The sequence below is a fragment of the Pseudonocardia oroxyli genome, from assembly GCF_900102195.1.
In the GTDB taxonomy this organism is placed as follows: domain Bacteria; phylum Actinomycetota; class Actinomycetes; order Mycobacteriales; family Pseudonocardiaceae; genus Pseudonocardia; species Pseudonocardia oroxyli.
Map to the genome: position 1 here is coordinate 280,918 of NZ_FNBE01000001.1, position 111,949 is coordinate 392,866.

The following is a 111,949-nucleotide window of genomic DNA, read 5'->3' on the forward strand; positions in this document are numbered from 1 at the left end:
CGACCCCGCATGGGTGCAGCGGGTGGCCGCGGAGGCCGGGCGGGGCGCGGGCGGAGTGCCGGTGGAGCTGCTCGGCGGCTTCCTCGCCGTCCTCGTCGACGCCGCGACCACCGGTCGCCGCCCGGAGAAGGCGGAGCTCGACGCGGTCGGGCTCAACGGCCGTCGCGCCGCCGAGATGGGGGTCTCGGCGGGCAACGCGGTGCAGCTGTACCTCTCCGCCGCGTGGCGGCTGTGGCGCGAGCTGCCCACCGTCACCAGGTTCCCGGACAGCGCCACCACCGCCACCGCCGCGGAGGCCGTCATGCGCGCGGTCGACCGCGCGGTGGCCAGCCTCGCCGAGGGCTACACGGCCGCACGTCGCGACATGATGCGCAGTGAGGAGACGCTGCGCCGCGAACTCATCGAGGACCTCCTGCGCGGCGATGCGGACATCGGCGCGCTGGTCGAGCGGGCCGAGCCCTTCGGGATGGACATGGCCCAGCCCCACCAGGTCGCCCTGGCCGCACCCAGTGGGCGCCTCGCCGACGCCGAAGCGGCGTTGAGCAGCCTCGAACGCGCCGTCGTGCAGGGCATCGGCGACCGTGACGTGCTCGTCGCCACCAAGGACGGCAGCATCGTCGTCGTCGCTCCCGCCACACCCCCGACCGGCAGGCAGCGCGGCCTGGGAGAGCTGATGCACGCCGATCTCCGGCGGGCACCGCGCGGCGGGCCGTGGCGGGTCACCGTCGGCCGCCCCTACCCGGGGTCGTACGGCATCGCCCGCTCGTACGAGGAGGCCCGGGAAGCGTTGGGGATGGCGGAGCGACTGCGGCTGGAGATGCCCGTCGTGCGCGCCGAGGACCTGCTGATCTACCGGGTCCTGTTGCGGGACCAGCCGGCGATCACCGACCTGGTCCATGCGGTGGTCAGCCCGCTGAGCAGGGCACGCGGCGGCGCAGGCCCCCTGCTGGCCACCTTGGACGCCTACTTCGCCACCGGCTGCGTGGTGACCGAGACCGCCCGCACGCTGCACCTGTCCGTGCGCGCCGTCACCTACCGTCTCGAGCGTGTCGCCGAGCTGACCGGCTACGACCCGACCGACCCCGCGCAACGGTTCACCGTGCACGCCGCCGCGCTGGGTGCCCGGCTGCTCGGCTGGCCGCAGCGCGATCTGCCCGCCCCGAGCACACCGGACTGACGGGCAGAGCCGAGCACCGGCGAGCCCGGATCCACAGCGATCCGCCACCCACGTCGACAGCGATGAGGCCATGATCTCGGTACCGACTCTCGACATCGACCCGGGCGAGGACGTCGACCCGCTCCCCCACCGGGCGGGCCCGGACCTCGAACTCGTCGCCATGATCGTCCGGCGGGCCGGGCTCGACTGCCGCACCGACGGCGATCCGCGCGATCACCTGCGCGCTCGACGAACCGACCGTGGCCCCGGCTCGTGGTCGGTCATCGCAGGAGCCTGTTCCGCTCCGACGCAGGGGGCGTTCGTCCGCCCCGTCGGCGGCTCGTGGACCTGGCAGCTGCGGGACGCCGACGAACGTCGCCTCGCCGCACTCGTCGTCCTGCAGGCGCTCCGAGACGACCCCACAGAACCGTTCACCCACGAGGAGGCCACCGCATGTGGGCTGGCCGACGGCCTCGTCCGATCCGTGCCGGGGACCGTCGATCCGCATCACTGCTGATCCGCCACGCACCACGTCGCCACCCCTCCCCCGCTCCGGAGCCACGGCCATCGGCATCGGCATCGGCATCGAGGACCCTCCCGGCACGGACGTGATCCCGGTCATGGTGCGCGTCTGCCGGACCTGGTCGACCAGGACGGTCACATCGCTGTTCCCCGGACCACCGGCATGTTCCCTCCTCTGCCGGTCGAGGAGGCCACCGAGGCTCGGGCATCACGACCCGTCTCGACGAAGTGACCCCGGTGTCCGCCGCCCCGTCTCGCCCCGACCCCGGCCGGGGCCCACCCTGGCCCTGCTCGCCTTCGCCCAGTTCATGACCGCCATCGACTTCGTCATCGTGGTCGTGGCGCTCCCCGAGATCGGCCGCGACCTCGGCTTCTCCGAGCAGTCGCTGCAGACGGTCGTGAGCGCCTTCACCGTCGTGCTCGGGGGCTTCCTCCTGCTCGGCGGGCGGGCTGGCCGGGGGCCCGGCCATGCTCGTGCTCGCCCGCGCGGTACAGGGCCTCGGCGCCGCGCTGCTGACCCCGTCGACCCTGAAGCTCGTCACCGCGCACTTCGCGGAGGGGCCCGCGCGCACCAGGGCACTCGCGATCTGGGGCCGCGGCGGGCGCGACCGGCGCCGCGGTCGGCGCCCTCGGCGGCGGGGTGCTCACCAGCCTCCTCGGCTGGGAGTGGGTCTTCTTCGTCAACGTGCCGCTGACGGCGGTCGCGCTGGCCGCGACCCCGCTGCTGCTCGGCCGCGACCAGGCCGTCGGCACGGGTGGGTTCGACCTCCCGGGGGCCGTGCTCGCCACCGCGGGGTTCACCCTGGTCGTGCTCGGTCTGGTGTCCGGACCCGAGATCGGGTGGCTCACGGCGCGCGGTCTCGGCGCGCGGTGCTCGGCGTGCTGCTGGTGGGTGTGTTCGTGCTGGTCGAGTCCCGCACCCGGGACCCGCTCGTGCCACTGCGTCTCTTCCGGAACCGCACCGTGGTCGCCGCCACTCCGTCCTGGGCGAGACCGTGGCGTAGACCGTGCGCGTCAGCAACCCGTCCCGTTCCAGGTTCCGCAGGGTCAGGGTGAGCATCTGCCTGCTGATGCCCGGGATGCCGCGTTCGAACTCGGTGAAGCGGACGACCTCCTCCGCCCCGGTGAGCGTGAGCACGCCGATGGCCCACTTCCCGCTGACCCGGTCCAGCACCTGTCTCGAGGATCACCACCGAGCGTGGACAGTACGTCAGAACGCCGTCGACGAACTCCGATGAGAACGCAGGGGCGAGGGCGCGACGGTGCGGGCGCGCAGATCGTCCGCGTCCAAGGTGGCCGGTGTGTACGGGAGCTCGGCCAGCCGCCTGGCGGCCATGCCGCCGGGGTCGACGATCGGCCGCATGAGTCCACACAGGAACGCCCACTCGTGCTCCGGACAGCCCGCGTACACCGTCTGCGCGAACACCGAAGAGAACCGCGCCCAGGCCGCGCGCAGGGTCCCGTCTCGCCAGACCGCCGGGCTGCCCGCCTGCGCCACGACCACCCCGCCGGGGCGCAGCCGACCCGCGCAGTCCGTCAGGAAGTCCTCGGAGTACAACCGGTTGAGCTGGGCCGACGGATCGTCGGGCCGCTCGTCCGGCAGGTCGACGACGATCACGTCCCACTGCTCGGTCGCCTCCGCCACGAAGGCCAGCCCGTCCGCGAAGTGCATCCGGACCGGACCGCTCCCCCGCTCCGCGGCGGCCAGCTCCGCGGGCGAGTAGCCGTAAGGGAGGTGCTCGGCGCAGAGTCGCACGCACTCCTCGTCCAGGTCGACGTGGTCCACCGTGCGGGCACCGCAGGCCACCGCGAGCTCGCTCACCACCCCCTCGCTGGAGCCGACCACCAGGACCCGCTCGCGACGGTCGGCCAGCAGCGCGGCAGGCACGAACAGTGCCTCGTGGTAGGTGAGCTGGGTGTGCTCGGCGCTCTGCCGCTCGTCGTCGCAGAAGAGGGTGACGCCCTGCGCGGTGTCCGCGATCAGCACCTCCTGCCAGGCGGTCCGTACCCGCGCCCGGACGCCCTCGACGGCCCAGGTACGGGTCACACCTGCCGACAGCGCCTCGACGACCTCGGTGCCGCCGCGGGAGACCACGCGCGAGACCAGACCGGTTGCGCCCAGGGTGCGGGCGAGCGTGCGCACGGCGAGTTCCGGGTCTGCGGCGTCGCCGCAGGTGAACACGTCCACCAGGGCGGTCCCGTGCTCCGGCCAGGTGTGCAGCGAGGCGTGCGACTCGGCGAGCAGTGCGACCACCGTGACCCCCTGCGGGGTGAACGCCTCGACCGCCATCTGCCGGACGTCCGCGCCGGCACCGAGCAGCGAGGTGCGCAGGGCGTGGACGAGGCCCGCGGCGTCGTCGAGCAGCGCGGGGTCGACCCCGCGCAACTCGGCGAGCACGTGGCGACCGGACGGTCCTGGCGGGGAGGTGCGCATCGCCCTACTCCACAACATGCACGACAAGCGGTCCGAACCCGTTGAACCCCACACTCGAGTAGCTGGCGGTGTAGGCCCCCGCGTGCAGCAGGTCGACCACGTCCCCGGCGACGAGGTCCAGCGGGAGCACGACGGGAGTACGGCGGTAGAGCACATCGTCACCATCGCAGGTCGGGCCCGCGAGCACGACCGGACCACACGGGCCCGACCGCCCGGGCACCCGCACCGGGTACGCGATCGCCTCCCCCTCGGTCTCCGCCAGACCCTGGTAGCGGCCACAGTCGAGGTAGACCCAGCGGCGGTGGTCGATCCCCGGGCGTCGGGAGACGCGCAGCACCCGGGTGCGCAGGGTCCCGGCCTCGGCGACCAACGCGCGGCCGGGCTCGACGACGATCCGCGCCCCGCCCGCGGCCTCGTGCACGGCCTCCGCGAACTCGGACAGCGACGGAACCGGCGAGCGGTACGCCACGGGCAACCCCCCGCCGACGTCGATGATCGGGTCCGCGATCCCGGCCCGCTCCGCGACCTCCAGCGCGACCCGCACCCCCGCCGCGAACGCCTCGGGGCGGACCTGCTGCGAGCCCACGTGGAGGGCGATCCCGGCCGCCCCGCGCGCCAGCCGCGCCGCCTCCGCGGGGGCCGCGCCGAACTTGCCGAGAAAGGGGGTCGCAGAGCCGGCGTCGGCCACCAGCACCCGGACCAGCACCTCGACGTCCATCGGGAGTAGCGCAAGCAGCGCACGGTCCTCGGCGCTGTCGGTCACGAACCGGCGCACGCCCCGCTCGGCGGCCCACACCGCCTCGCCGGGCCCGCGGACGGGGTTGCCGTGGCTGATCGTCGCCGGGTCGGCGCCCACGGCCAGGCACAGCTCGACCTCGGCGCTGGAGGCGACATCGAACCCGCACCCCGACTCGACGAGCATGCGGAGCACCGCGGGCTCCGGGCACGCCTTCACCGCGTAGCGCACCTCGCCGAACAGCGCGGACAGCTCGGCGTACCGGCGCGCGACGACTGCGAGGTCCAGCAGGAGGTGCGGCGTCGGGTGATCCGGGGGCACCGGCTGATCCTCCACCGTCCGGGCCCGAAGGCGCACGCCGGCTGCGCCCGACCCCCGGCCCCGAGTGGCCGCACGCGCGAGGCCGTCGACTCGACGCTCGGCCGTCCCTGACGATCACGCGATCGCGCAGAAGACGATCTTCACCGCGCCCAAGACCACGCTTCTTGTGCCCCAGATCTTCGAAGCCGTTTCCGCAGCTCAGAGGCTTGGGAGGGACGAGCAGGCCTGTAAGCCGGGTTCTGTTCCCGGGTGTCTCGCGACACCCGTTCGGCGACCATCCATCTAGGCCTGCCGTCACCGGCAGGCTCGAGCGGCCTACCCGCAGGCTCGGACGGGCCGTCCTCGAACACCTGCGCAGTGCTCCCTGGGGAGCACCTTTTGGCCTTGCTCCGGGTGGGGTTTACCGAGCCACCCCGGTCACCCGGGGTGCTGGTGGTCTCTTACACCACCGTTTCACCCTTACCGCCCGGCCCGGAGGCCGGGTGGCGGTCTGTTCTCTGTGGCACTGTCCCGCGGGTCACCCCGGGTTGCCGTTAGCGAACCACCCTGCCCTGCGGAGCCCGGACTTTCCTCGGCTCCCCGCCGCCGCGAACGACGAGGGGGAGACGCGGCCGCCCGGCCTGCTCGTCCGCGTCGGCGACTCTACCGGTCGAGGCGGACTCCGCGTCCGTGGGCTCGCGCGGTTAGGGTTTCGCCGTGCATGCGACGCCGGGTCAGCTCGTCTTCCTCGTGGTGGCGGGGCTGGTGGCGGGGGCGGTGAACGCCGTCGCGGGCGGCGGGTCCCTGCTGGTCTTCCCCGCGCTGTTGGCCGTGGGGCTGAACCCGCTCGCCGCGAACGTCACCAACTCCGTGGCGCAGTGGCCGGGGTACGCCGGGATCGTCCTGGGCAACCGCCGGGAGCTGCAGGGGCAGCGGCGGCGCATCGTGTCGACGAGCATCGCGGCGGCGCTCGGGTCGGTGGTCGGCTGCGTCCTGCTCCTGACCCTGCCGGCGAGCGTGTTCGACGCCGTCGTCCCCGTCCTGGTGATCGCGGCGAGCGTGCTGATGGCGCTCGGCCCGCGGATCAAGCGGTGGATCGGGGCGCCCGGCGACGGCGCCGCGGAGCCGCGCGACCGGATCTGGCTGCTCCCGGTGATGTTCCTGGCCGGGATCTACGGCGGCTACTTCGGCGGGGCGCTGGGCGTCATCCTGATCTCCACGCTCTCCCTGCTCGCGCACGACCGGCTGGTCCGGCTCAACGCGCTCAAGGGCGTGCTCTCGCTGGTCGCCGCCACCGTCACCGTGGTGATCTTCAGCCTGGGGGCGCCGGTCGACTGGACCGCCGTGGCGGTGGTGGCGCCCACGACGTTGATCGGCGGGTATGTCGGGGCCCGCGTCGCGCGTCGGCTGCCGGAGGCGGTGCTGCGCTGGTGCGTGGTGGCGCTCGGGCTGGCCGTGGGCGTGTACCTGCTGGTCACATGACCGTCCTGGCCGTCGCGCTGCTCGCGGTCGTCCTCGTCGTCGCCGTGCTCCGCCCCGTGCCGGAGGCGGTGGTCGCCGTCCCGGCCGCCGTGCTGACCGTGCTGCTCGGCGTGCTGCCCTGGGACGCGGCCCGGGCCGAGGTCGCCGAGCTCGGCCCGACCGTCGGGTTCCTCGCCGCGATCCTGCTGCTGGGCAGGCTCGCGGAGGCCGAGGGGGTGTTCGCCTGGCTCGGCGCCCGGCTCGCGCACACCTCGCACGGACGGGCGCGGCGGCTGTTCACCCTGGTCTTCCTCGCCGCCACGGGCGTGACGACGGTGCTCAGCCTGGACGCGACCGTCGTCCTGCTGACCCCCGTCGTGCTGGCGACCACCGCCCGGCTGCGCGTCCCGAACCGCCCGCACGCCTACGCCTGCGTGCACCTGTCGAACGCGGGTTCGCTGCTCCTGCCGGTCTCGAACCTCACCAACCTGCTGGTGTTCGAGGCCTCCGGGCTGACGTTCGTCGGGTTCGCGGCGCTCATGGCGCTGCCCTGGCTGGTCACGCTGGCGATCGAGTACGGCGTGCTGCGGTGGTTCTTCCGCCGCGACCTGCCGGACGCCGAGACCCCCACCCCGCCGGACCTGCCGACCCCGCGGTTCGCGCTGGTCGTGCTCGGGCTGACCCTCGCCGGGTTCGGGGTGTCGGGGTACCTGGGCGTCGAACCGGTGTGGATCGCGAGCGCGGGCGCGCTGGTCCTCGCGGTCCGGGCCCTGGTCCGCCGCGAGACGACCGTGCGCGGGCTCGTGGCCGGGACGTCGCCGTTGTTCTGCCTGTTCGTCCTCGCCCTGGGCGTGGTGGTGGCCGGGGTCAGCGCCCACGGCCTCTCCGACGCCCTCGCCGGGCTCCTCCCGACGACGACGGGTCTGGTCGAGCTGCTGACGGTGGCCGGGCTCGCCGCGGTCCTGGCGAACCTGGTCAACAACCTGCCCGCGACCCTCGTCCTGCTCGCCGCGCTGGGGCCCGCGCCCGCCCCGGCGCTGGTCCTGGCCCTGCTGCTCGGGGTGAACATCGGGCCGAACCTGACCTACGTGGGGTCGCTGGCCACCCTGCTGTGGCGCCGGATCCTCCCGACGCCCCCGCGCCTGGCCACGTTCACCGTGCTCGGCCTGCTGACCGTGCCGGTCTGCCTGGCCGCCTCGACCGTGGCGCTGTGGCTGGTCACCTGAGCCGCGGGGAGTCCGGGCCGCCCAGGTGCGAGGTGTCGTTGACGAGCCGGACGGTGGCGTTGCCGTCGGAGAAGAAGTCCGCGACCGAGAGCGACGCCAGGTCCAGGTGCAGCCGGTAGAGGATCGACTCGCCGACACCCAGCGCGGTCTGCAGGATCAGCTTGATCGGCGTGACGTGGCTGACCAGCAGCACCGTCCGCCCGCCGAACTCCGCGACGATCTCGGTGAGGGCCGTGTCCACCCGCGCACCCGCGGTCTCGAAGCTCTCGCCCCCGGGCGGCGCCACGTCCGCGCTGCCCAGCCACCGCCCGAAGAGCTCCGGATCGCGCTCGCGGGCCTCGAGGAACGTCAGCCCCTCCCAGGAGCCGAAGTCCGTCTCGATCAGACCCGCCCGCACCTCGACCGGCACGTCGATCGCCTTGGACACGGCCTCGGCGGTCTGCCGGGCCCGCAGCAGCGGCGAGCAGAGGATCGCGTCGATGCCGCCGCGGGCCGCCATCCGCTCGGCGGCGGCGTCCGCCTGGGCGAGCCCGAGATCGGTCAGCGCGGGATCACCGAGCCCCGAGTAGCGCCTCTCCACCGAGAGCGGGGTCTGGCCGTGGCGCAGCAACAACAGCCTGCTGACGGCACCGCGCTGACCGCTCCACGCCGCCGAGCCGGAGGGCGCACTCACAATCCCGACTCCCCCGTGCGGACCAGGATCGCGCCGCACTCCTCGCAGTGCACCACGTCCTCCGGCGCCGCGGCCTTCAGCCTGCCGAGGAAGGTCCGGTCCAGCTCCAGCCGACAGGCCCCGCAGCGCCGCTCCCGCAGCAGCCCGGCCCCGACCTTGCCCTGCGCGTGCCGGGCCTCGTACTCGGCGAGCAGGTCCGCGGGCAGGTCCGGCAGGATCGCGGCCCGGTCCCGGGTCCGGCCCGCCTCGGCGGCGTCGAGATCGGCGAGCGCGGTGTCCCGCCGCACGGTGACGGCGGCCAGCGCCTCCTCGGACTCCGCCAGCACCCGGCGGGCGTGGTCGAGGTTGCCGCCCAACGCCTCCCGCTGCTCCATGACCTCGAGCTGCTCGTCCTCCAGGGTGGACTGGCGGCGGGCGAGGGTCTCCAGCTCGTGCTGCAGGTCCTGCGCCTGCTTGGCCCCGATGCCGCCCGCGAGCAGGGTCTTGTCCCGGTCGGTCCGGGCCCGGACGCCGTCGATGTCCCGTTCCAGCCGCGTGATGTCCCGGTCCAGGTCCCCGGCCGCCGTCTCGGCCTCGACCAGGGCGTCCTTGGCCGCCCGGACGGCACCCTCGGCCGCGGTCAGCTCGGCGTGCTCGGGCAGCGCCCGACGGCGGTGGGCGAGCCGGGTCAGCTCGGCGTCGACCCCGGCCAGGTCGAGCAGCCGCTTCTGCGCGGCGGGTGCGGCCTTCACGCGTTCCTCCCGAGGGTCCAGGGATCGGTCCGGATCGTCGAGACCCGCGTGTCGACGCTACCCCCCAGCTCCTTGTCGATCACCGCCGCCGCCTGCGCGCACCACGGCCACTCCGACGCCCAGTGCGCCACGTCCACCAGTGCGGGCCCGCCTGCGAGCAGGTGCTCCGACGCGGGATGGTGGCGCAGGTCCGCGGTCACGTAGGCGTCCACACCGGCCGCGACCGCCGCGGAGAGCGCCGAGTCCCCCGCGCCGCCGCACACCGCCACCCGCTCGACGACCCGGTCCGGGTCCCCCGCCGCCCGCACCCCCCACGCCGTCTCCGGCAGCGCCGCGGCGACCCGGGAGGTGAAGGTGGACAACGGCTCCGGCGCGATCGTGCCGACCCGCCCGAGACCCCGGCGACTCGGCAGCTCGGCCAGCTCCAGGACGTCGAACGCCGGTTCCTCGTAGGGGTGGCTCGCGCGCAGCGCCTCGACGACGGCCCGCCTGCGGTGGCGCGGCAATACCATCTCCAGGCGCGTCTCGGCGACCCGCTCCAGCCGCCCCACCTCGCCGATCGCCGGGTTCGCCCCCGCGTGCGGGAGGAACTGGCCGGTCCCGGCGGTGGCGAAGGAGCAGTGCGAGTAGTCGCCGATCTCACCCGCGCCCGCCGCCGAGAGCGCCTCGTGGACCGCGCGGATCGCCGCACCGGTGGGCACGAACGCGACGATCTTGTCGAGCGGGTCGGCGGGCTTGGGCCGCAGCGGGCCCGTCACGGTGAGCCCGAGCGCCTCGGCGAGGGCGTCGTTGACGCCCGGGTCGGCCGAGTCGGCGTTGGTGTGGGCGGTGTAGAGCCCGACGCCGTTGCGGATCAGCCGGTGCAGCAGCGCCCCCTTGGGGGTGTCGGCCCCAACGCCGTGCACGCCGCGCAACAGCAGCGGATGGTGGGTGACCAGGAGCTGGGCCCCGGTCTCGATCGCCTCGTCGACGGTCTCGGGCACCGCGTCGACCGCGAACAGGACCGACGAGACCGGCTCGGCGGGGTCCCCACAGACCAGGCCGACCGCGTCCCAGTCCTCGGCGAGGGCGGGCGGGTAGGCGGCCTCCAGGACGGCGGTGATCTCCGCCAACGTGGTCATGCTGCTACACCTACCAGCACGGCCCGCAGCGCCTCGACCAGGACGGCCACCCGCGCGGGTTCCCGGACCGCCACCCGGACGTACTCGGGTCCCAGGCCCGGGAAGGTGTCCCCCCGCCGGACCGCGATCCCCTTGTCCCGCAACCGCTCCCGGGTGCCGACCGGGACGCGCAGGAGCAGGTAGGGGGCCACCCCGGGCAGCACCTCGACGCCGGGCAGCGCGGCGAGCGCCGCGGCCTGGTGCGCGCGGTGGGCCGCCAGCGTGCCCGCCATCGCGGCCGCCTCGGCGACGGCGGCGGGCTCGGAGCAGGCGATCACGGCCTCCAGCGCGAGCGTGCCGACCGGCCACTGTGGTCTGGGCGCGGCGAGCCGGGCGAGCAGGTCGGGGGCGCCGAGGGCGTAGCCCGCGCGCAGCCCCGCGAGCGCCCAGGTCTTGGTGAGCGACCGGAACACGAGGAAGCCCGGCTCGCCCGCCATCGACCCCGGCTCCCCCGGGACCGCGTCCAGGAACGCCTCGTCGACCAGGACGGTCCGACCGGGGCGGCCGAGCGCGCGCAGGTTCGCGTGGAGCACCCCGGTGGGGTTCGTCGGGTTCCCGACGACGACGAGGTCGGCCTCCTCCGGCACGGCCGCCGGGTCCAGCCGGTGGTCACCGGTGGTGAGCACGTGCGCGACCGGTACCCCCGCCGTCCGCAGCGCCGCCTCCGGCTCGGTGAACCCGGGGTGCACGATCGCCGCGAGCCGCGGGCGCAGCGCCGGCAGCAGCGCGAACCCCTCGGCGCTGCCCGCCAGGACCAGCACCTCGCCGGGGTCGCGGCCGTGCCGCGCGGCCACGGCCTCGCGGGCGCGGCGGTCGTGGTCGGCGGAGGGGTAGCGGGCGAGGTCGTCGAGCGCGGCGGCCAGCCGGTCCCGCAGCCACCGCGGCGGGGCCGCGCCCTGGACGTTCACCGCGAAGTCGACCAGCCCCGATGACGCTTCGACGTCACCATGGTGACGGAGCGTGTCGACGGGTGAATCGGACTCCGTGGGATGAGTCTCCTTCGGTCCATCCGTCACGCCCGTCATACCCCGGCACCTTACGGTTGCGGGGTGCATGTCAGTTTCGTCTGTACCGGGAACATCTGCCGCTCCCCCATGGCCGAGAAGGTGTTCCGCGCCGCGCTCGACGAGGCCGGGCTCGCCGACGCCGTCACGGTGACCAGCGCGGGCACCGGCGGCTGGCACGCGGGCGAGCCGATGGACCCGCGAGCCGCCGACGAGCTCGCCGCGCAGGGCTACGACACCGCGCACACCGCACGCCAGGTCGACTCGCACGTGCTGTCGGCGGACGTGCTCGTCGCACTGGACGCGGGGCACCGCCGGACGCTGCGGGACTCCGTGCCCGAGCCCGGACGCGTCGTCCTGCTGCGGTCCTTCGACCCCGCCGCCTCGGACGACGCCGAGGTCCCCGACCCCTACTACGGCGGCCCCGACGGGTTCGGCGAGGTGCTGCGGATGATCGAGGCCGCCACCCCCGGCCTGCTGGAGCGGGTCCGCAAGGAACTGTGAGCCCGCTCGGGTTCGACCCCGCGGCGGCGCCGCGCGGGGTGAGCCGGGCGGTGCTGCCCGACGGGCGCCCCGTCGTCGTGAAGCGGGACGTCGGCGCCGCGGCGGAGGCGGCGGGCCTGCGGTGGCTGCGGGTCCCCGGCGGGCCCGCGGTGCCCGAGGTGCTCGCCGCGGAGGCGGACTGGCTGGTCGAGGCCGAGGTCCCCGCGGGCACCCCGACGCGGGCGGCGGCCGAGGGGTTCGGACGTCGGCTGGCCGCCCTGCACGCCGCGGGCGCCCCGGCGTGCGGGTCGCCGCCGCCGGGTGGCCCCGTGGACGCCCGGATCGGCGGCACCGCGATGCGCAACGAGCCCGGTCCGACCTGGCCCGCCTGGTTCGTCGAGCACCGGATCCGCCCGTACCTGCACGCCGTGCCCGACCCGGGACCCGTCGAGGAGGTGTGCACCCGGATCGAGGAGCTCGCAGGCCCGCCCGAACCCCCGGCCCGGCTGCACGGCGACCTCTGGTCGGGCAACGTCCTGTGGTCCCCGTCGGGGGTGTGGCTCATCGACCCGGCGGCGCACGGCGGGCACCGCGAGACCGACCTGGCGATGCTCGCCCTGTTCGGCCTGCCGCACCTGGACACCGTGCTCGCCGCCTACGACGAGGTGGCACCGCTCGCCGACGGCCGGGCCGCCCGCGTCCCGCTGCACCAGCTCTTCCCGCTCCTGGTCCACGCCGTGCTCTTCGGCGGCGGCTACGCCCACCAGGCCGTCGAGGCCGCCCGGCAGGCCCTGCGCGCCCGCTGAGGCCCTGCTCAGGGCTCGTGAGCGGCGATCGTCGCCAGGGCGACCATCGCCGCGCACGGGTCTCTCAGGCGGCGGGGGCCTCCTTGAGCTCGGCGAGCGAGTCGTTCACGGCCTCGGCCAGCACGTCGACGTCCGGCAGGGCGTCCCGGTCCGCGTCGAGGCCATAGCAGACGGTGCCGTCGTAGCTGGTCACGCCGATCGCGACGGCCTGGCCGTGGGCCAGCGGGACCACCGGGTACATGTCCCGCATCCGCGCCCCCATCGCATAGAGCGGGCGCGGCGGGCCGGGCACGTGCGTGACGACGACGTTGAACAGCCTCGACGACAGCCTCGACGACAGCCGGGCCCCCATCTCGTGCATGACGGGGGTGGCCAGGGACGCCAGGCCGACCACCGCGGTCGTGCCCGCCGAGCGGCCGAACCGCTTGCGCGCCTCCATCTGCCGCGCGATCGACTGCAGCCTGCGCACCGGGTCCGGGTCCCCCACCGGCAGCTCGACGAACACCGCGGAGATCCGGTTGCCGCCGTCGGACCCGGGGCCGCGGCCGCGCACGCTGACCGGCACCATCGCCCGCACCACGGAGTCCGGGAAGATCGGCTCGCCGCGGGCGATCAGCCAGCGCCGCAACGCACCCGCCACCACGGCGAGCACCACGTCGTTCACCGTGCCGCCGCCCGCCCCGTGCCTGCGCCGGATCATCCGGTGCTCGAACAGCGAGGTCCGCGCCATGCCGAACCGGCGCTGGGTGCCGATCGGGGCGTTGAGCGCCCAGACCGAGCGGCCGTGGTTGGCGGTGCGCACCGCGTCCGCGACGCCGCCCAGGGTCCGGCGCACCGCGGAGGCGACCTCCCGGACGTCTCGCGCGGAGCGGGTCAGCGCGTCGACCGCGGACCGCGGCCGCAGCATGTTCTCCAGCACGGCCTGGGTGGCCAGCTCCAGCCCGGACGGCGACGGCCGCGGCGACCACCCGGGCTCCCCACCCGCCTCCGCGGGCCGCGGCCGCGCCGTGGTGTCGAGCAGCAGGCCGCCGACGGCCATCGAGCCGATGCCGTCGACCATCGCGTGGTGGATCTTGGTCAGGATGGCGACCCGGTACTCCTCGAAGCCCTCGATCACGTAGATCTCCCACAGCGGGCGGGACCGGTCGAGCTGGCGGGACAGCAGCCGCCCCACCAGCTCGCGCAGGTCTTCGTCCGTGCCCGGCGCGGGCAGCGCCGAGCGCCGCACGTGGAAGCTCAGGTCGAAGTCCGGGTCGTCCACCCACACCGGCAGGCCGAGCCGCCCCGGCACCTCCCGGACCTTCTGGCGGTACCGGGGCACGAGGTCGAGCCGGGAGTCGATCAGGTCGACGAACGCGTCGACGTCGAAGAAGCCGTCCTCCGGTTCGAAGGTCATGACCGCGCCCAGGGTCATGGCGGTCGTGCGTTCCTCCATGAAGAGGAACGACGCGTCGAGCGGGCTCAGACGGTCGGGCCTGCGGTCGGGCACAGCGCCTTCTCTACCAGAGCCGCGGCTACCAGACCCCTTCGGCGCGCCACCCGCGCAGCGGCATGCCGGAGCGGCCGTGGTCGCCGAGCCTCACCCCGAGCATCTGGTGGAGCTGGATGTTGTCCAGGTCGAAACCCAGCCGGCACGCCGCCATGTACAGCCGCCACACCCGGGCGCGTCCGATGCCCACCTCGGCCACCGCCTCGTCCCAGTGCTCCTCGAGGTTGGCGCCCCAGTCCCGCAGCGTCATCGCGTAGTGCTCGCGCAGGTTCTCCTCGTGCCGGATCTCGAAGCCCGCGTCGTTCATCTCGGTCATCAGCAGGCCCGGCGACTCGAGCTGCCCGTCCGGGAAGACGTACCGGTCGATGAACGGGTCGACGCGGCGCAGGTGGCTGACGGTCCGCGGCTGGGTGATGCAGTGGTTGAGCAGCCTGCCCTCGGGCCGCAGCTTGCCGTACAGGAACCCGAAGTAGGACGACAGCTGCCGCTTGCCGATGTGCTCGGTGAGCCCGATGGAGCTGACGGCGTCGAAGCCGGACTCCGCGACGTCCCGGTAGTCGGAGTGCCGGACCTCGGCGAACTCCTCCAGCCCCTCGCGCCGGATCGCCTCCTGCGCCCACTCGGCCTGGTTGCGCGACAGCGTGACGCCCAGCGCCTTCACCCCCATCCGGGCGGCGTGGCGGACCATGCCGCCCCACCCGCACCCGACGTCCAGCAGGCGCATCCCCGGCTCCAGCGCGAGCTTGCGCGCGACCAGGTCGTACTTGGTCTCCTGCGCCTCCTCGAGCGTGGCACCCGGGTGCGGGTACGCCGCGCAGGTGTAGGTCATCGACGGCCCGAGCACCCACTCGTAGAAGGTGTTGGACACGTCGTAGTGGTGCGAGATGGCCTGGCTGTCCCGGAACTTCGAGTGCAGCCGCCCGCGCGGGCGCGCCTCCAGCTCCGGCGGGGCGGGCCGGTACTTCAGCCAGATCGGGCCCACGGTCCGCAGCAGCCTGCCGAAGTCCAGCGTCGACACCCCGTGCAGCGTGATGTCCGACAAGGACGACAGCGCCGTGTAGAGGTCTCCCTCCACATCGATCTCACCCGTCACATAGGCGCGCGCCAGGCCCAGCGTGCCGGGCGCCGAGGCGAGCCGGGCCAGCGCCCGCGGGGACTCGATGCGCAGCGCGATCTCGGCGTCGTCCGGACCGGACTTGCTGCCGTCGTAGGCGACCAGCCGGATCGGCGCGTCCCGCCCGATGACGTGTCCGAAGACCTCAGCGACCCTCATGCTCCCCCTCCGACCTTCCTGAACAGGTCCGGTACCCGCCCCTGCGGGTCGTACCGCTCCTTCACGGCGCGGTACGCCGCACCGTTGTACCGCTCCCAGAACTCCGCCTCGCCGTAGTGGACGGTGGAGTAGAGGCTCTTGTGGCCGTCCAGCCGGGCGACCAGGTCCTCGACGAACCGGTTGTGCTGCCACTTGTCCCCGGTGACGGGGACGGACGACCAGAACCCGACGTTGACGTACGGGGTGTGCGGCTTCATCGGGTAGAGCGGCCAGGTCCGGTCGCCGCGCAGCTGCAGCGGGCAGAGCCAGACCGGCGCGATGCCGACGTGGGCGTGGAACTCGGCCAGGAACTCCGGCAGCCGCGGGGTGGGGATCTCGACGTCCTGGATCACCATCTCCTCCTCGGGGTGCCCGAGGCGGCGGCGCACGGCGTTCGACGCCTGGTAGCGCTGGTCGAGCGCGACCAGCCTGCGGTAGACGTCCGACCGGCGGTAGCGCCGGGGCCAGAGCCTGCGGACCGCCGGGTTCTGCACCCCGAAGGCGCGCGAGCACCAGAACCAGTCGGTGTCCCAGCGCCACAGGTAGTCGTGGGTGGTGAGGTGGTCGACCGGGCGGGTCTGCAGCGAGCGGTAGAACACCTCCATGCCCGTGTAGTCGCTGACCCGGGCGCCGGGCGTCGGCTCGTCGACGAACTCGCCGACCGTGACGTAGTGCTCGGTCGGGGAGAAGACGGTGCCGTCGAGGAAGTCGATGTCCGTGCCCGCCAGCTCGCCCAGCGCGGCGGTGGCCTCCTCCGCGGTGCCGAAGCGGTGGTGGCGCAGCCGCACGTACCGGGAGACCGGCTGCAGCTCGATCCGGATCCGCAGCGCGTAGCCGAGGGTGCCGTAGGAGTTGGCGAAGGCGGCGTAGAGGTCCGCGTGCGCGCCGGTGGGGGCCGCGGTGACCAGCTCGCCGGAGGGGACCAGCACGTCCATCTCGAGCACGGACTCGTGCGGCAGGCCGTGCCGGAAGCTGGTCGACTCGATGCCCAGGCCGGTGACCGCGCCGCCGAGGGTGATCGTCTTGAGCTGCGGGACGACCAGCGGCATGAGCCCGTGCGGCAGGGTCGCGGCGACGAGGCCCTCGTAGGTGCACATCCCCTGCACGTCCGCGGTGCGGGCCGCCACGTCGACCTCGATCACCCCGGTCAGTCCGGAGGTGTCCAGGTGGACGGTGTCCCCCGCGGTGCCGGCCCCGAAGCGGAAGAGGTTCGACGTGCGTTTGCCGAGCCGCACCGGGGTGCCGGGAGGGACCGCCCGGTAGGCCCGCACCAGGCCGGCCACGACGGCGTCGTGCTCCCGCCGTGCGGCGGACAGGGGCCCCCGGGTGTCCACGGTGCTGCTCACGCCGCAACGCTAACTCCGCGAAGCCCCGTTCGTCAGGATGTGAGCGATGGTCGAATGTCACTCACCTGCGCAGCGAAACCCGACTAACCACGCCTACGGGACGCGACGAGCTTGGGGATCGCCGGGATCCCGACGAGCGGCTGGTAGGCCTCGGCCGCCGCGGTGAGGCCCCGGTACTCCTCGTCGGACAGGCGCAGGTCCGCCGCGGCCACATTGCTCTCCAGCTGGGCCACACTGGACGCCCCCGGGATCGCGACGACGTGGGGCTGGTGCACCACCCACGCCAGCGCGACCTGAGCGGGGGTCGCGTCGTGGCCGGACGCGACGTCTCGCAGGGTGTCCAGCAGCGGCTTCGCGGCGTCCAGGTTCTCGGGCAGGAACATCGCGTTGGCGGCACGCACCCCGTTGGCCGGGCGGTGGTCGGCGTCGTAGCGGCCGGAGAGCAGCCCCTGCGCCAGCGGGCTGTACGCGATCACGACGTGCCCGGTGCGCTGCGCCCAGGGCAGCATCTCGGCCAGCGGGCCGCGGTGCACCAGGTTGAGCTGCACCTGGTTGGACAGCACCGGCGCGCCGAAGCGCACCTCCGCCGACCGCCAGCGCTTCAGCGGGTAGTTCGACACCCCGACCTGGTCGACGACGCCGACGTCCCGCAGCGCCCGCATGCCGCGCATGGTCGTGGCGTCGGAGACGACCGGGTTGGGCTGGTGCACCTGGTAGAGGTCGAGCGTGCGCACCCCGAGCCGCTGCGCGCTGGCCACCCCCCGCTGCTGCACGACCGCGGCGGTGGGCAGCACGGGGAAGATCTTCGTGGCGACCACGACGTCCTCGGTGCCGCCGGAGTCCGCCAGCGCCCGGCCCAGGATCCGCTCCGAGCGCCCGAACCCGTAGACCTCCGCGGTGTCGAACACCGTGACCCCGAGCTCGCGGGCGCGGGTGACGATCCGCCGGGCCTCCGCGGCGAAGTCCTCGCCGTAGCCCCACTCCCGCGACCCGAACTGCCAGGTGCCCAGCCCGATCACCGAGTAGGGCTTGACCGTGTCGATCCCCTCGACGTGACGCATGCCGCTCATTGTGGCCCGTCCGCGTCGGGTCCCGCCCGGGACGTCAGGTCCGGCCCAGGAAGTCGTCGAGGATCGGCCAGGTGGTGGTGCGGGCCCGCCGTCCGGTCAGGACGCCGAGGTGCCCGCCCGGCGCGCTCTCGAACCGGACCTGCGGGGCTCCGGTGAGCAGCGGGACCACCCCGCGGACCGCGCCGAGCGGGGCGATGACGTCGTCCAGGCCCGCCACGACCAGGACGGGCACCCGGACGTCCGCCAGGTCCACCGTGCGCCCGCCGATCTCCAGCCTGCCGGTGGCCAGGTCGTTGGCGCGCAGCAGCAGGTGGAAGAGCTGCCCGAAGGCGCGCCCGGGATAGCCGTGCATGTGGTTCATCAGGTAGTCGACGGCCTCCATGTGCGCGAGGGTGTCCTTGTCCCCCAGCCTGCTCAGCACCGCCAGCGGCTTCGTGACCAGCCGGTCCACCGCCGTCAGGTGGAAGACGCCGCTGACCACCGGGGCGGGGAGGCTGCCCACCGCGCGGTAGATCGCCGAGACCGCCCGCCCGCCCGCGAGCTGCGCCACCGGCCGCAGCGGCGCCACCAGCGGCACCGCCGCGATGTCGACCGGACTGGCGATGGCGGTGACCGAGCGCACCGGCAGCGGCTCCCCGAGCCGCTCGGCCGCGGCGAGCGCGAGCAGGCAGAACAGCCCGCCCAGCGACCATCCGACCAGGTGCACCGGCTCGCCGATCCGCCGGGTCACCTGCGGGACCACCTCGTCCACCCAGTGCTCCACGCCGAGGGCGCGGTGACCGAAGGACAGGGGCCCGTAGTCGACGAGGTACACCGGGCGGCCCCGGTCGAGGAGGTGCTCGACGAGCGAGCCGCCGCGGCGCAGGTCGTAGGCGAAGTCCGGGGCGCCCAGCGGCGGGACCAGCAGCACCGGCGGGCCGGACTGCGGCGCCGTCGGGTCGTAGCGGTGCAGGACCCAGCCCCGTGCGGACCCCGTGTGCTCGGTCTCCGCCGCGACCTCGCGCCGGTGACACCGCCGCAGGTCGGCCACCCCACCTGCGACGACCTTGTCCCAGATGTTCGCCCCGACGCCCATCGGCGGAGCGTACGGGCCGGCGACGGCCCGCGTGGTTACCCGCGGGTATGGGAGGCTGCGTGTCATGCAGCGCGACATCTTCGACGCCGAACACGACGCGTTCCGGGACCTCGTCCGGACCTTCCTCGCCAAGGAGGTCCTCCCCCACCACGCCGAGTGGGAGAAGCAGGGCCAGGTCGACCGCGAGGTCTGGCGGACCGCGGGCCGGGCGGGCCTGCTGGGCACCGACGTGCCCGAGCAGTTCGGCGGCGGGGGCACGCCGGACTTCCGGTACAACGCCGTCGCGCTCGAGGAGATCACCGCGGCCGGTGCGAGCGGGCTCGGCTTCCCGCTGCACAACGACGTCGTCGCGCCCTACCTGCTGCGCCTGTGCACGGACGAGCAGAAGCAGCGCTGGCTCCCCGGGTTCTGCTCCGGCGACCTCATCACCGCGATCGCGATGACGGAGCCGGGCACGGGCTCTGACCTGCAGGGCATCGCGACCCACGCGCGCCGGGACGGCGACGACTGGATCCTCAACGGCACCAAGACGTTCATCACCAACGGGATCCTCGCCGACCTCGTCATCGTCGTCGCGAAGACCGACCCGGACGCGGGCGCGCGCGGCTTCTCCCTGCTCGTGGTGGAGCGCGGCATGCCCGGCTTCGAGCGCGGCCGCAGGCTGGAGAAGGTCGGGATGAAGGCCCAGGACACCGCCGAGCTCTCGTTCACCGACGTGCGGGTGCCCGCGGCCAACGTCCTCGGCGAGGTGGGCCAGGGCTTCATCCACCTGATGCAGAACCTGGCCCAGGAGCGGCTGTCCATCGCGCTCGGCGCCACCGCGGGCGCGGCGGCCGCCCTGGCGATGACGCTGGAGTACACGAAGGAGCGCAAGGCCTTCGGCAAGCCCGTCGCGCACTTCCAGAACACCCGGTTCGAGCTGGCCGAGATGGACACCGAGGTGGACGTGACACGCGCGTACGTCGACCGCTGCCTGGCCCGGCACGTCGAGTCCGAGCTGCCGGTCGCGGACGCGGCGAAGGCCAAGTGGTGGGCCACTGACGTGCAGCGACGGGTCGTGGACCGCTGCGTACAGCTGCACGGCGGGTACGGCTACATGCTCGAGTACCCGATCGCCAAGGCCTTCGTGGACTCCCGGGTGCAGTCGATCTACGGCGGCACCAACGAGATCATGAAGGAGATCATCGGCCGGACCCTCATCGGCTGACCGAGCGCCCGGAACGGGGCCCGCCCACGACCGGCCCGAGATGAACAGGTAGAAAACCCGTCATGGCCTTCCGGTTGACGCCACAGGAACGCGGCTTCTACCCGCTGTTCACCCGCGCCGCGGAGAACATCGTGGTCGCAGCCGACGAGCTCGCCGCGATGGTCGACGCCGTCCCCGCGGACCGCCCCGCCATCGCCAAACGGGTGAAGGAGGCGGAGAACGCGGGCGACGACGTGACGCACGAGATCATGGTCAAGCTCAACTCGGTCTTCGTGACCCCGTTCGACCGCGAGGACATCTACCGGCTCGCCTCCTCCCTCGACGACGTCGTGGACGCCATCGAGGAGGCGGCGGACCGGATCGTGCTCTACCGGCTGGACCGGCTGCCCGCGGGCATCACCATGCAGGTGGACGTGCTGCGCCGGGCGGCGGTGGCCACCGCGGAGGCCATGCCCCGGCTGGAGAAGATGTCCGCGCTGCAGGACTACTGGATCCACGTGAACTCGCTCGAGGACGAGGCGGACGAGGCGTACCACGCCGTGCTCGCCGGGCTGCTGTCCCCGGCCGAGGCCCCGACCGACACCGCGGCCCTCCTGGAGATCATCAAGCTCAAGGAGGTCGTCGACACCCTGGAAGAGGCGGCGGACGCCTTCGAGACCGTGGCGAACACGGTCGAGAGCATCGCCGTGAAGGAAGCGTAGTGCTGCTCACGACGATCGTCGTCGTCATCGCCGTGGCCCTGGTCTTCGACTACACCAACGGCTTCCACGACGCCGCGAACGCCATCGCGACCTCCGTCGCCACGCGCGCGCTCTCCCCGCGGGTGGCCTTGGCGATGGCGGCGGTGATGAACCTCGTCGGCGCCTTCCTCGGGACCGAGGTGGCCTCGACCGTCGGCAGCGGGATCATCGAGGCGCCCCAGGGCATGGAGGGGCTGTCGGTGGTGCTGGCCGCGCTGCTGGGCGCCATCGTGTGGAACCTGGTGACCTGGTGGTTCGGGCTGCCCAGCTCGTCCTCGCACGCGCTGATCGGCGGGCTGGTGGGCGCGGCCACGGCCTCCGCGGGCACCGTGAAGTGGAGCGGGGTGCTGGAGAAGGTCCTGGTCCCGATGGTGCTGTCCCCGGTCGTCGGGTTCGTGCTCGCCGGACTGGTGATGATCGCGCTGCTGTGGATCTTCCGGCGGGGCAACCCGGCCCGGCTGACCCGCGGGTTCCGCGTGGCGCAGACGGTGTCGGCCGCCGCGATGGCGCTCGGCCACGGCCTGCAGGACGCCCAGAAGACCATGGGCGTGATCGTCCTCGCGCTGATCGTCGGGGGCTACCACCAGGGCACCGACATCCCCTGGTGGGTCGTGCTGATCTCCGCGGGCGCGCTGTCCCTGGGCACCTACGCGGGCGGCTGGCGCATCATGCGGACCCTCGGGCGCCGGATCATCGACCTCGACCCGCCGCGCGGGTTCGCCGCCGAGCTCACGGCGTCCGCCGTGCTCTACACGACCGCGTTCGTGTTCGCGGCGCCCATCTCGACCACGCAGACCATCACGTCGTCCATCCTCGGGGTGGGCGCCACGAAGCGGCTGTCCGCGGTCCGGTGGAACGTCGCGGGCAACATCGCGGTGGCCTGGGTGGTCACCCTGCCCGCCGCCGCGCTGTCCGCGGCGCTGGCGTTCTGGGCGATCCACCCCCTGCTCACCTGAGCGAGACCCGCACCAGGGCCCGCTGCTCCTCGACGTCGAAGTCCGGCGGCGGGAACACCGGCGCCATGTCCTCCAGGGTCTCGGCCAGGATCGCCGCGACGGCCCAGTTCCGGTACCACTTGCGGTCGCTGGGGATGACGTACCAGGGCGCGGCGTCGGCGTCGCAGCGCTCCAGTGCGGCCTCGTAGGCCTCCTGGTAGGCGGGCCACTTCGCCCGGGTGTCGAGGTCGCCGGGGTTGTACTTCCAGCGCTTGGTGGGATCGTCCAGCCGGGCGAGCAGCCGCTCGGCCTGCTCCTGCGGCGAGATGTGCAGCATGCACTTGACGAGGGTCACGCCCCGACCGGTGAGCTCCTGTTCGAACGCGGTGATCTGCGCGTACCGGGCCTGCCAGACCTCCTCCGGCACGAGCGAGTCGACCCGCGCCACGAGCACGTCCTCGTAGTGGGAGCGGTCGAAGACGCCGATCCGGCCGGGCACCGGCACCTGCTTGCGGATGCGCCAGAGGAAGTCGTGCGCGAGCTCCTCCGCGGTGGGGCGCTTGAACGAGGCGATCTGCACGCCCTGCGGGTTCACCAGCCCCACCGCGTGGTGGATGACCCCGCCCTTGCCGGAGGTGTCCATGCCCTGCAGGACGAGCAGCACGGCGCGGGTCCCGCCGCCGGTGCCCTCGGCGTAGAGCGCCTCCTGCAGCGTGTCCAGCCGGACGCCGAGGTCGGCCATCTCGTCCGCGGCCGCCGCCTTGCGCGTCGGACCGACGGGGGTGCCTCGAGGGTCGATCTCCTCGAGGTCGACGGGGCCCTTCGGCACCCGCAGGGTCTCGCGCACGCTCGCCATGGCGAGACCCTAGTGCCCGGCGGGGTCAGACGCGCGTGCGCTCGTCCGGGTCGGCGCCGAAGGCGAGGTCGCGTCGGTCGAGGGTGTGCACGACGACCTCCCGCAGCGACTCCAGTACCCGCAGGGACGAGGCGTCCGCGAGCCCGTAGAACACCGAGGGGCCTTCGCGGCGCACGGTGACGAGATCCGCGTGGCGCAGGACCGCGAGGTGCGAGGACAGCGTCGACGCCACCTGCCCGGTGCGCGAGCGCAGGTCGGCGACGGACCGCTCCCCGTCGGCCAGCAGCTGGAGGATCCAGATGCGGTCCGGGTGGGCGAGCGCCTTCGCGACGTCCGCGAGCACCTGTCTCGAGTGCCCGGACGACTCGGAGCCGAGATCAGGGACCGATCCAGCCTGTGGGCGCACGCGCGTCACCTCGAATGTGAGACCGGTCGCGGTCGAGTGGGGTGTTCCCGATCACATCCGGTTTCCGTATCAACGAATTCGGTAGGTCCGCCTCCGTTTTCTCGACGGCAGTCCCATTCATCCCCCCTGGCCCGCCGAGTCTATAACGAGCGCGCGTTGCGGATTCAACCGGTCACGCTGTGGCACACCGGCTCGGGACTTCTCGAAACGGCGAACGTCGGGTTCTGTCTCCCTCGTCCCGGGCAATCGGATTGCCGGGATCCGCCGCGCGAGAGCGCATTATTCAGGGGCGCGACGCGCGCGCCGTCCCGATCGGGACCACCATCGGAGTACCCGCGACGGGATCCGGAACCACCTTCGCCTCGAGCCCGAACACCTCGCGCAGCAGCGGCTCGGTGAGCACGTCCGCCGGCGCGCCCTGGGCCATGATCCGGCCGTCCTTCATGGCGACGAGCCGGTCGGCGTAGCGGGCGGCGAGGTTGAGGTCGTGCAGCACCATGACGACCGTGCGGCCGCGCTCGCTGTGCAGGCGGTCCACCAGCTCCAGCACCTCGACCTGGTGGGACAGGTCCAGGAAGGTGGTGGGCTCGTCGAGTAGCAGGAGCTCGGTGCCCTGGGCGAGCGCCATCGAGATCCAGGCGCGCTGGCGCTGGCCGCCGGAGAGCTCGTCGAGCGGGCGCTCGGCGAGGTCCGCGATGCCGGTCCAGGCCAACGCCTCCGCCACGGCGGCCTCGTCGTCCCCCGACCACTGCCGGTACCAGGCCTGGTGCGGGTGCCTGCCCCGCGCCACGAGGTCGCCCACGGTGAGCCCCTCCGGCGCGGTGGGCGCCTGCGGGAGCAGCCCCAGGACGGTGGCGACCTCCTTGGTGGGGGTCCGGTCGATCCGCCGCCCGTCGAGCAGGACGTGACCCGCCGTCGGGGCCAGGAGCCGACCCAGCGCCCGGAGCAGGGTGGACTTGCCGCAGCCGTTCGGCCCGATCACGGCGGTGACGGTGCCGTGCAGGATCTCGAGGTCCAGGTCCTCGACGATCGTCCGGGCGCCGTAGCCGAGCCGGACACCCTCGGCGGCGAGCCGGACCCGGGCCGCCGGGGCCTCGTCCGTCGCGGGCGCGTCCAGGTCGACCGGGGCGTCGAGCGGGGCGTCGAGCGGGGCGTCGAGCGGGGCGTCGAGCGGGGCGTCGGGGCGCGTGGTCATGCGCGGGCCTCCCGGCCTTGTCTGATGAGCAGGTAGAGCAGATAGGGGGCGCCGAGCACGGCCGTGACGACCCCGACCGGGAGCTCGACGGACCCGAACGCGGTGCGCGCGATGATGTCCGAGACGACCGTGAGCGCGGCCCCGACCAGCAGCGACGCGCCGATCGGCGGTCGGGAGGAGCCGACGAGCCGCTGGGCGATCTGCGGCGCCACGAGCGCCACGAAGGTGATCGGCCCCGCCCCTGCGGTGGCCACGGCGGCGAGCCCGACGGCGACCAGCAGCAACAGGCTCCGCGCGGTGTTCACCCGCACACCGAGGCCCTTCGCCGTGTCGTCCCCGTACTGCAGGGCGCCCATGACGAACGCCAGCACCAGCGCGGCGGGCACCAGGACCAGCAGCGCGATCCCGACCGGGACGACGTGCTCCCACCCCCGGGCGTTCAGGCTGCCGTTCAGCCACACCTGCGCCCGTGCGGCCTCGTAGACCTGGGCGATGATGAGCAGCCAGTTCACCAGCGCGGCCAGCATCGCGTTGACGCCGATGCCGACCAGCACCAGCCGGAAGCCCTGGATGCCCTTTCGCCACGCGAGCGTGTAGATCAGGACGGCGGTCACGAGGCCGCCGACCAGGGCCGCGATCGGCAGCCCCACGGCGGCGAGCCCGCCGACCAGGCCGGACCCGCCGAGCACGATCAGCGTGACCGCCGCGGCCGAGGCCCCCCAGGTGATCCCGATGATGTCCGGGCTGGCCAGCGGGTTGCGGGCGATCGACTGCATGATCGCACCGGACACGGCCAGCGCCCCGCCGACGAGCGCACCGGTCAGCGACCGCGGCAGCCGCAGCTCCAGGACGATGAACTGCTGCCCGGCGTCCCCGCCGCCGACGAGAACGGCCAGCACCTCGGGGATGGAGATGGGGAACTCGCCACGGCCGATGTTCACCGCCAGCGCCAGCACCAGGACCACCGCGGCCGCGACCAGCACGGTGACGTTCCGGGGGCGCCAGACCCCTGAGAACGGGCCGCGCCGCAGCGGGGTGCGGCCGGGGACGAGCGTGCTCGTCATCAGATCGCCATCATCTTGCGGCGGCGGACCAGGGCGATGAAGAACGGCGCCCCGATCAGCGCGAGCACGATGCCGACCTGCAGCTCGCCGGGGCGGGCGACGAGCCTGCCCACGATGTCCGCCGTCAGCAGCAGCACCGCGCCCATCAGCCCGGAGGCGGGCAGCAACCAGCGGTAGTCCGGCCCGGTGAACGCCCGCACCACGTGCGGCACGACGAGTCCGACGAACCCGATCGGCCCGCACGCGGCCGTGGCACCCCCCGCCAGCAGGGTGATCGCCACGACGCCCAGGAACCGGGTACGGCGCACGGACTGTCCGAGCGAGCGGGCGACGTCCTCCCCCAGCGACAGCGCGTTCAGCGCGGGGGCGCTCGCCAGCCCGATCAACGCGCCCACGACCAGGAACGGCGCGACCTGCCCGGCGATGGAGGCGTCCCGGCCCGCGAGCGACCCGACGTTCCAGAAGCGGTAGGCGTCCAGGGTGTCGGTGTCGATCAGGATGATCGCCGAGACCAGGCCACTGAGCAGGAAGGTCAGGGCGGCGCCCGCCAAGGCGAGCGTCACCGGGGTGGGACTGCCGCGCCCGCTCGCCGCGCCGAGCGCGAACACCGCCGCGCTGGCGACCATCGCGCCCGCGAACGCGAACCAGACGTAGCCGAACAACGTGGTCACGCCGAACACGTAGATCCCGACGACCACGAAGAACGCCGCGCCCATGTTCACCCCGAGCAGGCCCGGATCGGCCAGCGGGTTGCGCGTGTGCCCCTGGATCAGCGCGCCCGCGAGACCGAGGGCGGCGCCGACGGCGACGCCGAGGATCGTGCGCGGGATCCGCAGCGAGCGGATGACGATGTCGTCCTCGGTGCCGGTGGGCGCCCAGAGCGCGCTCCACACGTGCGCGAACGGGATGACCTTGGTACCGAGCGCGATGCTCGCGAACACCACCAGCACCAGGAGCGCGACCAGCAGGCCCAGCCCGGTCAGCCGCCGGGTGCGCAGCGACCGGCGGGGCCGGGCCCGGCCGGTCGCTGCGCCCCCGGCCCCCGGAACCTGCGTCGTTCCCGCCGCCACGTGTCACCCCGTCCGTACATGAGGGGACCCTGCCTTCCGGTGTGGTCCCCCTCGGTCGAAGTGAGGCTAGCCTCAGCACCGGCGGCCCGAAACCCCCGATGGATCACAGGACGTGCTGGGATGTGCGAGTGCGCAGCCTGCTACCCCCCGGGTCCGACCCCGACCTCACGCAGACCTACGCCTATCCGGCGGATCTGAGCCGGCCGTGGGTCCGGGTCAACTTCGTGTCCAGCCTGGACGGCGCGGTCTCGGTCGACGGCGTCTCCTCCGGTCTCGGCTCCCCCGCGGACAAGGCCGTGTTCGGCGTCCTGCGCAGGCTCGCCGACGTGATCCTCGTCGGGTCCGGCACGGCGCGCGCGGAGCGCTACCGCGGCGCCCGCACGCCGACGATCGGGCGGGACACTCCCCCGCCGATCGCCGTCGTCACGGGGTCGGCGTCCCTGGAGACCGACCTCGGGCTGTTCACCGACACCGCCGTCCCCACGATCGTGCTCACCACCGCCGAGGCCCCGGCGGACCGGCGCGCCGCCCTGCGGGAGGCGGGCGGGGACGTCGTCGAGCTGCCGGACCTGCGGGTCCCCACCCTCCTCGGCGAGCTCGACCGCCGCGGGCTGCGCCGCGTGCTCTGCGAGGGCGGACCCGGCCTGCACGGCGACCTGGTCGCCGCCGGGGCCGTGGACGAGCTGTGCCTCACCCTCTCCCCGCTGCTGGCGGCGGGCGAGGCGGGCCGGATCGCCCGGTCCGCCGCGGGGGTCGAGCCCGAGGACATGACCCTCCACTCCGTGCTGGAGGAGGACTCGACCCTGCTCCTGCGCTATCACATCCGCCATTCGAGTGAACATCTGTGAGGGCGCACGGGGAACCCACGTCAGAAGATGTGGAAGCGCACCACAGCACGGGAGGACTACCCATGACCACCAGCACCCCCGCCACCACCGCGCCGTCGACGGCGAACCCGGCAGGCACCGCGGGCAGCCCGAGCCGCCTCGCCGAGGACACCTCGCAGGGCAAGACCACCATCGCGGCCTCCGTGGTCCAGAAGATCGCCGGCATCGCCGCGCGGGAGATCTCCGGCGTCCACTCCATGGGCGGCGGGCTGTCCCGCACCTTCGGCGCCCTGCGCGAGCGCATCCCCGGTGGCGGCACCGGCGCCTCGAACATCGCAGGCGTGCAGGTCGAGGTCGGCGAGAAGCAGGCCGCGATCGACCTGGACATCGTCGTGGAGTACGGCGCGTCCATCGTGGAGCTCGCACGTGCCGTGCGGCGCAACGTGATCACGGCGGTCGAGCGGATGACCGGCCTCGAGGTCATCGAGGTCAACATCGCCGTCAACGACATCCACCTGCCCGACGAGGACGACGACGCGGCGCCCGCGCCGGTCCCGGCCACCCCGGCGACCTCGCGCGTCGAGTGACCACGTCCGCCGCCGAGACCGACGCGCTCGCGCGCGCGGTCGCCGACGCCGTGACCGCGGACCCCGCGGTCGCGCGGCTCGACGGCGGCGTCTACGGCGCGGTGCTGACCTACCTGCCCGGCGAGAAACTGGTCGGGGTGCGGGTCGCGGACCGCGTCGAGGTCGCCGTCGTGCTCCACCTCGGCCCGCCGATCCCGGCGGTCGTCGAGCGGCTGCGGGCCCGCGTGGCCCGCATCGTCGGCGACCGTCCGGTGGACCTGACCGTGTCCGACGTCGTCCCCGCGCAGGTCGGCCTGCTGTGACACCGGACGAGCGGGCGTTCGTCAAGGCCCACCACCCCGACCGGGGCGGTGATCCCGAGGCCTTCGTCGCGGGGTTGGCGGCGTTGCGCGCGCGGGTCGAGCCCGCGGACGCGCCGCCGCCGGACCCCCGGTTCGACCGGCCCGTCGAGTTCGTCACCACTCCTCCCCTCCCCGTCCGGATCGTCATCGCGGCGATCCGGACGGCCCGTCGCCGGGCCCGGTCCCGGCTCTCCGAAGACCAGGAAGACCAGGAGCACTCATGAACGCCACCCAGACCGGCCTGCTGGCCGGGCTCCTACTCGGCCTCGCCGCCGCCTTCGGCGGTTTCGTCGCCTTCATCATCGTGCTGGTCCTCGGCGCGCTCGGGCTCGCCGTGGGCCGGTTCCTCGACGGCGAGCTGGACCTGTCCGGCATGCTCGGCCGGGCCCGGGACAAGTGACCGTGTCCACCGTGCCCGCCCCCGGGTCCCGGGCGCCCGCGGCGGTCGCGCTGCCCGCCGGGGCCCCGGACGCCGACGAGCGCGGCGGACTCGACATCGACCCCGTCGTGCTCCGCAAGATCGTCGAGTACGTGACCGACCGGACCCCCGGCACCCTGCACCGCGAGCGCCGGGTCGCCGGCCTCGAGGTCGGGGACGCCGGGCCCCGCGCGCGGGTGAGCGCCGTCGGGGACTCCGTGGACGTCCGCCTCGAGCTGACCTGCGTCTACCCGACCCCGGTGCGCACCACGGTCCACACCGTGCGCGAGCGGATCACCGCCGAGCTGGCCCGGCTCACCGGGCACCACGTCCGTTCGGTCGCCGTGACCGTCTCCGGGTTGCGCCCGCCCGCGGGCCCCCGCGCACCCAAGATCCAGTAAGGAGGCAGCCGTGCGCGTGCTGCTCCGCACCCTCGCCCCGCTGCTGGGGCTCGCCCTGGCGGCGGTCGGGGTGCTGCTCGTGATCGAGGTCGTGGCGGCCTGGGTCCGCCCCGGCTCGACCACCGGGATCGTCGTGCCCTGGCAGGCCTGGCAGGCGACCCTGCGCGACACCACCTGGTCCGACCGCCCGGTGCTCGTCGTCTCCGTGTGCGTCGGGGTGATCGGGCTGCTCCTGCTGCTCGTGGCACTGCTCGCCCGCCGCCACGACGTCCCGCTGACCTCGCCGACCCCCGCCATGACCGTGTCGACCTCCCCGCGGGTGCTCGCCCGGCTGGTCGGCCGGACCGTCCGGGCGTCCGACGACGTCGCCGCCGCCACCGTGTCCGCCTCCGCCCGCCGGGTGGTCGTGCGGGCCGAGGGATGGCCGGAGGACGAGGGCTCGCTCAAGGAGACCGTCCGGGCCCGGACGGACGCGCTGATCGACGACCTGCCGCTCGCCCGGCGACCCTCGGTCGCCGTCACCACCCGCAGCCGGAAGGAGCCGCGATGACCACGGTGGACATGCCGAAGGGGGTCGTGCGCCGCTCCCGCCGCGCCGTCGCCCGGTCGGCGGGCGGGGACCGCACCCGCCTGGCGTTGCTCGGCCTGGTCCTGCTGCTCGCGGGCACCGGGGCGGCGCTGCTGGGCTGGGGGGTGTTCGGTCGCGGCCGGGCGGGCAGGCCGCTGCTCGACCCGATGATCGTCGACGCGCTGCGCGCCCAGCCGCTGCTCTGGCGGTGGGTGGCGATCGCCGCCGGGGTCCTGCTGCTGATCGTCGGGCTGTGGTGGGCGGTGCGCTCGCTGCGCCCCGAACGCCGCCCCGACCTGCTCCTGGAGTCCGACGCCGAGACCAGGCTGCTGGTCACCGCCGGAGCCGCCGCGGACGCCGTGGCCGAACGGGCCGCCGGGCTCCCGGGCGTCTCGCGCACCCGGGGCCGGATGGTCGGCAAGCCCGGGAGCCCCGCGCTGCGGCTCACCGTCTGGCTGGACGACGAGGCGGACGTCGCCGAGATCTGCAGGCGGCTCGACGCGGAGATCGTCACCGAGGCCCGGGACGCGCTCGGGATCGCCCACCTCCCCGTCGCCGTGCGGCTGGAGCTGGACACCGCCAAGTCCACGCCGCGGGTGGCGTGAGCAGGTCGACACGCTCCGCGGCCCCCTCCCGCCCTACGCTCGTCCCATGACGCTCTCCGGCAAGAAGGCCCTGGTCACCGGCGCGGCGAGCGGGATCGGGGCCGCCATGGCCCACCGGCTCGCCGCGGACGGCGCGCACGTCTACGCCGTCGACCTGGTGGCGGTCCCCGCCGCGGAGGGGATCGAGCCGCTGGTCTGCGACCTCACCGACCTGGATGCGGTCGACGCGCTGCCCGCCGACGTGGACGTGCTGGTCAACAACGCGGGCCGCCAGCACGTCTCGCCGATCGAGGACTTCGACCCGGCCCTGTTCCACGCGATCCTGACGATCATGCTCGAGGCCCCGTTCCGGCTGGTGCGGCGGGTGCTGCCGCACATGTACGCGCAGGGGTGGGGGCGGGTGGTCAACGTGTCCAGCGCCCACGGGCTGCGCGCCTCGCCGTTCAAGTCGGCCTACGTGGCGGCCAAGCACGGCCTCGAAGGGCTGTCGAAGGTCACGGCGCTGGAGGGCGCTCCGCACGGGGTGACCAGCAACTGCGTCAACCCGGCGTACGTGCGGACCCCGCTGGTGGAGAAGCAGATCGCCGACCAGGCCCGGGCCCACGGCATCCCCGAGGACCAGGTCGTCGAGCAGATCATGCTCACCCCGGTCGCGGTGAAGCGGCTGATCGACCCCGCCGAGGTCGCCGAGTTCGCGAGCGTGCTCTGGGGCCCGGCCTCGGCGTCGATCACGGGGGTGTCGCTGGTGCAGGACGGCGGCTGGACGGCGCACTGACACCCGGTTCACGGCGGGTCGGTCAGACTGGTGGGGTGGGGGCTCGGGTGCGGTGGCTGGTGCTCGCGCTGGTCGGCGCGCTCGTCCTCGCAGGCTGTGCCCTCGGGCCCTCGCAGCGCCCGCCCGTCGCCGTCCGCGGCGACCAGACCAACGGCCCGCCGACCAGCGCGGACGCTCCGCCCACCGACCCGAACGCGCTCCCGGCACCCGAGCCGCTCGACACGCTGATCGACTACTCGGACTGCACCGCGGACACCCTGGAGGCGGCCGCGGCGGCGGGTTACCCGGTCCCCGCGGGGCGGGCCCTCTCGGCCAGCTGCGGGCAGCTCGAGGTCGACACCGACCCCCAGCGGCGCGGCGCCGACACCACCCGGCTCGGCGTGCTGCGCGTCTCGCGGGCGGACGCGCCGCGCAACCGGCCCGCGCTCGTCGTGGTCGGGGACAGCGCGGCGGGCGGGTCCGCCCGGCTCGCCGCCCGGATGGCCACGCTGGTCTCCGATCGCGTGCTCGCCACCTACCAGCTCGTCGGGATCGACCGCCGCGGCACAGGTGGTGACCTGCTGGACTGCGCCCCGCCGGACGCCCGGGCCGCCCTCACCGACGTGCCCCCGGTCCCGGGGGACGCCGGGCTGACCGGGCTCCTGGAGGACGCCCGCGCGGTCGTGCAGGACTGCTACCTGTTGCTGGACAGCGCCATCGGCTCCTACCGGACCGCCGCCACGGCCGCGGACCTGGAGATCCTGCGCACGCAGCTGCGGACCGCGCACCTCAACGTGCTGGGTCTCGGCGACGGGGCCACCGCCGCGGCGGCCTGGGCCTTCGCGCACCCCCGTTCGGTCGGACGGCTGGTGCTCGACTCCCCCGTCGACCTCGCCACGCCCGAACCGGACCGGACCGAGGCGCGCGCCGCCGCCACCGAGGCGGCCTTCGACGCGTTCGCCGCGGCCTGCGTGGCACGGGGGAACTGCCCGCTGGGGCCGGACCCGCGGGCCGCGGTGACCGGCGTCGTCGGCGGGCTCGGACAGCAGCCGCTCGCCTCCGCCGACGGTGACCGGCTCACCGCGGGCGGCACGCTTGCCGCGCTGCGCGCCGGGCTGCCCGACCCGGCGCGGTGGCCCGCGCTGGCCGCCGGGCTGGCCGCCGCGGGCGCCGGGGACCCGTCCGGGCTCTTCGCCTTCCTCGCCCCGGTGCTCGGGGACGGTGGCACGTTCGACGCCGCCCTCGCCACCGCCTGCAACGACTCCACCCAGCGGCTCGCCCCGCCCCAGGTCGCGCAGCTCGCCGACCGGTGGGCCGCGCAGTACCCGCTGTTCGGGGTGGCGGCGGCCCAGGGGCTGCTGGCGTGCGGCCCGTGGCCGACCGCGCCGGGCGCGCCCGAGGTCGGCACCCTGCCGCCCGAGGCCGCCCCGGTCCTCGTGCTGGGCACCGCGGCGGACGCCCGAGCCCCCCTCGCCGGCGCTCAGCACGTCGCGCAGTCGTTGGGCCGCAGCGCCTTCGTCGGATGGCAGGGGGCGGGCCAGGGCGCCTACCCCCGCAACGCCTGCGTGACCGCCCTGGTCGAACAGACCCTGCTGGCGGGCGTCCTCCCCCGCGACGGCACGGTCTGCCCCGCCTGACCCCGTGAGCGGCGATAGTCGCTCTGGCGACCATCGCCGCTCACGGGTGGGTCAGGCGGTGTCGGGGCCGATGAAGCCCTTCGCGATCATCCAGTCCCTCGCGACGGTGGCGGTGTCCTCGCCGTCGACGTCCACCTTCTTGCCGAGCTCGATCATCTCGTCGTTCGTCAGGGCCTGGGCGATGGGCGCCATGACGTCCGCGATCTGCGGGTGCTGCTGCAGGAACTCGGTCCGCAGGACGGGGCTGATGTTGTACTGCGGGAAGAACTTCTTGTCGTCCTCCAGCACCCGCAGGTTCAGGCCCGCGATCCGGCCGTCCGTCGTGAAGATCTCGCCGAAGTTGCAGGTGCCGTTGGCGATGCCCGCGTAGATCGCGCCGGTGCCGAAGGTCTTGACCTCCGCCGGGCGGAACCCGTACGCCGCCTGCACCCCGGGCAGCCCGTCCTGGCGGCTGGCGAACTCGGTCTCCACGCAGAAGACGCCCTCGGCCGGGTTCTGCTGCAGGAAGGCCGTCATGTCCGACGTCGTGACCAGGTTGTGCTGCTGCGCGTAGGCCTCGGTCACACCGAAGGCGTAGGTGTTGTTCAGCTCCGAGTAGGGCAGCCAGGTGATGCCGTTCTGCGCGGCGTCCTCGTCACGGACCGCCTCGTACTGGGCCTTCTCGTCCGGGATCGGGTCCGTGTGCCCCAGGTAGTTGATCCACCCGGTTCCGGAGTACTCCCAGGTCAGGTCGATGTCCCCGGTGCGCAGCGCCAGCCGGGAGTTGGACGAGCCCTGGATGTTGGTGAGGTCCACCGGGGTGGCCCCCGCCGCGGCAAGCGCCAGCTCCGACATGTACCCGACGAGGATCTGCTCGGTGAAGTCCTTGGACCCGACGACGACGGTGACGCCCTCGAGCTCCGGGATGGGCTTGATCGACCCCGGGGTCACGGTGAACGGGACGGCGGTGTTCTGGGACAGCCCGCAGCCGGCCAGGATCGAGGTCAGCGCGACCAGCAGGACGACGAGCCTCCTCACTGCTCCGCCCCCTTCGGCGCCAGCCAGAGCTCGGCCATGCCGCCCAGCCAGTCCACGAGCAGCGCCAACCCGATCGCGAGGACCGCACCGACGTACATCACCGAGTTCAGCTGCAGCTTGTACCCGGTGTCGATCAGCTCGCCCAGCCCGCCGCCGTTGACGAAGAACGCCAGGGTGGCCGTGCCGACCGCCAGCACCAGCGCCGTGCGCAGGCCCGCCAGGATCAGCGGCACCGCCAGCGGCAGCTCGACCCGGAGCAGCACGCCCGAGGCGGACATGCCGATGCCGCGGCCCGCGTCGATCAGCGACCGGTCCACCTGCTGGATGCCGACCATCGTGTTCCGCAGCACCGGCAGCAGCGTGTAGAAGATCAGCGGGATGGCGACGGCCCACAGCCCCTCGATGCCCGACCACAGGAAGAACAGCACGATCACGCCGAGCGCGGGCGCGGCCTGGCCGATGTTCGCGACCGCCAGGAACACCGGGCTCAGCCACTTCAGCGCGGGCCGGGTCAGCGCGACGCCCAACGGCACCGCGATGACCACCACCAGCACGCTCACCACCAGCGTGATGAGGATGTGTTGGCCGGTGAGCTCGAGGATCGTCGGCAGGTTCAGCGTCTCGCGCTCGTTGGCGTTCAGGTCGCTGCTCAGCGCCCAGATCACCACGGCCGCCACCAACACGACGACGGCGACGGGCTGGATGAACAGCCGCAGCCGGTCCGAGCGGGAGGCGACGCTCGCGCGCGGCGGGACGGCCCGGGTCTCGCTGACCCCGGCGAGGCCTTCGGCGACGGCGGTCATGACGTCGCCTCCGCGGGACCGAACACGTCGGCGGTCATGACGTCGCCTCCGCGGGACCGAACACGTCGGCGGTCACTCGCTCACCCCGTGCTCCTCGCGGTTGGTGGCGATCACGCTGGTCACGGTGTCGATGTCGATCGTGCCCAGCAGCTCGCCGCGCTGCCCGGTGACGACGGCGCGCCCGCCCTCGGTGAGGATCGCCTCCAGGGCGTCCTGCAGGGTGGAGGCGGGCGAGACCGAGTCGCCGACCGGCTTGCCGACCGTCGAGAGGTCCTGGCGGCCCGCCAGCTCGCGGACGTGCACCCACCGCTGGGGGCGGCGGCGCGCGTCGAGCACGAGGGCGTAGGTCCGGCCCGCCGCCGTCATCTTCTCCGCGACCGCGGCGGGGCGCTCGTGGTCGCCGACGGCCAGCACCGCGTCCGTGTGGTACTCGACGTCCCGCACCCGGGTCAGGGTCAGCTGCTTCAGCGACGCGCCCGCGCCCACGAAGCCCGCCACGGTGTCGTTGGCCGGGTTGGCGAGGATGGCGTCCGGCGTGTCGTACTGCTGGATCGAGGACCGGTCACCCAGCACGGCGATCTTGTCGCCGAGCTTGACGGCCTCGTCGAAGTCGTGGGTGACGAACACGATCGTCTTGCCCAGGTCCGCCTGCAGCCGCAGCAGCTCGTCCTGCAGGTTGCCGCGGGTGATCGGGTCGACGGCGCCGAACGGCTCGTCCATGAGCAGCACCGGGGGGTCCGCGGCGAGCGCCCGGGCCACCCCGACGCGCTGCTGCTGGCCGCCGGAGAGCTGGCGGGGCAGTCGTTGCGCGAACGTGCCCGGGTCCAGCCCGACGAGGTCCATCATCTCCTCGACGCGGTTCTGGATCCGCTGCTTGTCCCACTTGAGCAGGCCCGGCACGACGGCGATGTTCTGCGCCACCGTGTAGTGCGGGAACAGCCCGGCCTGCTGGATGGCGTAGCCGATGCCGCGCCGCAGCTCGTCGGCGTCGAGCTTGAGCGCGTCCTCGCCGCCGATGGTGATCACGCCCGAGGTGGGCTCCACCATGCGGTTGATCATGCGCATCGTGGTGGTCTTGCCGCAGCCGGACGGGCCGACGAACACGACGATCTTCCCGGCCGGGATCGTCATCGTGAACTCCTCGACCGCGGGGGCCTTGGTGTTCGGGTACCGCTTGGTGACCTTCTCCAGGCGGATCTCCGCGCCGGAGACACCCTGTGCGATCGGTTGGTCGAGAGTCTCAGTCACGGATCCCCCTGGGAGTGGTGAAGCGGGCGATGAGCACGAAGATCCCGTCCAGGATCAGGGCCAGGACGACGACGCCGAGCGTCCCGGCGAGCGCCTGGTTCAGCGAGTTCGCCGATCCGGCGCGGGTCAGTCCGGAGAACACCTCCGACCCCAGGCCGAAGCCCTTCGCGTAGGCCGCGATGACCGCGATGCCCATCAGCATCTGGGCCGAGACGCGCATCCCGGTCAGGATCGCGGGCCAGGCCAGCCGCAGCTCGACGCGGGTGAGCACCCCGACCCGGCTCATCCCGACACCCTTCGCGGCGTCCGACACGGCGGGGTCGACGCCCGCCAGGCCGACGATCGTGTTGCGCACGATCGGGAGCAGCCCGTACAGCGTCAACGCGATCACGCTCGGCGTGACACCGAGTCCCACGATCGGGATCAGCAGACCCAACAGCGCGAACGACGGGATCGTCAGGATCGTGCTGGACAGGGCCGTGGCGATCGCCGAGCCCGCGGAGCTGCGGTAGACCAGGACGCCCACCACCACACCGATGATCGCGGCGAGGATCACACACTGGACGACCCCGCTGACGTGCAGCCAGGCCTGCAGCGACAGCCGGTCCCACCGCTCGGCGACGTACTGCCAGAGGCTCACTCGCCACCTCCTCTCGTCACCGTGCGCAGCCGTGGATCGGCCGGGCGAGTGGGTGAACCCTACGGGCATAGTCCGTGCCGCGCTGGGTATGGGAGCGCCGGACGGGTCTGTCCGACAGGGCCGTTCGCGCCCGGGCGAGGGGCTGTTCGGGCCCTCCTCCCTCATCCTGATGAAAGCCGCCCCCACCCCGACACACCGGCGCCGAGCGGCGCGACAGACCCCGTGGAAGTCGCGTCCAGACCCGTCGGGGGTTCTCGCTCATGCTCGCTCTGCTGTCGGCCCGGGTCACCTCCCGGATGCCGAGGTCCGCTCTGGTCGCCGGGGTCTCCGGGGTCTCCGGGGTCTCCGGGGTCTCCGGGGTCTCCGGGGTCTCCGGGGACGGCGCGGCGCCGTGTCGCTGCGGCCACGACCTCGGCCACCACGACCACTGGCGGTCCGGCACCGACTGCGTCGCCTGCGGCTGCGGCCGCTACCGCTCCGCCCGGCGCGGCGCCCGTCAGTCCTTCTGACGCGCCCGGCTGGGCTGGACCCGCATCGGCTCGCCGGGCATCTTCGGATACTCCGGCGGGTAGGGCATCTCCCCCAGCCCGTCCGCCTCGTACCACTCCAGGGCGAGCTCGCAGCCGCCGCGCTCGCGCCCCATGTCGGCGTGCGGGTCGCCGCGCTCGGCCAGCAGGCCGGGAACCGTGCGCAGGGTGAAGTCGTCCGGCTCGGCGTCCGACAGGTCGTCCCAGCTCAGCGGCATCGACACGGTGGCGCGCGGCAGCCCCCGCACCGACCAGGCGCTCGCGATCGTGCGGTCCCGGGCGGCCTGGTTGAAGTCGAGGAACACCCGTTCGCCGCGCTCCTCCTTCCACCACGCGACGGTCGCCTTCTCCGGGATCCGGTCGGCGACCCGGCGGGCGAGGGTGATCACGGCGCGGCGGACCTCGATGAAGTCCCACTCCGGGCGGATCGGCGCGAAGACGTGCAGGCCGCGCCCGCCGGAGGTCTTGGGCCAGCCGGTGAGGCCCGCCTCGTGCAGCACCTCGCGCAGGACGGCGGCGACCTCCACCGCGTCCGCGAAGTCGGTGCCGGGCTGCGGGTCGAGGTCGATGCGCAGCTCGTCGGGGTGGTCGGTGTCGGGGCGTCGCACGGGCCACGGGTGGAAGTCCAGCGTGCCCATGTTCGCGGCCCAGGCGATCGAGGCGGGCTCGGTGGGACAGAACGTGTCCGCCGTCCGTCCGCTCGGGAAGGTGACCCTGGCGGTCTCGATGTAGTCGGGTGCCCCCTTGGGCAGCCGCTTGGCGAAGAACGGCTCTCCGTCCACACCGTCCGGGTAGCGCTTCAGGTTCGTGGGCCGGTCCCGCAGCACCGCCAGCATCGGCTCCGCGACCGCGAGGTAGTACTCCATCACCTCGCGCTTGGTGATCCCGAGGTCCGGGAACACCACCTTGTCCGGGCTGGTCAGACGCACCTCGCGGCCGCCGACGTCGAGCAGGATGACCGACTTCGCCGCCATGGTCGCGAAACCTACTACCCTGCTGCTCATGGCGGAGAGCTGGACACGTCGCTTCGACGACGATCTCGCCGGTCTGGACCCCACGGACCCGGAGGCGCGCGCCTTCGCCGAGCACCTCGACCGGATGCAGCGCGACCGCCCGTCCTACACCGTGGAGGGCTACCTCGACGGGGTGCGGGACTTCGCCGAGTCGACCAACCGGGCGCAGGGCGCCCGGTACTGGGCGGCGGTCACGGTGGTGGTGTTGCTGCTGGTCGGCGTGGTGTGGGTGGTCGCGAACGCGCTGGTGAGCATGCTCGGGGCATGGGTGTAGGGCTCCGCGCGTTGCACCCCACGGCAACCGTTGCCGGGAAGGGTTAGCGTGAACGCATGACTTCTGGAGTGGAGCCCGCCGCCAAGATCGTCAAGACGGACGAGGAGTGGCGCGCGCAGCTGTCTCCGGCGGAGTACCAGGTCCTGCGGCAGGCGGGGACCGAGCGGCCGTTCGTCGGGGAGTACACCGACACCACGACGGTCGGGGTCTACCACTGCCGCGCGTGTGGGGCCGAGCTGTTCCGGAGCGAGACGAAGTTCGCGTCGCACTGCGGCTGGCCGTCGTTCTACGCGCCGGAGAACGCCGCGGTGATCGAGAAGGTGGACACCTCGCTCGGGATGCGCCGGGTCGAGGTGCTGTGCGCGAACTGCCACAGCCACCTGGGCCACGTCTTCGAGGGTGAGGGATACCCCACCCCGACCGACCTGCGCTACTGCATCAACTCGATCTCGATGACGCTGGAGCCCGCCGAGTAGGTCGCGGCCGGTCGACGGCTACGGGAGGGTGCCCACCAGCGCACCGACCTCGACACGGGGGCCGGTGTAGAAGGGGATCTCCTCGCGGACGTGCAGCCGGGCCTCGGTCCCGCGCAGGTGCCGCATGAGGTCGACGATGCGGTGCAGCTCGTCCGCCTCGAACGCGAGGATCCACTCGTAGTCGCCGAGGGCGAAGGCGGGGACGGTGTTGGCCCGGACGTCCGGGAAGTCCCTGGCCTCCCTGCCGTGGTCGGCGAGCATCGTCCGACGCTCGTCGTCCGGCAGGAGGTACCACTCGTAGCTGCGGACGAAGGGGTACACGCAGACGTAGCGCTTGGGGTCCTCGCCCGCCAGGAACGCCGGGATGTGGCTCTTGTTGAACTCGGCCGGGCGGTGCAGCGCGACCTGGCTCCAGACGGGCACCGAGGCGCGGCCGAGGGAGGTCTCGCGACGCAGGTCGGCGTACGCGGCCTGCAGCGCCTCCAGGTAGTCCGCGTGCCACCACACCATGTAGTCCGCGTCCGCCCGCACGCCCGCGAGGTCGTACACCCCGCGCACGACGACGCCCTTGCCCTGCAACGCCTCGACGAACTCGGTGGCCTGCGTCGCCGCGGCGGCGCGGTCCTCCCCGAGCCGGCCGGGCTCCACCCGGAAGACCGACCACATGGTGTAGCGGATCGTCGCGTTGAGCTCGGCGTAGTCCAGGCGGGCCATGCGTGACATGCTGCCACGCCCACCCGCCCACCGACCCCACACCCACCGGTCACGCCCCTCACACCGCGTCCGCGCCGGGGGCGCGGCCGGACCGTCAGGCCGAGAGGGTCGCGGCGATCCGCTGGGCCGCGGCACGGGCGGTGGCGACGCACGCGGCGACGCCGACCCCGTGCAGTGCCGCACCGACGACCTCGAGCCCGGGCCGTCGGGCGGCCTCGATCGCCGCGACCCGCTCGCCGTGCCCCACGGCGTACTGCGGCAGCCCGCCACCCCACCGCTGCACGTGCGTCGCGACCGGGTCGGCGGTGAGGCCGTGCAGGGTGGCGAGATCGCGGCGGGCCCGCGCGACCAGCTCCGCGTCCGGCACCCGGAGGGTCGTGGCCTCGCCGAACCGACCCATCGAGACGCGCAGCCGGAGGAGGCCGTCCGGGGAGACGTGCGCCCACTTGCGCGACGAGTGCGTGGCGGCCTTGATCGCCAGGGGCTCGTCCGCCGCGACCAGCACGCCCGAGGTCTCCGGCCCCTCGATCCCGTCGTAGGCGAGCGCGACCACGGCGGAGGACGCCAGCTCGATCTCGCCCAGCGGCCGGGCGGCGGGTGTGCCTGCCAGCAGGCGTGCCGCCGCGGGGGCGGGGACCGCGAGGACCACGGCGTCGACGTCGAGATGCTCGGGCGACGTGGTCGGACCGAGGGTCACCCGCCAGCCGCCCGGGATCCGGGTCAGCTCGCGCACCGTGGTGCCGAGCCGGAGCTCGGGCTTCGCCGCCTCCACGAGGGCGTCGAGCAGGGTGCCGTAGCCGCCGGTCAGCGCGCCGAACACCGGACCGGCCTGCGGCCCCGCCACCCGCGGGCCACCGGACTCCGGGGCTCGGTCCGCAGAACTCGCGGGCCCGTTGCGGGGGACTCGCGTGTCTGGTCCGGGGGACTCGCGGGGTGGGGCGGGCGTCACGGCGGTGGTGGCCGCGTCGGTCAGCGAGGGGGCGCCCCGGTCCAGGGCCTTCGCCAGCTGCGGGATGGTGGCGCGCAGGCCCAGGGAGTCGACGCGGCCCGCGTAGACGCCGCCGAGCAGGGGCTCCACCAGGCGTTCGGCGACCTCGTCGCCGAGGCGGTCCCGCAGGACGGCGCCGAGGCTCGCGTCCTGGCCGGGACGCCAGGTCAGCGGGCGGGTCCGCTCGGCCGCCACCTCCGCCCGGGCGGCGGGTGAGAGGACCGCGGAGAGGTCGGAGGTCGCCGTCGGGACCCCCATCAGGGTGCCGGTGGGCATCCCGACCGTGCGCCCGCCCGCGCGGATGGTCGGCGAGGCACCCGTGGGGTGCACGACGCGGCCGGTCAGGCCGAGCTCGGCGACCAGCGCCGGGACCTCCGGCCTGCGGGCGAGGAAGGCCTCGGCCCCGACGTCGAACGGCACGCCCGCCAGGTCGACGGTGTGCAGCACCCCGCCGACGCGGTCCCGCTGCTCCAGGACGACGATCTCGGCCGCGGGCCCCAGCAGGGTGCGCAGCCGCTGCGCCGCCGCCAGGCCCGAGACCCCGGCGCCGACGATCGCGATCCGACCCGTCATCCGCGGGCCCCGACGTGCGGGCTCAGAGCGAGTGCACCAGATCGACCGTGCGGGTGATCATGTCCGGGTCGGTGCCCGGCAGCACCCCGTGTCCGAGGTTGAACACGTGGGACGGTGCCCGCCTGCCCTCGGCCACGATCCGGCGGGTCTCCGCGGCGACCGAGTCGACGTCCGCGAACAGCACGGCCGGGTCGAGGTTGCCCTGGACCGGGAGCCCGCCCGCGCGCTGCGACCCGACGTCCAGCGGGGTGCGCCAATCGACCCCGATCACGTCCGCCCCCGCCTCGGCCATGGCCCCGAGCAGCGACCCGGTCCCCACGCCGAAGTGGAAGCGCGGCACGTCCCGGATCCGGTCCAGGACCGACGCCGAGTGCGGCAGCACGAACCGCCGGTAGTCCCGCTCCGAGAGCGCGCCCGCCCAGGAGTCGAACAGCTGGACCGCGTCCACACCCGCCTCGACCTGCGCCTCGAGGAAGGTCGCGGTCAGCTGGGCGAGGTGGGCCATCAGGGCGTGCCAGACCTCGGGCGCGGAGTACATGAGCGCCTTCGTGCGCTCGTGGTTGCGCGAGGGCCCGCCCTCCACCAGGTACGAGGCGAGGGTGAACGGCGCGCCGGCGAACCCGATCAGCGGGGTCTCCCCCAGCGCGCGCAGCAGCAGCGCCACGGCGTCCGTCACCGGCGCGACCTGCGCGGCGGCGAGCATCGGCAGGTTCTCGACGTCCGCGGCCGTGCGCACCGGGGACGCCACGACGGGCCCCGTGCCCGGCACGATGTCCACGCCGATCCCCGCCGCGTACAGCGGCACCACGATGTCCGAGAAGAGGATCGCGGCGTCCACCCCGTGCCGCCGGACGGGCTGCAGGGTGATCTCGCAGGTCAGCTCCGGGTCGAGGCAGGCCTGCATCATCGAGGTGTCCGCCCGCAGCGCGCGGTACTCCGGCAGCGACCGGCCCGCCTGGCGCATGAACCACACCGGCAGGCGCTCCGGGCGCTCACCGCGGGCCGCGGCCAGGAACGGCGAGGCCGACAACGTGCGACGCGGGGAGGTCACCGAGGTGTTCATCGCCGCTCATCGTCCCACACCACCGGTGACGACCCGATCGGAGAGCGGCGCGCCTGCCACCGGCGCCGACGCCGCCCACCTACAGTCCCCGCTCGTGCCCGATCCGACCGCCTCCCCTCCGGCCCCGTTCGTCCGCGCGGTCGCCTCGCTGGACGGCCTGCGTCCCCGCCGAGAGCTGGTGGTCCGACCGCTCAAGGCGCCGCCGAAGATGGCGCCGTTCGGCTGGGCGTGCACGGTCGAGGCGGACATCGTCCACCGCGGCGACGGCACCGACGACCTCGACGAGCCCGACACCTCGGGCCGGCTGATCCTGTTGCACGACCCCGCGGGCCAGGACGCCTGGGAGGGCACCTTCCGGCTCGTCTGCTTCGTCCAGGCGCGGCTCGAGCGTGAACAGCTGGGGGACGAGATGCTCCCCGTGATCGCGTGGTCCTGGCTGACCGAGGCGCTCGCCGAGCTCGGCGCGGGCCACCGCGCCCTGGGGGGCACCGTGACCCAGACGTCGTCGGTCCGGTTCGGTGACATCGCGGGCCCGAACCGGGACGACGACGTCGAGCTGCGGGCCTCCTGGACCCCCACCGAGGGGGACGGGGACCTCGCCGCGCACGGCGAGGCCTTCCACCGGCTGGTCGCCACGGCGGCCGGGCTGCCGCCGGTCGGGGTACGGACGCTTGCGGAGCGAAGTTGTTGAGCGCCGAACGGTCGCAGAGAGTTGACGACCCGAACGCGCTGGTCACGAGCCGGATACGCAGCGTGGATCACCCGGTTGGGCGCATCATCGTCGACAACGCTGTAACTTTCACCCGGAGAAGTTCGATCGGATACACGACGTTAGACCGCTTGGGGGGCTACAGTTCCTCCACGACACCTCCTCGGGCGGTCGGGGACACACTCTCCGTCCGTCACCGGGGTCCCGGTGTTGGTCGGGGGGCAACGACCGACTCCAGGGAGGTAGTGACGTGGCCGTAGTAGGCCAGGGCACACCCTTGCGCGGCACTCCCGGTGCCGTGCTCCAACCCGCGATGGTTCCTCATCCGCGGGAAGAGCAGTTCTCCGTGTTGGTCGTCGACGACCACCCGCTCCTGCGGGAGGCGATCGCCGCGCGCCTGCGCTCGATGGGCGCCGGCACGGTCCACGAGGCGGCCTCGGTCGCCGAGGCCAAGGCGCGCGCACAGGCCAACGGCCCGTGCGACCTCGCGATCCTCGACCTCGGTCTGCCGGACGGCAGCGGGCTGGACCTCGTCACGGAGCTGCGCCAGCTCGGCTGGAACCGCCTCGTGGTCCTCGCCAGCTCCGACGACCCGTACGCGGTCCGGTCGGCCTTCCAGGCGGGCGCCCAGGCGTACCTCCTGAAGTCCGCCTCCCCCGCCGTGGTGACCGACGGTGTGAAGCGGGTGCTCGACGGCGGCGTCTACGCCGACCCGACGGTCGCCCCGCTGCTCGCCACCGGCACCCGGGTGCCCGGCACCGACAACACCCCGCGGGAGCTCTCGGCCCGCGAGGTCGAGGTGCTGCAGCTCGTGGCGGACGGGCAGTCGAACAAGGAGATCGGCGAGGCGCTGAACCTCTCCGCGCTCACGGTGAAGAGTCACCTGTCCCGGATCGGGCGCAAGCTCGGCACCGGCGACCGGGCGCAGATGGTCGCGCTCGCCATGCGAGCGGGAGTCATCCGCTAGGTGACGCCACAGCACGACCAGGGGGGCGGGCCGGCTCCGCACGAGAACGACGCGGAGACCGGTCCCTCCGCCGTGCCCCTGCTCCGGCCCGCCGACGGGATCCCCGACGTCGTGCGGGACGCGTCGGCGCTGGCCAGGACGGCACAGGCGATCGAGGCGGGCTCCGGCCCGATCGCCGTGGACGCCGAGCGCGCCTCCGGGTTCCGCTACTCCCAGCGGGCCTACCTGGTGCAGCTGCGCCGGGCGGGCTCCGGGTCGGCTCTCGTCGACCCGATCCCGCTGGCTGGTGACCTCACCGCGCTCGCGCCCGCCATGGACGGGCCCGAGTGGGTGCTGCACGCCGCCTCCCAGGACCTCCCCTGCCTGGCCGAGGCCGGGCTGCGACCCGCCGCGCTGTTCGACACCGAGCTCGCGGGCCGGCTCGCCGGGCTCCCCCGCGTCGGGCTCGGGCCGCTCACCGAGCGCATGCTCGGGCTCGCCCTCGAGAAGGGCCACGGCGCGGCCGACTGGTCCCGGCGGCCGCTGCCCGAGGACTGGCTGAACTACGCGGCGCTCGACGTCGAGGTGCTCGTCGAGCTGCGTGACGTCCTGGCCGACCTGCTCCGCGAGCAGGGCAAGCTGGACTGGGCGTACGAGGAGTTCGAGGCCGTGCGCACCGCCGGACCGCCGCCGCCGCGCACCGATCCGTGGCGGCGGACGTCCGGGATCCACAAGGTCCGCAAGCCCCGCGCGCTCGCCGCCGTGCGGTCGCTGTGGGAGGCGCGGGACACGCTCGCCGCGGAACGGGACGTCGCGCCCGGACGGGTGCTGCCGGACTCCGCGATCATCGAGGCCGCGGTCACCAACCCGCCGGACGCGCGGGCGCTGTCACAGCTCCCGGTGTTCCGGGGCCGGGCGCAGCGGCGCCTGGAGTCGTACTGGTTCGGAGCCCTGCGTGCCGCACAGGCCCTGCCGGACGCGGAGCTGCCGCGCTCCTCGGCGCCCACCGACGGCCCGCCGCCGGTCTCGCGCTGGGGCGACCGCGATCCCGCCGCCGCAGCCCGGCTGGCCGCCGCGCGCACCGGGCTGGCCGAACTCTCCGAACACTGGTCGATCCCCGTGGAGAACCTGCTCCAGCCCGACCTGATGCGCAGGCTGTGCTGGTCCCCGCCCGAGGACGGCGACGTAGCCGCCTTCCTGCGCGCCGGTGGGGCGCGGAACTGGCAGGTGGAGCTGACGACGCCGGTTCTGGAGAAGGCGCTGGCCGCACGGTCGAGCTGACGTCCGCCCCCCGCTGACGCTTGGGCGTCCCAAGCGTCGCTGAGCGGTGCTTGGGCGTCCCAAGCGTCAACCGGCGCCCCCGGCCCGCCGACGCTTGGGCGTCCCAAGCGTCACCACACGCCGCGGCCCCCCGCGCCTCAGCCCACCCGCTCCCGCTTCGCGGCTCGTGCGGTGCGGCGCAGCGTGGTCATGCCCTGCCGGACCTTGCGCAGCGGTTCGAACTGCGTCGCCCGGTGCAGCTGGAAGCGCCAGGCCTCGGGGTGGTCGCCCCGGCGGTCGAGCAGGGTGTAGGCGAAGCGGACGGGGTCCTGCTCGTCCAGGTGGCACCCGACGTCTTCGAACCAGTGCATGTTCCGCAGCGCCTGCGCCTGTACCCGGCCGACCTCGGCGCGCCGCAGGGCGTCGTAGGCGGCGAGCCCGCCCGCGAGGTCGTCGGGGAACAGGTGCAGCGACTCGGCCAGCCGCACCGCGTCCTGCACGGCGAGGACGGTCCCGGACCCGATGCCGAAGTGTGTGGTGTGGGCGGCGTCCCCCGCCAGCACGACGTTCCCCGAGACCCACGAGCGGCTCCGCAGGTGCCGGAACCGCAGCCACGGCTCGGCGGTGCCCGTGCTGCCCACCGCACCGGGCGGCCGGAGCAGCGCCGCCCCGCCCAGCGGCCCGGCGAAGATCTCCTCCAGGCGCCGGAGGTCGGCGTTCACGTCCGAGCCCAGCGCGAGGCCCTCGAAGACCTCGGGGGAACATTCGACGATGCACGTGCTCGTGCCGCCGGTGGAGGGGTAGGCGTAGAACCAGATCCAGCCCGACCCCGTCGCCCAGGTGACGCGCTCGAAGGCGAACGTGAACCGGGGCAGGTAGCGCTCGGTGCCGAGCCAGATGTAGCGGTTGCGGCCCGTCTCGATGGCGGTGTCGAAGCCGTGCGGATGGTCGACTCCGTCTCCGTACGCCGCCCGGACCCGGCTCCCGGCCCCGTCCGCGGCGAGGACGAGGTCCGCCTCCTCGCCGACGCCCTCCGGCTCGACCGGGGTGTCCCAGACGATCTTCACGCCCGCGTCCTCCGCGCGGCGCACCAGGATGTCCAGCAGCGCGGCGCGTCCCATCGAGAAGCCGTACTTGCCGCCGATGTGCACGGGCGCCCGCCCGCCGATCCGGACGACCTGGTCGCGCCAGAGGATCGCGGCGGCGCGGACGGCCCGGCCGCCGTCCGGGTCGAGCCGGTGCAGGTCGTCGAGCAGGTCCTCGCCGAACGTGATGCCCCAGCCGTGGGTCGCCCCCGGCGCGTGCCGTTCCCGGACCTCGACCTCCAGGGTCGGGTCGTCCCGCTTGAGCAGCATGGCCGCGGCCAGTCCGGCGGGGCCGCCGCCGATGCAGAGAACCTTGCGCATCCTCACACCCTCTCGAAACGACCGAGTGAGCGTAATGACACGGGTGAGAGTCACCGCCGCCGGGCCGCCCGAGCCTCCCGCCGGACCCGCGTCATGCCCTGCCGGACGCGACGCAGCGAAGGGACCTGGGTGGCCAGGTGCACCTGGTAGCGCCAGGACTCCGAGTGGTCACCGCGCCGGTCGAGCAGCTCGTAGCCGAACCGGACGGGGTCCGCGCCCTCCACGCGGTCGGGCAGCTCCTCGAACCAGGCCATGCTGCGCGCGGCGTCGACCTGGATGCGGTCGACCTCGAGGCTGCGGACGGCGTCGTAGGCGGCGAGGGCGCCCGCCGGGTCGTCGTGGAACAACGCGCGGGCCTCGTTGAACCGGATCGCGTCCTGGATCGCGAGGGTGGTGCCGGAGCCGATGGCGAAGTGGGTGGTGTGGGCGGCGTCGCCCGCCAGCGCGACGTTCCCGTCGACCCACGAGGCGGTGCGGACGTGCCGGAAGCTCTGCCACGTCGTGGTGCCCGGGGGCGTGCGCAGCGGGCGTCCGCCGAGGTGGCGGGCGAAGACCCCGCCGAGCGTGTCGAGGAAGTCCGAGCCGTCCCCGCCGTCCCCGCCGTCCCCGCCGTCCCCGCCGTCGAGGCCCAGCCCCGTCCACACCTCCGGCGTGCACTCGACGATGCAGGTGCTGGTCCCGCCGCTGGACGGGTAGCCGTGGAACCAGATCCAGCCGGCATCCGTCCGCTCGAACGCGAAGGTGAACGCGTCGAAGGTGTGGTCCGTGCCGAGCCACGCGTAGCGGTTTCGGCCGGGGGTGATCCGCGTGTCGAAGTCTCCCGCGGCCCGCATCCGGCTGCCCGCCCCGTCCGCCGCGACGACGACGTCGGCCTCGTCGCGGACGCTCGCCGGGTCGGCGTCCACCCCCCAGCGGATGCGGACGCCGACCTCCTCGGCCCGCGCGGCCAGCAGCTCCAGCAGCCGGGTGCGACCCATGCTGAAGCCGTAGCGCCCACCCAGGTGCACCGGCTCGGCCGCGCCGACCCGCACCTCCTGCCGCGCCCACACGGTCGCCGCCTCGCGCAGCCGCCTGCCGCCCTCGGGATCGTGGCGGTGCAGGTCGTCGAGCAGGTTCTCCCCGAACACCACGCCCCAGCCGTGGGTGTCGGCGGGCGCGGTGCGCTCCAGCACCTCCACCTCGGTGCTCGGATCACTCAGCCTGGCCAGGATGCCCGTGTACAGACCCGCGGGCCCTCCGCCCACGCACAGCACCTTCACGACCCCGCTCCTCCGCCTCGGCTCACCTCGTCAACTACCCGTTCGTCCGGGAGTTATGTCCGGTTCGACAAACTCCCGATATCGATCGGATGACGTGCGGGCGGCGACCGTCCGACGCCCGTTCGACGCCTGTTCGACGCCCGGGGCGCCCTGCGGACCCCCCGAGGACTGGGCTAGCGTCGGCCCGGTCGGATGGCGGACCAGAACGCAGGGGGCAGGGTGTTCGCACGCACGATCGCCGTGGTCGGAACCGGGTACGTCGGACTCACCACGGGGGCGTGCCTCGCCTCCCTGGGGCACCGCGTGGTCTGCGCGGACATCGACGAGCAGAAGGTCGCCGCGCTGTCCCGCGGCGAGATCTCCATCCGCGAGCCCGGGTTGGCGGAGCTGGTCGGCGAGGGTCTCGCGGCCGGGCGGCTCTCGTTCGTCGTGGGTGCGGGGCAGGCGCTCAAGGAGCTCGAGACCGAGGGCAAGCCGGTCGAGGTGCTGTTCCTGTGCGTCCCGACGCCGATGGGCGTGGGTGGGGTGGCGGACCTGTCGGCCGTCGAGGCGGTGGTCGAGGAGGTCCGGGACGCCATGCCCGCGGGCTGCGTGGTGGTGAACAAGTCCACCGTGCCCGTCGGGACGGCGGACCGGACCGCCCAGCTGCTCGAGCGGCCGGACGTGCAGGTCGCGAGCAACCCGGAGTTCCTCCGCGAGGGCTCCGCCGTGCACGACTTCCTGAACCCGGACCGGATCGTCGTCGGCTCGAACTCCTCCCCGGACGCCGCGGAGCGGGTCGCGGCCCTCTACGCCCGCCTCGGGGCGCCGACCGTCCTGACCGACGCCGCCAGCGCCGAGATGATCAAGTACGCGGCGAACTGCTTCCTCGCCATGAAGCTCTCCTACGTCAACGCCCTCGCCGAGCTCTGCGAGCGGGTGGACGCGGACGTCGCGGACGTCACCGAGGGCATGGGCTACGACCGGCGCATCGGCCAGGCCTTCCTGTCCCCCGGCCCCGGCTGGGGCGGCTCCTGCCTGCCCAAGGACACCCACGCGCTGTTGCAGGTCGCGGACTCGGCGGACTTCGAGTTCCGCCTGGTCCGGGCCAGCATCGACACGAACACCCGGCAGTTCCGGCGGATGGTGGACAAGGTCCGCCTGGCCGTCACGGGCAGCCGCAACGGCTCGCTGTCCCGGGTGCGCCTCGCGTTGTTCGGCCTGACGTTCAAGGCCGGGACGGACGACCTGCGGGACTCTCCCGCGCTCGGGGTGGCCGCGCTGCTGCGGCAGGCGGGCGCCGAGCTGGTCGGCTACGACCCGGGGCTCGTGGACTCCCCGGCCGTCGCGGGGCTGGACCCGCGGCTCGTCACCGTCGCCGACGACCCCTACCAGGCCGCCGAGGGCGCCCAGGCCGTCGTCGTGCTCACCGAGTGGCCCGAGTTCCGGTCCCTGGACTGGTCGCGGGTCGCGGCCGCGGCCGACGGGGCCACGGTCGTCGACACCCGCAACCTGCTCGACCCTGCCGTGGTCCGGCGCGCGGGACTGACCTGGACCGGTGTCGGGCGGCCGACGATCGAGGCCGCCGGCACGTGACCGAACCGCCCCGTCCGACCTCCGGGGCGCCGACCCGGGGGCGGACCGGACCGGGACACGCCCTGGCCGCGCTGCGCCGGGAGCTGTCCGTCCCGCTGTTCCGCAACACCTACGCGTTGATGCTGAACACGGTCGTCAACTCCGGGTTCGGGCTGCTCTACTGGGTCGTCGCCGCGCGCACGTACCCGGAGACCGAGGTGGGCCGCGGCAACGCGCTGACCTCGCTGATGCTGCTGGTCTCGATCCTCACCCAGCTCAACGTCGGGCAGGCGCTGGTCCGGTTCCTGCCGCGTGCGGGGTCGGGGTCGGCCCGGCTGATCGGCTCGGCCTACGGGCTCTCCGCGGGCGTGGGGGTGCTCGGCGCGGCCGGGGTCGCGGTGTACTGCCACCTCCTGCGGCCGGAGGGCGACCCGCTGCACATGTCCGCGGGCTTCGGGGCGTGGTTCGTGCTCTCGACGGTGCTGTGGTCGCTGTTCACGGTGCAGGACTCCGTGCTCACCGGGCTGCGCGAGTCGATCTGGATCCCGCTGGAGAACGGGCTCTACGGCGTGGTCAAGCTCGTGGTGCTCGTCGTCGTGGCCGAGACGTCGATCTCGGACGGGGTGTTCACCTCGTGGACGCTGCCGGTCGTCGGCCTGATCGTCCCCGTCGCCCTGCTCGTCTTCCGACGGCTGCTCCCCCGCCACGTCGCCGCCACCCGCGCCGTCGAGGAGCCCCTCGACCGGCGCGCCATCGTGCGATACATGGGTGGGGACTACGCGGGCCAGGTCTTCAGCCAGGCGGGTTCGTCGTTCCTGCCCGTGCTGGTGGTGGCGTTGCTCGGGTCGGCGAGCGGGGCGTACTTCCTGCCTGCGCAGACCGTGTTCGTGGCGATCAACATGCTCACGCTGAGCATCACCTCCTCGCTCGTCGCCGAGGCGGCGCGGGACCCGGACCGGGCACACCTCCATGCGCGGGCGGTGGTGCGCAGGCTCGCGCTGACCGTGCTGCCCGCCGCGGTGGTGATGGCGATGGCGGCGCCGTGGGTCCTGCACCTCTACGGCGCGCAGTACGCCGCGAACGCCACGCTGCTGCTGCAGCTGTTCATGGCGTCGGTCCTGCCGCGCGTGGTGGTCGCCCTGTTCATGACGCTCAACCGGCTGCGCAACCGCACCTGGGTGCTCGCCGTGCTGCAGGGCGTGCAGGCCGCCGCCCTGATCGGCGGGGTCGTGGCACTGCACGGCCCGCTCGGCCTGAACGCGGTGGGCTGGGTGACGCTCGGGGTGGAGCTGCTCCTCGCCCTCGCCGTGCTGCCCGCGGTGATCCGCTGGCTGCGGGGCACACCCCGCTGAGGGTCACCGCACGAAACGCTCCGGAACCGGGGCGCCGGTCCGCCACATCTCCCCCAGTGCGAGGTCGAACTCGCGGGGCTGCAGCCGGACCAGTCCGCCACCCGGGTTGTGCGTGATCTCGCCGAAGTGGATCTTTCCGTCCACGTTGTACAGATCGACTCGGACGAACGCGAATTCGCTGCTCAATGCGCGGGCGACGTCGAGCATCTCGGCATAGTTCGCGGGCTGCTCGGGCAACCGCTCGGCGAAGGCGAAACGACCGCTCACCGCAAATTCACGCCATTCGGGCGTGAGCATCGTGGAGGTGTGGCCGGTGAAGCGGTCCTGGTCGACGACGACCATCCCCGGCTCGCCGTGGAACATGAAGAACTTGTAGTCGGTGGGGGCCGTGCCCGCCTCGCCGATGAACTGCTCGACCACCGCCCGGTGCGGGAGCCCGCGGTAGGGGGACTCGCGCCAGCCGTGGGTGTAGAAGTCCGTCCGCAGCCATCGCCGGACGGTCTCGCGGATGGCCGCCCGGTCCGCCCGCGTGGGGTCCGGGAGCAGGATCGTCATGTCGCAGCCGTGCGTCCCCTTGATCACGCAAGGCCCGGGCAGCGCGTCGAAGTCCAGGTCAGCGGCGTCGGTGAGCAGGGCGAACAGCGGGATGAGGTACTTCTCCCCCGCCTTCTCCGCCACGTAGGAGCGCACTTCGTACTTGTCCGACGTGCGGTGCACGAGCTCGCTCTGTTCCTCGAGGTTCTTCGCGGCGAGCAGCTGCGACCAGGTCCGCGGACGGCGCAGCGTGGTCAGCTCACCCTGGAAGATCGCATGCTTGGCGAGGGCGAACTGCCGGTCGGGGAGGAAACGGAGCCTCCGCGCCAGGAGCACCCGGGCGTCGATCGTCATCGGCCGACGATAGCGGGGCGCCCGGTCCGCTCCGCCGGCGGCCGAACCGTGCCGCGGCGTTACGATGATTCACGATCAATTCACCCACAAAAGCGATTCGGCCGGATTTCCGCGAGTCCGGCGGGCGGCTCCCGGAAGGCATTGCTAGGGTCGTGGAGTGGCCAGGGAATCCGCCGTCGTGTCCGTCGTGACGCCGGCGTACAACGTTGCAGCGTGGATCGGCGAGGCGGTCGACTCCGTCCGCGCGCAGACCGAGGGCCGTGTCGAGTACGTCGTGGTGGACGACGGCTCGACCGACGACACCGCCGAGATCGTCCGGGCCCGCGCGGCGCTGGACCCGCGGATCCGCCTGATCCGCTCCCAGAACGCGGGCTCGGGCGCCGCGCGCAACCTCGGGATCACCGACACCACCGCCCCGTTCGTCGCCTTCCTCGACGGTGACGACCGCTGGCACCCGGACTTCCTGCGGCGCCTGCTGCACGTGTTCGACACCGGGCCCGCGCAGGTCGGCGCCGCGTTCTGCCACACCCGCGTGATGCTGGAGAGCGGCCGCGTCGTCGGCCCCCGGTGGCAGCCCGCGGGCGCCTGCGACATGGACCGGTTCCTCGCCGAGAACAACCCCACGCACAACGGCAGCTCGCTGGTGATCCGGCGCAGCTGCTTCGACGAGGTGGGCGGCTTCGACACGACCATCACCAGCGCCGTCGACCTCGAGATGTGGCTGCGGATCGGCGCCTGGTCGTCGACCCCGCTGTTCTGGGGGGTGCGGCGCTACCTCGTCGACATGCGGCTCATGCGCACCGGCAGCATCAGCTCGAACCGGGGTGCGCGCTACGAGTCGCTGGACAAGCTGCTCACCGAGTACGCCCCGATGATGACCCGGCTGCCCGCGGGCCTCGCCTACGTGCAGCCCGCGGTGTTCGCCTACCGGGACGGGCACGACGAGATCGCCGACCGCTGGGCGGGCACGGCCCTGACCGCGGGGCGGGCCCGGCTGGCGGGCTCCCGCTGGGGCCAGGCCCTCCTGACCTGGCACCGCGCCGGTCCGGAGACCCGGGCCCGGCTGCGCGCGGCGCGGGACTCGACGCGCTCCGGGGTCTACAACGGGCTGGCCAAGGTCCTCTCCGTCGCCTGAGCGGCCCTCACGGCTGCCTCTGCGGGAGCCGGACCTCCACGGTCAGGCCCCCGCCCTCCACGGGGCGGGCCTGCACCTCGCCCTGGTGGGCGTGCACGATCGCGCGCACGATGCTCAGTCCCAGGCCCGAGCCCTGCGTGGTCGCGGTGCGGGCCACGGGGCCGCGGCGGAAGGGCTCGAAGAGCTGCGCCACCTGGAGCGGGTCGATCTCCGCGCCCGACGACGACACCCGCAGCTCCCCCGGGGCCGTCGAGACCTCGATCCAACCGCCGTCCACGTTGTGCCGCACGGCGTTCTCCAGCAGGTTGCCCGCGATCCGCTCCACCAGCACCGGGTCTCCCGACACCGGGGCGGGGCCGCCGGTGACCCGTACGCTCAGCCCCCGCCCGGCGGCCTCGGCGGCCGTGGTCCGGACGGCGTGCGCGGCGGCGTCCCGCAGGTCGACGCGGGTCGCGGCGAGCTCGCCGAGGCTCTCGGTGCGCGCGAGCAGCAGCAGGCCCCCGACCAGGTCGTCGGCCCGCCGGGTCGCGTCCCGGACCACCACACCCATGCGCCGCAGCTCCTCGACGTCCGCGGTCGGGTCGGCCAGGGTCACGTCGACCTCGGTGCGCAGCACGGCCAACGGGGTGCGCAGCTCGTGGCTGGCGTTGGCCACGAACCGGCGCTGCTGGGCGAAGGCGCCTTCGAGGCGGTCGAGCATCCCGTCGAACACCGAGGCCAGCTCGGCCAGCTCGCCGCGCGCCCCGCGCAGGTCCAGGCGCTGGTCGAGCGACTCCGCCGACAGCCTGCGCGCGGTCGCGGTCACCGAGTGCAGGGGCGCCAGGACCCGCCCCACCAACACCCACGAGACCAGGCCGGCGGCCAGCACCACGAGCGGGAACGCGAGCGCGCCCGCCCGCAGCAGCTCCGCCCGGGCCGCGTCGCGGACCGCCGCCGTGACCTGGGAGGCAGGCACCCGGACCTCCCCGACCTGCACCATCGTGCCCGGCGGCAACCCGGGCACCGCGCCCGCGACCCCGCCGACCAGCAGCCAGCCCAGCCACAGCAACAGGGCGCTGACCAGGGCGACCAGCGCGGTGCCGAGCAGGGTCAGCTGCCACCGCAGCGAGAGCCGGCGCATTCAGGGGACCCTAGTGCCCGGTCTGCGACGGGGCACTAACCCGCCGCGGGCACCCGGTACCCCGCCCCGACGACGGTCTCGATCACCCCGGGCTCACCGAGCTTCTTGCGCAAGGTCATCACCGTGACCCGCACGGTCGTGGTGAAGGGGTCCGCGTTCTCGTCCCAGACCCGTTCGAGCAGCTCCTCGCTGGACACGACGGCCCCGCCCGCGCCCAGCAGGACCTCGAGCACGCCGAACTCCTTGCGGGTCAGCTCCACCGGCGCGTCCGCCCGCGACACGGTCCGCCGCGAGGGGTCCAGCGACACGTCCCCGGCCCGCAGCAGCGGCGGCAGCGCCGGTGCGGCCCGCCTGCCCAGGGCCCGGACCCGGGCGACCAGCTCCGGGAAGTCGAAGGGCTTGGCCAGGTAGTCGTCCGCGCCCTGGGAGAGCCCGTCGACCTTGTCCTCGAGGGTGCCGCTGGCGGTGAGCATGATGATCCGGGTCGGGGCGTCCGAGGCGACGATCTCGGCGCACAGCGCGTCCCCGGTCATGCCGGGCAGGTCCCGGTCGAGCACCACCACGTCGTAGCGGGTGATCGAGGACTTCTCGTGGCCCGAGAGCCCGTCGAGCGCGACGTCGACGGCCATGCCCTCGCGCCGCAGCCCGCGCGCGACCGCCTCGGCCAGCGCCTGCTCGTCCTCGACGACCAGGACCCTCACGTGGTGACCTGCTCCGATGCCACGGTGGTGAGCCGCGCGGTCCACTCGGTCACCCGGCGCGCCACGTCCTGCGCGGTGAGCCCGACGGCGGCCAGCACGTCCGACCGCGACCCGTGCTCGAGGAACTCCTGCGGCAGCGCGACGTCTCGCTGCGGCACGTCCACCTCCGCCGCCCGCAGCGTGTCGGCCAGCGCCGACCCGAAGCCGCCGTGGCGCCCGGAGTCCGCCACGGTGACGACCAGCTGGTGCCGCCGGGCGAGGTCGACCAGCGCCGAGGGCACCGGGAGCACCCACCGCGGGTCCACCACGGTGACCGCGACGCCCTGCTGCGCCAGCCGGGCGGCCGCCTCCAGGCCGAGCTCGCCGAAGGCGCCCACGCACACCAGCAGCACCGTCGCGTTGCGGTCCTCGCGCAGGAGATCCACCCCCTGGACGCGACGCACCGCGGGCACCGACTCGATCACCGGCCCCTTGGGGAAGCGCAGCGCGGTCGGCCCGTCGTCCACGGCGACGGCCTCGGCGAGCTCCTCGCGCAGGGTGGCGGCGTCCCGCGGCGCGGCGACCCGGATGCCGGGCACGATGCCGAGCACCGACAGGTCCCACATGCCGTTGTGCGAGGGCCCGTCGTTGCCCGTGACCCCGGCCCGGTCGAGCACGACCGTGACGGCTTCGCGGTGCAGCGCCACGTCCATCAGCAGCTGGTCGAAGGCCCGGTTGAGGAACGTCGAGTACACCGCGACGACCGGGTGCATGCCGCCGCGCGCGAGCCCGGCCGCCGAGGCGAAGGCGTGCTGCTCGGCGATCCCGACGTCGACGCAGCGCTCGGGGAACTCGGCCTGGAACTTCGCGAGCCCGGTCGGCCCGAGCATGGCGGCGGTGATCGCCACGACGTCCGGCCGCTCGGCCCCGATCCGCACCAGCTCATCGGCGAACACGCTGGTCCAGCCGGTGGTCTTGGGGCCGGTGGGCAGCCCGGTGGCCGGGTCGAAGGCCGACGGGCTGTGCATCTGCTCGGCCTCGTCGTTCTCCGCCGGGGCGTAGCCGTTCCCCTTGCGGGTGACGGCGTGCACCACGACCGGGCCGCCGAAGTGGCGGGCGCGGCGCAGCGCGGACTCCATCGCCGCGACGTCGTGCCCGTCGACCGGCCCGAAGTACTTGAGCCCCAGGTCGGCGAACAGCTCCTGCGGGCTGATCGCGTCCTTGATCCCGGCCTTCAGCGCGTGCAGCCCCGCGTACACCGCGGGCCCGACGACCGGCGTGCCGCGCAGCGTGGACTTCCCGGCCTCCAGCAGCCGCTCATACCCGGGCTGCAGCCGCAGCGTGGCCAGCCGGTCCGCGAGCCCGCCGATGGTCGGGGCGTAGCTGCGGCCGTTGTCGTTCACCACGATCACCACGTTGCGGTCCTTGGCCGCCGCGATGTTGTTCAGCGCCTCCCAGGCCATGCCGCCGGTGAGCGCGCCGTCGCCGATCACGGCCACGACGTGGCACTGCCGCCCGGTCAGCGAGTAGGCCCGGGCGATCCCGTCCGCCCAGCTCAGCGAGGACGACGCGTGCGACGACTCGACGTGGTCGTGCACCGACTCCGAGCGCGAGGGGTACCCGGACAGCCCGCCGGTCTTCTTGAGGTTCTCCCAGCCGGACTGCCTGCCGGTCAGCAGCTTGTGCACGTAGGCCTGGTGACCGGTGTCCCAGATCACGGTGTCCCGCGGCGAGTCGAAGACGCGGTGCAGGGCGATCGTGAGCTCGATGACGCCCAGGTTGGGCCCGAGGTGCCCCCCGGTCCGGGACACCGACCGCACGAGGAACTCGCGGATCTCCGTGGCCAGGGCCGCCAGCGCGTCGGGGCCGAGGCGTTTGAGGTCCGCGGGTCCCCGGACCGACGACAAGATGTTGACCGGCTGCACGTCCCTCACTGTACGAGTGCGGGACCCGCTCGGCGCTCAGGACACCGGGACGTCACGTCGCCGACACGACTAGAGCAGGTCGGCGACGTGCCCGATCTCGTTCACCGTGCGGGGCTTGCGCACCCCGTCGCGGCGGGCGACGACCCGGGTCACGCCCGCGTAGTCCAGGGGGAACGGCAGCGGTCGGGTGATCCCGAGCAGGTGGCCGAGGAAGACGTTGACCACCCCGGCGTGCGCGAACACCACGGCGGTGCCCCGCCCGGGGTGGGCCGCGACGATCTCGTCGAGCGCGGCGAGGACCCGAGCGGTGAACGCCGGGACGTCGACGTGCTCGGGCAGGTGCCCCTCGACCATCCGCTGCCACTCCTGCGGGTTCTCCCGGGCGAGCTCGTGGACGGGCAGGTAGCGGGGCTGGTCGGCGTCGAACTCGCGCAGGTCGTGGCGCTGCACGATCTCCAGGCCCCGCGCCGACGCCAGCGGCGCGGCCGTCTGGACCGCCCGCGTCATGGTGCTGGCGTAGATCGCGTCGACGGGCTCCCCGGCCAGCGCGTGCACCACCCGCTCGGCCTGCCGGTGGCCCAGCTCGGTCAGCGCGGGATCGGCCCTCTCCCCGTCGGCGTCGGTGACCCGTTCCGGCAGGCCGTGCCGGACGAGCACGAGCCTCACGCGGAGGGGACGTGCTCGCCGTGACCCGCCTCACGCAGCCCCGCGCGCAGCCGCTCGGCGATCTCGTCCTGCTCCGTCGGGTCGATCTCCTTCGCCGCGTTGGCGAAGTCGAACGCGGCCATGTCCCAGGCCGGGTACACGTGCAGGTGCAGGTGCGGCACCTCGAAACCCGCGATCATGAAGGCGACCCGCGGCGGGGACCAGACGGCCTGCACCACCGTCGCGATGTCCTGCGACACCGCCGTGAGGTGCGCCAACAGGTCCGGGGTGGCGTCGACCCACTGGTCGACCTCCTCCCGCGGGACGACCAGGGTGTGGCCGGGGCCGAGGGGGTTGACCGAGAGGAACCCCACGCAGCGCTCGTCCGACCAGACGAACCGGGCCGGGATCTCGCCGTCGATGATCTTCGTGAACAGGGTGCTCATCACTGCGGAACAGTACTGACCGAGCACGCACGACGGGCGCGGGCGCCCTAAGGTGCAACGGGTTCGGACCGAGGAAATGGGGAATCAGCATGCGGCCGTGGCCGGGCAGCGCCTACCCGCTGGGCGCCAGCTACGACGGGGCGGGCACCAACTTCGCCCTCTTCTCCGAGGCGGCGGAGAAGGTGGAGCTGTGCCTGTTCGGCCCGAAGGGCAAGGAGACCCGGCACGCCCTGACCGAGGTCGACGGGTTCGTGTGGCACTGCTACCTCCCCGGGGTCGAGCCGGGCCAGCGCTACGGCTACCGGGTGCACGGGCCGTACGACCCGGCGACCGGGCAGCGGTGCAACCCGAACAAGCTCCTCGTCGACCCCTACGCGAAGGCCGTCGACGGGCCGGTGAAGTGGGACGAGGCGGTCTTCGGCTACAACTTCGGCGACCCGCTCTCGCGCAACGACCGCGACTCGGCGCCGTTCGTGCCCAAGTCCGTGGTGGTCAACCCCTACTTCGACTGGGGGTCCGACCGCCCGCCGAAGATCCCGTACCACGAGTCCGTGATCTACGAGGCGCACGTCCGCGGCCTCACGATCGCGCACCCGGACATCCCCGAGGAGCTGCGCGGCACCTACGCGGGGCTCGCGCACCCGGTGATGATCGAGCACCTGCAGCGGCTCGGGATCACCGCGGTGGAGCTCATGCCGGTGCACGAGTTCCTCAACGACCACCACCTGCAGGAGAAGGGCCTGTCGAACTACTGGGGCTACAACACCCTGGCGTTCCTGGCCCCGCACCACGGGTACACGATGCGCGGGTCGCGTCCCGGCTCGCAGGTCCACGAGTTCAAGGCGATGGTCCGGGACCTGCACGAGGCGGGCATCGAGGTGATCCTCGACGTCGTCTACAACCACACCGCCGAGGGCTCCGACATGGGGCCCACGCTGTCCATGCGCGGCATCGACAACCACGCCTACTACCGGCTCGTCGAGGACGACCCGCGCTACTACATGGACTACACGGGCACCGGGAACTCGCTCAACGTCCGCAACCCGCACACCCTGCAGCTGATCATGGACTCGCTGCGCTACTGGGTGACCGAGATGCACGTCGACGGGTTCCGGTTCGACCTCGCCTCCACCCTGGCCCGGGAGTTCTACGACGTCGACCGGCTGTCGGTGTTCTTCGACCTCGTGCAGCAGGACCCGGTGATCTCGCAGGTCAAGCTCATCGCGGAGCCGTGGGACGTCGGGCCCGGCGGCTACCAGGTCGGGAACTTCCCGCCCCTGTGGACGGAGTGGAACGGCAAGTACCGGGACACCGTGCGGGACTTCTGGCGCGGCGAGCCCGGCACGCTCGGTGAGTTCGCCTCCCGGCTGACCGGGTCCAGCGACCTCTACCAGGAGGACGGGCGCAGGCCGTACGCGTCGATCAACTTCTTCACCGCGCACGACGGGTTCACCCTCGCCGACCTGGTGTCCTACAACGAGAAGCACAACGACGCCAACGGCGAGGGCGGCAACGACGGCGAGAGCCACAACCGCTCCTGGAACTGCGGCGTCGAGGGCCCCACGGACGACGCGGCGGTGCTGGAGCTGCGGGCCCGCCAGCAGCGCAACTTCATCACCACCCTGATGCTCAGCCAGGGCGTGCCGATGCTGCTGCACGGCGACGAGCTGGGGCGCACCCAGCGCGGCAACAACAACGTCTACTGCCAGGACAACGACCTGGCCTGGATGGACTGGTCGCTGCTCGGCAAGAACGCCGGGCTGGTCGGGTTCACCGGCGGTGTCGCCGCGCTGCGGCACGCCCACCCGGTGTTCCGTCGCCGCCGCTTCTTCCAGGGCAGGCCGATCGCGCCCCGCCGCCGGGACTCCCTCGCCGACATCGCCTGGTTCCAGCCGGACGGCCGGGAGATGACCGAGGGCGACTGGGACTCCGGCTTCGGCAAGTGCGTGGTGGCGTTCCTCAACGGGGACGGCATCTCCGAGCAGGACCCCCGCGGCGAGCGGGTCCGGGACGACTCCTTCCTGATGGCGTTCAACGCCCACTGGGAGGACATCGAGGTGACCCTGCCGCCGCTCGAGTACGGCAAGGACTGGGCGATCGTGGTCGACACCGCCGCGGGCGAGGTGACCACCCTGGCCCCGGCGCCCGGGGTGGCCGCCGCCGACCCGCAGATCGTCACGGGGGGCGGGACCCACACCGTGCCCGCCCGGTCGCTCCTCGTCCTGCAGCGGACCGCGTGATGGTCACCTACCGGCTGCAGTTCTCCAAGGACCAGACCTTCCAGACGGGCGCCGAGCTCGTCCCCTACCTGGAGCAGCTCGGCATCGCCACGCTGTACTCCTCCCCCCTGCTGGAGTCCGGCGCGGGCTCCAACCACGGGTACGACGTCGTCAACCCCGGCTGGATCTCCGTCGAGCGCGGCGGGATCGAGGGGCTGGACCACCTGCTGCGCACCCTGCGCGAGGCGGGCATGACGATGCTGATCGACATCGTGCCCAACCACGTGGGCGTCGAGGTCCCGAAGGCGAACCCCTGGTGGTGGGACGTCCTGACCCACGGGCAGGCGTCTCGCTGGGCGGGGCACTTCGACATCGACTGGGCCGCGGGGCCGATCCTGCTCCCGATCCTCGACGCCGACGAGGCGGGCGCGCTCGCGCAGCTCACCGTCCAGGACGGCGAGCTCCGGTACTACGAGCACGCGTTCCCGCTGGCCCCGGGCACGGGGTCGGGCACCCCGCAGGAGGTCCACGAGCGGCAGCACTACCGGCTCGTCTCGTGGAAGCGCGGGGCCGCCGAGCTCACCTACCGGCGGTTCTTCGACGTCTCCACGCTCGCCGCCGTCCGCGTCGAGATCCCCGAGGTGTTCGAGGACGCGCACCGCGAGGTGCTGCGGTGGGTGCGGGCGCACCCGGAGATCGTCGGGCTTCGGGTGGACCACCCGGACGGCCTGTCCGATCCCGGCGCGTACGTGCGGCGGCTGCGGGCGGCGCTGGGCCCGGACAAGTGGCTGCTCGTCGAGAAGATCACGCACCTCGGCGAGGAGCTGCCCGCCTCGTGGCCGGTGGACGGGACGTCCGGCTACGAGGCCCTGGCGGACGTCCAGGGCGTGTTCGTCGACCCGGACGGGGCCGGGCTGCTCACCCAGTTCGCCGCCGAGCACACCGGGGTGAAGCAGTCGATCCGGGAGGCCGAGTACGACGGGCGCCGGGAGGTGGCCGACACCATCCTGGCCGCCGAGGTCCGGCGGATCGCCGCGCTCGTCCCCGGCGAGTCCCCGGACACCGTGCGGGACGCGGTGGCGGAGTTCCTCTGCGGCTTCCCCGTCTACCGCTCCTACCTGCCCGAGGGCCGGGACTCGCTCGACACGGCGCTCTCCGTCGCCCGCACCCGCAGGCCGGACCTGAAGGTCGAGCTGGACACGATCTACTCGGCGATGCTCGCGGAGCCGCACGGCGAGCTGGCCACCCGCGTGCAGCAGACCTCCGGCATGGTCATGGCCAAGGGCGTGGAGGACACGGCTTTCTACCGGTGGAACCGGTTCGTCGCGCTGAACGAGGTCGGCGGGGACCCGGGCCGCTTCGGCCTGTCCCCCGCCGGGTTCCACGCGGCGCTCGCGGCGCGGGAGGCGGGGTCGCCGCGCACGATGACGACGCTGTCGACCCACGACACGAAGCGGTCCGAGGACGTCCGGGCGCGGCTGGCCGTGCTCGCGGAGATCCCCGGCGAGTGGACCGCGCGGCTGCGGGACTGGTCCGCGCGGTACCCGCTGCCGGACCGCTCGCTGGAGCTGCTGGCCTGGCAGTGCCTGGTCGGCGCGTGGCCGATCTCGGCGGAGCGGCTCGCGAGCTACCTGGGCAAGGCCTCGAAGGAGGCCAAGCTCGTCACCTCGCACGTCGACGCCGTGCCCGAGGTGGACGAGGCGATCGCCGCGTGGCCGGCGCAGGTCCTCGGGGACGCCGCGCTGGTGGCGGAGATCCAGGCCTTCGTCGACCGCATCGCGGGCCCCGGCTGGTCGAACTCGCTGGGACAGAAGCTGCTGCAGCTCGCGGGTCCCGGGATCCCGGACGTCTACCAGGGCACCGAGGTGTTCGAGTACTCCCTGGTCGACCCGGACAACCGACGGCCGGTGGACTTCGCCGCCCGGCGGGCGCTGCTCTCGCGGCTGGACGAGGGCTGGCTGCCGGAGATCGACTCCGGGGGAGCAGCGAAGCTGCTGGTCACGGCGACGGCGGCCCGCCTGCGGCGCTTCCGGCCCGAGCTGTTCCAGCACTACCGCGCGGTCCCGGCGGACGGTGTCGCGGCCGAGCACGCCGTGGCGTTCGCCCGCACGGACCGGCTCGTCGCCGTGGCCACGAGGCTCCCCGTGGGCCTCGCGGCGAAGGGCGGCTGGGGCGACACGGTCCTGCCGCTGCCCGGCGGCGCGGACGACTGGCACGACATGATCACCGACACGCCGGTCGACGGGGCGACCCCCGCCCTGGGCACGCTCCTGTCGCGCTACCCGGTGGCGCTCCTCGTCCGCCCCGCCTGACCCCGTTCGCCGCGTCACGGCCTCGCTCAGCCGACCTCGCCGGGTGACCGACCGGTGACCCGACGGAAGGCCTCGGCGAAGGCGCCGGGTTTGCGGTAGCCCACGGCGCGCGCCGTCACGGCGACGCTGCGGAAGGAGGGCTACGAGTAGGAGCGCCCCACGACATCGCATCGCGCAACACGGTGCGCATGACGCTGCTCACGGTCGGAACCTCTCGGTAACCCGAGACGTTTGACAGAGCGGATATCTCGACGATCGAACCAAAGATCATCGAGTCCGCCCCCGCGATCCGGGGAACGACGAAGGAGCACAGTGAACGGTGGAGCGGACGGACGCGTGGACGGAGCGCTCGCAGAACGGCTGAGGGAGCTGGTGGCCGCCTCGGACGCCTACCGGCAGACGGCGGCCCGCCTGCTGCGGCTCGGGGTCCCGGAGACCACGATCCTGGTGACCCTGTTGCACGACGGGCCGCAGCGCCCGACGGCGTTGGCCCGCCGGGTCGGCGTCACCCCGGCGACGGTGACGGCCCAGCTGGACCGGCTCGAACTGGCGGGCCACGTGGTCCGCCAGGCCAACCCGCGGGACCGGCGCAGCGTCCTCGTGGCGCTCACCCCGCCGGGGCGCGCGCTCGTCGAGAGGCTGTCCGCGGTGTTCGCCCGGGACGTCGCCACGGGGTCCGCGGGTGACGACCCGGCGATCGGCGCGGCGGTGGACCGCATTCTCGGCGGCGTGGCACGACAATTGCAGGACCGCGCCCGGGACGAGCACGGCATGGGCCACGACCTGGGACTCAGCCCCGTGAAGTAGTTCGGGAAACGTAATACTTCGGCTGCGGGAAATCTGTGAGGAAATACGGCTGAACGGCCGATTACGAAGGCCCGCAGGCTTTCTACAGTCGAGGCCGCAACGCGCAAGGACCGGGTATCCCCCCACCCTCCGGTACCTCGTTGCCGGGACCACCGGCCGACTCCGTGCCCCCCGACCGGCCGGTGGTCCCGACCCTCCCGCATCCGGACCCGCTCCGTGACGTGACGTGACCGCCCCGGGCGGGCGTGTCGGCGTCGGATTCGGCAGGATTCCCCCGTGGCTGAGTACGCGGTGTGGGCGCCGGAGAAGGACACGGTCCGGGTCGTGGTCGACGGGGACACGTACCCGATGCGGCGCGCGGCGGGCGGGTGGTGGCACGCGGACGTCCAGGACAACGGCCCCGGGTCGGCCTACGCGTTCCTCGTCGGCGACGATCCCACCCCGCTCCCGGACCCCCGCTCCCTGTGGCAGCCCGGCGGTGTCCATGCCGCCTCGCGGCGCTACGACCAGGCCGCCTTCTGGTGGACCGACCAGGCCTGGACGGGCCGGACGCTCGCCGGGAGCGTGCTCTACGAGTGCCACATCGGCACCTTCACCGACGAGGGCACGTTCGACTCGGCGATCGAGAAGCTGGACCACCTCGTCGCGCTCGGGATCGACATGGTCGAGCTGCTGCCGCTCAACGCCGTCGACGGGCCCCGGAACTGGGGCTACGACGGCGTCGGCTGGTACGCGGTCACGGAGAACTACGGCGGCCCGGACGGGTTCAAGCGGTTCGTCGACGCCGCGCACGCGCGCGGGCTCGGGGTGATCCTGGACGTCGTCTACAACCACCTCGGTCCCTCGGGCGCCTACCTCGACCGGTTCGGCCCCTACTTCGCGGGCTCCAACATCTGGGGCCCGTCGCTGAACCTCGACGGCCCGTGGTCGGACGAGGTGCGCCGGTTCGCCATCGACAACGCCCTGATGTGGCTGCGGGACTTCCACGTCGACGGGCTGCGGATCGACGCCGTCCACGCGCTGCGGGACACCCGCGCCGTGCACGTCCTCGAACAGCTGGCCACCGAGGTGACCGCGTTGGAGGCGCACGTCGGGCGCCCGCTGTCGCTGATCGCGGAGTCGGACCTCAACGACCCGCGCATGATCACCTCGCGGGACGGCGGCGGCTACGGCATGACCGGCCAGTGGGCGGACGACATCCACCACAGCCTCCACACCGTGCTGACCGGTGAGTCCCAGGGCTACTACAGCGACTTCGCCGAGGCCGATCTCGCCGGGCTCGCCCACGTCCTGACCAGGGGCTTCCTCCACGAGGGCACCTGGTCGAGCTTCCGGAAGCGGACGCACGGCGCGCCCGTCGACACCGTGCGCATCCCCGGGCACCGCTTCGTCACCTACCTGCAGAACCACGACCAGATCGGCAACCGCGCCACCGGCGACCGGCTCACCCAGGTGGTCTCCCCCGGCATCCTGGCCTGCGGCGCGGCGATCCTGTTCACCTCCCCGTTCACCCCGATGCTGTTCATGGGTGAGGAGTGGGGCGCCCGCACGCCGTGGCAGTTCTTCTCGTACTTCCCCGACCCGGGCCTGCGCGAGGCCGTGCGCACGGGTCGGACCAGCGAGTTCGCCGACCACGGCTGGGGGGACGTCGAGGTTCCCGACCCCAACGCCGAGTCCACCTTCCTCGACTCGAAGCTGGACTGGACCGAGCAGGAGCAGGAGCCGCACTCCACCCTGCTGGCGATGTACAAGGAGCTCATCGCGCTGCGCAAGGCGTGGCCGGAGCTCTCCGACCCGTGGCTCGACGAGGTCGCCGTCGACGTCCACCCCGAGGCGCGCACCCTGGTGATCCACCGCGGGCGGCTGCGGGTGCTGGTCAACCTCGGCTCCGAGGAGGTGGCCCTGGACCTGGCGGCCACCGTTACCCGGATCCTGCTGGCCAGCGAGCCCACGAGCTCCGAGGGCGCGGAGATCACCCTGCCCGGCGAGTCCTTCGCCATCGCGGTCCTGGAGGAGTAGGACCCGACACACGAACGGCGCATTCGCTCACCACCTGTGAGCGAACGCGCCGTTCGCTGCGGGTGGGCCCCGCTCGTGCGATCCCCGTTCGGGGCGTCGACGTCCTGCGCACCACCCTGGTGCTCACCGTCGTCACGGTGGGCGTCGGGCTGGTTCAACGACCCCACGCTCAGCCTGGTGATGCTCTGCATCGTCGCCATCTGGACCTGCGAAGCGCTCGAGGGCCGAGATCGCCGCACGCATCGCCGAGGCGGCGCGGATCCTGGACCTCACCGAGTACCTGGACCGGAAGCCGCGCCCTCTCCGGCGGGCAGCGCCAGCGGGTCGCGATGGGCCGCGGGATCGTGCGCGAGCCCAGCGTGTGCACCTGGCGCCCGACCTCGACCGGGTGCACCTGTTCGACCCGGACACCGGTGCGCGCCTCTGAACCGTGAGTGGCGATGGTCGCCATGGCGACCGTCGCCACTCACGGGGGCTCAGATCAGGCCGAGGCCCTTGACCGCCTCGCGCTCCTCGACCAGCTCGGCGACGGAGGCGTCGATCTTCTCGCGGGAGAAGGCGTCGATCTCCAGGCCCTGGACGATCTCGTACTTGCCGCCCTTGGTGGTGACCGGGAAGGAGGAGATGATCCCCTCGGCCACGCCGTAGCTGCCGTCCGACGGGACGGCCATCGAGGTCCAGTCGCCCTCGGCGGTGCCGTTGACCCAGGTGTAGACGTGGTCGATGGCGGCCGACGCGGCCGACGCGGCGCTCGACGCGCCCCGGGCTTCGATGATCGCGGCGCCGCGCTTGGCGACGGTCGGGATGAAGGTGTCCTTCAGCCAGGACTCCTCGACCTGCTCGGCGGCGATCTTGCCGCCGACCTCGGCGTGGAAGAGGTCGGGGTACTGGGTGGCGGAGTGGTTGCCCCAGATCGTGAGCTTCTTGATCTCCGACACCGGCACGCCCAGCTTCTGCGACAGCTGCGCGAGGGCGCGGTTGTGGTCGAGGCGGGTCATCGCGGTGAAGCGCTCGGCCGGGACGTCCGGCGCGGCGGACTGGGCGATCAGGGCGTTGGTGTTGGCCGGGTTGCCGACGACGAGGACCTTGACGTCGTCCGCGGCGCCCGCGTTGATCGCCTTGCCCTGCGGGGCGAAGATCCCGCCGTTGGCCTCGAGCAGGTCGCCGCGCTCCATGCCCTTCGTGCGCGGGCGCGCGCCGACGAGCAGGGCGACGTTGACGCCGTCGAAGGCCTTGGTCGCGTCGTCGAAGATCTCGACGCCGGCGAGCAGCGGGAACGCCCCGTCGCTCAGCTCCATCGCGGTGCCCTCGGCCGCCTTGACGGCCTGGGGGATCTCCAGCAGGTTCAGCTTCACCGGGGTGTCGGACCCCAGGAGCTGCCCGGAGGCGATCCGGAAGAGCAACGCGTAACCGATCTGGCCAGCGGCTCCGGTGACAGTGACGGTGACAGGAGTGGACACGCCGTGAGGCTAGCCCCCGCGCCGGGACCTCGTTCGCTGAGGTGGCGGAGGTCTCGCGCCGTAGGGTCCGGGGTCGTGAGTACTCCGTCGAGCGCCCGGGCGGTGGCGCCCGATCTCGCCCGCGGGGCGATGCTGCTGCTCATCGCGCTCGCCAACGTGCACCTGTTCCTGCTCGGGCCCGCCGGGGTGCGCGGGTATCCGGCGGGGCTCGCGGGGATGGACGCGGTCGTCGCGTTCCTGCAGATGGTCCTGGTGGACGGGCGGGCCTATCCGCTGTTCGCGCTGCTCGTCGGGTACGGGGCGGCCCAGTCGGCCCGCCGGTGGGAGCCCGCGGTCGCGGTGTCGCTGCTCCGGCGGCGCGGCGGGTGGATGCTCGCGATCGGTGCGGTCCACGGGCTCCTGCTGTTCCCGGGGGACATCGTGGGGGCCTACGGGCTGCTGCTCGTGGCGCTGGCCGGGGTCGTGGTGCGCGGGACCGCCGTCACGCTCGGGACGATCGCCGTGCTCGGTTGTGTGTTCACCGTCCTGACCAGCGCGTTCTCCGGATTCTCGACGGGTGCGGCGGCCCTGCCGAGCATCGCGGCGCCGGACGTGGGCAGCGCGCTCGTCCAGCACGTCGGCGAGTGGTCGCTCGGCACGGTGAACTCCGCGCTCGTCACCGCGGGGATGGTCGCGCTCGGCGCCCTGCTGGGGCGGCGGCGGCTGCTCGAGGAGCCCGACGGACACCGACGGGTGCTGCGACGGGTCGCGCTCCTCGGGCTCGCCGTGGCCGTGGCAGGCGGGGTCCCGTTGGCGCTCGCGGCCGCGGGCTGGTGGGCCCCCACCGGCGCGCAGGCGCTGCTCGCGGGGGTGCTGCACGGGCTGGGTGGGCTCGCGGGCGGGCTCGGGTACGCGGCGGTGTTCGCACTGGTCGCGACCCGGTGGGCGCCCCGCCCGCTGCTCGCGGCCGGGCGCCGGTCGCTGTCCTGCTACCTCGGGCAGTCCGTGGTGTGGATGGTGCTGCTCCCCGCGTGGACGCTCGGGTTCGGGGCGCGGCTGAGCGTGGCGCAGGCGGCGCTGCTCGCCGTCGGGGTCTGGGGGGCGGGGCTCGTCGGGTGTGCCGCTCTGGACCGCGGGGACCGGCGCGGGCCTGCGGAGATCCTGCTCCGCCGGCTGACGTACGGGCCCGCACCGATACGCTGAGCGACGTGGAGAAAGAGGCACCCGCCGTCGACATCCCGTACTACCGCGCGCTGTTCGGCGCGCTCGGCTGGGGCGTCGTCGCGTTCGCGCTGCAGGTCGTCATCGCCCCCGGCGACTCGACCTTCCTCCTGCTCCACACCGGCTGGATCCTGATCTGCTGCGTGCTCGCCGCGTGGCCGACGTGGAAGGCGGCCCAGCGGCGGGGATGGCCGGAGCTGTGGAAGCTGTTCCTGCTGGCCGCGCCGGCGTTCTGGGTGCTGCGGCTCCTCACCCTGATCCTGCAGCGGCTGCTCTTCGGCTAGGCCGTTCTAGACCCGGCGGCGTGAGCTGATCACGCCGGTGTCGAAGCCCGCGAGGTGCAGGCCGCCCGCGAAGCGGGCGTGCTCGACCTTCAGGCACTTGTCCATCACGACGGTGATCCCCGCGGCCTCCGCGCGGGCGGCCAGCTCCTCGTCCCACAGGCCGAACTGGAGCCACCAGGTCTTCACCCCGTCCAGGGCCAGGACCTCGTCCAGCACGCCGGGCAGGTCCTGCGGGCGCCGGAAGGTGTCGACGAGGTCCGGCACGCCGGGGAGGTCGGCGAGGCTCGGATAGACCGGCCTGCCGAGGATCTCGGTCGCGTTCGGGTTCACGAACCACAGCTCGTAGTCGCTCGCGTCGAGCAGGTAGGTCGCCACGAAGTTCGACGCCCGCGCCGCGTTCGGCGAGGCCCCGACCATCGCGACCGTGCGGGTCTCGTCGAGGATCCGCTTCCGCTCGACGGCGGTCGGGTTCTGCCAGCTCACCGGGTCGCTCCCTGTGCCGAGTCGAGGGCCTGGTCGAGGTCCCAGAGGATGTCGTCGACGTCCTCCAGACCCACGCTGATCCGAATCAAGTCCTCCGGGACCCCCGCGTGTTCCAGCTGGGCCGGGGTGAGCTGTTGGTGGGTCGTCGACGCCGGGTGCAGGACGAGCGTGCGCGCGTCCCCGACGTTCGCGAGGTGGCTGCACAGCTGCACCGACTCGATGAACCGCGCGCCCGCCGCCCGGCCGCCCTTCGCCCCGAACGCGAACACCGCCCCCGGCCCCTCCGGGAGGTACCGCTTGGCGCGGTCGTGGTGCGGGTGGTCCGGCAGGCCCGCGTAGCGGACGTAGGACACCCGCGGGTCCGCGGCCAGCCACTCCGCCACCCGCTGCGCATTCGCGACGTGCGCGGCCATCCGGAACGGCAGCGTCTCCACGCCCTGGAGCAGCAGGAACGCCGAGTGCGGCGACAGGGTGGGCCCGACGTCCCGCAGCTGCTCGGCGCGCAGCTTGGTGAGGAACCCGAACTCGCCGAAGTTCCCCCACCAGGTCAGCCCGCCGTACGACGGCACCGGCTCGGTCATCGTGGGGAAGCGCCCGTTGCCCCAGTCGAACCGCCCGGACTCGACGATCACGCCGCCGAGCGTGGTCCCGTGCCCGCCGAGGAACTTCGTCGCGGAGTGGATCACGATGTCCGCGCCGTGCTCGATCGGGCGGCACAGGTAGGGCGTGGCCAGTGTGGCGTCGACGACCAGCGGGACGCCTGCCGCGTGCGCGACCTCCGCCAGCCCCGCCAGGTCGGCCACCTCGCCGCCCGGGTTGGACACGACCTCGGTGAACACGAACCGCGTCCGGTCGGTGATGGCCTTCGCATAGTCCTCCGGGTCGGTCCCCGGCACGAACGTGGTGTCCACCCCGAACCGGCGCAGCGTCACGTCGAGCTGGGTGACCGTGCCGCCGTACAGCGCGGCCGACGCGACGCCGTGGTCCCCCGCCCCGGTCAGCGCGGCGAAGGTGAGGAACTCGGCGGACTGGCCCGAGGCCGTCGCCACCGCGCCCAGCCCGCCGTCCAGGCTGGCGATCCGCTCCTCGAGCACCGCGACCGTCGGGTTGCCGATCCGGCTGTAGATCAGCCCGTACTTCTGCAGGGCGAACAGCGTCGCGGCGTCCTGGGTGTCCTCGAAGACGAAGCTCGTGGACTGGTAGATCGGGGTGGCCCGGGCACCGTGAGCGGCGTCGGGAACCGCCCCGGCGTGTACCGCGCGCGTCCGGAAGCCCCAGGATCGATCACCCATGGGACCACCTTAGGCGTGGTCCTCCTCGCCGAGGCGGTGGACGCGGATCAGGTTCGTGGAGCCTACGGTCGAGGGCGGCGAGCCCGCGACGATCACCACGAGGTCGCCGGGCTGGAACCGGCCGATGGACAGCATGGCGTGGTCGACCTGGCGCACCATGGCGTCGGTGGAGTCCACGGCCTCGACCAGGAAGGTCTCGACGCCCCAGGTCATCGCGAGCTGGTTGCGCACCTCGGCGGCCGGGGTGAAGGCCAGCAGCGGCAGCCGGGTGTGCAGGCGGGCGAGCCTGCGGACCGTGTCGCCGGACTGCGAGAACGCGACCAGGGCCCGGGCCGAGAGGCGCTCGCCGATGTCCCGCGCCGCGTAGGAGAGCACACCGCGCTTGGTCCGCGGGACGTGGTTGAGCGGGGGCACGGTCGTCGGGCCCGCCTCGACGGCCTCGACGATCGAGGCCATCGTGCGGACCGTCTTGATCGGGTACTTGCCCACGCCGGTCTCGCCGGAGAGCATCACCGCGTCCGACCCGTCGAGCACGGCGTTCGCGACGTCGGAGACCTCGGCGCGGGTGGGCCGCGAGTTGGTGATCATGGAGTCGAGCATCTGCGTGGCCACGATGACCGGCTTCGCGTTCTCCCGGGCGATCTGGATCGCCCGCTTCTGCACCAGCGGCACGTTCTCCAGCGGCAGCTCGACGCCGAGGTCGCCGCGGGCGACCATCACCCCGTCGAAGGCCAGCACGATCGCCTCGAGGTTGTCGACGGCCTCGGGCTTCTCCAGCTTGGCGACGACCGGGAGCTTGACCCCGACCTTCTCCATGATCCGGTGCACGCCGTCGATGTCCGCCGGGCTGCGCACGAAGCTCAGCGCGATCACGTCCACGCCCAGCGTGAGCGCGAACTCCAGGTCCGCGATGTCCTTCTCGCTCAGCGCGGGCACCGACACGTTCATGCCGGGCAGCGAGATGCCCTTGTTGTTGCTGACCGGACCGCCCTCGGTGACCTTGCAGACCACGTCGGAGCCGTCGACGTCGATGACGCGCAGGCCGACCTTGCCATCGTCGACCAGCAGCCGGTCGCCGGCGCGGGCGTCCTGCGCCAGGCCCTTGTAGGTGGTGGAGACCCGGTCGTGGGTGCCGGCACAGTCGTCGACCGTGATCCGGACCTCCTCACCCGTGTGCCACTCGGTGGGGCCGTCCGCGAACGTGCCGAGGCGGATCTTGGGGCCCTGCAGGTCGGCGAGGATGCCGACCGCGCGGCCCTCGGCCGCGGCGGCGTCCCGGACCATCTGGAACACGCGCTTGTGGTCATCACGCGTGCCGTGGCTGAAGTTGAGCCGCGCGACGTCCATGCCGGCCACGACCAGCTCCCGGATACGGTCGGGCGTCGCGGTGGCCGGGCCGATGGTGCAGACGATCTTGGTGCGACGAGTCACGGCGACAAGCGTAGCGCGCTCTCTGTAACGATCAGGTAGGAGGAAGGCGAACAGTGGGACGTCTGTCGTTCGCCCTCGCGGTGCTGGTCAGTCTGGTGGTGCTGTTCCTTCCGGCATCCGGAGTACCGACGGCCGCACCGGGCGTGGACAAGCTGGTCCATCTGGGGGTGTTCGCCCTGTTGGGTGCCACCGGACGGTGGGCGCGCATCCCGCCCCTGCCCCTGGTCCTCGGCCTGAGCGGGTACGCCGTGCTCTCGGAGGTCCTCCAGGGCGTGCTGCCCATCGGGCGAGACGCCGAGATCCTCGACGTCGTCGCCGACTGCGTCGGCGTGTCGGTGGGAGTGGCGGTGCACGCGCTGGTGACCCGGCGGCGGTGACTCAGCGGCGGGGCTGCTCGCTCGGGCCCACGTGGTCGGCGAGCCACTCCGCCAGGGGCGTGCCCGCGCGCCAGACGGTGCGGACGCGGGTGAGGCAGGTGCGCTCGTGCAGCGCGTCGTCCGGGGCCCAGCGGCGCGAGACCATCAGGCCCTTGCGGCGGAGCAGGTCCAGCCGCGGGTGGTCGGGGTCGGTGCCCTTGGGGCGGGTCTTCAGCTGCTCGCCCCCGACCGTCAGGCCCGCCTCCTCGGCGGTGGCGAGGATCTTCTCCAGCGCGGTGCCGCGGCGGGCGTCGTCGACGGCGGTGCGGAAGCGGGCGAGCTGGTCGGGCGCCATCCCGTAGTACCCGGCGGCGGCGAGCAGGCCCTCCGGCCCGACCTGGACGTAGTACGGGTGCGCGTAGCCGCCGCAATGGGTCTTGTAGGGCGTCTTGTCCTTCGAGAAGCGGACGTCCCGGTACGGGCGGAAGATCTTGCCCGCGCCGAACTCGACCTCGAGCTCGGCGAGCAGCGCCTGCATCGGACCCTTCACGTGCTCCTCGTAGAGCTCGCGCTGGTCGGTCCAGTAGGCCTTGCTGTTGTCGGCGAGCAGGCCGTCGTAGAACTCGACGGCGCCGTCGCCGAAACCGGCGAAGGTCACGGGGACCGGTCCGTGGCGGCCGTCTCCCCCGCCGTCTCGTCGGCCGGTGCGCCGGTCCGCTCGGCCGCCGCCCCGGGCCGTTCCACGCCCGCCAGCGCGAACGCCTCGTCGGGGATCGTCTCGCGCGGCCCGCGGCGCAGGACGAAGTACACGATCGCCAGCGCGAACACGACGACGGACACGACGACGTTGATCCGGATGTCGCCGAACACCCGCGTCGCCGGGTCGGTGCGCATGATCTCGATGAAGAACCGGCCGAGTGTGTACCCGGCCACGTAGAGCGCGAAGACGCGCCCGCGGCCGAGCCGGAAGCGCCGGTCCGCCCACACGATCACGGCGGCGACCAGGAGGTTCCAGAGGAGCTCGTACAGGAACGTGGGGTGCACGATCGCGATCGGGTTCGCCGTGTCGATCGCCACGCCCCCGAGCGGGTCCGACGCCCCGGTGGCCGGGTCCACGCGCTCGTAGATCTCCAGGCCCCACGGCAGCGTGGTGGGGCCGCCGTAGAGCTCCTGGTTGAAGTAGTTGCCCAGCCGCCCGATCGCCTGGGCGACGATGATCCCGGGCGCGACGGCGTCGGCGAAGAACGGCAGCGGGATCCTGCGCCTGCGGCACCCGATCCACGCGCCGACCGCACCGAGGGCGATGGCGCCCCAGATGCCGAGGCCGCCCTCCCAGATCTTGAGCGCGGCGACCGGGTCCCCGCCGGGGCCGAAGTAGGTGCGCCAGTCCGTGGCGAGGTGGTAGAGCCTGCCGCCCACCAGGCCGAACGGCACCGCCCACACCGCGACGTCCACCACGGTGCCCGCGGGCCCGCCGCGCGCCACGAACCGCTTCTCGCCCCACCAGATCGCCACGACGATCCCGGCGATGATGCAGAGCGCGTACGCCCGCAGCGGGATCGGCCCGAGGTGCCAGACCCCGCGGTCGGGGCTCGGGAGGTACGCGAGCACGCTGGTCGTGAGCACGTCGCCCACCGTAGCGCGGGGTGGTGGGGTCCCGGTCGGACGACCCCACCCCCGCCGCCCCTTTGCAGTGTCAGCGGATCCGCACGGTGGTGGTGGTGGCGATGGTGGTGCGGATCCGCAGGCAGTGCACAGGACCCGGCGGCCTCACCACTCCGGCCCGTGCGCATCGGCCGACACTGCAAAGCACCGGCCCACACGACCACCCCCGCCGTGCGTTTGCAGTGTCAGCGGATCCGCACGGCGGCGGCGGTGATGCGGATCCGCAGGCACTGCAAAGCACCTGCCGCACCACCGTCCCGGCCCGCCCGTGCGCATCCGCCGACACTGCAAAGCACCCGCCCGCACCACCGCCCCGGCCCGCCCGTGCGCATCCGCCGACACTGCAACCGCAGGTGCGCATCCGCCGACACTGCAAAGGCACCCGAGAGGATCAGGCCGGCTGGACCCGACCCACGCTCGCCACGCCCGCCGCCAGCTCCTGCGCCAGCGCGCGCACCGCGTCCGCGCCGCCCTGCTCGGCCGCGGTCACGAAGGCCGAGCCCACGATCACCGCGTCCGCGAAGGCCGCGATCTCCGCCGCCTGCTCCCCGTTGCGCACCCCGAGCCCGACGCCGATCGGCAGCGCGGTGTGCGGGCGGGTGCGGCCCACGATCTGCCCGGCGGCGGAGTTCACGGAGTCCCGCGCGCCCGTGACCCCCATCACCGAGGTGGCGTAGACGAAGCCGCTCGAGGCCGCGGTGGTGGACGCGATCCGCTCCTCGGTGGAGCTCGGCGCGACCAGGAAGGTGCGCGAGAGCCCGTGCTTCTCGGACGCGACGAGCCACTCGTCGGCCTCGTCCGGGATGAGGTCCGGGGTGATCATGCCCAGTCCCCCGGCGGCCGCGAGGTCCGCGGCGAACCGCTCCACGCCGTACCGCAGCACCGGGTTGAAGTAGGTCATGACCACGCAGTTGCCACCCGCCGCGGTCACCCGCTCGACGGTGGTGAACACGTCCCGCAGCCGGAACCCGTTGGCCAGCGCCGTGTCGGCGGCGGCCTGGATCGTCGGCCCGTCCATCACCGGGTCCGAGTACGGCACGCCGATCTCGAGCAGGTCGCAGCCGCCCTCGCTCATCGCGGTGAGCAGCTCCACCCCCTCGTCCACGGTCGGGTAGCCGGCGGGCAGGTAGCCCACCAGCGCGGCGCGCCCCTCGGCCCGGCACGCGGCGAACACGTCGGCGACACTCACGCCTGGATCCCCTCGGTCTCGCTCCCGGCGTCCGCGAACGACCCGGCAGGCTCCTGCACGACGCCCTCGGCGATCGCCGTCCCGTCCGCCGACTCGGCGGACTCGTCCGAGCCGATCATGCCGAACCACTTCGCGGCGGTGTCGACGTCCTTGTCCCCGCGACCGGACAGGTTCACGAGGATGACCGCGTCCGGCCCGAGCTCCTGACCCAGCCGCAGCGCACCGGCCACGGCGTGCGCGGACTCGATCGCCGGAATGATCCCCTCGGTGCGGCAGAGCAGCGCGAACGCCTCCATCGCCTCGGCGTCGGTGACCGGCTGGTACTCGGCCCGTCCGATGTCCTTGAGCAGCGCGTGCTCGGGCCCGACGCCCGGGTAGTCCAGCCCCGCGGAGATCGAGTACGACTCGGCGGTCTGCCCGTCCTCGTCCTGCAGGAGGTAGCTCATCGCGCCGTGCAACGCGCCCGGCGACCCCTCGGAGAGGGTGGCGCCGTGCCTGCCGGTCTCGACGCCGTCACCACCCGGCTCGAAGCCCACGAGCCGGACGCCGGGGTCGTCGAGGAAGGCGTGGAAGATGCCGATCGCGTTCGACCCGCCGCCGACGCAGGCGGCCACGGCGGTGGGCAGCCTGCCGCACCGCTCGAGCATCTGGGCGCGCGCCTCCAGACCGATGACCCGGTGGAAGTCCCGCACCATCTGCGGGAACGGGTGCGGCCCGGCGACCGTGCCGAGCACGTAGTGCGTCTCGGAGACGTTCGTGACCCAGTCCCGCAACGCCTCGTTGATGGCGTCCTTGAGCGTGCGCGAGCCGGTCTTGACCGGGACCACGGTGGCGCCGAGCAGCCGCATGCGAGCCACGTTCAGCGCCTGCCTGCGGGTGTCGACCTCGCCCATGTAGACGACGCACTCCAGGTCCAGCAGCGCGCACGCGGTGGCCGTGGCGACGCCGTGCTGGCCGGCGCCCGTCTCGGCGATGACCCGCTTCTTGCCCATCCGCTTGGTGAGCAGTGCCTGGCCCAGCACATTGTTGATCTTGTGTGAGCCGGTGTGGTTGAGGTCCTCGCGCTTGAGCAGGATCCGCGCCCCGCCCGCGTACTGCGAGAGCTTCGGCACGTCCGTCAGCGGCGAGGGCCTGCCGACGTAGTCCCGCTGCAGCCGGTCCAGCTCGGTGAGGAACTCCGGGTCGTGGCGGGCCTTCTCGTAGGCCGCCTCCAGCTCGTCGAGGGCTGCGACCAGCGCCTCGGGCACCCACCGACCCCCGTACCGGCCGAAATGGCCGCGCTCGTCGGGTTCATGTCCCGAGGGGGTCTCGATGCCCGCAGATGCCTGAACAGTCACCGCACCATTCTGGAACACGACGGATGGAAGCCCGCAGCCACCAGGGCCCGCACCGCCGCGCCGGGGTCCCCGCTGGTCACCAGACCCTCGCCGACCAGCACCGCGTCCGCTCCCCAGCCCGCGTAGGTCAGCAGGTCGCCGGGGCCGCGGACGCCGGACTCGGCGACCCGCAGGACGTCGTTGGGCAGGCCGGGGGCCATCCGCCCGAACACGCCGCGGTCCACCTCGAGGGTGTGCAGGTTGCGCGCGTTGACCCCGATGAGCTTCGCGCCCGCCTCCAGCGCGCGGTCCGCCTCCTCCTCGGTGTGCACCTCGACCAGCGCGGTCATCCCGAGGGACTCCACCCGGTCGAGCAGCGACTCCAGGACGGGCTGCTCCAGCGCCGCCACGATCAGCAGGACGAGGTCGGCGCCGTACGCGCGGGCCTCGTGCACCTGGTAGGGCGTGACGATGAAGTCCTTGCGCAGCACGCAGACGTCCACGGCGGCGCGGACGGCGGCCAGATCGTCCAGCGAGCCGCCGAAGCGCCGCTGCTCGGTCAGCACGGAGATCACCCGCGCACCGTTGTCCGCGTAGGCCTTCGCGAGGACGGCGGGATCCGGGATGGTCGCCAACGCGCCCTTCGACGGGCTGCGCCGCTTCACCTCCGCGATCACCCCGACGCCCGGCTCCTTCATGGCGGCCATGACGTCCTTGGGCGGGGCCGCCGCGGCGGCGCGACGCTTGATCTCCGCGAAGTCGACCGCGGCCTCACGGACCGCGAGATCCTCGCGCACACCGTCCACGATGGAGTCGAGCACACTCACCGGTCGGCTCCCCTCCGAGTCCGTGCCTGTCGGGCGTTGCTGAGGCACTCTAATCAGCCCGGTCCGAGCGGGAGAACGCACCCTCGGTGGTCGGGTCCACGCCGGAGTCCAGCTCGTCCCACGCGGTGCGTTCGGGATCGACCGGGCGACTCGTCCCCGGGGCGTCGTACCGGGCCCCCATTCGCGGCAACCTCTTGTCCGCCAGGAGGAGCAGTACCCCGCCGGCGACGACGAGGAGGCCCCCCGCGACCGCGAGCAGGGGTGCCGCGGTGGTCGCCACGGTGGCGCCGGGCGCCGCGGCGGCACCACCCGCGGCGCTGCCGACGAGCCGGGGGATCTCGTCCGCGCTCGGCGGGTCCACCCACGCCCGCACTGCGAGCACCACCCCGCCCACGCCCGCCGCGGCGACGATCACCCCGAGGACCCGGCGCGCGATGCCGGACAGCGCGATCGCCGCCGCCACGCCGGCCACCGCGATCACGGCGAGCCCGACGAGCACCGGCGCGACCTGCGTCCCGGTCACGGCCAACGGGACGTCCCCCACCGCGCCGTGCCCGGTGACCTGCACCGTGGTGGACGCCCAGTCCAGCCTCGTGGAGCCCCACAACCCGCCCGCACCGAGCAGCAGCGCGAGCGCGACCAGCCCGAACAGCCTGCCCCGGGTCACGGTGTCTGCGAGGTCGCACCGGCGGGCCGGCGGAGGGTCACGGCCGTGGCCACCGCGGACAGCACCGCGCGGGCCTTGTTCAGGCACTCGTCGTCCTCGGCCTGCGGGTCGCTGTCGGCGACGATCCCGCCACCCGCCTGCACGTACGCCCGCCCCTCGCGGACCAGCGCGGTCCGGATGGCGATCGCGGTGTCGGCGTTGCCCGCGAAGTCCAGGTACCCGACGATCCCGCCGTAGAGGCCGCGGCGGGTGGGCTCCAGCTCGTCGATCACCTGCATGGCGCGCACCTTGGGGGCACCGGACAGGGTCCCCGCCGGGAAGCAGGACAGCACCGCGTCGACGGCGTTGCAGTCGGCGCGCAGCCTCCCGGTCACGGTCGACACCAGGTGCATCACGTGGCTGTAGCGCTCGACGGAGAAGAAGTTCCGCACCTTCACCGTGCCCGGCTCGCAGACCCGTCCGAGGTCGTTGCGCCCCAGGTCCACGAGCATCACGTGCTCGGAGCGCTCCTTCTCGTCGTGGCGCAGGTCCTTCTCGAGGAGCTCGTCCTCCTCCTCGGTCGCGCCACGCCAGCGGGTGCCCGCGATGGGATGCGTGGTCGCCTGCCCGTCGACCACCGTGACCAGCGCCTCGGGGCTCGACCCGACGATGGTGAAGGGCGCGCCGCCGGACGCGTCGGACAGGCTGAGCAGGTACATGTACGGGCTCGGGTTGGTGGTCCGGAGCACCCGGTAGACGTCGAGCGGGTCGGCCGGGCAGTCCATCTCGAACCGCTGGGACACCACGATCTGGAAGGCCTCGCCCGCCCGGATCTGCTCCTTGGCGACCTCGACGGCGGCGAAGTGCTCGGCCTGGGTCCGCTTGCGTACGAAGTCGGGCGCGGCCGAGCTGAACACCGCGACCGTGGACGGCGCGGGCGCCGCCAGCTCGGCGGTCATGCGGTCCAGCCGGGCGACGGCGTCGTCGTAGGCCTCGTCGACCCGCTCGTCGGTGGCGTCCCAGTTGATCGCGTTGGCGATCAGCGTGATGGTGCCCTCGTGGTGGTCCACGGCGGCCAGGTCCGTGGCCAGCAGCAGGACGAGCTCGGGCAGCACCAGGTCGTCCACGGGCGGGTTCTCGGCCGAGCCGATCCGCTCGATCCGCCGGACGACGTCGTACCCCAGGTAGCCGACCAGCCCACCGGTGAGCGGCGGCATGCCGGGCAGCTGCTCGCTGCGCAGCTCCTCGACGATCTCGCGGACGGCGTCGAGCACGTCGCCGTCGGTGGGCAGGTGCTCGGGCACCTCGCCCGTCCAGTGGATCTCGCCGTCGATCGTGGTCAGGCTTGCGGCCGAGCGCGCTCCCACGAACGACCACCGCGACCAGGATCGCCCGTTCTCCGCCGACTCGAACAGGAAGGTGCCGGAGCGGCCGCCCGCGAGCTTGCGGTACACCCCGACCGGGGTCTCGTCGTCGGCGAGCAGCCGGCGCGTCACCGGGATGACCCGGTGGTTCGCGGCGAGGGCACGGAACTCGTCGCGGGTCGGGGAGACCGCTCCCAGTGCGGACTGCGCAGGCGCGGTGCTGGTCATGCGCCCCATTCTCGCGCGCCCCGCACCGCGGGAGAAGATGGGGCCGTGACCACTCGTCGGCGGGGCAGGCGCACGTCGGGCGAGGACACCCGGGCGGCGCTGCTCGAGGCCGCCCGCCTCGAGTTCAACGAGAAGGGCTACGACGGCGCCACCGTCCGACGCATCGCCGAACGCGCAGGCGTGGACGCCGCCATGGTCAACCACTGGTTCGGCGGCAAGGGCGCGCTGTTCACGGCGTCCCTGGAGGTCCCCGTCGACCCGTCGGCGCTGATCGCGGCGGTCGTCGCGGGTGGTCCCGACGGCGTGGGCGAGCGGCTGGTCGCCACGTTCCTGCGGGTCTGGGACCTGGCCTCCGGCGGACCGCTGATCACCCTGCTGCGCAGCGTCGCCTCGCACCCGGCCGCGGCGCGGATGATGCGCGAGTTCGTGGCCTCGACGATCCTCGGGCCCGTGGTGCGGGCCGTCTCGCCGGACCGGCACGACGAGCGGATGGCGCTCGTCGCGGCGCAGATGATCGGGATCGGACTGGTCCGGTACGTCGTCGAGCTCGAGCCGCTGGCGACCGGCGGGCACGGGCCGATCGTCGCCGCCGTCGGGCCGACGGTGCAGGGGTACCTGACCGGCCCCCTGGGCGGGCCTGTGGACAACTCGGGCAGTCCGCCGGGAAGTGTCGGCAGACCGGGCTAGCGTCGCTCGCGAGGTCGATCCGTGGAGGTGGCGCATGGAGCACGTGCTGGTCGAGGGCCTGGTCCTGGACACGGTCGAGGAGGTCGTGGGTCCCGTGCGCGCCGCGGCGGGGCGCACGGTGGCGGGCACCGTCCTGGAGGCGGCCTGGGACGAGGCGGAGTTCACCGTGCACGGGCGCGTGCGCGATCGCGCGGGGACCTGGCGGGTGACCGTGTACCTGATGCGTCGGCCCGGTGGTGGCGCGGCGTACGACTTCGGGGACTGCGACTGCTACACGGCGCCGAACTGCCTGCACGCCGCCGCGCTGGCCTACCACGTGGCGGGCGGGCCCGAGCGGGCCTCCCCGCCGTCGTGGGAGCGGGACCTGCACGCCCTCGTCGGCTCGGGGGACCCCGCCGAGGGCGTCCCGCTGGCGCTCGAGCTCGGGGTGGGCCCACCGCCGCCGGGCAGGCGGGCGGAGCGGCGGCTGCTCGCGCGGCTGCGGCGGCCGGGGCGTTCCGGGTGGGTCGCGGGCGGGCTGACCTGGACGAGACTGGACAGCGCCGCCCACCTCGGGTGGGACCACCGCTCCGACCAGGTGCGGCTGCTGCAGGAGCTCTACGCGCTCACCCGGGTGGCCGCCCGCGGCGGTGCCTCGTACTACGCGGTGCAGGACAAGACGATCGACCTCGCGGTCGTCGGGCCGCGGCTGTGGACCCTGCTCGACGAGGCGGAGGCCCTGGGGATCCCGCTGCTGCAGACCCGGAAGGGGCTCGGCCGGGTGGGCGCCCACCGGGAGGGCACCCTGGAGCTCGACGCGACCGCGCAGGGGGCGGGGCTGTCGCTGCGGCCGGTCCTGCGCGGCGTCGAGGACGCGGTGCCGGTGCTGTTCCTGGGCCGGGAGGGCCACGGGGTCGTGTGCACCGACCCGGTGTCCGCGCGGTCGGCCGGGCCCGCGGACTGGCCGGTGCAGCTCGTCCGGCTGGCCCGGCCCGCACCGTCGACCCTGCGGGGCCTGGTCCTGCAGCGGCGCACGCTGGAGGTCCCGGCCGCGGACCGGGAGCGGTTCACGGCGGAGTTCTACCCGCGGCTGCGCGCGATCGCCGAGGTCGGCTCGTCGGACGGCGCGTTCGTGCCGCCCGCGATCTCCGGGCCCACCCTGGTGGTCCGCGCCGACTACGGCGCCGAGCACGCGCTCGCGGTGGACTGGGAGTGGGCGTACACGATCGACGGTGTCGAGGTCCGCACCCCGCTCGGCGCCCGCCCCGAGCACGGCTTCCGGGACGCGGCGGCGGAGGCGGCGGCGCTGGTTGCGCTCGCCGACCGGGACCTGGTGCCCCGCGCGGAGCACCGCGCCGGGCTCGACACCATGCGATTCACCACCGAGACCCTCCCGCTGCTGGAGGGGCTCGACGGGCTGGTGGTCGAGCGCAGCGGGGAGGCCGTCGGGTACCGGGAGGCCGGGGACTCGCTGCGGATCGCGGTCGGCACCGCGGACCGGCCCGGGGAGACGGACTGGTTCGACCTCGGCGTCACGATCACCGTCGAGGGCCGCGAGGTGCCCTTCGAGTCGGTGTTCTCGGCGCTGTCGGTGGGCCAGACCCACCTCCTGCTGCCGGACGGTGCGTACTTCGCCCTGGACAAGCCCGAGCTCGCCGCCCTCCGCGCGCTGATCGAGGAGGCGCGCTCGTTGCAGGACCGTCCCGGGCCGCTGCGGATCAGCCGCTTCCACGCCGGTCTCTGGGCCGAGTTCGCCGCGCTCGGGGTGGTCGAGCAGCAGTCGGCGGCGTGGCAGCGGCAGGTGGGCGGGCTGCTGGCCGCGGGTGGTGTGGAGCCGGTCCCGCCGCCCGCGGGCCTGCGCGCGGAGCTGCGGCCCTACCAGCGGGAGGGGTTCGCCTGGCTGGCCTTCCTGTGGCGCCACGGGCTCGGCGGGATCCTGGCGGACGACATGGGGCTGGGGAAGACGCTCCAGTCGCTCGCGGTGGTCTGCCACGCGCGCGAGGCGGAGCCGCACGCGCCGCCGTTCCTCATCGTGGCGCCGAGCAGCGTGGTGCCGAACTGGGCCGCCGAGGCCGCGCGGTTCGCCCCCGGGCTGCACGTCGTCGCGGTGACCGACACCCTTCGGGGCCGGTCGCTGGAGGAGGTGGTGCACGGCGCGGACCTGGTGGTGACCTCGGCCACCCTGTTCCGGCTCGACACCGAGGCCTACGCCGGGCGCCAGTGGTCCGGGCTGCTGCTCGACGAGGCGCAGTTCGCCAAGAACCACCAGTCCAAGGTGTACCAGTGCGCCCGCCGGACCCCGGCCCGGTTCCGGCTGGCGATCACCGGGACGCCGATGGAGAACACCCTGATGGAGCTCTGGTCACTGCTCTCGATCACCGCTCCGGGGCTGTTCCCGAGCCCCACCCGCTTCCGCGAGGACTGGGTCCGGCCCATCGAGCGGTCCGCCGCCCCGCCGGACGGGCCGAGCGGTGCCGAGCTGCTCGCCCGGCTCCGCCGCCGGGTCCGCCCGCTGATGCTGCGCCGCACCAAGGAGCTGGTGGCCGCGGAGCTGCCGGAGAAGTCCGAGCAGACGGTGTGGGTGGACCTGGACCCGGCCCACCGCAGGCTCTACCAGCGGCACCTGCAGCGGGAGCGGCAGAAGGTGCTGGGTCTGGTCGCCGACGTGGACCGGCACCGGTTCACGATCCTGCGCTCGCTCACCCTGCTGCGCAGGCTCAGCCTGCACCCCGGCCTGGTCGACCCGGAGCACGAGTCCGCCGGGGCGGCGAAGCTCGAGGTGCTCGTCGAAGAGCTGCGCGAGGTGGTCGCGGGCGGCCACCGGGCGCTGGTGTTCAGCCAGTTCACCGGGTTCCTCGCGCACGTCCGGGATCGGCTCGAGCGGGCCGGCATCGGGTACGCGTACCTGGACGGGAGCACGCGCGACCGGGGACGGGTGGTGCGCGGGTTCACCGAGGGCGCCGACCCGGTGTTCCTGATCAGCCTCAAGGCGGGCGGCACGGGGCTCAACCTCACCGAGGCGGACTACTGCTTCCTGCTCGACCCGTGGTGGAACCCCGCCGTCGAGGCCCAGGCGATCGACCGGGCCCACCGCATCGGGCAGACCCGGCCGGTGATCGTGCGCAGGCTCATCGCCCGGGACACCATCGAGGAGAAGGTCCGGGCCCTGGCCGAGCGCAAGGCGGGGCTGTTCCGCGGGGTGATGGACGAGGGCGCCCTCTTCGGGTCGGCGCTGAGCGCGGAGGACATCAGGGGGTTGCTGGAGTAGCGGGGCGCCGCAGGACGAGTGGCCGGGGTGCGGGGGCCCGCGCATCATGGGGGTGTGGTGGTGCGAGAGCAGGTCGCGGCGTTGCGGGCCCGGCTGGGCGCGGACGTCTTCCAGAAGGTGGCCGGGGACGAGGGGCCCTCGCGCCGGGAGCGGATCCATGACGCTCCGGGACCGCGCTGGTTCGCCGAGGACCGGCCGATCCGGCGGGTGCACGGGGACGCGTCGATGTTCGTCGGCGGGCTCCGCGCGCTGCTGCTGCAGTCGCTGCACCCGCTGGCCATGGCCGGGGTGGCGGGCCACTCCGGGTACCGCGGAGACCCGTGGGGGCGGCTCGCGCGCACCAGCTACTTCCTGGCGTCCACCACGTTCGGGCCGGACGCCGAGGCCCGCGAGACGATCGAGCGGATCAAGTCCGTCCACGCCGTCGTCCGGGGCACCGCGCCGGACGGGCGGCCCTACTCCGCGGGTGACCCGCACCTGCTGGAGTGGGTGCACGTCGCGGAGATCGACAGCTTCCTGCGCGCGCACCAGCGGTACGGCTCACGGCCGTTGGACCAGGCGGAGCGGGACGGGTACGTCGCCGACACCGCCCGCGTGGCCCGGGAGCTCGGCGTGCTCGACCCACCGGAGACCGAGGCCGCGCTCGCGGAGCGCCTGGACCGGTTCCGCCCAGAGCTGGAGGGCACGGCGGAGGCCCGGTCCGCGGCGCGGTTCCTGCTGCTCCACCCGCCACTCGCCCGCGCCGCCCGCGCCCCGTACGCCCTGCTCGCGGCGGCCGCGGTGGGGCTGCTGCCGAGGTGGGCGAGACTGCCCCTCCGCCTGCCCTACCTCCCGCTGGCCGAGGCCACGGTCGTCCGCGGCGCGGGCACCGCGATCACCGCGGGCATCCGCTGGGTCATGTCCCCCTGAAGCGCATGATGGAACCTTACTGCGAAATTGAAGCGCTTCATTTCGCAGTAAGGTTCCATAATGCGGGTCAGAAGAGGGAGTCGGCGTCGAAGCAGGTGCGGTCGCCGGTGTGGCAGGCGGCGCCCTCCTGGTCGACCAGGACCAGCAGGGTGTCCCCGTCGCAGTCGAGCCGCACGTCGTGGACGTACTGGGTGTGCCCGGACGTCTCGCCCTTGACCCAGTAGTCCTCGCGGCTGCGCGACCAGTACGTGCCCTTGCGGGTGGTCAGCGTGCGGTGCAGCGCCTCGTCGTCCATCCAGGCGACCATCAGGACGTCCTTGGTCTCCGCGTCCTGCACCACGGCGCAGACCAGCCCGTCGGCGTTCCGCTTGAGCATGGCCGCGATCGCCGGGTCCAACGCCGAGCTCTCGACCCGGTTCACCTGACCTCCACGTGGTCCGCGCGCAGCACGTCCTTGACCTCACCGATCCGCAGCTGTCCGAAGTGGAACACGCTCGCCGCGAGCACCGCGTCCGCCCCCGCGCGGATCGCGGGTGGGAAGTGCTCGAGCGCCCCCGCCCCGCCCGACGCGATCACCGGCACGTCCACCACCCGGCGCACCTTCTCGATCAGCTCGAGGTCGAAGCCCGCGCGGGTGCCGTCGGCGTCCATCGAGTTGAGCAGGATCTCCCCCACGCCCAGCTCCTGGCCCCGCGCCGCCCACTCCACGGCGTCGATCCCGGTGCCCGTGCGGCCGCCGTGGGTGGTGACCTCGAAGGTCGACGGAGTCGGCGCGCCCTCCTTCACCCGGCGCGCGTCCACGGACAGCACGATGCACTGCGAGCCGAACCGGCGCGCCATCTCGCCCAGCAGCTCCGGCCGGGCGATGGCCGCGGTGTTGACGGACACCTTGTCCGCGCCGGCGCGCAGCATCCGGTCGACGTCCTCCGGGGTGCGGATGCCGCCGCCGACGGTCAGCGGGATGAAGACCTGCTCGGCCGTGCGGCGCACCACGTCGATCATGGTCGCCCGCTCCCCCGACGACGCCGTGACGTCCAGGAACGTGAGCTCGTCCGCCCCCTCGGCGTCGTAGACGGCGGCCATCTCGACCGGGTCGCCCGCGTCTCGCAGCTCCTGGAAGTTGACGCCCTTCACGACCCGGCCCGCGTCGACGTCCAGGCAGGGGATGACGCGGACCGCGACGCCCACTAGCGCACCGCCGCGAGTGCCTCGGGCAGGGTGAACCGGCCCGCGTAGAGCGCCTTGCCGACGATCGAGCCTTCGATCACACCGGTCTCGGCGAGTGCGGTGAGGTCCTTGAGCTCGGAGATCCCGCCGGACGCGATGACCGGCGCCGGGGTCTTCGCCGCGACCTGCGTGAGCAGCTCGACGTTCGGGCCGGTCAGCGTGCCGTCCCGGGAGACGTCGGTGACGATGTAGCGGCTGACCCCGTCGCGGTCCATGCGCGCCAGGGTCTCCCAGAGGTCACCGCCGTCCTGGGTCCAGCCGCGGGCGGCGAGCCGGTGCTCGCCGCCGGAGATCTTCACGTCCAGCCCGACGGCGATCTTCTCGCCGTGCTCGGCGCACACCTTGGCGCACCAGGCGGGGTTCTCCAGCGCGGCGGTGCCGAGGTTCACCCGGGCGCAGCCGGTGGACAGGGCGCGGGCCAGCGACTCGTCGTCCCGGATGCCGCCGGAGAGCTCGACCTTCACGTCCAGCTCGCCGATGACCTCCGCGAGGAGGGCGGCGTTGGAGCCCTTGCCGAACGCGGCGTCGAGGTCGACGAGATGGATCCACTCCGCGCCGTCGCGCTGCCACTGGAGCGCGGCGTCCCGCGGCGCTCCGTACGAGGTCTCGGTACCGGCCTCGCCCTGGACCAGGCGCACGGCCTGCCCGTCGGCGACGTCCACAGCGGGAAGCAGCGTGAAACTCACCGGTCGAGCCTACCTGCGGGGCCTCGACGATCCGCGCGTGCCCAGCTCCCGCACCCGCGCGCGACGCCGACCGCGACGCCCTGTGCCGCGTCCTCGACAAGGCCTTCGAGGAGGGCCGGCTCGACGGGACCGAGCACCGCGACCGGACGGCGGCCGCGCTGCGGGCCCGCACCCTCGAAAGAACTGCGCGAGCTGGTCGACGACCTGCAGCTCACCGATCCCCCGAGGCTCAGCGAGCCCGCGCCGCCCCGTCCCCCGCGCGCACGGGCCCGCTGGGTTCAGCGAGTCCGGGTACCTCGAAGCCCCCGCGGACGGCACGCTCGTCTCGGTGCGATCGCACGAGGCGAGCTGACCGCAGGTCACTCGGAGGGCGGATCCTGCTGCTCGGCGGCGCGGGCCCGGGCCTTCGCCACGAGGTAGCCCACGATCGCCACGGCCACGACCACCGCGAGCAGGACCCAGCCCCACCAGGGCAGGTCGGCGAGCGCGGCGACGAGGATCGCGGCGAGCGCGGTGCCCACGGCCGCGCCCGCGGTGCTCGCGGTGGAGGCGCGCTTGCGGGTGCTCGCCCGCTTCCGCGTCCGGGGCTTCGCGGCCGGCTTCCTCCGCGCCGCGGGCTTCCGCTGCGCGGCGGGCTTGCGGGCCGCGGGCTGGATCGGGTCGGTCACCCGACGACGTCCCGCAGCCAGTTCTGCAGCAGCTGCGCCCCGGCGTCCCCGGACTTCTCGGGGTGGAACTGCGTGGCCGACAACGCCCCGTTCTCGACGCCCGCGACGAAGTCCTCGCCGTGGTGCGCCCAGGTGACCAGCGGCGGCCGGATCGCGTGGGACTCCTCGAGCTCCCAGCGCCGCACGCCGAAGGAGTGCACGAAGTAGAAGCGGGTGTCCGCGTCCAGCCCGGCGAACAGGGTGCTGCCCGACGGGGCGCGCACGGTGTTCCAGCCCATGTGCGGCAACACGTCCGCCTTGATCCGCTCGACCGTGCCCGGCCACTCGCCGCAGCCGTCCGCCTCGACGCCGAACTCGACGCCGCGCTCGAACAGCACCTGCATCCCGACGCAGATCCCGAGCACCGGACGCCCCCCGGCCAGCCTGCGGCCGATGATCTGCGGTCCGCGGACGGCGTTCAGCCCCTCCATGCAGTGCGCGAACGCACCGACACCGGGGACGACCAGCCCGTCCGCATCGCACGCCGCATCGAAGTCCGAGGTGACGGTGACGTCCGCCCCCACCCGGCGCAGCGCGCGCTCGGCCGAGCGGAGGTTCCCCGACCCGTAGTCCAACACGACGATCCGCGACACACCCCCAGCCTAAACCAGCCCGCCCCACCGATTCCGAACCACGACCCCACACGCGAACGGCGCGCTCGCTCGCACCGGGTGAGCCGACGCGCCGTTCGCGAGGAGGGGGCGGGTCAGAGCGCGCCCTTGGTGCTCGGGATGCCGGTGATGCGGGTGTCCGGTTCGGTGGCGGCGCGCAGGGCCCGGGCGATCGCCTTGAACTCGGCCTCGGTGACGTGGTGCGGGTCCCGACCGTCGAGGACCCGGACGTGCAGCGCGAGGTGGCCGTGGAAGGCCAGGGACTCGAAGACGTGCCGGTTCAGCACGGTCGGGTAGTGCCCGCCGACGACGAACCCCTGCATCACCTCGGGCTCTCCGGTGTGCACCGTGTACGGGCGACCCGACACGTCCACCACGGCCTGGGCCAGCGCCTCGTCCATCGGGATCCAGGCATCGCCGAAGCGGCGGATGCCCTTCTTGTCCCCCAGCGCCTGGCGCAGTGCCTGGCCCAGCACGATCGCCGTGTCCTCGACGGTGTGGTGCGCGTCGAGGTGGACGTCACCCTCGGCCTGCACGGTGAGGTCGAAGGCGCCGTGCTTGCCGAACGCGTCCAGCATGTGGTCGAAGAACGGCACGCCGGTGGACACCGACACCTGCCCGGTGCCGTCCAGGTCGATCTCGACCAGGACCTTGGACTCCTTGGTGACGCGCTCGACGCGCCCGACCCTGCTCATGCCACTTCTCCTTGTGCGACGACCGCTGCGGCGGCGGCCAGGAACGCGTCGTTCTCCTCGGGCGTGCCGATCGTGACCCGCAGGAAGCCGGGGATGCCGACGTCCCGGATCAGCACCCCCTGCTCCAGGTAGGCGCGCCAGGCCCGCGGCGCGTCGGCGAAGCGGCCGTACAGCACGAAGTTCGCATCGCTCGTGACGCAGGTGTGGCCCTGCGCCTGCAGCGCGGGAACGACCCGGTCCCGTTCCGCGGCCAGGAGGGCGACCGAGCCGAGGGTGGCCTCGGCGTGCCGCAGCGCGGCCCGCGCGGCGGCCTGGGTGAGGACCGACAGGTGGTAGGGCAGCCGCACGAGCTGCAGCGCGTCCACCACCGCGGGGGCCGCCGCCAGGTAGCCGAGCCGCCCGCCCGCGAAGGCGAACGCCTTGCTCATCGTGCGCGACACGATGAGCTTGTGCCCGTGCGTGGCCAGCAACGTGGTCGCGGACGGGTGCGCGGAGAACTCGGCGTACGCCTCGTCCACCACGACGATGCCCGGCGCCGCCTCGATCAGCAGCGCCAGGTCCGCGGGCTCGATCGACTGTCCGGTGGGGTTGTTCGGGCTGGTCAGGAACGTGACGTCCGGCGCGCGCTCCTTGAGCACGAGCTGTGCCGCCTCGACGTCGATCGAGAAGTCCGCCCGGCGCGGCATCTCCAGCCAGTCCGTCTGCGTGCCCGAGCTGATGATCGGGTGCATGGAGTAGCTCGGCACGAAGCCCAGCGCGGTGCGCCCCGGACCGCCGAAGGCCTGCAGCACCTGCTGCAGGATCTCGTTCGACCCGTTCGCCGCCCACAGGTTCGCCACCCCGAGGGGCACCCCGGTCTGGCGCGTCAGGTACTCCGCCAGGTCGGTGCGCAGCGCCACCGCGTCCCGGTCCGGGTAGCGGTGCAGCTCGCGTGCCGCCTCCTCGCACGCCGCCGCGACGTCCGCGACCAGCTCCGGGGGCGGCGGGTACGGGTTCTCGTTGGTGTTCAGCCGGACCGGCACGTCCAGCTGCGGGGCGCCGTAGGGCGATTTCCCCCGCAACGACTCCCGCAGCGGGAGGTCCTCGAGACGCACGTTCACCGCCTCGCTCCCGCCCACCCGAACCTCGCCGTGACCGCCTGGCCGTGGGCGGGCAGGTCCTCGGCGGTGGCGAGGGTGACCACCTGGTCCGCCACCTCGCGCAGCGCCTCCTCGGTGTACTCCACGACGTGCACGCCGCGCAGGAACGTGCTGGTGGAGAGCCCGCCGGAGTGCCGGGCGCAGCCGCCGGTGGGCAGCACGTGGTTCGACCCGGCGCAGTAGTCGCCGAGCGAGACCGGGGCGTACGGACCGATGAAGATCGCCCCGGCGTTGCGCACCCGGGCCCCGACCGCGCGCGCGTCCGCGGTCTGGATCTCCAGGTGCTCGGCGGCGTAGGCGTCCACTACCGCGACGCCCTCGACCACGTCCCGCACCAGGATCGTGGCCGACTGCGGGCCGGACAGCGCGGTGCGCACCCGCTCGGTGTGCTTCGTCGCCGCGACCTGGCGCTCCAGCTCGGCGTCCACCGCGTCCGCCAGCGCATCCGAGTCCGTGACCAGCACCGACGCCGCGTTCGGATCGTGCTCGGCCTGCGAGATGAGGTCTGCGGCGACGTGCACCGGGTCCGCCCCGCCGTCCGCCAGCACGGCGATCTCGGTGGTGCCCGCCTCGGCGTCGATCCCGATCAGGCCGCGCAGCATGCGCTTGGCCGCGGTGAGGTAGATGTTGCCGGGACCGGTGACCATGTCGACCGGCTCGAGCTCGCCACCGTCGACATCCGTGCCGCCGTAGGCCAGCAGCGCGACGCACTGGGCGCCGCCGACCGCCCACACCTCGTCCACCCCGAGCAGCGCGGCCGCCGCGAGGATCGTGGGGTGCGGGAGGCCGCCGAACTCGGCCTGCGGCGGGGAGGCGACGACGAGCGACTCGACCCCCGCGGCCTGCGCGGGCACCACGTTCATGATCACCGACGACGGGTACACGGCCAGGCCGCCGGGGGCGTAGAGCCCGACCCGGCGCACGGGCACGAACCGCTCGGTGACCGTGCCCCCCGGCACCACCTGCGTGACGACGTCCGCCCGGCGCTGCTCCTCGTGGACCTTCCGCGCCCGGGCGATCGAGGTCTCCAACGCCCGGCGGACCGCCGGGTCGAGCTCCGCGAGCGCCTTCTCCAGCTCGACGGCGGGCACCCGCACCGTGGCCGGGCGGACCTTGTCGAACCGCTCGGTCGCCTCCAGCGCCGCCTCGACGCCCCGGTCCCGGACCGCATGGACGATCGGCCGCACGGCCTCCAGCGCCGCGTCGACATCCACCTCCGCGCGCGGCAGCATGCCGCGCAGGACGGCGGGGCGCGGCAGGGGTTCGGAGCGCAGGTCGAGTCGCCTCAGGATCCGGCTGGACATGGCCCTCAGACTACGTGGCGCCCCGACCCCGACCGCACCGTGGCGGCCCCGACGGCCCGAGTTGTCCACAGGTGCGCCCGGACCGGACCACACCGCTGCCCGCCTGAGACGATCGCCCCGTGCTCCCGATCGACGTCGCGCAGCGGCGGGCCCGGCTCACGGCGCGGCACCGGCTGAGCCCCGCGGCGCGGACCGACGACCTGTCCGCGCTGGTCGACGACCTGGTGTGCCTGCACTCGACCGACCCCGTCAGCGTCTACCTCAGCGCCGCGGCCCGCATGGCCACCCCGGCCCTGGACCCGGTCGACCGGGCGCTCTACGAGGACCGCACCCTGCTGCGGCACCACGCCATGCGCCGCACGCTCTGGGTGTTCGGGCCCGCCCACGCACGGCTGGCGCACCATGCGGCGACGGTGGACGTCGCGGCCGTGCAGCACCGGAACCTGGCCGGCCAGCTCGCCGCGGGCGGCTATCCCGCGGACACCTACGCGCGGGCGCGCGGCGAGATCCACGACCTCCTCGCGGCCGAGGGGCCGCTGCCCGCCCGCGAGGTGGGCCTGCGGCTGCCCCACCTCACCACCCCGGTCCCGATCGGGCCCGGCGAGTCCCCCCTGCACAGCCGGGTGCTGCTCGTCATGGGCTTCGACGGCGAGGTCCTGCGGGCGCGCCCGACCGGCACCTGGATCAACGGGCAGTACCGGTGGGCCGCAGCGGACTCCTGGATCGCGGGCGGCGTGGGCGAGCCGCTGCCCAGGCGCACCGCGGCGGCCGGGCTCGCGCGGGCCTACCTGCGCGCGTTCGGGCCCGCCACCCGGGACGACCTGAGGTGGTGGGCGGGCTGGACGGTCGCGACCACGACCGCCGCGCTCACCGACGTGGACGCCGTCGAGACCACCGCCGGGTACGTGCTCCCGGACGACACCGAACCCGTTGCGCCGCAGCCCTCCGTCGCCCTGCTCCCCGGCCTCGACCCCACGACGATGGGCTGGAGGCGGCGCGACCACTACCTCGCCGACGAGCTCGTCCCCCACCTCTTCGACCGCAACGGCAACGGCGGCCCGACGATCTGGGTGGACGGGGCCGTCGTCGGCGGGTGGGCCCAGCGCCGGGACGGGACGATCGCCACCCGGCTGCTCACCGACGTCGGATCCGAAGCGGCACACGAGGTCGAGTCCGCCGCCGGACGGCTGGAGGCCCTGCTCGGCGACGTCCGGTTCACCGTCCGCTTCCCCGCCCCGATGCAGAAGGAGCTCCTGGCATGAGTGACTGGTTCCTGGCCGCCGAGGACGCGGCGGAGGGCATCGCCGCGGGCGAGTTCGACGACCTCCCGCACCTCTCGATCCCCTTGCGCCGCACCGAGCTGGCCGCGCTGTACGCCGCGCTGACTGACACCGAGCCGGACGACCCGAGGGCCCCCGCCGGGCTGCTCGCCGTCGAGGCGGACGCCGGCGTGATCGTCACCCGGGTGCCCGCCGCGGCCCTCGAGGTCCTGGCGGAGATGACGCCCCGCACCGCCCCGCCGATCATGGCCCGCTGGTCGGCGGCCATCGGCCACGGCGAACCGGACGCCCTGGGCGAGCAGCTCTCCGAGCTCGCCGCCTTCGCCCGCGACGCCGCGGTGTCGGGTCGACCCGTCCTCCAGCTCGCGCCCTACTGAGGCCTCGTACCGAGATGAACCCCACCGCGGTTGATCCTGCTCCGCAGGGGGCCGAGGCTCACCTCGGCGCTCACCTCGGTGCCGTCACCTGGGCGGCGAACGCGGCCGCCCGCTCCCGCAGACCCGCGCGCCGCTCCTCCACCGACAGGCCCGGCGCCGGGCGCAGCGCCGCCGTGGCCTTCTGGACCGTGATGTGCCGCGCGCAGCCCAGGTCGCTGCAGACGTAGGTGCCGACGCTGTCCCCGCCGCGCCCGCGCGGCGCGCTGAACAGCGAGGTACCGCCGGGACCGTGGGTGGTGCGGCACAAGGCGCACATCGCCGTGGCCCCCACCGGGTTGGCCGCCGCCCGCAGGGCGATCCCGACCGGCTCCACGTCCCCGGGGACGAGGAGCACGGCCTTGTCCGGGGCCTTGGCGTCCCGCCACCCGACGACGTCCGCGAGCGTGTCGAGGTCCAGGGCCCTTATCTCCGCGGGCAGGACCATCCGGGTCGCCTCGCCCTTGGTGCAGTTGGCCATCGCCGCCCGGATCCGCGTGTCGGTGCTCACGGGTGTCCACCGTACGACGACGGCGCCACCGGTTTAGAGATCGAGCCCGAGGTCCAGGGCCGTGACCGAATGGGTCAGGGCCCCCACCGAGAGGAAGTCCACGCCCGTCTCCGCGTACTCCCGCGCGTTCGCCAGGACGAGCCCACCGCTGGACTCGAGCAGCGTGGCCGCGGATCCCCTGCGCCGCACCGCCTCCGCGGTCTGCGCCGGGGTGAGGTTATCCAGCAGGACGAGCTCGGCGCCCAGCGCGAGCACCTCGTCGAGCTGCTCCAGCGAGTCCACCTCGACCTCGCAGGGCAGCTCCGGCGCGTGCCGGCGCGCAGCCTCCAGGGCGGCGCCGACCGAGCCCGCGGCCGCGACGTGGTTGTCCTTGATCAGGACGGCGTCCCCGAGGCCGAGCCGGTGGTTCACCCCGCCCCCGCAGCGCACCGCGTACTTCTCGAGCAGCCGCAGGCCGGGCAGGGTCTTGCGGGTGTCGCGGATGCGCGCGGGCGTACCCGCCACCGCGTCCACCCACTGCGCGGTCGCGGTCGCGACGCCGGACAGGTGACACAGCAGGTTCAGCGCCGTGCGCTCGGCGGTGAGCAGCGCCCGCACCGGCGCCTCGACGACGAGCGCCGGCTCCCCCGGGACCAGCCGCGACCCGTCGGACAGCTCACTGACCAGCGTGTACTCCGGCACCACGAGATCCAGGACGGCCCGGGCCACCGGGATCCCCGCGAGCACCCCTGCCGCGCGCGGGGTGAAGGACCCCACGGCGACGGCGTCCGCGGGCACGGTCGCCGCCGTCGTCGCGTCGGGGCCGTAGCGCAGGTCCTCGTCGAGCGCGGTCCGCACCACGCGGGCCAGGTCCTCGGGGTCCGGCACGCCGATCTCGGTCGCGCCGCCCACCCCGGCGGCGAGCGCGGTCATGCCGCCACCGCCTCGGCCGCCACGACGGGGCGACCCGCCGCGTCCAACCTGATCTCCAGGGAGGCCCGCTGGTAGACGTCGTCCCGCGCGGGGAAGTCGGTGCGCACGTGGCAGCCCCGGCTCTCCCGGCGCGTGCCGGCCGCCGCGAGGACCGCCTGCGCGAGCAGGGTCAGCGCCGCGTCCTCCACGCCCGTCCGGTCGAGCGGGGTGGCGAGCAGCGTGGCCCGCTCCACGACGTCCGACGCCGTGGCCAGGCCCCCCGCGTCCCGCCCGATGGCGGCGAACGCGCTCATCGCGCGCTGCACCACCCCCCGGTCCGCGACCCCCACCGCGGGCGCGGCCCCGACGAGCGCGCCACCCCGCGGCAGGTCCCGGTCCGCCAGCACCGCACGGACCACCCGCTCGCCGACGACCAGGCCCTCCAGCAGCGAGTTCGACGCCAGCCGGTTCGCCCCGTGCAGCCCGGTCCGGGCCACCTCGCCCGCCGCGTACAGCCCGCGGACCGCGGTCCGGCCGTCGACACCGGCGACCACGCCGCCGCAGGCGTAGTGGGCCGCGGGGGTGACCGGGATCGGCTCCCGCAGCGGGTCGACGCCCGCCTCGAGGCAGGACGCGTACACCGTCGGGAAGCGGCTCGCGAAGCCGCTCAGCTCGGTGGCGTCGAGGTACATGCAGTCCGCACCGGTCTCGGCCATCCGCCGGGTGATGGCGGCGGCCACGACGTCCCGCGGGGCCAGGTCGGCCAGCGGGTGCTGCCCCACCATGAACCGGGTGCCGGTCCGGTCGCGCAGGACCGCACCCTCCCCGCGGACCGCCTCGGTGACCAGCGGGCGACGACCGACGGCCGGGCCCGTGTAGAGCACGGTCGGGTGGAACTGCACGAACTCCAGGTCGGCGACGGCCGCACCGGCCCGCAGCGCCAGCGCCACCCCGTCCCCGGTGCTGGTCGCGGGGTTGGTCGTGCTGGCGTAGAGCTGTCCGTACCCACCGGTGGCGAGCAGGACGGCGGGCGCGCGGAGCAGGCCGGGCCTGCCCGCGTCGTCGAGCACGTGCAGGCCGGCGACCGCGCCCGAGGTGTCCTTGGCGGCGTCGACGGCGACGTGCCCGGTGAGGATGGTCGGGCCGCCCCGGTCGCGGCGGGCCGCCGCGACGAGCGCCCGCTCGATCTCGGCGCCGGTCGCGTCCCCGCCCGCGTGGACCACGCGGAAGGCCGAGTGTCCGCCCTCCCGGGTGCGGTCCAGCTGTGCACCGCGGGCGTCGAACCGGGCGCCGCGCGCCCGCAGGCGTTGCACCGCAGCGGGTCCGGCGCTGACGATCTCCCGGACGGCGGCCTCGTCGTTCAGCCCGCCGCCCGCGGCCAGGGTGTCGGCGACGTGCGCCTCCACGGTGTCGCCCGCGATGTCGCCGAGCACCACCGCGACGCCGCCCTGGGCCCAGCGGGTGCTGCCCTCGGACACCGCGTCCTTGGTCACGACGACCACGCGCAGCCCGGCCTCGGCGGCGTCGAGCGCGGCGGTGAGCCCCGCGACACCGCTGCCGACCACGACGAGGTCGGCCGACGCCTCCCAGGTGCTCACTCCCCACCCCCGGGCTGCCCGATCGCGATCATCCGCTCGACGGCGGCCCGGCCGCGCGCGGCCAGCTCCGGGTCCACGTGCACCTCGTCGGTGCCGTGGCGGACGCTACGCAGCAACGCCTCCGGCGTGATCATCTTCATGTAGCCGCAGCTCGCCCGGTCGTTGACCGCCTGGAAGTCGATCTCCGGCGCGGCCCGGCGGAGCTGGTGCAGCATGCCGACCTCGGTCGCCACCAGGACCTGCTTCGCCTTCGTGGCACGCGCGGCGTCGATCATGCCGCCGGTCGAGAGGATCTTGACCTTGTCCGCCGCGACGGCGCCCGAGCCCGCGAGGTAGAGCGCGGATGTCGCGCAGCCGCACTCGGGGTGCACGAACAGGTCCGCGTCGGGGTGGGTCTCGGCCTGCCGGGTCAGCTCGGCGCCGTTGATCCCGGCGTGGACGTGGCACTCTCCCGCCCACACGTGCATGTTCTCGCGGTCCAGCGTCCGGCGGACGTGCGCGCCGAGGAACTGGTCCGGCAGGAACAGCACCTCCCGGTCCTCCGGGATGGACGCCACGACCTCGACCGCGTTCGAGGAGGTGCAGCAGATGTCCGTCTCGGCCTTCACCGCGGCGGTGGTGTTGACGTAGCTGACCACGACGGCGTCGGGGTGCTCGGCCTTCCACTCCCGCAGCTGCTCGACGGTGATCGAGTCGGCCAGCGAGCACCCGGCGCGGGCGTCCGGGATCAGCACCGTCTTCTCGGGCGAGAGGATCTTGGCGGTCTCGGCCATGAAGTGGACGCCGCAGAACACGATGGTGTCCGCCTCGACGTCGGCGGCGATCCGGGACAGGGCGAGCGAGTCCCCCACGAAGTCGGCGACGTCCTGGATCGCCGGGAGCTGGTAGTTGTGCGCCAGCAGCACGGCACCGCGCTTCTTCGCCAGCGCGCGCACCTCGTCGGCCCATCCGGGGAACGGCACGTCCGCGCCGCTCCCTGCCCCCTGCTGCACGTCCGCCGTCACCGTCATGATGGCTCGTCCTCTGTCCGGGTGTTTTCGCCTGTTGGTCGAAAACAGGGCGATCGTAGCACCGGCACGGCCACCGCGACACCGTTCACGTGACCTGGAACTCACCTGTTCGTAACCTCGAGGCCGCGTCGCAGACCGCCGGGCACCCGCACCCCTACGATGCGGCCCATGCCCGCCGCCACAGGTCACGAGGTGCTCGCGGCCGTGCTGCAGGTCCGGGCGGACGAGCTGCAGGTGCTGCTCTGGCAGCGCGGCATGGACCCCGACCGCGGCCGCTGGGCGCTGCCCGGCGGGGCGTTGGGCGCCGACGAGGACGTCGAGGAGTCGGTCCGCCGCCAGCTGGCCGAGAAGGTCGACGTCCGCGGTGTCACCCACGTCGAGCAGCTCGGCGTGTTCAGTGCGCCGCACCGGGTCCCGGGCGTGCGGCTGGTCGCGACCGCGTTCCTCGGCCTCGTCCCGTCCGACGTCGATCCCGCCGTGCCGCCGGACACCGCCTGGCATCCCGTCGACCGGCTCCCCGCGACCGCGTTCGACCACGCGGAGATCGTCGAGGACGCTCGGGAACGCCTGCGCGCCAAGCTCTCCTACACCAACCTGGGGTTCGCGCTCGCGCCCCGCGAGTTCACCGTCTCGGCGCTGCGCGACCTCTACGTGGCCGCGCTCGGGCACCCGGTGTCGGCCACCAACCTGCAGCGCGTGCTGACCCGCCGCGGCGTCCTGGCCGCCACCGGCGAGACGGCCGCGCCCGGTCCGGCGGGCGGCCGTCCGGCGGCGGTGTTCCGGTTCACCGAGCGCGCCCTGCGCGTCACGGACGCGTCGGCGGTGCTGCGGCCCCCGGGCGTGCGGGATTCGGCAGGCGAGTAGCGGCGGCGGGCCGTACGGTGACCGCGTGACCGCGCCGAGCAGAGAGACTCTCCCGCTCTTCCCGCTCGGGACGGTGCTGATGCCCGGCGCGCCGCTGCCCCTGCACATCTTCGAACCGCGCTACCGGCAGCTCACGGTCGACCTCGTGACGGGTGCGGTGCCGAACAAGGAGTTCGGCGTCGTCGCTGTCCGGGAGGGGTTCGACACCGACCGCCACGGCATCGACGCCCTGGCCACCGTCGGGTGCTCGGCCCGGCTGCTCGACGTCCGCAGGCTCCCCGACGGCCGCTACGACGTGGTTACCGAGGGACGCCGCCGCTTCCGCCTGCTCGACCTCGACGACGGCAGCCACGCCTACCTCTGCGGCACGGTCGAATGGCTGCCGGACACGGCCGAGGCGTCGGAGTCCGACGACCTCACCCGCATGCTGATGGGCTCGGCGCGGCGGGCGCACAAGGCCTACTGCACGGACGCGTGGAAGTCCGAGGACTGGGTGGAGCCGCGGGCGGTCGGCCCGGCCGAGCTGCCCCACGTCCTCGCCGCCGACTGCCTGCTCCCGCTCACCGACCGCCAGGCGATGCTGGAGGAGCTGGACCCGCTGGAGCGCCTGCGCCTGGTGCGCCGTCTGCTCGCCCGCGAGCGCGGCCTGCTCCGGGACCTGCGCGCGATCCCGGCCCCGACCGCCACCTTCGCCATCGACTCCAGCCCCAACTGACCGACCCGCGGGTCGGTCAGTGCCAGCCGAAGCGGGTGCGCAGCTCGTGGGCGACCCGGTCGAAGCGGCGCTGGTCGAGGACGGCGCCCTCGCGGCGGATGTCGTGCTCGCCGACCTCCAGGACCCGGTCCAGCCGGATGAAGGACTCGCGCCCCTCCCGGTCCCACTCCCCCGACCCGATGGCCACCCAGTCCGGGTCGCCGTCCCGCTTGTGCTGGGAGGACAGCATGAGCCCCAACAGGTCGCCGCCGCCGCGCCCCACCACCAGCAGGGGGCGGTCCTTGCCCTGGGACGGGTCCTCCTCGAACGGCACCCACGTCCAGACGATCTCGCCGGGGTCCGCGGCACCGTCGAGCTCGGGGGCGTAGACGATCTCCCGCGAGCGGTCCGCGGTGGGCGCGCTGCGCACCCCGCCGTGGTTCGCGGGCGCGGGCCGCGCGGGCTGGTCGTCGGACTGCGCGAGCAGCTTCATCCCGACGTCGACGGCCTGTGACAGCAGCTTTCCCCAGTCCATGCGGGCCAGCATCGCAGAAGGCCCGGCCACCCCACCGGGCGACCGGGCCCTCACGAGCGCAGTGTCACGAGCGCAGCGTCAGGCCTGCTCGGCCTGCTCCTGCTGCTTCGCCACCTCGGCGCGCACCTGGTCCATGTCCACGTCCCGCACCTGGCCGATCAGGTCCTCGAGCGCGGCGGCGGGCAGCGCGCCCGGCTGGGCGTAGAGGACCACGCCCTCCCGCACGGCCATCAGGGTCGGGATCGAGGAGATCCCGAACGCCTGCGCCAGCTGCTGCTGCGCCTCGGTGTCGACCTTGCCGAACGTGATGTCCTCGTGCTTCTCCGCCGCGGCGTCGAACACGGGGGCGAACTGGCGACACGGGCCGCACCACGACGCCCAGAAGTCCACCAGGACGGTCCCGCCGCTCCCGACCACCTCGTTGAAGTTCTCCGTCGTCAGTTCCACCGTTGCGCTGTTCGAGTCGGCCATGTGGGAGTCAACCCGGCCCGGGTCCGAGATGTTCCGTCACCGCAGCGCGGCCGGGAGCTGCGCGAACGCGCGCTCGTGGGAGTGGAACACCTGGCTCCGGGCGTCGTACACGAGCACGCCCGCCGACTTGATGTCGTAGAACAGACCCATCAGCTCGGCCCGCACGCCCATGTCCCGCAGGCGGTCCAGCTGCAGCGCGACGTTCACCATGGCCAGGCTGTCCGCCTGCCCGAAGCCGTCCCGCTGGGCCGCGCGGCCCGCCGGGTGGCCCTCCACCCACGCCTGCGCGACGGGTTCGCCGTTGCGCAGCCAGTCGTCCAGCGCGCCCCGGGGTCGGTCCCCGCCGAGCACCGCGTTCATCGCGCCGCAGCCGGAGTGCCCGCAGACCGCGATCAGCGGCACCCGCAGCACCTCCTCGGCGTACTGCACCGCGGCGAGCGTGGACGTGCCGGACACGAAGTTGCCGACGTTCTGCACCGTGAACAGGTCCCCCGGCCCGCTCTGGGTGATCATGCTGGGCAGCACCCGGGAGTCCGCGCAGGTCAACAGCAGTCCGGACGGGTTCTGGCCCGCGGCGAGGCCCTCCATCGTGGGGCGGACCCGCTCGGCGGTGTTCTGCTGGTAGGCCAGCAGACCCGCCCGCATCCGCGCGCCGCCTGCGAGGTTCTCGGCGCGCCACTGCGACCACGTGGCGAACCGGCCGTGCGGTGCGTCCTGGCGCGCCTTGGCCTGCTCCGGCTCGACGACCTCGACGAAGCCGCCCGTCGCGCGGTGGCGCCGGGACCAGCCCTGGATGTGGTCGAACGCCGTGTGGTCCAGGTAGTCGACGACGAGATCGACCCGCACCGGCTCCCCCTCCGGCACCGCCTGCAGCACCCGGGACAGCGCGGGCACGGACAGGAAGCTCAGCGTGCCCTCGACGACGACCCGCCGAGGCGTGGTGCGGTCCGGCTCCTCGACCCGCACCCGGGCCCGTGCGGCCCGCCAGATCATCAGGACCGCGGCGAGGACTAGCCCGAGCGCGACCCCCTCGAGCAGGTTGAGGAAGACCACACCGAGGGTGGTGACGACGTAGAGCGCCAGCTCGCCGTGGCTGCGGGCGGTGCGGATGTCCGCGGGCTTGACCAGCGCCAACCCGACGACGACCAGCAGCCCGGACAGCCCGGCCAGCGGGATCATCTCGATGGCGGAGATCAGCACGATGCCGAACAGGGCGATCCAGCAGCCGTGCAGGATCGTGGAGAGCCGGGTCTTGGCCCCCGCCCGGACGTTCGCCGAGCTGCGGACGATCACGCCGGTGATCGGCAGGCCGCCGAGCAGGCCGGACACGGCGTTGCCCGCGCCCTGGCCCATCAGCTCGCGGTCGGCGTCCGTGCGGAGGCCGTCGCCGTCGCGCTCCTGGGCCATCCGGTCGGTCGCGACGGCCGAGAGCAGGCTCTCGACGCTCGCGACCAGCGCCACGGTGAGCATCCCGCCGAGGACGCCCACCCAGAGGCCGGACTCGGGCAGGACCGGCAGCGCGATCGACTCGATCAGGTTGCCGGGCAGGTCGACCCGCGTGACGTCGGGCCACAGCAGCGCCAGGGCGGTGGCGGCGCCGACCGCGACGAGCGCGCCCGGGACCGCCTTCTGCGGTCCGGGGATCCGCGGCCAGGCCAGCATGATCGCGATGGCCACCAGGCCGACGACGAACGCGTGCCCGTGCAGGTTCGCGACCTGCTGCGGGAACTGCAGGATGTTGTCGAGGGCGGCGGTCTGCGACTCGCCGCCCAACACGATGTGCATCTGGGCCAGTGCGATCGTGATGCCGATGCCCGCGAGCATGCCGTGGGTGATGGCGGGCGGGATGGCCTGGGTGAACCGGCTCAGCCGGGTCAGCCCGAACAGGACCTGCAACAGGCCCGCGCCGACCGTGATGAGGCAGGTGACCTGCCAGCCGAACTGGTCCACCAGCCCGGCGACGATCACGGTCAGGCCGGCGGCGGGGCCGCTGACCTGCAGGGGCGAGCCGCCGAGGACGCCGGCGACCACGCCGCCGACGACGGCGGCGATCAGTCCGGCCATGATCGGGGCGTTCGAGGCGAGGGCGATGCCGAGGGAGAGCGGCACCGCGACCAGGAACACCACCAGCGAGGCGCCGAGGTCGGCGCGCAGGTGGCGTGGGTCGAGTCGGCGGGGTGGGCTCGAGGTCGTATCCGGCACGGGTGTCCTCCGGTCAGGTCCTGGCTGGGGGGCGACGCACGTGCGGCTATGCGGCCGTGCGGAGTAGCTGACCCCAGCAAACCGGACGAGCACGCGCCCGGTTCCCGCGCGCTCGTCCCGATACGTCCGGTTCCGCTGAATCGATCACTCTGGGTGCATCCGCGACATCGGACGCGTCCGTCGTCACGCGGACGAACCCCTGCGTTCGGGTGAACCGGGCGCGACGGGTGCCCGGCGTGTCGACCCACCCCGGGCGATCGTTGCCTCAATCGAGTGGATCATGGTGGTCGGGACCACACGGCCCACGATCGGGTGATCCGCGTGTGAACGCCCTGTTACAGCAGCCGAGGACGGGCGCGTGCGGCCGTGGTGACTATCCTGGCCCGACCATGACGGCGGAACTCTCGGGAGTCGGTGGCCTCGACCCGGACGGGGCGGGCGGCGTGCACCCTGCGCTCTCCCGCAGGCGCGGGCTCGGGCAGACCAGCGCCCGGTCGCTGCTGCTCACCCTGCTCGGCGAGTTCGTCCTCCCGCGCGCCGAGCCCGTCTGGACCCAGGTGCTCATCGACGTCCTCGCCGGGCTGGGCGTGGAGCCAAAGTCCGCGCGCCAGGCGTTGGCCCGCACCGCCGCCGAGGGCCTCGTGACCTCGGACCGGGCGGGGCGCCGGGTCCGCTGGCGGCTCACCGACGCCGGGAGCAGGCTGCTCTCCGACGGCGCCGCGCGCATCTACGGCTTCGGCGGGCCCGCCCGGGAGTGGGACGGCCGGTGGCTGGTGCTGCTGGTGTCGGTGCCCGAGACCCGACGCAGGCTGCGGCACCGGCTGCGCACGCGGCTGGCCTGGGCCGGGCTCGGCTCCCCCGCCCCCGGCGTCTGGCTCAGCCCGGACCCGGGCAAGGAGGCCCAGGTCGCGGACGTCGTCGCCGACCTCGACCTCGATGCCGTGACCAGCTCCTTCATCGGCCCGTTCGGCACCATCGGGGAGCAGGCCGAGGTGGTGCGCCAGGCCTGGGACCTCGACGGGGTGGAGCACGAGTACGAGGAGTTCCTCGCGGAGTTCGCGGACGCCGACCCCCGCACCCCCGCGGACGTCCTGTCCCACCAGGTCCTGCTGGTGCACGCGTGGCGCCGCTTCCCGTTCCTCGATCCGGAGCTGCCGCGGGAGCTGCTCCCCGAGCACTGGGCGGGCACCCGCGCCGCCATCCGCTTCACCGAGCTGCACGCCCGCTGGGCCGGGGCGGCGGGCGCCCACTGGACGAGCCTGGTGACCCGCTCGGAGTGAGTGCCCCGCCGGCGCCGTCAGAACTCCCGCAGCGTCTCGCGCAGGGTCCCGCCGTCGTACTCCGGTCCGCGTCAGCCCCCGCCGCTGCAGGGCCGGGACGAGGCCCTCGGTGATCTCGTCGACGAAGCGCCGGGTGATGCTGCCGGTGATGAGGAAGCCGTCGCCGCCGACCTCGGCCATGACCTCGCCCATCTGCGCGGCGACCGAGTCCGGTGAGCCGGCATGCTGTTCGAGCTCGGCGGCGAGGATGTCTCGCCCGAAGCGGACCTCGCGCAGCTCGGCGCCCGCCGACCACGGTGACAACTCCCCTTGATCAAGAAGGTCACGGGGTGTGGCCGGCTCCGCCGCGGAGCAGCTCGCCCTGCTGGCGCGGATCCACGAGGACTACCCGCCGATGCCGGTCGTCTCCCACCGCGTCTTCGGCCGCGCCCCCGGCACCCCCACCCTGCTGCGCGAGCTCACCACGACGGACGTCGAGGGCAGGCCCTTCGAGCTGAGCTTCACCTACTTCCGCACGGGCCGGGCCGCACTGTCCGGCATCGGCACGTTCACCGAGTCCGGCTACGGGGTGCTCTGACCCGCAGGAGCCCCGGTCAGCCCAGGCAGCCGGGGCCCAGGAGGGCCTTCAGGTCCCCCATCAGGGCCGAGGTGTTGGTGACCTTCAGCGAGTCGTCCAGGCGCAGCAGGGTGGTCTTGGTGCCGTAGAGCAGCTTCAGGTGCACCTCGGACGAACCCGGGTGGTGGGTGAGCACCTCCTTGAGCTGCGCGACCCGCTCCGGGGTGACCATCTCGGTGCGCATGCTCACCCGGATCGGCAGGCCCGCCTCGCCCGCGGCCTGCAGCTCGGGCACCGCGAGGTCGTTCGCGATCAGGGACACCCGGTCGTCACGCTTGTTGACCCGGGCCTTGACCAGCACGATCGCGTCCTCCGCCACGTCCACGCCCACCACCTGGTAGGCCCGCGGGAAGAACAGCACCTCGATGCCGCCTGCGAGGTCCTCGATCTGGGCGCTGGCCCAGGGCTCGCCGTTCTTGTTCACCCGCCGGTTGACGTTGGTGAGGATCCCGCCGACCGTGACCTGCGCGCCCTCGCCGACGGTGCCTTCGAGGATGGCCGGGATCGGGGTGTCCGACTTGGCGGCCAGCGCCTGCTCCATGCCGTCGAGCGGGTGGCCGGAGACGTAGAGGCCCAGCATCTCCCGCTCCACGGCGAGCTTGTGCTTGGTGTCCCACTCGTCCTCGGGCACCTTGACGTCGAAGATGCCGCCGAGCCCGGAGTCCTCGTCGCTCGTGGCGTCCAGCGAGCCGAACAGGTCGAACTGGCCCATCGACGCGGCCTTCTTGCTGCTCATGATCGCGTCGATCGCGTCCGCGTGGACGAGCAGCAGACCCTTGCGCGAGTGGCCGAGCGAGTCGAAGGCGCCGGCCTTGATCAGCGACTCGATGACCTTCTTGTTGCAGACGACGGCGTCCACCTTGCGCAGGAAGTCCGAGAAGTCGGTGAAGTCCCCCTTCTCCTTGCGCGCGGCGACGATGGCGTCGACGACGTTGAACCCGACGTTGCGGATCGCGCCCAGGCCGAACCGGATGTCGTCCCCGACGGGGGCGAAGTTGCGGACCGACTCGTTGACGTCCGGCGCCAGGACCTTGATCCCGAGCCTGCGGCACTCGCCGAGGTAGACGGCGGCCTTGTCCTTGTCGTCCCGAACGGAGGTGAGCACCGCGGCCATGTACTCGGCCGGGTAGTTCGCCTTGAGGTAGGCGGTCCAGTACGACACCACGCCGTACGCGGCGGAGTGGGCGCGGTTGAAGGCGTAGTCGGAGAAGGGGAGCAGGATGTCCCAGAGCGTCTTGACCGCGGCCTCGGAGTAGCCGTTGTCCTTCATGCCCTGGGCGAAGCCGGCGTACTCCTTGTCCAGGATCTCCTTCTTCTTCTTGCCCATCGCGCGGCGGAGCAGGTCCGCCTTGCCGAGCGAGTAGCCCGCCAGCTTCTGGGCGATCGCCATGACCTGTTCCTGGTAGACGATCAGGCCGTACGTCTCGCCCAGGATGTCCTTGAGGGGCTCCGCCAGCTCCGGGTGGATCGGCGTGACCTCTTGCCTGCCGTTCTTGCGGTCCGCGTAGTCGTTGTGCGCGTTCGCGCCCATGGGACCGGGCCGGTACAGCGCGCCGACGGCCGAGATGTCGTCGAACTCCGTGGGGGCCATGCGGCGCAGCAGGTCCCGCATCGGCCCGCCGTCCAGCTGGAACACCCCGAGCGTGTCGCCGCGGGCGAGCAGGTCGTAGGTGTTCTGGTCGTCCAGCTCCACCTCCTCGATGACGAGCTTGGGCTTGCCGTTGAGCTCGATGTTCTCGAGCGCGTCGTCGATGATGGTGAGGTTGCGCAGGCCCAGGAAGTCCATCTTCAGCAGCCCGAGCGTCTCGCAGACGCCCATGTCGAACTGCGTGATGATCGCGCCGTCCGACTCGCGGCGCTGGATCGGGATGACGTCGATCAGCGGCTTGCTCGACATGATCACGCCGGCGGCGTGCACGCCCCACTGCCGCTTCAGCCCCTCCAGGCCGCGGCCGGTGTCGATGATCTCGCGGACCTGCGCGTCCGACTCGTAGAGGGCCCGGACCTCGGTGGCCTCGGCGTACCGCTTGTGCGACGGGTCGAAGATCCCGGACAGCGGGATGTCCTTGCCCATGACGGCCGGGGGCATGGCCTTGGTGATCCGGTCCGCCACCGAGTAGCCGGGCTGGCCGAACAGCACGCGCGCCGAGTCCTTGATCGCGGCCTTGGCCTTGATCGTGGAGTAGGTGATGATCTGCGCGATCCGGTCCTCGCCGTACTTCTCCGTGGTGTAGCGGATCATCTCGCCACGCCGACGCTCGTCGAAGTCCATGTCGATGTCCGGCATGGAGATGCGCTCGGGGTTGAGGAACCGCTCGAAGATCAGCTTGTGCCGGATGGGGTCCAGGTCGGTGATCTCCAGCGCGTAGGCGATGAGCGAGCCCGCCGCCGAGCCGCGGCCGGGGCCGCACCGGATGCCGACGGACTTGGCGTGCTGGATGAGGTCCGCGGTGACCAGGAAGTAGCCGGGGAAGCCCATCTGGATGATCACGCCGAGCTCGTACTCCGCCTGGCGGCGGTACTTCTCGGTGACGCCGCCCGGGAAGCGCTTGCGCAGCCCCCGCTCGACCTCCTTGATCAGCCAGGACTCCTCGGTCTCCCCCTCGGGGACCGGCGCGCGCGGCATGAGCTCCTGGTGGGCGAAGCTCACGTCCACCCGCTCGGCGACCAGCAGCGTGTTGTCGCAGGCCTCGGGGTGGATCGGGTCCCACTGGGCGCGCATCTCGGCGGCGGACTTGAGGTAGAAGTCCTGCGCGTCGAACTTGAAGCGGTTCGGGTCCGCGAGGGTCTTCCCGGTCTGCACGCACAGCAGCACCTCGTGCGGCTTCGTGTCGTCCGGGTAGGTGTAGTGCAGGTCGTTCGTGGCGAGGCCGGGCAGGTCCAGCTTCTTCTTCAGCGCGAAGAGGTCCTCCTGGACCCGCTTCTCGATGTCGATGCCGTGGTCCATCAGCTCGCAGAAGAAGTTGTCCTTGCCGAAGATGTCCCGGTAGTCGCTCGCGGCCTGGCAGGCGGCGTCGAAGTCGTCCTGCTGGAGCAGGCGCGCCACCTCACCCGACGGGCAGCCGGTGGTCGCGATGATCCCCTTGCCGTACTTCTCCAGCAGCTCGCGGTCCATACGCGGCTTGTAGTAGTAGCCCTCGAGGCTGGCGAGGCTGGAGAGGCGGAAGAGGTTGTGCATCCCCTCGTTGTTCTCCGCCAGCAGCGTCATGTGCGTGTACATCAGGTCGGGGTTGTCGCTCGCCGCCCCGTTCGCGCCGATGGAGACGCGCTTGCGCTCGTGCCTGCTGCCGGGCGCGAGGTAGGCCTCCATGCCGATGATCGGCTTGACGCCCGCCGCGTTGGCCTTCTTCCAGAACTCGTAGGCCCCGTAGACGTTCCCGTGGTCCGTCATCGCCAGCGCGGGCATCCCCATCCGCGCGGCTTCGGAGAACAGGTCGTCGAGGCGCGCCGCACCGTCGAGCATCGAGAACTCGGTGTGCGTGTGGAGGTGGACGAAGGAATCCTTGGAGTTCCCGCTGGTCGGGGCCATGAGGCTGGTGGACTCCCTTCACGCGCCGAGGCGCGGTGGCGGCGGTGGTACGACCCCGGCGCACGGTCCCGGCGACCGCTCCGCACGAGCCGGGACGGTGCCGACGTCTCCGAGCCCATCGGGGGCCAGGGGTGCGGTCAGACTAGCCCCGGCCACCGACGGTTCCGCGCGCGGTCGGACGGCGTTCGGCGAACCCCCAGCTCACCGGCGCGCCCGCGTGTCGCGGGGTCCGGGTGTCGCGCGATCCCGGGCGTGTCGCGCCTGCGGCGCTCGTGCGCGGTAAGTGGTGCTCTGGCACCACTTACCGCGCACGGGCGCCGCAGGCGCGGAATCGGTCAGGCGGCGACGGGACCCGCGGACGGAACGTGGGCGACCCGGACGTAGAGGTCCTCGAAGGCGTCCAGGGTGGCGTCGAGGGTGTGGCCCGCCACGATCTCGCGGCTCGCGGTGCCCATTCGGCGGCGGGTCCCGGCGTCGGCGAGGAGCGCGGCGAGGCGGACGGCGAGGGCCTCGACGTCCCCGGGGGCGAAGAGCCAGCCGTTGCGGCCGGGCCGGACGAGGTGCGGCAGCGCCATCGCGTCGGCCGCGACGACCGGCTTGCCGGCCGCCATCGCTTCGAGCGTCACCAGGCTCTGCAGCTCCGCGATCCCCGGCATGCAGAAGACCGCGCAGCGCCGGTAGGCCGCGACGAGGTCCTCCTCGCTGACGAAGCCGTGCCAGACGACCCGGTCGGCGATGCCGAGCTCGGCGGCGAGCCGGTGCCAGGCCCCCCGTTCGGTGCCGTCCCCGACCACCTCGAGCCGGGCCCCGGGCACCCGCGCGACGGCCCGCAGCAGCTCGTCGACCCGCTTCTCCTGGTCCAGCCGCCCGACGAACAGCACCGTGTCCGGGCGCTCGTCCCCGCCCGCGTACCGGGCCGCGTCGATCCCGCACGAGACGGCGCTCGCCGCCAGCCCGGTCGCACCCGTCAGCAGCGCGACGGCGCGCGGGGTCGGGGCGGTGACCGCGTCGGCCCGGCCGAAGACGGCCCGGACGTCCCGCCAGGCCCACCGGGCCGCCGCGGACCGCAGGAACCGCGGGACCCGGGCGTGCGCGAACAGGTTCTCGGGCATGAAGTGGTTGGTCGCGACCAGCGGGGTCGCCGAGGCGGCCGCGGCCGCCGCCAGCCCGCGCCCCACGACGAAGTGCGCCTGCACGTGCACGACGTCCGGTCGGACCCGGCGCAGGATCTCCGCCGTCGCGGGGCCCGCCTCCCAGGGCAGGCAGACCCGGAAGCTCTCGTGCCACGGGTAGCGGTGCGAGCGGACGCGGTGCACCGCCACGTCACCGAACCGTCCGACGCCCGCGGCGCCGGTCGGCGAGGGCGCGGCGACGTGCACCTCGTGACCGCGCCCGGCGAGTCCGGCGGCGAGCCGCTCGGCGAAGCGGGCGGCGCCGTTGACGTAGGGCGCGAACGTGTCCGCGCCGAGCAGGATCCTCACGTCAGAACCTCTTCTCTCGGGGCCGGACGCGTGGTCGCGTCCGGGTGGAACCGGGCGAGCAGGGCGACACCCGCGGCCGCGGCCGCGCCCGCGGCCACCAGCAGGCCGACGCCGGCGGCGCCCAGTCCGGCGGCCTCGCCGAGGACCAGGGCACCGAACCCGACGGCGACCACCGGGTCGACGACGGTCAGCACCGCCACCACGACCGCGGGTTGCCCCGCGGCCATCGCCTGTTGGACCAGCCAGCCGCCGACCGCGAGCGCGACGGCGATCCCCGCCGCCGCGCCCAGCGCCGATGCCGGGGTCGCCGCACCGGCGGCGACCTGCACGGACACGTCGCGGAGCACCGCGGAGACGACCCCGAACGCGATCGCCCCGCCCGCGGCGCAGGCCAGGCAGCGCAGCCGCCCGGTCGCGCGCGCGGCGACCGCGGCGAGCACCAGGGCCGCGACCGCCGCGCCCGCCGCGGCGAGGACCATCGATCCGGAGGGATCGCCGGGGGCCGCCGCCGCCGTCGTCCGGACGACGAGGGCGACGCCGGCGGCGCACAGCCCGATCCCGCCCGCGACCCGCCACCCCGGCCACCGGCCGCGCAGCGCGATCCCCACGGCGATCGGGACGGCGAGCACCCCGACCGGCTGCACCACGCTGACCGGCGCGAGCACCAGGGCCAGGGCGTGCAGCCCGGCGCCCCCGGCGGCCAGCCCGGTGCCCGCCAGCCAGCGGGGGCGGCTCAGCAGGGCGCGCAGGCCTGCGAGATCGAGCCGGGGCGCGGTCATCGCCCCGTGCTGCAGGACCGCCGCACCGGCGAAGCAGGCGGCGCCCACGACGGCGAGGACCAGCGCGAGCACGGTCATGTCCGCAGCCCGCGGGCGGTCACGACGAGGAGGGCGATCACCACGCCGTACAGAACCCGCTCCACCCCACCCAACAGGGGGAATGCGGGTGAACCCAGGACGACGATCGGGAGATGAGCGAGGAGGAACCCGGCCGCGAGCACTCCGCCGAGCACGGCGAGCACCCGGACCGCGCGGCGCGCGGACTCCCGGACGGCGGGCCCGCGGGCGAGCAGCAGGGCCGCGACCGGCAGCACGGCGAACACCCACGCGCCCGCGTAGCGGTGCACGGCGGCGACGACGTCCGGCGGCGTGTCCGGCAGGTTGGTCGGGAAGATCCCGGCGAGCGCCATCGCGACGGCCCAGCTGCCGAGCAGCGCGACGGCGGACCGCCCCGCACCGCCGCGGTGGGCGGCGACGGCGAGGACCGCGCCCGCGACCGCCATGGCCCCCGCCGCGACCCCCAGCACGAGCTGCCCGCCGGGCAGCGCGACGTAGTCGGAGACGGTGTGGCGCACCGGGTCCACCGCACCGGAGAGCGCGGCGACGTGCAGGACCACCACGCCCCACACCGCGATGCCCGCCGCCGCGGTGACCAGGGCGCCGGTCGACGGCGCCGCCCGCATGCCCGCACCGGGTGCCACCGCCGCACCCGGTCCGCCCTGCTCGGGGTCCGCCTCGGCGACCCCGTCCCCCCGTGTGTCCATGACCTCACGCTGGCAGCGCGCGCAGCCCGCCGGAATCCGGCGATCCCCCCACGCGGGGCGGGGGTGACCCCGAGCCCCCTCAGGGACGCCCCTGACCCGCCCCCGCAGCGGGGGCGGCGGAGCAGGGTCAGACGGGGCCGTCGTCCGGGAGGGGGTCGGCGCTCTCGGTCTGCTCCGGGAGCAGCGGGGCGAGGGCCAGCTCGGGGGCGGTCACGCCCGTCGGCGCCGCCTCGACCGCCCGCACGCCGGGGGTGGCGGCGAGCCGGTCCAGCGCGGCCCGCTCCCCCTCCACGACCAGCGCGATCACGCACGCGCAGGGCTGTGCGTACCCCTGCGCCTCCGCCCGCGCGACGGCGGCGGGGCGGCCGGTGAGCCGGGCGGCGTCCGCCTCGGCGGCGTACCCGGCACGCTGTCGGGCGGTGTCGAGCGCGGCGGCGAGCGGGGCCCCCGACGGGATCGGCTCGAACCGCAGGGCGGTCTGCACGCGAGGGATCGGCAGCCGCAGCACCGCCTGCTGGACCGGGAGCGGGCCCGCGAGCGTCGCCGCGTCCGTGGTGGTCAGCGCCGCGTCCAGCTGGACGAGCGCGAGCGCGGGGGTACCTGGGGCGGGTAGGGTCTGCGCCGCGCGGGCCAGGTAGTCCGCCACCCGCTCCCCCGACTCCGGTCCGAGCCGCACCTGCCCGGTCGCGACCGGCGGCGCCGCGGTCGGCGCGGACAGTGCGGACAGTGCACGCACCCCCGCGACCACCAGCAGCATCAGCACGAGGACGACCGCGCCCCACCCGAGCACCCGCCGCCCGCGCGGCCCGAACAGACCGTCGGGCTCCCGGTCCTCCCGGTCCGGCCTGGTCACCGGACCCTCAGTCGCGCAGCTTCTCGAGCGCGGACTCCAGGTCGGCCGGGTACTCGCTGGTGAACTCCACCCGGCGTCCGTCGGCGGGGTGGTCGAAGCCGAGGGTGCGGGCGTGCAGCCACTGCCGGGTCAGGCCGAGCCGCTTCGCGAGCGTGGGGTCCGCGCCGTAGGTCACGTCCCCGACGCAGGGGTGGCGCAGCGCGGAGAAGTGCACCCGGATCTGGTGGGTGCGGCCGGTCTCCAGGTGCACGTCGAGCAGGGAGGCCGCGCGGAAGGCCTCCAGGGTGTCGTAGTGCGTGACCGAGGGCTTGCCGCCCTGGACCACCGCGAACCGGTAGTCGTGCTTCGGGTGCCGGTCGATGGGGGCGTCGATGGTGCCGCTCGACGGGTCCGGGTGGCCCTGCACGATCGCGTGGTACCGCTTCTCGACGGTCCGCTCCTTGAACGCCCGCTTGAGCACGGTGTAGGCGTGCTCGGACTTGGCGACGACCATCACCCCGGTCGTCCCGACGTCCAGCCGGTGCACGATCCCCTGCCGCTCGGCCGCGCCGGAGGTCGACACCCGCACCCCGAGCGCGGCGAGCCCCCCGATGACCGTGGGGCCCGTCCACCCGGGCGAGGGGTGCGCGGCGACGCCGACCGGCTTGTCCACCACCACGATGTCGTCGTCCTCGTGCAGGATCGTCATCCCGCCGACCAGCTCGGGGGCGGCGGTGATCTCCACCGGCCCCTCGGGGTCCGGCAGGGCGACTTCCAGCCACGTCCCGGCGACCAGCCGGTCGGACTTGCCCGCGGCCCGGCCGTCGACCTCGATGCGGCCGTCCTCGGCGAGCGTCGCGACGACCGTGCGGGACAGCCCGAGCAGCCGGGAGATCCCGGCGTCGACGCGCATGCCGTCCAGCCCGTCCGGGACGGGGAGCTGCCGCAGGTCACTCACCGGTCTTCGCCTCCTTCACCGCGCGCGTGCCGTCGAGCTCGCGGCCGAGCAGCGCGAGCAGGACCAGCAGGATCCCACCGCAGACCACGGCCGAGTCGGCCAGGTTGAACACGGGGAAGAACGAGCCGTCCGTCTCCACGATGGACACCATGTCCACGACGTGGCCCTGCAGCACCCCGGGCGCGCGGAAGATCCGGTCCGCGAGGTTGCCGACGGCGCCGCCGAGGATGAGGCCCAGCGCGATGGCCCAGCCGACCGAGCGCAGCTTGCGCGAGATCCGGATGATCACGATCACCACGGCGAGCGCGATCAGCGAGATGATCCACGTGTAGCCCGTCGCCATGGAGAAGGCGGCGCCGGGGTTGCGGACCAGGACCAGGTTCACCAGGCCGCCGAACAGCCGCACCGGTGGCCGGTCCTCCAGCTGGGCGACGGCGATCGTCTTGGTCAGCAGGTCGAGCCCCAGGATCACCGGCGCGAGCACCGCGGTGATCCAGACGGTGCGGGCGGGCTGGGAGGCGGTCACCCCACGATTATGCGGGGGCACCGGGGGTCTCCCGCCCGGGGTCCGCCTCGCGCCACCGGACGAGCGCGCCGCCGCGGTCCACGGCCCGCAGCCGTTCCTCGGTCCGGTCCCGGACCTCGGCGGTCGCGACGACCAGCAGCTGGTCGTTCTCCCGGATCCGGGTCTGGCCGTGCGGGGTGAAGGCCTTCTCGTCCCGCACGACGAGGCTGACCGTGGCGCCCGCGGGCAGCCGCAGCTCCCGCAGGTACACCCCGCGCAGCCGCGAGCCCTCCGGGACCCGCACCTGGAGCAGGTCGGCGCCGAGCTCGTCGAGCGGGGCGGCGTCCACCTCGACCTCGCGGGCCTCGACCGACCGCACCACCCGGAGCCTGCGGGCGACCCAGGGCAGCGTGGTGCCCTGCAGGAGGGTGAGGATCACGACGAGCACGAACACCACGTCCACCAGGTGCTGGGCCCCCGGCGCGCCCTCGACCAGCGCGATCAGCGCCAGCACGATCGGCACCGCCCCGCGCAGCCCGGCCCACGACAGGAATGCCTGTTCGCGCCACGGGACGCGGAACGGCAGCGCGGCGGCCATCACCGACAGCGGCCGGGCCAGTACCAACAGCACGCCGGCGGAGATCAGGGCGGGGACGACGGCGTCGAGCAGCCGGGCGGGGCTGGCGTAGAGGCCGAGCAGCACGAACAGCCCGATCTGGGCGAGCCACCCGGTGCCCTCGGCGAACGACAGCACACCGCCGCGGTGGGGCAGCTTCGCGTTGCCCAGTACCAGCGCGCAGACGTACGTGGCGAGCAGGCCGGAGGCGTGCGCGAGCTGCCCGCCCGCGAACGCGAGCACCGCGACCCCCATGGCGGCGAGCGGGTACAGGCCGGTCGACGGCAGCGCGGCCCGGCGCAGCGCCCACGCGCCCGCCACGCCGAGGGCGAACCCGATCGCCGCGCCCGCGAGCAGCTCGTAGAGCACGAGGATCGGGGTCACCCAGGTCAGCGGGTCGGTCGAGGCGAGCAGGAGGACGGCGAGCACGACCGGGGCGTCGTTCATGCCGGACTCGAGCTCCAGCGCCCCGGCGAGCCGCGGCGACACCCCCACCCCGCGCAGCACGGAGAACACCGCCGCGGCGTCCGTGGACGACAGGATCGCGCCCCACA

110 protein-coding genes, 1 other RNA gene and 3 pseudogenes (2 of these 114 running past the window's edge) are annotated in these 111,949 nt (G+C 73.7%); 46 read left to right on the forward strand and 68 right to left on the reverse strand.

The window, feature by feature from the left end; all coding sequences use genetic code 11:
• Both BLS43_RS01360 and BLS43_RS01365 read left to right on the forward strand, forming a co-directional pair.
• On the forward strand, positions 1-1,177 hold the 3' portion of the coding sequence (locus BLS43_RS01360; RefSeq protein ID WP_093075277.1) for a PucR family transcriptional regulator. 47 nt of this gene lie to the left of the window's left edge; only the last 1,177 of its 1,224 coding nucleotides appear in the window; its start codon lies off the left edge, out of view; the stop codon is at positions 1,175-1,177.
• A 70-nt stretch (positions 1,178-1,247) separates the two neighbouring features.
• On the forward strand, positions 1,248-1,673 hold the full coding sequence (locus BLS43_RS01365) for a hypothetical protein (protein WP_093075282.1): 426 nt from the start codon (positions 1,248-1,250) through the stop codon (positions 1,671-1,673).
• A 978-nt stretch (positions 1,674-2,651) separates the two neighbouring features.
• Here the strand turns inward: BLS43_RS01365 and BLS43_RS30810 are convergent.
• The 4 genes and pseudogenes from BLS43_RS30810 to rnpB form a co-directional block, all read right to left on the reverse strand.
• A pseudogene (locus BLS43_RS30810) lies at positions 2,652-2,852 on the reverse strand (winged helix-turn-helix transcriptional regulator); the annotation flags it as partial.
• Positions 2,853-2,888: 36 nt separating this feature from the next.
• Complete coding sequence (gene speD, locus BLS43_RS01375) at positions 2,889-4,076, reverse strand: adenosylmethionine decarboxylase (RefSeq protein WP_425438516.1); 1,188 nt, start codon at positions 4,074-4,076, stop codon at positions 2,889-2,891.
• Between the two features lie 40 nt (positions 4,077-4,116).
• Positions 4,117-5,169 carry a type III PLP-dependent enzyme domain-containing protein gene (locus BLS43_RS01380; RefSeq protein ID WP_245707232.1) on the reverse strand — a complete coding sequence of 351 codons (1,053 nt, stop codon included), beginning with the start codon at positions 5,167-5,169 and terminating at the stop codon, positions 4,117-4,119.
• A gap of 212 nt (positions 5,170-5,381) precedes the next feature.
• Positions 5,382-5,796: RNase P RNA component class A (rnpB, locus tag BLS43_RS01385), an RNA gene on the reverse strand.
• Positions 5,797-5,865: 69 nt separating this feature from the next.
• On the opposite strand from rnpB, the gene BLS43_RS01390 reads away from it, so the two are divergent.
• A complete protein-coding gene (locus BLS43_RS01390) occupies positions 5,866-6,630 on the forward strand; it encodes a sulfite exporter TauE/SafE family protein (RefSeq protein WP_093075299.1) in 765 nt (254 codons plus the stop codon).
• Positions 6,627-7,835, forward strand: coding sequence for an SLC13 family permease (locus BLS43_RS01395; RefSeq protein WP_093075304.1), 1,209 nt, complete (start codon positions 6,627-6,629; stop codon positions 7,833-7,835). Before BLS43_RS01390 ends, BLS43_RS01395 begins: the two co-directional genes overlap by 4 nt.
• On the opposite strand, the gene BLS43_RS01400 is transcribed toward BLS43_RS01395, so the two are convergent.
• Genes BLS43_RS01400 through cobC form a run of 4 tightly spaced genes read right to left on the reverse strand, consistent with a single transcriptional unit; the run spans position 7,828 to position 11,424 of the window.
• Positions 7,828-8,508: a histidine phosphatase family protein gene (locus BLS43_RS01400; protein ID WP_218129676.1), complete on the reverse strand. Its 681-nt coding sequence runs from the start codon at positions 8,506-8,508 to the stop codon at positions 7,828-7,830. The genes BLS43_RS01395 and BLS43_RS01400 overlap by 8 nt on opposite strands.
• Positions 8,505-9,239, reverse strand: coding sequence for a zinc ribbon domain-containing protein (locus BLS43_RS30405; RefSeq protein ID WP_218129677.1), 735 nt, complete (start codon positions 9,237-9,239; stop codon positions 8,505-8,507). The genes BLS43_RS01400 and BLS43_RS30405 overlap by 4 nt, the downstream gene beginning before the upstream one ends.
• Positions 9,236-10,360 carry a Nif3-like dinuclear metal center hexameric protein gene (locus BLS43_RS01410; protein WP_093075312.1) on the reverse strand — a complete coding sequence of 375 codons (1,125 nt, stop codon included), beginning with the start codon at positions 10,358-10,360 and terminating at the stop codon, positions 9,236-9,238. The genes BLS43_RS30405 and BLS43_RS01410 overlap by 4 nt, the downstream gene beginning before the upstream one ends.
• A complete protein-coding gene (gene cobC / locus BLS43_RS01415; RefSeq protein WP_093075317.1) occupies positions 10,357-11,424 on the reverse strand; it encodes an Rv2231c family histidinol phosphate aminotransferase CobC in 1,068 nt (355 codons plus the stop codon). The genes BLS43_RS01410 and cobC overlap by 4 nt, the downstream gene beginning before the upstream one ends.
• A 69-nt stretch (positions 11,425-11,493) precedes the next feature.
• Here cobC and BLS43_RS01420 point away from each other — a divergent pair, with 69 nt between their 5' ends.
• Together BLS43_RS01420 and BLS43_RS01425 are read left to right on the forward strand one after the other, a co-directional pair.
• On the forward strand, positions 11,494-11,907 hold the full coding sequence (locus tag BLS43_RS01420) for a low molecular weight protein-tyrosine-phosphatase (protein WP_425438521.1): 414 nt from the start codon (positions 11,494-11,496) through the stop codon (positions 11,905-11,907).
• Complete coding sequence (locus BLS43_RS01425) at positions 11,904-12,692, forward strand: fructosamine kinase family protein (RefSeq protein ID WP_093075320.1); 789 nt, start codon at positions 11,904-11,906, stop codon at positions 12,690-12,692. Before BLS43_RS01420 ends, BLS43_RS01425 begins: the two co-directional genes overlap by 4 nt.
• A gap of 64 nt (positions 12,693-12,756) precedes the next feature.
• On the opposite strand, the gene BLS43_RS01430 is transcribed toward BLS43_RS01425, so the two are convergent.
• The 5 genes from BLS43_RS01430 to BLS43_RS01450 all read right to left on the reverse strand — a co-directional run bounded on the left by BLS43_RS01430 (position 12,757) and on the right by BLS43_RS01450 (position 18,984).
• Positions 12,757-14,181: a WS/DGAT/MGAT family O-acyltransferase gene (locus BLS43_RS01430; RefSeq protein WP_245707233.1), complete on the reverse strand. Its 1,425-nt coding sequence runs from the start codon at positions 14,179-14,181 to the stop codon at positions 12,757-12,759.
• Between the two features lie 25 nt (positions 14,182-14,206).
• Positions 14,207-15,454 (reverse strand): class I SAM-dependent methyltransferase, encoded by a 1,248-nt coding sequence (locus BLS43_RS01435; RefSeq protein ID WP_093075323.1) that lies wholly within the window; start codon positions 15,452-15,454, stop codon positions 14,207-14,209.
• Positions 15,451-16,839: an FAD-binding oxidoreductase gene (locus BLS43_RS01440; protein ID WP_342741106.1), complete on the reverse strand. Its 1,389-nt coding sequence runs from the start codon at positions 16,837-16,839 to the stop codon at positions 15,451-15,453. The genes BLS43_RS01435 and BLS43_RS01440 overlap by 4 nt, the downstream gene beginning before the upstream one ends.
• An 83-nt stretch (positions 16,840-16,922) precedes the next feature.
• Entirely contained in the window at positions 16,923-17,900 is a 978-nt protein-coding gene (locus tag BLS43_RS01445; protein WP_093076089.1) for an aldo/keto reductase, read from the reverse strand.
• Positions 17,901-17,943: 43 nt separating this feature from the next.
• Positions 17,944-18,984, reverse strand: coding sequence for an alpha/beta fold hydrolase (locus BLS43_RS01450; protein ID WP_093075327.1), 1,041 nt, complete (start codon positions 18,982-18,984; stop codon positions 17,944-17,946).
• 64 nt (positions 18,985-19,048) lie between these two features.
• On the opposite strand from BLS43_RS01450, the gene BLS43_RS01455 reads away from it, so the two are divergent.
• From BLS43_RS01455 to BLS43_RS01465, 3 genes are all read left to right on the forward strand, one after another.
• The gene (locus BLS43_RS01455; RefSeq protein WP_093075332.1) at positions 19,049-20,191 is read left to right on the forward strand and encodes an acyl-CoA dehydrogenase family protein; all 1,143 of its coding nucleotides are present in this window, start codon (positions 19,049-19,051) and stop codon (positions 20,189-20,191) included.
• Between the two features lie 62 nt (positions 20,192-20,253).
• Positions 20,254-20,892 (forward strand): DUF47 domain-containing protein, encoded by a 639-nt coding sequence (locus tag BLS43_RS01460; RefSeq protein ID WP_093075338.1) that lies wholly within the window; start codon positions 20,254-20,256, stop codon positions 20,890-20,892.
• Positions 20,892-21,887, forward strand: a complete 996-nt coding sequence (locus BLS43_RS01465; RefSeq protein WP_093075343.1) for an inorganic phosphate transporter — start codon at positions 20,892-20,894, stop codon at positions 21,885-21,887. Before BLS43_RS01460 ends, BLS43_RS01465 begins: the two co-directional genes overlap by 1 nt.
• On the opposite strand, the gene BLS43_RS01470 is transcribed toward BLS43_RS01465, so the two are convergent.
• The 5 genes from BLS43_RS01470 to BLS43_RS01490 form a co-directional block, all read right to left on the reverse strand.
• Positions 21,880-22,722, reverse strand: a complete 843-nt coding sequence (locus BLS43_RS01470; RefSeq protein ID WP_093075347.1) for a PPK2 family polyphosphate kinase — start codon at positions 22,720-22,722, stop codon at positions 21,880-21,882. The genes BLS43_RS01465 and BLS43_RS01470 overlap by 8 nt on opposite strands.
• Positions 22,723-22,747: 25 nt before the next feature.
• Positions 22,748-23,128: an ArsR/SmtB family transcription factor gene (locus tag BLS43_RS01475; protein ID WP_176921126.1), complete on the reverse strand. Its 381-nt coding sequence runs from the start codon at positions 23,126-23,128 to the stop codon at positions 22,748-22,750.
• Positions 23,129-23,411: 283 nt separating this feature from the next.
• The gene (locus BLS43_RS01480) at positions 23,412-24,323 is read right to left on the reverse strand and encodes an ABC transporter ATP-binding protein (protein WP_093075355.1); all 912 of its coding nucleotides are present in this window, start codon (positions 24,321-24,323) and stop codon (positions 23,412-23,414) included.
• Positions 24,320-25,387, reverse strand: coding sequence for a FecCD family ABC transporter permease (locus tag BLS43_RS01485; protein ID WP_093075360.1), 1,068 nt, complete (start codon positions 25,385-25,387; stop codon positions 24,320-24,322). The genes BLS43_RS01480 and BLS43_RS01485 overlap by 4 nt, the downstream gene beginning before the upstream one ends.
• On the reverse strand, positions 25,387-26,457 hold the full coding sequence (locus tag BLS43_RS01490; protein ID WP_093075365.1) for a FecCD family ABC transporter permease: 1,071 nt from the start codon (positions 26,455-26,457) through the stop codon (positions 25,387-25,389). Before BLS43_RS01490 ends, BLS43_RS01485 begins: the two co-directional genes overlap by 1 nt.
• A gap of 128 nt (positions 26,458-26,585) precedes the next feature.
• On the opposite strand from BLS43_RS01490, the gene BLS43_RS01495 reads away from it, so the two are divergent.
• The 10 genes from BLS43_RS01495 (at position 26,586) to BLS43_RS01540 (ending at position 32,595) form a co-directional block, all read left to right on the forward strand.
• Complete coding sequence (locus BLS43_RS01495; protein WP_237191262.1) at positions 26,586-27,305, forward strand: pyrimidine reductase family protein; 720 nt, start codon at positions 26,586-26,588, stop codon at positions 27,303-27,305.
• 62 nt (positions 27,306-27,367) lie between these two features.
• Positions 27,368-27,871, forward strand: coding sequence for an Asp23/Gls24 family envelope stress response protein (locus BLS43_RS01500; RefSeq protein WP_093075374.1), 504 nt, complete (start codon positions 27,368-27,370; stop codon positions 27,869-27,871).
• Positions 27,868-28,173 (forward strand): hypothetical protein, encoded by a 306-nt coding sequence (locus BLS43_RS01505; RefSeq protein ID WP_093075379.1) that lies wholly within the window; start codon positions 27,868-27,870, stop codon positions 28,171-28,173. The genes BLS43_RS01500 and BLS43_RS01505 overlap by 4 nt, the downstream gene beginning before the upstream one ends.
• Positions 28,170-28,436, forward strand: a complete 267-nt coding sequence (locus BLS43_RS01510; RefSeq protein WP_093075382.1) for a hypothetical protein — start codon at positions 28,170-28,172, stop codon at positions 28,434-28,436. The genes BLS43_RS01505 and BLS43_RS01510 overlap by 4 nt, the downstream gene beginning before the upstream one ends.
• On the forward strand, positions 28,433-28,612 hold the full coding sequence (locus BLS43_RS01515; RefSeq protein ID WP_093075385.1) for a hypothetical protein: 180 nt from the start codon (positions 28,433-28,435) through the stop codon (positions 28,610-28,612). Before BLS43_RS01510 ends, BLS43_RS01515 begins: the two co-directional genes overlap by 4 nt.
• A 2-nt stretch (positions 28,613-28,614) precedes the next feature.
• Positions 28,615-29,031, forward strand: a complete 417-nt coding sequence (locus tag BLS43_RS01520; RefSeq protein ID WP_245707234.1) for an Asp23/Gls24 family envelope stress response protein — start codon at positions 28,615-28,617, stop codon at positions 29,029-29,031.
• Between the two features lie 10 nt (positions 29,032-29,041).
• The gene (locus BLS43_RS01525) at positions 29,042-29,581 is read left to right on the forward strand and encodes a DUF6286 domain-containing protein (protein ID WP_093075389.1); all 540 of its coding nucleotides are present in this window, start codon (positions 29,042-29,044) and stop codon (positions 29,579-29,581) included.
• Positions 29,578-30,204, forward strand: a complete 627-nt coding sequence (locus tag BLS43_RS01530) for an Asp23/Gls24 family envelope stress response protein (protein WP_245707235.1) — start codon at positions 29,578-29,580, stop codon at positions 30,202-30,204. The genes BLS43_RS01525 and BLS43_RS01530 overlap by 4 nt, the downstream gene beginning before the upstream one ends.
• A gap of 46 nt (positions 30,205-30,250) precedes the next feature.
• Entirely contained in the window at positions 30,251-30,979 is a 729-nt protein-coding gene (locus tag BLS43_RS01535) for a 3-hydroxybutyrate dehydrogenase (RefSeq protein WP_093075393.1), read from the forward strand.
• 35 nt (positions 30,980-31,014) lie between these two features.
• Complete coding sequence (locus tag BLS43_RS01540; protein WP_143029912.1) at positions 31,015-32,595, forward strand: alpha/beta hydrolase; 1,581 nt, start codon at positions 31,015-31,017, stop codon at positions 32,593-32,595.
• A 51-nt stretch (positions 32,596-32,646) separates the two neighbouring features.
• Here BLS43_RS01540 and BLS43_RS01545 read toward each other — a convergent pair whose 3' ends face one another.
• The 4 genes from BLS43_RS01545 to BLS43_RS01560 form a co-directional block, all read right to left on the reverse strand.
• Positions 32,647-33,612, reverse strand: a complete 966-nt coding sequence (locus tag BLS43_RS01545; RefSeq protein ID WP_093075401.1) for a glycine betaine ABC transporter substrate-binding protein — start codon at positions 33,610-33,612, stop codon at positions 32,647-32,649.
• Positions 33,609-34,415, reverse strand: a complete 807-nt coding sequence (locus BLS43_RS01550; protein ID WP_093075404.1) for an ABC transporter permease — start codon at positions 34,413-34,415, stop codon at positions 33,609-33,611. Before BLS43_RS01550 ends, BLS43_RS01545 begins: the two co-directional genes overlap by 4 nt.
• 72 nt (positions 34,416-34,487) lie before the next feature.
• The gene (locus tag BLS43_RS01555) at positions 34,488-35,639 is read right to left on the reverse strand and encodes an ABC transporter ATP-binding protein (protein ID WP_093076096.1); all 1,152 of its coding nucleotides are present in this window, start codon (positions 35,637-35,639) and stop codon (positions 34,488-34,490) included.
• Positions 35,640-35,655: 16 nt separating this feature from the next.
• Positions 35,656-36,303 carry an ABC transporter permease gene (locus BLS43_RS01560; protein ID WP_093075408.1) on the reverse strand — a complete coding sequence of 216 codons (648 nt, stop codon included), beginning with the start codon at positions 36,301-36,303 and terminating at the stop codon, positions 35,656-35,658.
• Positions 36,304-36,563: 260 nt separating this feature from the next.
• Between BLS43_RS01560 and BLS43_RS30410 the strand changes: the two genes are divergently transcribed.
• Positions 36,564-36,812, forward strand: a complete 249-nt coding sequence (locus BLS43_RS30410) for a hypothetical protein (RefSeq protein WP_093075412.1) — start codon at positions 36,564-36,566, stop codon at positions 36,810-36,812.
• Here the strand turns inward: BLS43_RS30410 and ligD are convergent.
• A complete protein-coding gene (gene ligD, locus BLS43_RS01570) occupies positions 36,800-37,804 on the reverse strand; it encodes a non-homologous end-joining DNA ligase (protein WP_093075416.1) in 1,005 nt (334 codons plus the stop codon). The two genes, BLS43_RS30410 and ligD, sit on opposite strands and share 13 nt — an antisense overlap.
• A gap of 28 nt (positions 37,805-37,832) precedes the next feature.
• Between ligD and BLS43_RS01575 the strand changes: the two genes are divergently transcribed.
• Positions 37,833-38,117, forward strand: a complete 285-nt coding sequence (locus BLS43_RS01575; protein ID WP_093076097.1) for a hypothetical protein — start codon at positions 37,833-37,835, stop codon at positions 38,115-38,117.
• Positions 38,118-38,173: 56 nt separating this feature from the next.
• Entirely contained in the window at positions 38,174-38,593 is a 420-nt protein-coding gene (msrB, locus tag BLS43_RS01580) for a peptide-methionine (R)-S-oxide reductase MsrB (protein WP_093075421.1), read from the forward strand.
• Positions 38,594-38,611: 18 nt separating this feature from the next.
• On the opposite strand, the gene hemQ is transcribed toward msrB, so the two are convergent.
• From hemQ to hemE, 3 genes are all read right to left on the reverse strand, one after another.
• A complete protein-coding gene (hemQ, locus tag BLS43_RS01585; protein WP_093075424.1) occupies positions 38,612-39,307 on the reverse strand; it encodes a hydrogen peroxide-dependent heme synthase in 696 nt (231 codons plus the stop codon).
• A 94-nt stretch (positions 39,308-39,401) separates the two neighbouring features.
• Positions 39,402-40,868 (reverse strand): protoporphyrinogen oxidase, encoded by a 1,467-nt coding sequence (gene hemG, locus BLS43_RS01590; RefSeq protein ID WP_093075427.1) that lies wholly within the window; start codon positions 40,866-40,868, stop codon positions 39,402-39,404.
• A 22-nt stretch (positions 40,869-40,890) separates the two neighbouring features.
• Entirely contained in the window at positions 40,891-41,931 is a 1,041-nt protein-coding gene (hemE, locus tag BLS43_RS01595; protein ID WP_093075432.1) for a uroporphyrinogen decarboxylase, read from the reverse strand.
• A 94-nt stretch (positions 41,932-42,025) separates the two neighbouring features.
• Here hemE and BLS43_RS01600 point away from each other — a divergent pair, with 94 nt between their 5' ends.
• The 3 genes from BLS43_RS01600 (at position 42,026) to BLS43_RS01610 (ending at position 44,867) form a co-directional block, all read left to right on the forward strand.
• Positions 42,026-42,622, forward strand: coding sequence for a DUF3000 domain-containing protein (locus tag BLS43_RS01600; protein WP_093076099.1), 597 nt, complete (start codon positions 42,026-42,028; stop codon positions 42,620-42,622).
• A 331-nt stretch (positions 42,623-42,953) separates the two neighbouring features.
• Complete coding sequence (locus BLS43_RS01605) at positions 42,954-43,607, forward strand: response regulator (protein WP_093075436.1); 654 nt, start codon at positions 42,954-42,956, stop codon at positions 43,605-43,607.
• 72 nt (positions 43,608-43,679) lie between these two features.
• Positions 43,680-44,867, forward strand: a complete 1,188-nt coding sequence (locus tag BLS43_RS01610; protein ID WP_093076102.1) for a ribonuclease D — start codon at positions 43,680-43,682, stop codon at positions 44,865-44,867.
• Positions 44,868-45,004: 137 nt separating this feature from the next.
• On the opposite strand, the gene BLS43_RS01615 is transcribed toward BLS43_RS01610, so the two are convergent.
• Complete coding sequence (locus BLS43_RS01615) at positions 45,005-46,252, reverse strand: FAD-dependent monooxygenase (RefSeq protein WP_093075440.1); 1,248 nt, start codon at positions 46,250-46,252, stop codon at positions 45,005-45,007.
• Positions 46,253-46,302: 50 nt separating this feature from the next.
• Positions 46,303-47,511: an FAD-dependent monooxygenase gene (locus tag BLS43_RS01620; RefSeq protein ID WP_093075443.1), complete on the reverse strand. Its 1,209-nt coding sequence runs from the start codon at positions 47,509-47,511 to the stop codon at positions 46,303-46,305.
• Positions 47,512-47,730: 219 nt separating this feature from the next.
• Between BLS43_RS01620 and BLS43_RS01625 the strand changes: the two genes are divergently transcribed.
• Positions 47,731-49,086 carry a UDP-glucose dehydrogenase family protein gene (locus BLS43_RS01625; RefSeq protein WP_093076105.1) on the forward strand — a complete coding sequence of 452 codons (1,356 nt, stop codon included), beginning with the start codon at positions 47,731-47,733 and terminating at the stop codon, positions 49,084-49,086.
• Positions 49,083-50,417 carry a lipopolysaccharide biosynthesis protein gene (locus BLS43_RS01630; RefSeq protein ID WP_093075447.1) on the forward strand — a complete coding sequence of 445 codons (1,335 nt, stop codon included), beginning with the start codon at positions 49,083-49,085 and terminating at the stop codon, positions 50,415-50,417. The genes BLS43_RS01625 and BLS43_RS01630 overlap by 4 nt, the downstream gene beginning before the upstream one ends.
• 3 nt (positions 50,418-50,420) lie before the next feature.
• On the opposite strand, the gene BLS43_RS01635 is transcribed toward BLS43_RS01630, so the two are convergent.
• The gene (locus BLS43_RS01635) at positions 50,421-51,305 is read right to left on the reverse strand and encodes an ATP-grasp fold amidoligase family protein (RefSeq protein ID WP_093075453.1); all 885 of its coding nucleotides are present in this window, start codon (positions 51,303-51,305) and stop codon (positions 50,421-50,423) included.
• A 157-nt stretch (positions 51,306-51,462) separates the two neighbouring features.
• Here BLS43_RS01635 and BLS43_RS01640 point away from each other — a divergent pair, with 157 nt between their 5' ends.
• Positions 51,463-52,440, forward strand: coding sequence for a glycosyltransferase family 2 protein (locus BLS43_RS01640; RefSeq protein WP_093075456.1), 978 nt, complete (start codon positions 51,463-51,465; stop codon positions 52,438-52,440).
• Between the two features lie 7 nt (positions 52,441-52,447).
• Here the strand turns inward: BLS43_RS01640 and BLS43_RS01645 are convergent, their stop codons facing one another.
• The 5 genes from BLS43_RS01645 to BLS43_RS01665 form a co-directional block, all read right to left on the reverse strand.
• The gene (locus BLS43_RS01645) at positions 52,448-53,560 is read right to left on the reverse strand and encodes a sensor histidine kinase (RefSeq protein WP_093075461.1); all 1,113 of its coding nucleotides are present in this window, start codon (positions 53,558-53,560) and stop codon (positions 52,448-52,450) included.
• Between the two features lie 35 nt (positions 53,561-53,595).
• Complete coding sequence (locus tag BLS43_RS01650) at positions 53,596-54,261, reverse strand: response regulator transcription factor (protein WP_093075467.1); 666 nt, start codon at positions 54,259-54,261, stop codon at positions 53,596-53,598.
• Positions 54,258-56,165, reverse strand: a complete 1,908-nt coding sequence (gene dxs, locus BLS43_RS01655; protein ID WP_093075472.1) for a 1-deoxy-D-xylulose-5-phosphate synthase — start codon at positions 56,163-56,165, stop codon at positions 54,258-54,260. Before dxs ends, BLS43_RS01650 begins: the two co-directional genes overlap by 4 nt.
• Positions 56,166-56,234: 69 nt before the next feature.
• The gene (locus tag BLS43_RS01660) at positions 56,235-56,831 is read right to left on the reverse strand and encodes a histidine phosphatase family protein (RefSeq protein WP_093075475.1); all 597 of its coding nucleotides are present in this window, start codon (positions 56,829-56,831) and stop codon (positions 56,235-56,237) included.
• Positions 56,828-57,256 (reverse strand): HIT family protein, encoded by a 429-nt coding sequence (locus BLS43_RS01665; protein ID WP_093075479.1) that lies wholly within the window; start codon positions 57,254-57,256, stop codon positions 56,828-56,830. Before BLS43_RS01665 ends, BLS43_RS01660 begins: the two co-directional genes overlap by 4 nt.
• An 89-nt stretch (positions 57,257-57,345) precedes the next feature.
• On the opposite strand from BLS43_RS01665, the gene glgX reads away from it, so the two are divergent.
• From glgX to BLS43_RS31925, 5 genes and pseudogenes are all read left to right on the forward strand, one after another.
• Entirely contained in the window at positions 57,346-59,496 is a 2,151-nt protein-coding gene (glgX, locus tag BLS43_RS01670) for a glycogen debranching protein GlgX (protein WP_093075483.1), read from the forward strand.
• Complete coding sequence (gene treY / locus BLS43_RS01675) at positions 59,496-61,787, forward strand: malto-oligosyltrehalose synthase (RefSeq protein WP_093075486.1); 2,292 nt, start codon at positions 59,496-59,498, stop codon at positions 61,785-61,787. The genes glgX and treY overlap by 1 nt, the downstream gene beginning before the upstream one ends.
• A 336-nt stretch (positions 61,788-62,123) precedes the next feature.
• A complete protein-coding gene (locus tag BLS43_RS01680) occupies positions 62,124-62,594 on the forward strand; it encodes a MarR family transcriptional regulator (protein ID WP_245707237.1) in 471 nt (156 codons plus the stop codon).
• Positions 62,595-62,870: 276 nt separating this feature from the next.
• Positions 62,871-64,613 carry a malto-oligosyltrehalose trehalohydrolase gene (gene treZ, locus BLS43_RS01685; RefSeq protein WP_093075492.1) on the forward strand — a complete coding sequence of 581 codons (1,743 nt, stop codon included), beginning with the start codon at positions 62,871-62,873 and terminating at the stop codon, positions 64,611-64,613.
• A gap of 244 nt (positions 64,614-64,857) precedes the next feature.
• Positions 64,858-64,975, forward strand: a pseudogene (locus BLS43_RS31925) (sugar ABC transporter ATP-binding protein); the annotation flags it as partial.
• Positions 64,976-65,089: 114 nt separating this feature from the next.
• Here BLS43_RS31925 and BLS43_RS01690 read toward each other — a convergent pair.
• Entirely contained in the window at positions 65,090-66,073 is a 984-nt protein-coding gene (locus tag BLS43_RS01690) for a malate dehydrogenase (RefSeq protein WP_093075495.1), read from the reverse strand.
• Between the two features lie 75 nt (positions 66,074-66,148).
• Here BLS43_RS01690 and BLS43_RS01695 point away from each other — a divergent pair, with 75 nt between their 5' ends.
• Both BLS43_RS01695 and BLS43_RS01700 read left to right on the forward strand, forming a co-directional pair.
• Entirely contained in the window at positions 66,149-67,255 is a 1,107-nt protein-coding gene (locus BLS43_RS01695) for a DUF418 domain-containing protein (RefSeq protein ID WP_143029913.1), read from the forward strand.
• A gap of 5 nt (positions 67,256-67,260) precedes the next feature.
• Complete coding sequence (locus BLS43_RS01700) at positions 67,261-67,557, forward strand: hypothetical protein (RefSeq protein WP_093075500.1); 297 nt, start codon at positions 67,261-67,263, stop codon at positions 67,555-67,557.
• A 6-nt stretch (positions 67,558-67,563) separates the two neighbouring features.
• Here BLS43_RS01700 and BLS43_RS01705 read toward each other — a convergent pair whose 3' ends face one another.
• The 3 genes from BLS43_RS01705 to pyk are packed head-to-tail and all read right to left on the reverse strand — an operon-like array spanning position 67,564 to position 70,763.
• Positions 67,564-68,040 carry a CoA-binding protein gene (locus BLS43_RS01705; RefSeq protein ID WP_093075503.1) on the reverse strand — a complete coding sequence of 159 codons (477 nt, stop codon included), beginning with the start codon at positions 68,038-68,040 and terminating at the stop codon, positions 67,564-67,566.
• Positions 68,037-69,332 (reverse strand): O-acetylhomoserine aminocarboxypropyltransferase/cysteine synthase family protein, encoded by a 1,296-nt coding sequence (locus BLS43_RS01710; protein WP_093075506.1) that lies wholly within the window; start codon positions 69,330-69,332, stop codon positions 68,037-68,039. The genes BLS43_RS01705 and BLS43_RS01710 overlap by 4 nt, the downstream gene beginning before the upstream one ends.
• 9 nt (positions 69,333-69,341) lie before the next feature.
• Entirely contained in the window at positions 69,342-70,763 is a 1,422-nt protein-coding gene (pyk, locus tag BLS43_RS01715; RefSeq protein ID WP_093075509.1) for a pyruvate kinase, read from the reverse strand.
• Between the two features lie 53 nt (positions 70,764-70,816).
• Here pyk and BLS43_RS01720 point away from each other — a divergent pair, with 53 nt between their 5' ends.
• The gene (locus BLS43_RS01720) at positions 70,817-71,140 is read left to right on the forward strand and encodes a VanZ family protein (RefSeq protein ID WP_093075511.1); all 324 of its coding nucleotides are present in this window, start codon (positions 70,817-70,819) and stop codon (positions 71,138-71,140) included.
• A 1-nt stretch (position 71,141) separates the two neighbouring features.
• Here BLS43_RS01720 and BLS43_RS01725 read toward each other — a convergent pair whose 3' ends face one another.
• From BLS43_RS01725 to BLS43_RS01755, 7 genes are all read right to left on the reverse strand, one after another.
• Positions 71,142-71,777 (reverse strand): DUF2461 domain-containing protein, encoded by a 636-nt coding sequence (locus BLS43_RS01725; RefSeq protein WP_093075513.1) that lies wholly within the window; start codon positions 71,775-71,777, stop codon positions 71,142-71,144.
• A complete protein-coding gene (gene lgt, locus BLS43_RS01730; protein ID WP_425438517.1) occupies positions 71,774-72,745 on the reverse strand; it encodes a prolipoprotein diacylglyceryl transferase in 972 nt (323 codons plus the stop codon). The genes BLS43_RS01725 and lgt overlap by 4 nt, the downstream gene beginning before the upstream one ends.
• 430 nt (positions 72,746-73,175) lie before the next feature.
• Positions 73,176-73,973 carry a tryptophan synthase subunit alpha gene (gene trpA, locus BLS43_RS01735; RefSeq protein ID WP_093075519.1) on the reverse strand — a complete coding sequence of 266 codons (798 nt, stop codon included), beginning with the start codon at positions 73,971-73,973 and terminating at the stop codon, positions 73,176-73,178.
• Positions 73,970-75,310 (reverse strand): tryptophan synthase subunit beta, encoded by a 1,341-nt coding sequence (gene trpB, locus BLS43_RS01740; RefSeq protein ID WP_245707238.1) that lies wholly within the window; start codon positions 75,308-75,310, stop codon positions 73,970-73,972. Before trpB ends, trpA begins: the two co-directional genes overlap by 4 nt.
• Complete coding sequence (gene trpC, locus BLS43_RS01745; protein ID WP_093075522.1) at positions 75,307-76,116, reverse strand: indole-3-glycerol phosphate synthase TrpC; 810 nt, start codon at positions 76,114-76,116, stop codon at positions 75,307-75,309. The genes trpB and trpC overlap by 4 nt, the downstream gene beginning before the upstream one ends.
• Before the next feature lie 49 nt (positions 76,117-76,165).
• Positions 76,166-76,783, reverse strand: a complete 618-nt coding sequence (locus BLS43_RS01750) for a Trp biosynthesis-associated membrane protein (protein ID WP_176921127.1) — start codon at positions 76,781-76,783, stop codon at positions 76,166-76,168.
• A complete protein-coding gene (locus BLS43_RS01755; RefSeq protein ID WP_425438518.1) occupies positions 76,780-78,363 on the reverse strand; it encodes an anthranilate synthase component I in 1,584 nt (527 codons plus the stop codon). Before BLS43_RS01755 ends, BLS43_RS01750 begins: the two co-directional genes overlap by 4 nt.
• A 36-nt stretch (positions 78,364-78,399) precedes the next feature.
• On the opposite strand from BLS43_RS01755, the gene BLS43_RS01760 reads away from it, so the two are divergent.
• From BLS43_RS01760 to BLS43_RS01770, 3 genes are read left to right on the forward strand one after another with little or no spacing between them, the layout of a single operon-like run.
• Positions 78,400-79,041 carry a TetR/AcrR family transcriptional regulator gene (locus BLS43_RS01760; RefSeq protein WP_093075532.1) on the forward strand — a complete coding sequence of 214 codons (642 nt, stop codon included), beginning with the start codon at positions 78,400-78,402 and terminating at the stop codon, positions 79,039-79,041.
• A gap of 34 nt (positions 79,042-79,075) precedes the next feature.
• Positions 79,076-82,288 (forward strand): DEAD/DEAH box helicase, encoded by a 3,213-nt coding sequence (locus BLS43_RS01765; protein WP_093075537.1) that lies wholly within the window; start codon positions 79,076-79,078, stop codon positions 82,286-82,288.
• A gap of 54 nt (positions 82,289-82,342) precedes the next feature.
• Positions 82,343-83,197, forward strand: coding sequence for an oxygenase MpaB family protein (locus tag BLS43_RS01770; protein ID WP_218129678.1), 855 nt, complete (start codon positions 82,343-82,345; stop codon positions 83,195-83,197).
• A 67-nt stretch (positions 83,198-83,264) separates the two neighbouring features.
• Here BLS43_RS01770 and hisI read toward each other — a convergent pair whose 3' ends face one another.
• From hisI to priA, 3 genes are read right to left on the reverse strand one after another with little or no spacing between them, the layout of a single operon-like run.
• A complete protein-coding gene (gene hisI, locus BLS43_RS01775; RefSeq protein ID WP_093075540.1) occupies positions 83,265-83,618 on the reverse strand; it encodes a phosphoribosyl-AMP cyclohydrolase in 354 nt (117 codons plus the stop codon).
• Positions 83,615-84,385 carry an imidazole glycerol phosphate synthase subunit HisF gene (gene hisF / locus BLS43_RS01780; protein WP_093075543.1) on the reverse strand — a complete coding sequence of 257 codons (771 nt, stop codon included), beginning with the start codon at positions 84,383-84,385 and terminating at the stop codon, positions 83,615-83,617. The genes hisI and hisF overlap by 4 nt, the downstream gene beginning before the upstream one ends.
• Positions 84,385-85,110 (reverse strand): bifunctional 1-(5-phosphoribosyl)-5-((5-phosphoribosylamino)methylideneamino)imidazole-4-carboxamide isomerase/phosphoribosylanthranilate isomerase PriA, encoded by a 726-nt coding sequence (gene priA, locus BLS43_RS01785; protein WP_093075546.1) that lies wholly within the window; start codon positions 85,108-85,110, stop codon positions 84,385-84,387. Before priA ends, hisF begins: the two co-directional genes overlap by 1 nt.
• A gap of 29 nt (positions 85,111-85,139) precedes the next feature.
• Between priA and BLS43_RS31930 the strand changes: the two are divergent.
• A pseudogene (locus BLS43_RS31930) lies at positions 85,140-85,274 on the forward strand (DUF1707 domain-containing protein); the annotation flags it as partial.
• 195 nt (positions 85,275-85,469) lie between these two features.
• Here BLS43_RS31930 and BLS43_RS01795 read toward each other — a convergent pair.
• From BLS43_RS01795 to hisD, 5 genes are all read right to left on the reverse strand, one after another.
• A complete protein-coding gene (locus BLS43_RS01795) occupies positions 85,470-85,778 on the reverse strand; it encodes a hypothetical protein (protein WP_093075549.1) in 309 nt (102 codons plus the stop codon).
• Positions 85,775-86,410 carry an imidazole glycerol phosphate synthase subunit HisH gene (gene hisH / locus BLS43_RS01800; RefSeq protein WP_093075551.1) on the reverse strand — a complete coding sequence of 212 codons (636 nt, stop codon included), beginning with the start codon at positions 86,408-86,410 and terminating at the stop codon, positions 85,775-85,777. Before hisH ends, BLS43_RS01795 begins: the two co-directional genes overlap by 4 nt.
• A 113-nt stretch (positions 86,411-86,523) precedes the next feature.
• Entirely contained in the window at positions 86,524-87,123 is a 600-nt protein-coding gene (gene hisB, locus BLS43_RS01805) for an imidazoleglycerol-phosphate dehydratase HisB (RefSeq protein ID WP_093075554.1), read from the reverse strand.
• On the reverse strand, positions 87,120-88,223 hold the full coding sequence (locus tag BLS43_RS01810) for a histidinol-phosphate transaminase (protein WP_425438519.1): 1,104 nt from the start codon (positions 88,221-88,223) through the stop codon (positions 87,120-87,122). Before BLS43_RS01810 ends, hisB begins: the two co-directional genes overlap by 4 nt.
• Positions 88,220-89,554, reverse strand: coding sequence for a histidinol dehydrogenase (hisD, locus tag BLS43_RS01815; RefSeq protein ID WP_093076111.1), 1,335 nt, complete (start codon positions 89,552-89,554; stop codon positions 88,220-88,222). Before hisD ends, BLS43_RS01810 begins: the two co-directional genes overlap by 4 nt.
• Positions 89,555-89,685: 131 nt before the next feature.
• Between hisD and BLS43_RS01820 the strand changes: the two genes are divergently transcribed.
• Together BLS43_RS01820 and BLS43_RS01825 are read left to right on the forward strand one after the other, a co-directional pair.
• Complete coding sequence (locus BLS43_RS01820; RefSeq protein WP_093075560.1) at positions 89,686-90,828, forward strand: winged helix DNA-binding domain-containing protein; 1,143 nt, start codon at positions 89,686-89,688, stop codon at positions 90,826-90,828.
• A complete protein-coding gene (locus tag BLS43_RS01825; protein ID WP_093075562.1) occupies positions 90,825-91,223 on the forward strand; it encodes a hypothetical protein in 399 nt (132 codons plus the stop codon). The genes BLS43_RS01820 and BLS43_RS01825 overlap by 4 nt, the downstream gene beginning before the upstream one ends.
• A gap of 70 nt (positions 91,224-91,293) precedes the next feature.
• On the opposite strand, the gene BLS43_RS01830 is transcribed toward BLS43_RS01825, so the two are convergent.
• From BLS43_RS01830 to nadA, 4 genes are read right to left on the reverse strand one after another with little or no spacing between them, the layout of a single operon-like run.
• Positions 91,294-91,770, reverse strand: coding sequence for an FBP domain-containing protein (locus tag BLS43_RS01830; protein ID WP_245707239.1), 477 nt, complete (start codon positions 91,768-91,770; stop codon positions 91,294-91,296).
• 33 nt (positions 91,771-91,803) lie between these two features.
• Positions 91,804-92,682: a carboxylating nicotinate-nucleotide diphosphorylase gene (gene nadC / locus BLS43_RS01835; RefSeq protein ID WP_093075566.1), complete on the reverse strand. Its 879-nt coding sequence runs from the start codon at positions 92,680-92,682 to the stop codon at positions 91,804-91,806.
• Positions 92,679-94,259 (reverse strand): L-aspartate oxidase, encoded by a 1,581-nt coding sequence (locus tag BLS43_RS01840; RefSeq protein WP_093075569.1) that lies wholly within the window; start codon positions 94,257-94,259, stop codon positions 92,679-92,681. The genes nadC and BLS43_RS01840 overlap by 4 nt, the downstream gene beginning before the upstream one ends.
• Positions 94,256-95,269 carry a quinolinate synthase NadA gene (nadA, locus tag BLS43_RS01845; RefSeq protein ID WP_093075572.1) on the reverse strand — a complete coding sequence of 338 codons (1,014 nt, stop codon included), beginning with the start codon at positions 95,267-95,269 and terminating at the stop codon, positions 94,256-94,258. The genes BLS43_RS01840 and nadA overlap by 4 nt, the downstream gene beginning before the upstream one ends.
• 168 nt (positions 95,270-95,437) lie before the next feature.
• On the opposite strand from nadA, the gene BLS43_RS01850 reads away from it, so the two are divergent.
• Complete coding sequence (locus BLS43_RS01850; protein ID WP_093075575.1) at positions 95,438-96,133, forward strand: NUDIX hydrolase; 696 nt, start codon at positions 95,438-95,440, stop codon at positions 96,131-96,133.
• Between the two features lie 25 nt (positions 96,134-96,158).
• Complete coding sequence (locus BLS43_RS01855; protein WP_281245801.1) at positions 96,159-96,848, forward strand: LON peptidase substrate-binding domain-containing protein; 690 nt, start codon at positions 96,159-96,161, stop codon at positions 96,846-96,848.
• A 16-nt stretch (positions 96,849-96,864) separates the two neighbouring features.
• Here the strand turns inward: BLS43_RS01855 and BLS43_RS01860 are convergent, their stop codons facing one another.
• From BLS43_RS01860 to BLS43_RS01870, 3 genes are all read right to left on the reverse strand, one after another.
• The gene (locus tag BLS43_RS01860) at positions 96,865-97,362 is read right to left on the reverse strand and encodes a type II toxin-antitoxin system PemK/MazF family toxin (protein WP_245707240.1); all 498 of its coding nucleotides are present in this window, start codon (positions 97,360-97,362) and stop codon (positions 96,865-96,867) included.
• A 78-nt stretch (positions 97,363-97,440) separates the two neighbouring features.
• A complete protein-coding gene (gene trxA, locus BLS43_RS01865) occupies positions 97,441-97,833 on the reverse strand; it encodes a thioredoxin (RefSeq protein WP_093075579.1) in 393 nt (130 codons plus the stop codon).
• 36 nt (positions 97,834-97,869) lie between these two features.
• Positions 97,870-100,035, reverse strand: a complete 2,166-nt coding sequence (locus tag BLS43_RS01870) for a SulP family inorganic anion transporter (protein WP_245707241.1) — start codon at positions 100,033-100,035, stop codon at positions 97,870-97,872.
• A 389-nt stretch (positions 100,036-100,424) separates the two neighbouring features.
• Here BLS43_RS01870 and BLS43_RS01875 point away from each other — a divergent pair, with 389 nt between their 5' ends.
• The gene (locus tag BLS43_RS01875; RefSeq protein WP_093075581.1) at positions 100,425-101,315 is read left to right on the forward strand and encodes a PaaX family transcriptional regulator; all 891 of its coding nucleotides are present in this window, start codon (positions 100,425-100,427) and stop codon (positions 101,313-101,315) included.
• A gap of 331 nt (positions 101,316-101,646) precedes the next feature.
• Positions 101,647-101,892, forward strand: a complete 246-nt coding sequence (locus tag BLS43_RS01885; protein WP_093075583.1) for a hypothetical protein — start codon at positions 101,647-101,649, stop codon at positions 101,890-101,892.
• 16 nt (positions 101,893-101,908) lie between these two features.
• On the opposite strand, the gene dnaE is transcribed toward BLS43_RS01885, so the two are convergent.
• The 8 genes from dnaE to BLS43_RS01925 form a co-directional block, all read right to left on the reverse strand.
• Positions 101,909-105,460 (reverse strand): DNA polymerase III subunit alpha, encoded by a 3,552-nt coding sequence (dnaE, locus tag BLS43_RS01890; RefSeq protein ID WP_093075585.1) that lies wholly within the window; start codon positions 105,458-105,460, stop codon positions 101,909-101,911.
• Between the two features lie 335 nt (positions 105,461-105,795).
• Positions 105,796-106,941, reverse strand: coding sequence for a glycosyltransferase (locus BLS43_RS01895; protein WP_093075588.1), 1,146 nt, complete (start codon positions 106,939-106,941; stop codon positions 105,796-105,798).
• Positions 106,938-107,798, reverse strand: coding sequence for a hypothetical protein (locus BLS43_RS01900; protein ID WP_093075591.1), 861 nt, complete (start codon positions 107,796-107,798; stop codon positions 106,938-106,940). The genes BLS43_RS01895 and BLS43_RS01900 overlap by 4 nt, the downstream gene beginning before the upstream one ends.
• On the reverse strand, positions 107,795-108,484 hold the full coding sequence (locus tag BLS43_RS01905; protein WP_093075594.1) for a DUF998 domain-containing protein: 690 nt from the start codon (positions 108,482-108,484) through the stop codon (positions 107,795-107,797). Before BLS43_RS01905 ends, BLS43_RS01900 begins: the two co-directional genes overlap by 4 nt.
• Before the next feature lie 127 nt (positions 108,485-108,611).
• Positions 108,612-109,337 carry a hypothetical protein gene (locus BLS43_RS01910; protein ID WP_093075597.1) on the reverse strand — a complete coding sequence of 242 codons (726 nt, stop codon included), beginning with the start codon at positions 109,335-109,337 and terminating at the stop codon, positions 108,612-108,614.
• 7 nt (positions 109,338-109,344) lie between these two features.
• A complete protein-coding gene (locus BLS43_RS01915) occupies positions 109,345-110,229 on the reverse strand; it encodes an RluA family pseudouridine synthase (RefSeq protein ID WP_093076120.1) in 885 nt (294 codons plus the stop codon).
• 37 nt (positions 110,230-110,266) lie between these two features.
• Positions 110,267-110,800, reverse strand: coding sequence for a signal peptidase II (gene lspA / locus BLS43_RS01920; protein WP_245707242.1), 534 nt, complete (start codon positions 110,798-110,800; stop codon positions 110,267-110,269).
• A gap of 7 nt (positions 110,801-110,807) precedes the next feature.
• Positions 110,808-111,949, reverse strand: partial view of a potassium/proton antiporter gene (locus BLS43_RS01925; RefSeq protein WP_093075603.1) — the 3' portion only. Its footprint extends 358 nt past the window's final position; 1,142 of the gene's 1,500 nt are visible here — the last part of the coding sequence; its start codon lies off the right edge, out of view — the gene reads right to left on this strand; its stop codon occupies positions 110,808-110,810.

What these genes read in the sequence shown, in the direction of transcription:
- BLS43_RS01500 (WP_093075374.1), top strand. Translation starts at nt 27,368, where the DNA reads ATGACCACCAGCACCCCCGCCACCACCGCGCCGTCGACGGCGAACCCG.
- hemG (WP_093075427.1), bottom strand. Translation starts at nt 40,868, where the DNA reads ATGACGGGTCGGATCGCGATCGTCGGCGCCGGGGTCTCGGGCCTGGCG.
- BLS43_RS01575 (WP_093076097.1), top strand. Translation starts at nt 37,833, where the DNA reads ATGGCGGAGAGCTGGACACGTCGCTTCGACGACGATCTCGCCGGTCTG.
- BLS43_RS01605 (WP_093075436.1), top strand. Translation starts at nt 42,954, where the DNA reads ATGGTTCCTCATCCGCGGGAAGAGCAGTTCTCCGTGTTGGTCGTCGAC.
- glgX (WP_093075483.1), top strand. Translation starts at nt 57,346, where the DNA reads ATGCGGCCGTGGCCGGGCAGCGCCTACCCGCTGGGCGCCAGCTACGAC.
- BLS43_RS01875 (WP_093075581.1), top strand. Translation starts at nt 100,425, where the DNA reads ATGACGGCGGAACTCTCGGGAGTCGGTGGCCTCGACCCGGACGGGGCG.
- BLS43_RS01460 (WP_093075338.1), top strand. Translation starts at nt 20,254, where the DNA reads ATGGCCTTCCGGTTGACGCCACAGGAACGCGGCTTCTACCCGCTGTTC.
- BLS43_RS01915 (WP_093076120.1), bottom strand. Translation starts at nt 110,229, where the DNA reads ATGCGCGTCGACGCCGGGATCTCCCGGCTGCTCGGGCTGTCCCGCACG.
- msrB (WP_093075421.1), top strand. Translation starts at nt 38,174, where the DNA reads ATGACTTCTGGAGTGGAGCCCGCCGCCAAGATCGTCAAGACGGACGAG.
- BLS43_RS01615 (WP_093075440.1), bottom strand. Translation starts at nt 46,252, where the DNA reads ATGCGCAAGGTTCTCTGCATCGGCGGCGGCCCCGCCGGACTGGCCGCG.
- BLS43_RS01755 (WP_425438518.1), bottom strand. Translation starts at nt 78,363, where the DNA reads ATGGGGCGCATGACCAGCACCGCGCCTGCGCAGTCCGCACTGGGAGCG.
- cobC (WP_093075317.1), bottom strand. Translation starts at nt 11,424, where the DNA reads ATGACGGGCGTGACGGATGGACCGAAGGAGACTCATCCCACGGAGTCC.
- BLS43_RS01480 (WP_093075355.1), bottom strand. Translation starts at nt 24,323, where the DNA reads ATGACCACGCGCCCCGACGCCCCGCTCGACGCCCCGCTCGACGCCCCG.
- hemE (WP_093075432.1), bottom strand. Translation starts at nt 41,931, where the DNA reads ATGAACACCTCGGTGACCTCCCCGCGTCGCACGTTGTCGGCCTCGCCG.
- BLS43_RS01515 (WP_093075385.1), top strand. Translation starts at nt 28,433, where the DNA reads ATGAACGCCACCCAGACCGGCCTGCTGGCCGGGCTCCTACTCGGCCTC.
- BLS43_RS01665 (WP_093075479.1), bottom strand. Translation starts at nt 57,256, where the DNA reads ATGAGCACCCTGTTCACGAAGATCATCGACGGCGAGATCCCGGCCCGG.
- BLS43_RS01530 (WP_245707235.1), top strand. Translation starts at nt 29,578, where the DNA reads ATGACCACGGTGGACATGCCGAAGGGGGTCGTGCGCCGCTCCCGCCGC.
- BLS43_RS30410 (WP_093075412.1), top strand. Translation starts at nt 36,564, where the DNA reads ATGCTCGCTCTGCTGTCGGCCCGGGTCACCTCCCGGATGCCGAGGTCC.
- BLS43_RS01445 (WP_093076089.1), bottom strand. Translation starts at nt 17,900, where the DNA reads ATGCGTCACGTCGAGGGGATCGACACGGTCAAGCCCTACTCGGTGATC.
- BLS43_RS01550 (WP_093075404.1), bottom strand. Translation starts at nt 34,415, where the DNA reads ATGACCGCCGTCGCCGAAGGCCTCGCCGGGGTCAGCGAGACCCGGGCC.
- BLS43_RS01535 (WP_093075393.1), top strand. Translation starts at nt 30,251, where the DNA reads ATGACGCTCTCCGGCAAGAAGGCCCTGGTCACCGGCGCGGCGAGCGGG.
- BLS43_RS01455 (WP_093075332.1), top strand. Translation starts at nt 19,049, where the DNA reads ATGCAGCGCGACATCTTCGACGCCGAACACGACGCGTTCCGGGACCTC.
- BLS43_RS01905 (WP_093075594.1), bottom strand. Translation starts at nt 108,484, where the DNA reads ATGGACACACGGGGGGACGGGGTCGCCGAGGCGGACCCCGAGCAGGGC.
- BLS43_RS01710 (WP_093075506.1), bottom strand. Translation starts at nt 69,332, where the DNA reads ATGGGTGATCGATCCTGGGGCTTCCGGACGCGCGCGGTACACGCCGGG.
- BLS43_RS01450 (WP_093075327.1), bottom strand. Translation starts at nt 18,984, where the DNA reads ATGGGCGTCGGGGCGAACATCTGGGACAAGGTCGTCGCAGGTGGGGTG.
- BLS43_RS01900 (WP_093075591.1), bottom strand. Translation starts at nt 107,798, where the DNA reads ATGACCGTGCTCGCGCTGGTCCTCGCCGTCGTGGGCGCCGCCTGCTTC.
- treY (WP_093075486.1), top strand. Translation starts at nt 59,496, where the DNA reads ATGGTCACCTACCGGCTGCAGTTCTCCAAGGACCAGACCTTCCAGACG.
- trxA (WP_093075579.1), bottom strand. Translation starts at nt 97,833, where the DNA reads ATGGCCGACTCGAACAGCGCAACGGTGGAACTGACGACGGAGAACTTC.
- hemQ (WP_093075424.1), bottom strand. Translation starts at nt 39,307, where the DNA reads ATGGCCCGCCTGGACTACGCCGAGCTCAACGCGACGATCCGCTACACC.
- dnaE (WP_093075585.1), bottom strand. Translation starts at nt 105,460, where the DNA reads ATGGCCCCGACCAGCGGGAACTCCAAGGATTCCTTCGTCCACCTCCAC.
- BLS43_RS01485 (WP_093075360.1), bottom strand. Translation starts at nt 25,387, where the DNA reads ATGACGAGCACGCTCGTCCCCGGCCGCACCCCGCTGCGGCGCGGCCCG.
- ligD (WP_093075416.1), bottom strand. Translation starts at nt 37,804, where the DNA reads ATGGCGGCGAAGTCGGTCATCCTGCTCGACGTCGGCGGCCGCGAGGTG.
- BLS43_RS01860 (WP_245707240.1), bottom strand. Translation starts at nt 97,362, where the DNA reads ATGGACTGGGGAAAGCTGCTGTCACAGGCCGTCGACGTCGGGATGAAG.
- hisB (WP_093075554.1), bottom strand. Translation starts at nt 87,123, where the DNA reads ATGAGCAGGGTCGGGCGCGTCGAGCGCGTCACCAAGGAGTCCAAGGTC.
- BLS43_RS01365 (WP_093075282.1), top strand. Translation starts at nt 1,248, where the DNA reads ATGATCTCGGTACCGACTCTCGACATCGACCCGGGCGAGGACGTCGAC.
- BLS43_RS01635 (WP_093075453.1), bottom strand. Translation starts at nt 51,305, where the DNA reads ATGACGATCGACGCCCGGGTGCTCCTGGCGCGGAGGCTCCGTTTCCTC.
- BLS43_RS01850 (WP_093075575.1), top strand. Translation starts at nt 95,438, where the DNA reads ATGCCCGCCGCCACAGGTCACGAGGTGCTCGCGGCCGTGCTGCAGGTC.
- BLS43_RS01420 (WP_425438521.1), top strand. Translation starts at nt 11,494, where the DNA reads ATGGCCGAGAAGGTGTTCCGCGCCGCGCTCGACGAGGCCGGGCTCGCC.
- BLS43_RS01825 (WP_093075562.1), top strand. Translation starts at nt 90,825, where the DNA reads ATGAGTGACTGGTTCCTGGCCGCCGAGGACGCGGCGGAGGGCATCGCC.
- BLS43_RS01395 (WP_093075304.1), top strand. Translation starts at nt 6,627, where the DNA reads ATGACCGTCCTGGCCGTCGCGCTGCTCGCGGTCGTCCTCGTCGTCGCC.
- nadC (WP_093075566.1), bottom strand. Translation starts at nt 92,682, where the DNA reads ATGACCGCGCTCGCCGCCGGGGTGGGCGGCGCGACCGAGATCGGCGTG.
- BLS43_RS01645 (WP_093075461.1), bottom strand. Translation starts at nt 53,560, where the DNA reads ATGCGCCGGCTCTCGCTGCGGTGGCAGCTGACCCTGCTCGGCACCGCG.
- BLS43_RS01410 (WP_093075312.1), bottom strand. Translation starts at nt 10,360, where the DNA reads ATGACCACGTTGGCGGAGATCACCGCCGTCCTGGAGGCCGCCTACCCG.
- BLS43_RS01765 (WP_093075537.1), top strand. Translation starts at nt 79,076, where the DNA reads ATGGAGCACGTGCTGGTCGAGGGCCTGGTCCTGGACACGGTCGAGGAG.
- BLS43_RS01470 (WP_093075347.1), bottom strand. Translation starts at nt 22,722, where the DNA reads ATGGCGAGCGTGCGCGAGACCCTGCGGGTGCCGAAGGGCCCCGTCGAC.
- BLS43_RS01435 (WP_093075323.1), bottom strand. Translation starts at nt 15,454, where the DNA reads ATGAGGGTCGCTGAGGTCTTCGGACACGTCATCGGGCGGGACGCGCCG.
- nadA (WP_093075572.1), bottom strand. Translation starts at nt 95,269, where the DNA reads ATGACGGTGACGGCGGACGTGCAGCAGGGGGCAGGGAGCGGCGCGGAC.